Below are 114,383 nucleotides of genomic sequence, written 5' to 3'. Positions count from 1 at the left end.
CGCACGCCCGTCCCCTTCCGCCTTGACCGGAGCCGCTGAGAGCCGTTCGCCATGCAGGCCTCTGCCCCAGGCCAGGCCGTTTCGCCCCAAACTCACGGGCACTTCATCGCCAACAGGGTGCCAGGTCCCCTTGGGCCCGGAACGCTCGAAACGGCGCAGCCGGGCATGGTCCGTGTTCCAGTTCCCGGCCACCACCAGCACAAGTTGGCTGGACCCTGCCAGAGGCGAAGTCCGCACCAGGGCTGGATCGATTTGCGCCTTCGGTTTTTTGGCGGCCTGGCACCCCAGCCCCAGGCCCATGACAAGGACGATCAGGAGTGACAACGTCGTATAGTGTCTCATGTCTTGCGCTCTCCCTGGCAGTCATGGTTGCGTCATCCGACGACCGCTCTGTCTTAGCCTGATATTTCCAAGCCGGGAAGGGCGTGGGGGGCTATTCGGTCGTGATTGTTCAGAAATGAGTCGGCCGGGCGACTCCTGGCGGTTCTCCAGAGCTGAGCCGTTTGGGCGGTTTTCCCGCCCCGGTGGTGGCGAAGCCGCGAAGCGCCGGACGCTTGGAACGCGGAACTGGCAGGAGCTCATGGCCCGGCTTTCGATCTTTTTCAGGAACGGCGCAAAGACTCTCTCTGTAGCCCCCTCAACCAGGGACGTTTCCACAGTTTTCGGGACACTCCCTTCTTCTTTCTTGCGCCAGCCCTTCCTCCCAGGGCCATGTGAAAGCTTGTGTTGTCCCCCCTCTCCGGCGAAGCGGTTCGGCCAGTCGTCTGCGGCTCCCCCGATTCCGCGCTGCGATCCAGAGCCAGAAACCCAAGGCGGGATAGGTGAAGACGGCGCCGGGAAAACGCGCTGCCGTAACCAACTCCAATTCTCTTCCATTTTTTGGGGAGCGTCATTTGATGGATGCAGCACTTTCCGAATAAAGTTCAAGCTGGTGCGGAGAATGATCTGGCGCTAAACTGTGAGAGGTGCTAGAATGGAAACAATCGATGATTGTTGATGGCCAGGATATGAATTGATCTGAGCAAGGCGCGTGCCGGGATGAGGGGCGCTGCATCGGTGTTCATGGAACTCGCCTATCATGAGGTGTATTTCACGGGAAATATACTTGCCAGACAATACTATTTCTTTCGTTATGTTCATGCTTGTTGGCAAGAAAGTTGGCTTAAAACGCCTTCCTTGAGAAGGTGAATGGCCACTTGGCGTGGATTATTATTGAAAAAAGAAAATAAATAGCTGGTGATGCGATAAATTCAGAAAATTACCTTGATACAATAAACCTCAGGAGGCTTCTTATGAATGCTCAGACAATGCCGAAGCTTTTCGTCAATGGGCACATCTATCAGAACGCCGCGAGTCTCGTGGACAACCTGCTTGTGAAGGACGGCTTGGTCGCGGCCGTCAACGTCAATCCGTCCGAACACAAAGACGCCGAGGTTGTCGATCTTGCCGGTGCCGCCGCATATCCCGGATTTTGCGATAGCCATGTCCACCTGGTCGAATCGGGCCTCATGTTTAGCGGAGCGGACCTGCGCGGCAAGGATACGCCGGAGAAGATCGCCCAGGCCGTGGCCGTGGCCATGGCCAGCCATCCGGGCGACGCGCCCTTTTTCGGCGGCGCCTTCACGGTGACGGACTACGACGCGTGGTCCCTGGCTGACCTGGCCAGGATCGACGCCGTAACCGGCGATCGCATCGTCCTGATCGTCGACGATCTTGGCCATAACATGCTGGTCAATTCCGCGGCCATGGCCAAGGCGGGCATCACCGCCGCCACGCCGGTTCCCTCCGGTGGGAAGGTTGTCGTTGAGGACGGCAAGCCCACGGGCATGTTGCGCGAAGAGGCCATGACCCTGGCTGGGAACCCGCTTCTCCCGCTTTTTAACGAAGGGATCATCCTCCCCGGAACCCTTCAATTCATGAACGCCTGGGCCTCCATGGGCTATACGGCCATCGTGGACCTCATGGGCGCCCCCATCGGCCGCGTCAACCATGCGGACATGTGCAGGGAGATGGAACGAAAAGGTATTCTGCCGCTGCGCGTGAATTACAACTATACCTTCTTCGGGCTGGACGATCTCGACGGAGGGCTCGAGGAGCGGGGGAAGGACACGGACCTTGTGCGTTTCATAGGAAACAAGCTCTTCATCGACGGCGCCTATACGGCGGGACAGGCGTGGACCACCTGGGAAAACGCCAAGGGCGATCACGGGTTGCACACGGTCGCCGCCGACGATTCCATGGGCAAATCCCAGAATATCAACCGCATCATAGCCCGGCTGGAGGAGTTGGGACTCAACTGTCACTATCATATCCAGGGCGACCAGGCCCTGGACGCGACCCTGGACGCCCTGGCCGCCGCTGCGGCCAAAACCGGCGGCCTGAAGTGCGTGCACACCCTCATTCATCTCGCCTTCCCGCGTCCCGACCAGATCAAGCGCATCACCACCTTCAAGGGCAAGGTCGTCGCGACCATGCAGCCGGGATTCTGGCAGGCCGAGGCGGGGTTGGAGCGGTATTACGGCGACGCGAACAATGCGTCCTATCCCGTCAAGGAAATGATCGATGCGGGCGTGTCGGTGGGCATGAGCACCGATTTCGGCGTCTCTCCCCTGGAGTTGAGCGCGCCCACCAAGATCATGAACATCGCCATGATCGGCGGCGGGGCGTCCCGTACGCCGCTTTCCATGCAAGATGTCATCGCCGGCCTGACCCAGGGCAGCGCCGCCACCACGGGAAGAAACGATTGCGGCGCCCTGGATCCCGGCAAAAAAGCCGATATGGTGGTCTATGAGAGGGACTTGTACGCGGTGCCGGCGTCGGAGCTTTCCAAAAACAACCCCAAGGTGCTGGCAACCTATATCAGCGGCCGCAAGGCATTTGACTCCAGCTTGAAGAAAAATGGTTAGAAGGTGCAGGCGTTGCAGGACGACGGATCGCCTGCCGACGCCTGCACGCCCTCCTGATCTCGTTGGGAAGAGGCCTATGACGGCGGAAAAAACTTGAATGCACATGAGGTAGGGACAATGTCCGAGCAGAGACCAGGGGGCGCGAAAGGGTCATGGGGCGTTCTGATGGCTTTTCTGGCCTTGACGCAGATCGGGCTCGTGGCGGACAACGTACTGCTCACAAACGCCATGTCCGCCATAGCCAAAAGCCTGCACGCGAATGTGGCCGATTTGCAGATAGCCAACCTCATCTATCCGCTGATCAGCGCCCCGGTCATGGTCGCCGCGGGCATCCTGGGCGGCGCATTCGGCTGGAGAAAGCTCCTGGTCGTCGGGCTGGCCATTGTGGTCCTGGCCGAGGGGCTCGCGAGCGTCAGCACGAGTATCGTCTTTTTCAACTACGTTGCCCGCACGTTGATCGGAGTCGGCGCGGGGCTGTGTGTCCCGGCGGTTCTCGGGTACATCACCGATAATTTCAGCCGCGCCCAGATGGCGACCTCGTTCGCCCTGATAAGCGCCTCCGTGGCGCTCAGCGCCGCATTGGCGCCGATCGGCAGCGGGTTCGTCGTCATGTACCTGAGTTGGCAGGCCGGGTTTGTTGTTCTGGCGGCGATCTTTTTCCTCTGTCTTCTCGGTTTTTATTTTTTCGCGCCGCGCGCCGCGGTTTCCGGCTTCCCGGCCAGGTTCGATTTCGCGGGATTCATGCTGCTCTTTGTCGGCCTGACGACAATATTGCTCGCCTTGGCGAAGGCCAGCACCTGGGGCGTGTTTTTTGCGAACACCCAGGCGCCGTTCTCCATTTACAAACTTTCCCCATGCCTGTTCTTCGTACTGGCGGGGTTCGCCGTCTTGTTTGCTTTCATGCGTCGCGAAAACATGCGGGAGCGAACCTACGGAAAAGATGCCGTCCTTTTGCGCTGCGCGCTTTTGACGACTCCCGGCGTCCGGGCAGGCCTCTTCATGACCGGCTTCTATTATTACCTCGCCATGGGCGCCGCGTTCGTTTTGGTGCTCTATCTGCAGATCGTTCTGAAGTATAACGCCGTCATCTCGGGTGTCGTTTTCGCCGTCGTCTCTGTGGGCATGATCGCGGGCTCCCTCTGTACCCCGAAGTTCGGCCAAAACTTTTCCCTGAGGGGAATCAGCATCGTGGGCATAGCACTGAGCGTTGCGTCCACGGTCCTCATCGTCATGGCCATCGGACCGGACGGCTATTCATTCTGGCTGTACGTCGGATCGTTGTTCCTGGGCGTCGGCTCCGGCATGGTCACGGCGGAATCGCCCTGCGCCGTCGCTACGGCCATCGAGGAGGCCTTCCACGATAAACAACTGGCCGGCCAATCCTCGGGCGCCCAAGGGGCGGCGCGCAACGTCGGCCAGGCCATAGGGTTGGCCCTGGCGGGACTTGTGCTCGTGGTCGGGCTGACGACGTTCACGAGGACGGAGATCCTGAAGAACAGGTCGTTTCCCCCGTCGGTGGACGACCTCTCCCGCATGGTCGACAGCATGGCCTTCGTGGTGGATGGCGATGTCCGGGCTTTCTTGAAAAAAAGGAACATCGAGGAACAATATATCGAGCCGATCGTCGAGGATTACAACAAAGGGCGCATTTTTTCGGTGCGCGCGTCCCTGTTGCTTCTCGCCGTCGGCGGCGCGTTGTTTCTCTTCCCGGCGATGAGCCTGACCAGCCGTAAGCTCAAGGACATGCGGGACTGACGAAACCGTCAAGGAAAACGTCATGCGCAAGCTATCGCGGCAGGCACGGGTTTGCATCGGCGTCCTGCCGCTTCTTTTCCTCCTTTGCCTTTCCCGCGACGCGCTGTCCGCCGAAAGCGGGGCCAGCCATTATATGCAGGGGGCCTACGGGGACTTTCTCATGGCCGATGTTCCGGGGCCTGGTTTTTCCGTGCGCAACGACACGGTCTACATGGCCGCCCACATGGACGGTGCGCTCAAGGGCGGCCGCGTCTATGCGGGGATCGACCAGACCATGGAGATGAACATCACCACCCTCACCGCCATGTTTGAAGCCCCGGCCATTGGCGGCTATCTCGGCCTTGGCGCGGGCCTGCCTTTCATCGTCAACGAGCATGTCACCGGCGACGTGGCCGTGGACTACAACTCGAGGTCCCGCAGGACCGGCCATGCGTCCGAACGTCATCTGGATTTTAACGGTGGCGGAGACCGGGGGGGCCTTTCCGACATCTTCCTCATGCCGGTTATCGCAAACTGGAAATTCGGCGAATGCCATTTGACCGTCATGCCCATGGTCTTTTTGCCGACCGGCTATTACGACAAAAACGCGCTCACCGACCTTGGGATGAATTACTTCAGTTTCGACGGTAACGTCGCGTTCACCTGGCTGCATAACAAGCAATACGAATTGTCGTTCAACACCGGGTACATGATCAATACCGAGAACATGGCCACCCACTATTTGTCCGGGAACCAGATCCATATGGACTGGACCCTGGCCTATCACGTCAATGACGCGCTGGCTTTTGGCGCGGTGGGGTATCTGTTCGCCCAAACTACGCCGGATTCGGGTTCGGGAGCGACCATGGGCGGTTTTTTCTCCTCGGGCACGGGGATCGGCCCCGCCATCTCCTGCACGGTGCCTCTTGGGAGCATGGTTTTCACGTTCGAGGCCAAATGGCTTCACGGCCTGGCCGCCACGAAGAGTTTTCTGGGCGAGACGGCTTATGGTTCGCTTATCGTGGCGTTCTAAGCGTCGGACGTGAGGATGTCGACAGACAGAATCCGGCCAAACGGTTGGGCCATGATCCGGCGTCCTCACCGATTCTGCGCGGCGGTCCGGAACCGACGGTCTCACTTTTGGCCCTCAGATTGTACCCCGAAAAATTTTTCACGAAAAAAGGGCCTGCGACTGACTCGCAGCCCTTGAAATATAGTCGGGGCGAGGAGATTTGAACAGCCGGCATCCTGCTCCCAACCGGGCAAAGACGACGTGTATATTTTGAAATAATTAAATAATTTTTGTAGGTGGATAACGTTTCCGGCTAAAATAACCCAGGGCCGTCCCCTGGCGATTATCCAGAGGTTCGCCAACTGGACGGTTATCCAGCCTTGGAGAACCAGATTTTCAGCAGGCAGTGGTAGAATTTTATCGCAGAGGGTAGGGCAGGGCAAGTGTGGCCCCTGCTTCCGATTGTTCCCCGCTGCCCATGTCCCTTCGGATTGACGAACTTCGTGTTTGGTCAGCATCTATCACAGGATTTCAGGTGTGCAGACTCCACCCGCAAGACCCTGCCGTGGCCGTTGGCTTGCATCATTTCTGACGAAGAAAGACACGGGACATGGCTTCGCAAGAGCAGCAAGAGAAATTCCTCAAAGTACTCACCGCCCTTGGCGGTTCCGCCGGTAATATGCGACTTCATGAAGAGGTTCGCTCGCCACGGCGTGGATGTTCCTGTGGCCTCCAACCGGCATATTCGGGAATTCTCCCCATCCAGCAGAACCTATTGCGGCAGCTTGAACTTGCACATCTTGCGATACAGTGTCTTGCGGCCGATACCGAGCATCTTGGCGGCCACGGTCCGGTTTGATTTCACATGGTTGAGCACGCGCATGATGAGCTGGCGTTCGCTTTGCTCCAGGGTCGGGAAGATCCCCTCCGCCGCTGACCCGTCAAAGGACCTGACGATGTCCTGGGGCAGGTTGCCCGGGGTGATCAAGTCGTTCTCGGATAAAATGATGGCCCGCTCGATGACGTTTCGCAGTTCGCGGACGTTGCCCGGCCAGTCGTAGGACTGAAAGCAGGCTTCGGCCGTGGGCGTGATCTTGTAGGGCGGTCGGTCGGGATAAATGTGGCCGAGAAAATGGGCTATGAGGCTCGGAATATCCTCTTTCCTCTCGCGCAGCGGCGGGACATCGATGCAAAAGATGTTCAGCCGGTGGAAGAGGGCCTCGTGGAAGCGCCCGGCCTCCACCTCCGTGGCCAAGTCGCGGTTGGTGGCGAAGAGAAAACGGATGTTGACCTTGCGCTCTTCGGTCTCGCCCACCCGCCGGTAGGTCTGGGACTCCAAAAGACGCAGCAGCATGGACTGGAGTTCCAGGGACAGCTCGCCGATCTCGTCCAGGAAAAGCGTTCCGTTGTTGGCCAGGGCCAGCAGGCCCTCCCGGGATTCGGTCGCCCCCGTGAAAGCCCCCTTGCGGTAGCCGAAGAGCTCGCTGCGCAACAGCTCCTTGTTGAAGGTGCCGCAGTTCTTGATGACCAGCGGCCTGTCCGCGCAGGCGCTCTGGTTGTGGATGTTGTGGGCCACCACATCCTTGCCCACGCCGGATTCGCCGGTGATGAGGACCGGCGTCCGGGTCGGCGCCACCTTGCTGACGAGAAACAGGATCTGTTTGATGGCCAGGGAATGGCCAACGAGCTTGCAGTCGGGCCTTTGCGTCCCCGTCCGGCGCAAAATCCGGTTTTCCCGTTGCAGCACGGAACGCTGGTAGGCCTTCTCGATCACCAACTTGATCCGTTCCAGGGAAAACGGCTTGGTGATGTAGTCGTAGGCCCCCATCTTCATGGCCTCGACCGCGCTCGCCACCTCGGCGTAGGCGGTGATCATGATCACTTCCACACCGGGCAGGCGCTCCCGGAACCGTTCGAGCAGGCCAAGGCCGTTGCTGTCGGGCAGGCGGATGTCCAGGAGGACGACGTCGAAGTCCTGTTCGAGGGCCAGACGTATGGCTTTTTCGGCCGAGTCGGCCGTGGTCACCACCCGGTCGGGCGCGGCCAGGGCCTTTTGGGCCAGACGACGGATGGAGGGTTCGTCATCGACCACCAGGAGATTGATGGCGCCGGTCTTGTACACGCGTTACGGACCTATTGCGACAGGTAGGGCAGAATGATCTCGAAGAGTGCGCCCTTTCCCGGTTTGCTTTCCACACTGATCTCCCCGCCGTGCTTCCTGATGATGTTGTAACAGGTGGACAGGCCGATGCCGATGCCCTGGCCCGGAGGCTTGGTGGTGAAAAACGGTTCGAAGAGCTTGTTGATAAGCTCCGGCGGGATGCCGTCGCCGGTGTCGGCCACTTCGAGAATCACGAGGTTGTCCTTGACCCCGGTCCTGATCCTGATCGTGCCCGATGTCCGCACGGCATACAGGGCATTGCCCACGAGATTGAGCATGACCTGCATGAGCTCCCCCGGATGGCCGAGCACCATGGGTTCGTCCTCCCCGCCCATCTCCAGGGTGATGATATCCCTGGACAGCCGACTGAGCCTGGGGCCGAGCAGCTTGAGGCAATTGGCCACGACGTCATTGAGGTTGACGGTCGTGAGCCGCTTGATCTCGCGGTGGCCGAAGGTCAGGAGGTTTTGCACGATGTCCGAGCACCGGCTGCATTCCTTGAGAATGGTGTCCAGGAACTCGTGCGCGTCCTCGATGATGGCCGAGGCGTTCTCGCTTTCGGGGATCAAGGCCTCCAGCGACTCCAGCCGCAGGACCAAGGTCTCGGCGAACCCGCTGATGCTGGTCAGCGGGTTGTTTATTTCGTGGGCCACGCCTTCGGCCAAAACGCCCACCGTGGCCATGCGCTCGGCCAGGAAATACTTGGCCTGAAACTGCTTTTCCAGGGTGACGTCGCGCTGCAGCAGCAATATCCGGTCCGGCTTGTTTTCGCTGCCGCACATCACCGAGGCCGTGCACTCGATTTGCCGGTTTTCGCCGTTGCGGTTTAAAATCTGCAAGCTGCGCGAAACCCGGGTCGGGCTTTCCATGGCCAGATCGATGGAGCACGGCGAGCAGGGCGCATCCTGGCCCTTGAAGATCTTGTGGCAGGTCAGGCCTGCCGGCGCGAGCCCCGGATAGGTGTCGTCAAAGGACTTGTTGACTGACAGTACCTTTTTATCCTGGGAAATCACGGCCATGACGTCGGGAATGCCGTCCAGGATGGTTTGAATGTCCCGGCGCTTCTGTTCCAGTTCCTGGTTGGAGGCCTCGAGCTCGCGGATCTTGCGCTGGACCTCCTTGAAAAAGCCCAGCTTGACGGTTTCGATGCCGCTGATGTCCGCGAGCTTGGCGTTGCGCGTCATCACCATGCTCCATAATAGATGTTGAGGATGTCCTTCCAGGCGGCCGGCCGGGGATTGGTGAGCAGGCAGATGTCCTTGGCGGCGTTGCGGCTCATCTTGGGCAGCATGGTGTTGTCGGGCAGAACCTCGCGCAGCCGGGTCGGCAGGCCGATTTCCTCGCGGAACCGCTCCAGGGCCGCTATGCCGGCCTCGGCCGTGGCCGCGTCGCTCTCCAGGCGCTCGCCGAGGAGGATGCGCCCGATCACGGCCATCTTCGCTTCGCATTCCGGCTGATTGTACCGCATGACGCTCGGCAGGAGCAGGGCGTGGGAAACGCCGTGCACCACGTCGTACATGCCGCCAAGGGCATGGGCCAGGGCGTGTCCCAGCCCCACGCTGGCGTTGGTGAAGGCGATGCCGGAGGAAAGTCCGGCCACGGTCAGTTGCTCCAACTCATCGAGGGACAGGGTCGCCAGGGCCGGCCGGCTGTGACGCCAGAGCAGGTCGAGCCCCTTTAAGCTTTGCACCTCGGTCAGAGGATTGGCCAGGGGCGACAGGTAGGACTCCACCGCATGGGCCAGGGCGTCGAACAGGGGGGCCAGGAGCAGTTCGCGGCTCAGCGTGCCGAGCAGGTTCGGATCGGTGATGGAGATATTGGGGACCAGGGTCCGGCTGATGATGGTCATCTTGATGCGCCGCGCCACGTCGGTGACCACCGCGAACTGGGAAATGTTGGATTCGCTGCCCATGGTCGAGGGGATGAAGACCATGGGCGGCAGGGGATCCTTGACCTGGTTGGCCCCCTCGTAGTCCTTGATTTCCCCGCCGTTGCTGGCCACCAGGGCGATGCCCTTGGCCGCGTCCATGACGCTGCCCCCGCCCAGGGCCAGAACCACATCCGCGCCGCTTTGGCGGTACAGCGCCACTCCCTTTTTGACCTGATGGTCCTTGGGATTTTGGGCTACGTCGTTACAATAGACGGACTCCAGGCCCTCGCGCTTGAGGATATCCATAAGCCTGTCCACCCAGCCGGCCGCCTCCACCCCCGGATCGGACACGACGAAAATTTTCGAGGCCCCGAGCTGTTTGGCGCACACGCCGGCATAGTCGAAGCTGCCGCGGCCGAAAATGATTTCCGGAATGGTGAACTTGTGAATGGCCATGGTTATCGCGCTCCCGGTCTTGAAGCGGCTCTCCGCGCCTGCCCGTCCGTCGCCGCGGACGGCCTGCAGCCAGGCAGCGACGACGTCGGACGCTCGTTTGAGAATCCTTTTTATCTTGCCTAGTTGTTCACCCCATTTCTGTCAATGCCGGGCAATCATATCACATTGACCCGCTCCGATTTGGTCATTCGGGTCAGTGTGACCCGATTTACACGCATCTTCCTTTCTGCCGTGACCGCCACTGCCGTCGGCGCATTTCCGTCTCTTTTCACATGCTAAAAATAACCAATGATCATGCGGGGCTCCTCCCGCGCCGCGCCGGCCACGGTCCGTCAGGGCGGAAAAAGCCCTATTCCTGGCCTCCTTTTTGCTTTTGGCAATGCAACAAACGCATGCGACACGCCTAAACGCCACAGGAGGCCATCGTGCGGAGGAACATCTTCAAGTTATTGCAGCGCCCGTCGCCAGAGACAGCATGTTGCGAGACGCAAACAGACGCAGCCACGGAAACAACGCCACCGCAGGAAGGCGGCATAAGCCGCAGAAAATTGCTCAAGGTTCTGGGGTTGCAGGTCGTTGCCGGATCGGTTGCCGTCAACGTCCTGGCCGCGCCGAAAAACTTCAATCCGAAACATTACAATCGCGGCATCACACCGGACCAACTCCCCAACTCCAAGGCCTGGCTGACCACAAACCCCACCCAATGCGTGGGCTGCCGCACCTGCGAGATCGTCTGCTCCCTGGGTCATGACGGCGTGTGCCAGCCGGCCTTAAGCCGCATCCACACGGACTACGATCCGACCAAGAGGCTGTCCAAGCTGGTCGTCATGGCCGACGTCTGCCGCCAGTGCAACATGGCCGACTGTTACCTGGCCTGCGGCTACGATGCCCTGACCCTGGACCCCAAAACCGGGGCCCGGGTCATCGATCCCGAGAAGTGCACGGGCTGCGGCGAATGCATGGCCGCCTGTCCCTGGGATATGATCGTGGAGAACAAGGAAAAAAACATCTTCACCAAGTGCGACTTGTGCGGCGGCGATCCGCAATGCGTCAAATACTGCCCGGCCGACGCCCTGACCTTTGTCGATCTGCGTTGAACACTACCCAGCAGGAGCCTCGATCATGAATGGATGGACCGGAACAATACTGCGCGTCGATCTCGGCAGCGGCAAGGTCACCAAGGAAGAGACCGCCAAGTATCTCGACTATACCGGGGGCATCGGCATCGGCTACAAGGTCATTTTCGACGAAGCCCCCCTGGCCGATCCCTTCAGTCCCGACAGCCGGCTGGTCTTCGCCGTCGGCCCCCTGACCGGAACCCTGGCCCCCTCCACCGGCCGCTCGGAGGTCATCGGCGTCTCGCCCCACGTCTATGCCCCCCAGTCCAAGCACCCGCTCGTCTCCCGAAGCGGCTTCGGCGGCTATTGGGGCGCGGAACTCAAATTCGCCGGCTACGACGCCGTCATCATCCAGGGCAAGGCGCCAAAGCCGGTCTTCATCAACATCGCCGACGACAAGGTCACCGTGGATGATGCGGCCTTCATCTGGGGCAAGGACACCTTTACGGCCCAGGACGCCATCAAGGCAAAGCTCGGCGACGAAAAGGTGCAGATCGCGATCATCGGCCCCTCGGGCGAAAAGCTGGTGCGCATCTCCCCGGTGATCCACCGCATCGGCAACGCCGCCGGCCAGGGCGGTTTCGGGGCGGTGATGGGGGCGAAAAACCTCAAGGCCATCGCCGTGCGCGGCACGGGCGGGGTCAAGGTGGCCGACAAGGACGGGCTGGTCAAATACGTCAAAAGCGTGCGCGAGTTCCAGCCCGGGCCGCTGGGGTCCACACCCCTGTCCCATGGTCCGTTGAGCTGGACGGAAAAGTACATCGATCCCAAAAACATCAACAAGCAGGCCCTGCGCTTCGACCAGACCAAGAGCTGCGCTCCCTGGCTCGAGGCATACCACGTCAAACCGCAGTCCTGCTACGCCTGCCCGCAAGGCTGCTACGCCTACATGAACGTGCCGGGCATGGGCGGCGGCGCGGTGAGCTGCACCCAGTGGTTCTATTCCTGGATCGGCAACCGGGACAAGGCCACGTTTCTGGCCAACCAGATGGCCAACAAGCTTGGGGTGGACACCTTCGAGATGTTCCCCATGATCCAGTTCGTCTGGTTCCTTCAGGACGAGACCGTGGACGGCAAGAGCCTGCTTAAGCACCTGCAGGACAAGAAGCTGGTCACGGCCGAAATCGCCGCCGGCCTGGCCAAGGGCCACTATCCGCCCAAGGGCCAGCTGGGCGCGGACGGCCTGGTCACCCTCATGAACATGATCGCCTATCGCCAGGGTTTTCTGGGCGACGCCCTGGCCGAGGGCTTCCGCCGGGCCATGGACATCGTCGCCGCCAAGTTCGACTCCCTGGGCCTGCCCGCCGCGGCCAAGGCGGTCATGCGCTTCGAAAACATGGAAGGCATCATGGGCGGCGTGGTCGGCGGCAACGGCGGCTGGGGCATGTCCGCCCACTACGATCCCAGAACCTTCGGCTACTACTGGGCCGTGAACTTCGCCATGGAAAACCGCGACCCCAACCGCCACGCCATGACCAACCTGCTGGAATGGACCGGGCTCAGCTTCGAGCAGGCCCTGCCCGTGGCCAAGACCATCTGGGGCGAGGAGGTGGCCGTCAACGGCTTAAGCGACCTGAAGCGCGACCGGGACGCGCCGCTGACCTGGAACGGGGACAAGTCGGCCACGGCCAATGCCACGATCACCCGCTTCATCCACCTGCGCGGCTGTATCAAGGACAGCATCTCGGCCTGCGACTGGGTTTTCCCCATCATGACCAGCGGCCGCAAGGACAGGGCGTATACCGGGGACGTGTCCGTGGAATACAAGATGTTCGAACTGGTCACCGGCGAGAAGATGACCCAGGACAGGCTCAACGAGCGGGCGGCGCGTATCTGGAACATGCACCGGCTGCTGACGGCCCTGGAATGGGGCGGCGGCAAGCCTGTGAACCTGCGCAAGGAACACGACCAGTTGCCCGAACACTTCTTCGCCCCGGTGGAGGGGAGGGTGCTTCCGGTCTATCCCGAGGCCGAGGTGCCCCATCCGCCCCTGGATCGCAAGAACTTCGAGGCGACCAAGACCATCTACTACACGTACATGGGCTGGGATCCGGAAACCGGTCTGCCCCGCCGCGCCACTTTGGAGAAACTGGGTATGAAGGACGTTGCCGTGGCTTTCGAGTCCAAGGGCTTCGAGCTGCCCGCATAAAAGGTCCCAGCATTCCTGCGATTCCCGGCAGGGATGTCAAAACCCGGGGCCCTGGGCAACTCCTCCCAGGGCCCCGCTTTTTTCGCTGCCCGCAACCGCGCTCAGGCCTTGCGGTCATGCCGGTTCCCCAGCAGGCGCCTCAGGCGGAAATAGTCGTCGTCCAGGCCGATGGCGCACATCTGCTCGTAGACCTCGGGGCAGATCCCCCGGGTCAGCTGGATTTGCAGCTGGATCAGGTCGTCCACGTCGTATTCGCCGGTATAGAGCGGGGGCGCTTCGTCCGACCGCCAATAGTCGTCGCTGATGAGCCCCTGCCGCTTGGACAGTTCGTACTGCCTGGTCCCCGGCAGGATGGTGGTGATGCCGACGATGGGGGACGTGGCCGGCCGGATCTCCCGGATGAGCTCGATGGTCTCGTCGATGGTGTCCGGGGTCTCGCCGGGGTTGCCCACCATGAGAAAACAGCTCGGCTCCATGCCCGCCTGGTGCGTCATGCGGAAGGCCCGACGCACTTGCCCCGTGGTGAAGCCCTTGTGGATGGACTTCAGGATGCGCGGGCTGCCGGACTCCACGCCGTAGTAGACCCGGTAGCACCCGGCCTTGCGCATCCAGGCCAGCATCTCCTCGTCGACGCAGTCCACCCGGGTCTCGGCCATCCAGACGAGGTCCAGCTTCCGGTCCAGGATCTCCCTACAGATGCCGATGGTCCGCTGGTGGTTCAGGGAGAACAGATCGTCCGAGAAATACACGTGCCGCACCCCGCGCTCGGCCACCAGCTTCTCCAGCTCGTCGGCCACGTTGCCGGGCGAGCGGACGGCCCACTTGCCACTAAAAAACTTGTTCACCGAGCAGAATTCGCAGTGGAACGGGCAGCCCCTGGAGGTCATGACGTGGGTTCCCGTCAGCGGCAGATATTGCGGCGGAATTTCAGGGGATTTGTATTCGGCCAGGTCGAAGGCGTCGTAGGCCGGGAAGGGGAACACGTCCAGGTCGGTGACGCTCTCCCGGGCCGGGGTCAGGTGCACATGGCCGTCGCTGCGAAAGGCGATGCCCCGGACGTCGTCCAGGTCCCGGCCCTGGGCCAGGCGTTGGGCCAGTTCCACGATGGTGATCTCCCCCTCGCCCAGGGCCACCACGTCCACGTTGCCGGAAGCGAGCGCCTGATCCGGGAAGAAGGTGGCGTGGGGGCCGCCCATGACCACCGGCACCTCCGGGAAGAGGCGCTTGGACAGCTCGGCCAGGCGCATGGCGTTGGCCCGGCCGAAGGTGAAGCAGCTGATGCCCACCAGGCCGGGTGCGCTTTCGGACAGCATGGCCGCGACCAGGGGCCAGTCGTCGTCGTGCAGGTCGTGGAACTCCACGTCGAAGCCGCCGGCCCGCAGGGCCGAGGCCAGGGAGGCGATGCCCAGGGGAACCCAGGTCTTGGGCGGCAGCAGGTCCGCGCCAAAGGTGACCGGATTCATGAGCCGCAGCGCGGGAGGGGTCAGGAGTACGATCTTCTTCATGATGCGAGCAGGCAGGCCGCGGCGACGCGGCCCGCCATGCGTTTTGCGTGATCCCGACCGCCTGGAGGGTTGGCGTCTCCAGGCGGTCGGGGGGCACTGTTCTCGAGGGCCGGCGGCGTTGCTCAAGAACCATTGTTGCCTAGCCGGGTAGCTGGAACGCCTGGGCCTCGAAGGAGGCGAGCACGTCGTCCATGTGCAGCTTCTTGAGCAGGCTGCGGGTCGGCAGTCCGGTTTCCACGTCCCACCCCATGAGTTTGTAGTACTCTGTCTTGGTGGCCTCGAAGTTCTCGCGAACCAGGGGCGGGTGCGGCGGGGCGGACGGGGGGAAGGTGGGCAGGAGCCGGGTATCCGTCGGAGCGAAGAAGTGGTCCGGGATCTGGTCGTGCTCCTCGCGCATGTTCACCGGCTTGCCGTCGTTCCATTCCAAGATCGTCAGGAGCCGCTGCAGCGTCCAGGTTCTGGCGGCCTGCTCGTTCAGCTTCTCCTGGGTCATCTTTTCGCCAGTGACAAGCCCCAGGAGCTTGTACTCCACCGAGGTGTCTCCGGTATAGCCCCGGTCTTCGCGGCCGCTGACCATGACGGGATAGACCCAGTCACAGCCCGTCATGCTGTCCTTGATACAGCCCCGATAATGAATGAACTGGCTCAGCGAGGCGCAGGCCTTGGCCGATTTTTCGCCGTTCCAGGTCAGGGGGATGTCGCGGCTGCGGCGGATGTCGTTCAGCCCGTTTTCCGCGACATCCTTCCCCCAGTGCTTGATGGCCACGGGCATGGCCTGCGGAAAGGAAAGCCCTGTCCATTCGAGCAGGTTGGTCATGGAGTGGCGCATGGGATCGCTGTTCTCCATGGCGAAGTTCACGGCCCAGTAGTAGCCGAAGGTCCTGGGGTCGTAGTGGGCGGACATGCCCCAGCCGCCGTTGCCGCCGACAACGCCGCCCATGATGCCTTCCATTTTTATGAACTTCATGACCGCCTTGGCGACCTCAGGCATCTTGCGCTTCTTGAACTCGTCCGAGATGATGTCCATGGCCCGGCGGAAGCCCTCGCCCAGGGCGTCGCCTATGAAATCCTCACGATAGGCCATCAACGTCAACATGCCCTCCAGGCCGGCGGAGCCCAGGTTGCCGCCATCGCGGGGATAATGGGCGGCCTCCAGGACCTCGAGGTTCTTCTTGCTGACCAGCTTCTGGTCGTACATGTGCCGGAGCACGCTCTTGCCATCCACTTTTTCGTCCTGCAGGTGCCAGATGAACTGGATCATGGGGAACATCTCGAAAGAGTCCAGACCCAGCTTGTTGACCAGCTGGCTGGCCTGGAAGGTGGCCTCGTCCTTGTTCCCCATCCATGCGTAGAACCACTGGGTGCAGCTCACCGCGCCAATGCCCATCTTGGGCACCTTCATGTACGTGTAGCAGCCCTGGGGACAGGAGTAACAGGACTGGGTCTTGAGATGGTACTTATTCAGCCAGGGCGCGTTGCTCTCGGTCTGGTTGAAGCGCTGGGCCTGATGCTTGATGTCTTTCGGATCCAGATGCTTCCCGGTCCAGCTTAAGGGGCCGCTGGACAGCGGGGTGGCGCCCAGGGGGGCCGGCTGGAACTCTCGGACACTCTTGACGTAGTCGATCAGGCCCTTCTTGTCCGCCACGTCGACGCCCTTGGTACCCCGCACGGCAATGGCCTTGAGGTTCTTGGAGCCCATGACGGCGCCGAAGCCGCCCTGTCTGGCCACGTTGCCGAGGCGGTGAATGATGGGCGCGATGCGGACCATCCTTTCGCCCGCGGGACCGATGGTGGCGACCTGGATATCGTGATCCTTCCGCTCGTTCTTGATGGCTTCCTGGGCGGCTATGCCGTCCTTGCCCCACACTGCCGAGGCGTCCTCGATGGTCACCTTGTCGTTGTTGATGTTGATGTAGACCGGCTTGGGGGATTTGCCCTGGACGATGATCGCGTCATAGCCCGCAAACTTCAGCTCCGCGCCCCAGTAGCCGCCAAAGTTGCTCCGTGAAGCCAGGGAATGCTTGGACTTCGTCGTGAAGGAGTGCGGCGAAATGCTGATAACTTCCGGCCGTGAGGTACCGGGCGCCAACGTGCCGGTCAGGGGCCCCACGGCGAAGATCAGTCGGTTTTCCGGGTCAAAGGGGTCCGCCTTGGGCGCCTCGTCAAAGATGATTTTGTACCCGAAACCGAGGCCGCCTGTGTAGTCCAGGTACTTCTTGGTCTCTTCCGTGGTGATGGAACCGTTGCTCAGGTCCACCCGCAATATCTTTCCAGCCCATCCATACATCGTAGCTGCTCCTTGCAAAGGGGGGTTATCCCAATTCAACGTACTTGATCGCGTCGGCCGGGCAATACTTCACGCATAACGGGTCGCCGCCGCACAGGTCACACTTGGAGTAGATGCCCTTGGCCTCGTTGTAGGCCACCATGTTCCACGGGCAGGCCTCGAAACATTCGCCGCATCCCTGGCATTTCTTCGGATCGATGACCCGGGCGCCGGTCTTCTTGTCCAGGACCAGGGCATCGTACTGGCAGGCCAGGTAGCAGTCGGCCATGTTGCATTGCTTGCACGCCTCGGTCATGGAGCAGAGCTTGCTCAGGGAGTGCATGGGATCGTACAAGGTGTGGATGCGGGCGATGGCCGGCTGACAGGTGTCGTCGTGCGACAGGGAGCAGACGATCTCGCAGCTCCGGCAGCCGACGCAGGTTGTCGGGTCCGTGACGAGCCAGGCCCGGGCATTGGGCAGTTGGGCCGGGGTAATGCCTCGGTTGGTGCACCCCGGCTTGAAGTTCTTGGGCGCGGCCACGGCGTTGGTGACGGCCAGCGCGCCGGCGGCGATCTGAACGCCCAGAAAACCGAGCATTTTTCTGCGGCTGAGGAGTAACTTCTTCTCGGGCGGCTGTGCCTCCTCCCGGTGCTCGTCGGGAAGACGCGTCTCCGCGGTTTCAGGCAGGGTTATGGTCGAATTCTCGCTCACGGGGGCCTCCTTAGAAAAAAGGTGCACTTCTCATCAGGCTGGCAACGGCCTGCCAGCCCGGATGTACAGTTGGAATGAGAACTTGGCCCCTATTGAGCAAGAGCAAGGCCAGGGATGCGGTTCACACGGCCGCAACGCTCGCCTCCCTTCGATCGTGTGACGATAACATTCCAAAGTTGCTGGCGATTGAATTATGTCGCGCCTGACATAAAAAGGGCCCGCAACTCCCCGGGAAGCCTGAAAGAGAACTTTGGTGATTGTGGAATCGAGTCGGAGTGACCCGGGGAGTCGTTTTTTCGTGAGTCAAATGAGCCCGCTGCAGAAGCCGTTCAGACCTTCCAGCGGTGTGATTCAAGGGCGTATGCTCGGCGACCTCAAGGATCAGCGCGGCTTCACCATGTGGGCCACGCGGTGGCTTTCGGAGTGCTGGCGACTGGCCTGGCCCGGCGTACCGCGACCTTCAGAACTAAACGTCGTTGTGAACAAATCTACGGGTCGCCCTACAGGTGGGACGGTCGTCAACATCGGGGGAGGTTGTGGGACAAAGACGTGGGACAAATGAAAACGGCCTGCCTGGAATGCCAGGCAAGCCGTTGAAATATGGTCGGGGCGAGGTGATTTGAACACCCGGCATCCTGCTCCCAAAGCAGGCGCGCTACCAGTCTGCGCCACGCCCCGAACGGAGGCGCAATGCTTACTGCAACTGCGACCCCATGGCAAGCCGGTGGGACCTATGGCAGCCCGACCCCGGCGATCGCCGCGCCGCAGGATGCGCAGTGCCCCTGCGTGAGGCGCGCCTCCCGCAATCCCATTCCCGACCGCGCCAGCACAACCGTCCCGCAGGCCGGGCAGATCGTGCCGCTGTGCGTTTCGTCGGCCACATTGCCCACATAGACGTAGCGCAAGCCGGCCTCTCGACCGATTTCCCAGGCCCGCTCCAGTCGGGAAAGCGGCGTCGGCGGCGTGTCGCGCATGCCGGAATCCGGGTGGAAGCGCGAAATATGCCACGGCGTGTCCGCCCCAAGCTCTTTGACCAGAAAGGCGGCCAGTTCCTTGAGCTCCCCGTCGGCGTCGTTGGCTCCGGGAATGAGCAGCGTCGTCACCTCCAGCCACCAGCCGAGCTTGCGCATGTGCGCGAGGTTTTGCAGCACGGGGCGAAGCCTAGCTCCGCACACGCGCTCGTAGAAATCCGGGTTCATGGCCTTGAGGTCGATGTTGGCCGCGTCGATGAGCCCGTCCAGAGCCTCGAGGCATTTGGCGCTCTGGAACCCGTTGGACACCATGATGTTTTTAAGCCCCGCCTCGTGGGCCAGGGCCGCCGTGTCGCGCATGAGCTCGAAAAAGACCGTGGGCTCGGAATAGGTGTAGGCGATGGATGATGCGCCCGATGCCTTGGCCGCTGCCACAAGCGCCGCCGGTGTGGTTCGTTCGCCGGTCACCGGGCGACCCTGGCGCGGCGGCTGGGACAGGGAATAATTCTGGCAGAAGGCGCACGACAGGTTGCAGCCCATGGTGCCGATGGAAAAGGCGAGGCTGCCCGGCTGGAAGTGGTACAGCGGTTTTTTCTCCACCGGATCGAGATGCGCCGCCGCCACCCGTTCGTACGCCAGGGTGTAAAGCGCGCCCGCCTTGTTGACCCGCACCCCGCACAGGCCCCGGTCGCCGTCGGCGATGCGGCAAAAATGCGCGCACAGCCGGCACGACACACGCCCGTCGGGCAGCGGTTTCCATAATTGCGCCGGATGCATGGCTCCCTCCTTGGTCGGAAGGTTCTACTCCCCGCTTTCCGCCGGAGCGTCGGAGGATTCGCCGGTAGCGGGGAGTTCCTGGTTTTGCCCGGGCAACGTCTGTCCCCTGTATTGGCCGGCTTGTCCGCCCTGCTGCCGCACGGCCCCGCCGTTGCCGCCCGAGCCCGTCTGGCCCATGCCGGGTTGGCCCATACCGGGCCGGCCCATGCCCGGCTGTCCCATCATGCCGCCCGGTACGCCGATTTGCGGGTAGATGAAAAAAGGGCCGACCTGCGGCTGTTGCTCGACTTTTTTCGGGCGCGGCCGCACTTCCATAATAATGTTGCCCTCGTCGTCGCGGCCCATGCGCATGTGGTCCACGGTCCCCATGTGGATGTCGCGGCGGGGCGGATCGTCGTCCACGCCCGAGCCCGGGGGCAGTTCGGGCGGCGGGCCATAGGTGGACGGCGGGGCGGTGTATTCCGACGAGCCGCCGTCGGCCAGGGCGCAGGGCAGGGAAGAAGCGGCGAGAAGCGTGAAAAGCGCGGCCCAAACACCCGTCCGGCAAAGGGCCCGGCCAGGCTTCCCTTGAATTCGATGCGTAAAGATACTATGGAATATCGTTTCCATTCGCAGTCCTCCAAGGAGCAACCCATGGCCGACAGATCGGCTCCCTACAAGGCCGCCGGCGTTGATATCGAAGCCGGCAATACCCTGGTCTCGCGCATCAAATCCATTGTGGCCGGCACGTACGGCAAGGGTGTCGTGTCCGATATCGGCGGGTTCGGCGGGCTTTTCAAGCTCGACTCCGAAGCCTACGCGGAGCCCGTGCTGGTGTCCTCCACCGATGGCGTCGGCACCAAGCTCAAGCTCGCCCATGACTTTGACCGCCACGATACCGTGGGTATCGATCTTGTGGCCATGTGTGTCAACGATATTCTCGTCCAGGGCGCCAAGCCACTTTTCTTTCTGGATTATTTCGCCACTGGCCGGCTTTCGGTCGATCTGGCCGAGCGGGTTGTGGCCGGCATCGCCGAGGGCTGCAAGGAAGCCTGCTGCGCGCTCCTGGGCGGCGAAACGGCGGAGATGCCCGGCTTTTATCCCGACGGCGTGTACGATCTGGCCGGCTTTTGCGTCGGCATCGTGGACAACGCCGCCATTGTCGACGGTTCGAGCATCGGCGTCGGCGACGTGGTCATCGGCATCGAATCCTCGGGGCCGCACTCCAACGGCTATTCGCTGATCCGCAAGATCCTCGACGCCTCGGGCCTCAAAGGCGACGACCCCATGCCCGAGTCCGGCAAGACCGTGGCCGAGGCGCTGTGCGCGCCCACCCGCATCTACGTCAAGACCGTGCTCAACCTGCTGCGCGATTTCGAGATCAAGGGCATGGCCCACATCACCGGCGGCGGCTTCTACGACAACCTTAACCGGGTGCTGCCCCACGGCGTCGCGGCCCATATCCGTTTCGGCTCCTGGGACGTGCCGCCGGTGTTCGACTGGCTGCGGGAGCAGGGGAAGATGCGCTGGCCGGAGATGCTCCAGATTTTCAACTGCGGCATCGGCTACATGCTCGTGGTCGCCCCGGAAGTCGCGCCCGATGTCATGCAGCGCCTCAAAGCCCTGCACGAATACGCCCGCATCATCGGCCGCATCGAGATCCGCGGCGGCGACGAGGCCGAACAGGTGGTCGTCGAATTTCCCGACGCGCGCTAGCCGAGGCATGCGTGCGTGCCTCCGGCGGCCAGGGGAGGCTCTGCCTCCCCTGGACCCCTCCGCCGGGGGGCGGGCGCGCCCCCCGGCCCCCCCATCCGGTGTGCTTTGGCGGGACGGGGGCGGGGATGGCTGGCGACAGGTCGGAGAGTGAAGATGACGGCGGAATTTGTCGGGACGGTGCATGTCGCTTTGCGACAAGCGCGTCCCGGACAAATTCCGCCGCCACCACGCCGTCGCCCCATCGGGGCGAAATAAGAAATTTCCTCTTGCTTTTGAAAGAACAATTCCTCCCCCGGTTCCCTACTCTTCCTTCCCCCTCTCTTCCCGATACGGATTGAAATAACCGAACCCCAGCCAGGGGCAGGCCTTGCGCAGGCGTTTGCGGAAGTTTTTGAGTCCCATGGAGGCGAGTCTGGCCGGATTGGCCAGCGCGCCGCTGTCCGCCACGACCTTCATGTAGAGCTGCGGGTCCAGGTTGAGGTTTCGCATCTGCACGAAATCCACTTTGTAGGTGGTGATCAGTTCCGCGAGCTGGGCCAGTTCCGCTTCGGTATCCGAGACGCCGGGGAAGAAGAGGAAATTGAGCGAAACGAAAAGTCCGCCGGCCTTGGCCCGGGCGATGCTCTCGCGCACGTCGGCGAATGCGTAGCCCTTGGGGCGGTAGTAGGCCGCGTAGAGTGCCGGGTCGGCGCTCGACAGGCTGACCCGTATCGACGAGCCGCCGGCCGCGGCGAAGCGTTCCACGGCGTCCGGCAGGCTGGCGTTGGTGTTGATGTTGACCGTGCCCCGGCCGCCGGCCGCCCGGAATCGGGCCACGGCCTCGCGGATGGCTTCGATTTCCGTCAGCGGTTCGCCTTCGCAGCCCTGGCCGAAGGAATAGATGGGGCGGCGCTCGTGGCGGCTGTGCTCGGCCATGACTTCCACGATCTCGGCCGGATCGGGGCCGAAGGCGATGCGGTTCTGGGTGGAGGGGAAGCCCGAATCCGGGGGCTGGAGCGACAGGCAGCCGATGCAGCGGGCATTGCACACCCGGGCCGTGGGCAGGGGGGCTTCGAAGCGGCCCAGGGCCAGGTTGCGCGCCGCCGGACAGCAAGAGGTCAGGGCGCAGCCGCTTAAGTGCTCGATCAGCCTGTTTTGGGGATATTTTTTCCGGAGCGCCTTGGCTCCCTTGACGATGCGGTCCTGGGGGATGCCGGAAAAAACCTGCCGTTGGTCCTTGTCCACCCGGGACGCGGCCACGAAGAACCGATCCCCGGAAAACCCCACCGCGCCATAGGCGAAAAGCGGCAGCACCGGCGCATTGGGCTGGGCGGCATAGGCGGCCGTGGCCGAAAGGGTATGCCCCGGGCAGACGAACGCGGCCACGGCCCGCTCGTCCAGGCGCTCGATTTCCCCGGACTCCGCATCGAAGCCCAGGGCGTCCCGGCCGGGCAGCAGGAAAAGCTCGCTTTCCGGCGGCAGGGGGATCAGCTCGTCCGGGCGCGGCGGCTCCAGCCGATCGCCCCGTCGCACCAGCATCTCCAGTTCGGGATGGTCGTAGATGTTGCCGGTCTCGTCGGCAAAGACAAGCTTGGGGCGTGGTTTGTGCTCGGCCATGGGAACTCCTTGGGGGAGAGGATGCCCCCACCCTCCCCAAAAACTTTCAAAGGGGGCGAGGAGAAAGATTGTAAGGGGGACGGGCAACCGTGGCAATATGGGGATAGGGAAGGAGAATCGGGTTCGGTTGAGGCTAGCGCGACTGGCGTTGCTCCATGAGGGTTTCGTGCAGCATGCCGGCGGTATCGGCGACGAGGCGCTTGCAGGAGGTCCGGCTTTGCCGCGGTCCGAACCGGTCGAGCAGTTCCCGGCAACAGCTTGAACCAAACCGTGCGATGAAACGCTTCCGGAAATCCGCCGCCAGATCCAGTCCGACAGGGGGCGGCTGATCGGCCGCATCGCGACCGTAGGCCAGCCCGAGCGCCATGATCGAGCCGGAAAGGGCGCCGCACATCCCGTCATGGGAACGGCCGATGCCGCCGCCGAAACACGTGGCGATACGGGTGGACACGCCCGCCTCGGCAAGGCCGAAATGAGAAATGGCCATATGGAGGATCGTCTCGGCGCAGTTGTAGCCCGTGGACATGGCCGAAAAGGCGGTCTGTTCGACTTCCTGCCGTGTCATGCGTTACTCCTTGCCCGGTGCGGGCCGGTGGGGCGCTCCAATCCGGAAGGCCCACCATGCGAGGCCGGTGGACCGTTCGGGCCGGAGAGGGGAGCGCCCCGGAAGAGGGAACTGCGGCAACGACAAAAGGCGGAGCCGCTTTCGCGGTTCCGCCTTGGATTGTCTCGTAATCGCCGCGCGATTAACGCTTCGAGTACTGGAACCTGGCGCGGGCACCGCGCTGGCCGTACTTTTTACGTTCCTTTTCGCGGGAATCGCGGGTGAGCAGGCCGGCTTTCTTCAGCACGCCGCGCAATTCGGGATCAAGCGTGCACAGCGCCCGGGAGATGCCGTGGCGCACGGCTTCGGCCTGGCCGGTCATGCCGCCGCCGGCTACATTGACCTTCACGTCGACGCGACCGTCGAGCTTGGTCAAAAGCAGCGCCTGGCGCACGATGGCGGCCAGGGTGGGACGGGGAAAATATTCCTCGAAGGGACGGTCGTTGATCAGGATACGTCCGTTGCCCTTGTAGAGGCGGGTCCGGGCCACGGCGGACTTGCGGCGGCCGGTGCCGTAAAAGAATTCGTCACTCATGCTTGATCTCCGCAGGCGGTTTTACACGTCGAGGGTTTCGGGCTTCTGGGCCTCGTGGGGATGGGCCTCGCCGGCGTAAACCTTGAGTTTTTTCAGCATCGCCCGACCAAGGCGATTCTTGGGCAGCATGCCCCGCACAGCCTTGCGGATGACCTCTTCGGGCTTCTTGGCCAGCATATCGCGCAGGGAGGTTTCCTTGAGGCCGCCAATCCAGCCGGAATGGCGATAGTACATTTTTTTGTCCAGCTTGCGGCCGGTGGTCTTGATCTTGGCGGCATTGACCACGACAATAAAATCGCCGTTGTCCATATGGGGCGCAAATTCCGCCTTGTGCTTGCCGCGCAGGCGCACGGCCACGGCGGACGCCAAGCGGCCGAGAATCTTGTCCGAGGCGTCGACCACGAACCAGTTCCGGTTGATATCTTTGGGCGTCGGGCTAAACGTTTTCATGACGGCTCCTCTGAGTTGCTCGAAAGACGAATTGTGTAAGCGGACGGGTTGTGTTTGTCAACACCCTTTTTCGCATACGCCAGCGGCCGCGCCGGCTTGCCCTGGGATCAACCCCGGGCTAGGCTGTCCGCGACGATCGAAATCCCAAGGAGTCTTCATGGTCAGCGTCCGCAAGAGTCTGCTCCAACTGCTGTTCGCCGGCTCGTTCATGAAGCGGTGGAACGACAAGCACCGTGGCATGGAACTGGTGGAGATCGACAAGCAGGCCCACAAGATGATGGTGGCCTGGATGCTCTACGAGCTCAACAGCACCCACCTGTCCGAACCCGAGCGGCTGGCCCTGGGGCTCGATATCGTCGAGGGCGGCCTGTTCGAATACCTCTACCGGCTCGTCATCACCGACATCAAGCCCCCCGTCTTCTATAAGATCAAGGCGAAACCCGAGCATTACCGAAAGCTCACGGCCTGGGTCCTGGAGCAGCTCGAACCACGCGTGCGCGAATTGGGCGAGGATTTCTGGTCGCGGCTGACGACCTATTTCGCCGTGCCCGAGTCGGACGTGCCGGCCCGGCGCATCCTGGACGCGGCCCATCTGTATGCCAGCGGCTGGGAGTATTCCCTGATAAAGCGCGACAATCCCTGGGACGACGAGCTGCTCGAGATCGAATCGTCGTTTACCGACGGCCTGGCCCGGTTTGCCGACCTGCATGGGGTCAAGGAGCTCGCGGCCGGGCTTTTCGAGGGCCAGAAGACGCCGCTTGGGCATTTCGGCCGGCTGCTTGGCCAGTTGCGTTTCCAGACGCGCTGGTCCCAGACGCCGCGCATCCCGGAAACCTCGGTGCTCGGCCATATGTTCCTGGTCGCGGCCTATGGCTATTTCTTCAGCTTGGCCGTCGACGCCTGCCCGGCCCGGCGGCTCAACAACTTTTTCGCCGGCCTGGTCCACGACATGCCCGAGCTTTTGACCCGTGACATCATCTCCCCGGTCAAGCAGTCGGTGGTGCAGCTTGGCGGCATGATCAAGGAATATGAGCGGGAGGAGCTGGAGCGCCGGGTGTTTTCGGTGCTCAAGCGGGGCGGTTATGCCGGGTTGGCCGACCGGCTGGCCTATCTGCTCGGCATCGAGGTGGGCTCGGAGTTTTACGAGTCCGTGCGGGACGAGGGGGGGAGGGCACGGCGTGTCACGTCCGAGGAGCTTGGCGGCGCGTGCAACCTGGACGCCTTCGATCCCAAGGACGGGGAATTGCTCAAGGTGTGCGATTCCCTGGCCGCTTTCATCGAGGCCTATACGGCGCTGCGAAACGGCATCACCTCCGACCAACTCCAGCAGGCGGTCTGGCGGCTGCGCAACAAGTACGCGGCCACGACGCTGTTTGGCCGGGTACATGTGGGGGCGCTTCTGGCCGATTTCGACTGATCCGCCGGTCGCGCCCGGGGCTTGTCCCCGGTCCTGCGTTTGCCAACCCCGCGCAAACGTGGTTAACTTCCCGATACACCACGCCATCGGAGAGCACCATGATACGCAAACGCGCCTTTGACGCCTTGCGCGCGGACGTTCTTGTCGTCGACGCCGGGGAAACCCTGGATGCCGTGGCCGACAAACTCCAGGCGCATCTGGAAACGCGGCCCGACCTCGATGCCGTCGTGGTCCTGCGCCAGGGCCGGTTTCTGGGCATCATCAGCCTGCGCACCCTGCTTTCGGACTTAAACGACTGCGCCCTGGAAGCGAGCCTGCGCACGAGCCTCGGCGACGACGATTTCGAGCAGACCTACCGCGACGCCTGCCGCCACTGCATGGCCCGCAAGGCCTTCGATGCCGCCCGCCGCGACATCCCCGTCGTGGCCCCGGCCGATCCGCTGCATCTGGTGCTCGACGCCATGATCAAGGCCGACAGCCGCTTCGCCGTGGTCCTTGAGGGCGAACGCCTGCTCGGACTCGTGCCCCTGGCCGAAATATTTCGGGAAATGCGCCGCGAATGCACTCCGCTTTAGGAGGGAGGGAAAAGAAGTGCGAGAGGGGAAACCCTTTAAAAAGGGTTCCCCCCTCTCGCGCTCTCCCCTTCCTAAAGTTTTCGGCTTATGGGATGTCACGGACGTAACATCCTTTTTCTACTAAAATTCTTTGGAAAGGGGGTCTGGGGGAAGAACCTTTCTGCAAGAAAGGTTTTCCCCCGGTCTTTTTTTATTTCGGTCCGGCCAAAAGGCCGAGCAGGCATTTGACGACATCGACCGGGTAGCGCCGCCCGTCGTCGAGAAGTTTTTTGGCCGCCGCCAGCGGTTCGATGGCAGGCGCGTAGATCCGTTTGGTGCGCATGGCGCAGTACGAATCCACCACTCCGGCCAGAAGTCCGGTCTCGGAAATGGACCCCATGCCGAGCTTTTGCGGGTAGCCCGATCCGTCGAGCCGCTCGTGGTGCTCGGAGACGCACCGCTCCATCTCGGGAAATTTGATGTCGAGACGCGCCAGCATCTCGTAGCCGGCCATGGTATGGCCGCGAATCTTTTGCATTTCGTCGGGGAGCAGCGGCTTGGTCTTGTCGCGGATCATCGCCGGCACCCGGGTCATGCCCAGGTCGTGGAGGAAAAGGCCGAGAATGGTCCGATCCAGGATCGTGCGGGCGTTCTTGGCCTCCTTGAAGCTTTCCGGCTGCCTGGAAAGAAAGAGGTAAAGTCCCATCAGCCCGCAGTTGACCGCGTGGTTGGCCAGGGAATGCACGCCGTGCATGCGCTTGGCCAGGGCCCTGGCCCGGTGGAAATCCTCCCAGACGTATTCGGTCAGCACCAAAACGTCCTCGCGCACCTTGTCGTAGACGAGGTGCACCGGCTGGTCGAAAAAGGCCTCCATCCGCCGGGTCAGGGCGATTTGAAAGATGTCCGCGATCTCGGATTCCGTCAGATGCTTGTCGAGCAGCACCAGATCGAGCTGGTAACTGATGTGCTTGACGTAGATGGAATGATCGTCGCGGGAGACGAAGATGACGCCCGCGGCCACGAGTTCGGCCAGTTCTTCCGTTTGCTCTTTGGAGAGGCGCTCCCCAACCTTATAATAGGATGCGATGCGGCCGACGTTCTCTATGAAGCGATAGATGGAAAGGGGAGGGCGAAATTTGTTGAAGCTTTGAAGAATGTCGGGGTTGATCTGGTAGTACTCCTCCTCCAGACCCGCCGGTACATCGAGATTCGGCCTGCTGCGCATGCTGCCCTTCCAAAGATAGCTCGTGCCGTCGCCGGCCGTTTTCCCTGGCCTGCCACAACCGCCAGGTGGTGATTTCGTCAAGGCTCTTGTTCCCTTACGGCCTGCACGGCCTTCTGGCAAGACTTGCCCGCATCCCGGTGGTCACGCCGGTGGCTTTTTCGGGGTGTCGGCCTTCCTGGTCGGCTGGTCGCCTAATCTCCTGAAATCCCACTCTCTTCGGTAAAAAAGCCGTTTTCCTCCCACATATTTACCACTTTGTCCCTCAAATCGTGGCTCAAAGGGCAGGCGGGTTTTTATGAAACGGGTGGTTTCTTCTTGACACTCCGGGGTGAATGCGCCAGAAAATGTGGGAAAAGGTGGTAAGAAGTGGTGAACCGCCACTGCGAGGCGCCGTGTTCAGAGGGCATTCCTATCGCAGCCTGGACCCCAAGGGTCGGCTGATGCTGCCTCCCGAGTATCGGGAGGAGGTCTTGCGCCATATGCCCGAGGGCCGGATCATGCTCACCAACAACTTCGATGGCGCCGTCACGGGTTATCCCATGCCCGCCTGGGAGGAGGTCGAAGCGAGCTTTCAGGCCGGCAACAAGCTGGACCCGAGGATTCGGGACCTGGAGCGGTTCTACATTTCCGGGGCCATGGAAGTGAGCCTGGACAAGCAGGGGCGCATTCTTATTCCGCCGTACCTGCGCACCTTCGCCCAGTTGGACAAGGAATTGGTGTTGGCCGGAGTGGGAGAGAAGTTCGAGATCTGGAATCAGGCCGCCTTCGAGGACCGCCGGCGTCAGGTGGGGCTGCGTTTCGATGCCGACCTCGCCAATCTGGCCGCCTCGGGCGTGACGCTCAAGCTCTAGGGAGGTCTTGTGCAGCACGCTGCGACCCATATTCCGGTGCTTCTCAAGGAAGTGGTCGAATACCTTGGCATCAGGCCGGGGATGAAAATTTTGGACGCCACGGCGGGGCTTGGCGGGCATATCAAGGGGATGCTCGAAGCTGCCGGGGGACAGGCGCAAGTGCTTGGGCTCGACAGGGACAGGGAGGCCCTGGAAGAGGCCGGGCGCAGACTTGCCGCCTACGGCGACCGGGTGCGGCTAACGCGCACCCGTTACAGCCGGTTCCCGGCGGCCCTGGCCGAGGCGGGGTGGGAGAAGGTCGACGCGGCATTGGTGGACGCAGGGATGTCCTCCTTGCAGCTCGACGACCCGGAGCGCGGCTTCGGGTTTTTGACGGACGGCCCCCTGGACATGCGCATGGGGGCCGAGGACGGCGGGGAGAGCGCCGAGGGGCTGGTGAATCTGGCCTCGTTTGCACGACTTCGGGAGATCATCCGCAACTACGGCGAGGACCCCCAGGCCGGGCGTATTGCCCGGGCCATCGTGGCCGCGCGGGAAAAAGCGGCCATCACCACCACCGGCCGGCTGGCCGAGGTGGTGGCGGCGGCCTACCCGGCCAAGTGGCGGGCCATGGCCCGGCAGCACCCGGCCACCCGGACCTTCCAGGCCTTGCGCATGGCGGTCAATGACGAGCTTAGGGAGTTGGAGGCATTCCTGAAGGCCATTCCGGAGTATCTCGCCACGGGCGGGCGGGTGGCCGTGATTTCCTTCCACTCCCTCGAGGACAGGCTGGTCAAACGGGCCTTTCGCCTGGAAGCCACGGACTGCCTGTGTCCGCGTGAACAGGTCGTTTGCGTGTGCGGGCACAAGGCGCGTCTGGCCATCCTGACCAAAAAGCCCGTCATGGCCGGCGAGGAAGAGGTCGCGGCCAATTCGCGGGCCAGGAGCGCCAAGTTGCGGGCGGCGGTGCGGCTGCCCGATGCGGCGCAGGCGACCGGAGCGGGGATATAAAGGAGGGGAGATGGGCGCGTTATCGAAAGAATGGGCTATATCCATGGCCTTTAGCATCGTCCTGCTCCTGGTCTTCGGGCTGGGGCTGGTCTGGCTCAACATCGAGCGCGTGGACCTGGCCTACGAACTCAACAAGATGCAGCGCCAGATCGACGATGTCGAAACACTTTCGGCCAAGCTCGAAGTGGAGCGCAATACGCTTATTACCCCGTCCCGGCTGCGTGGGGTCGCCCGGGAATACGGACTTGGCCCGGCCCGCTCCGGCCAGATTCGGCGCGTGTCCCAGTCCGGGACCGTCGAGACGTCGCCGCTTTTGGCCACGGCCGAGGATCAGGACGGCCGGATCATGGCCAAGGCCCCGGCCAAATCCGCTGGCGAGGCCTCGCAGTCCAAGACCAAGGGCCGCAAGGCCGGGCGGAAACCCTAGGGATGCCGGGGCCGGGCATGCGCAAGCCGAAAGTCGATCGCCAGCAGAAGACCGTGCGCGATTGGAGCCGGGTCAAGCTCACCTGCGTGGGCGTCTTTTTCCTGTTGGCCTGGCTCGGTTTGTGGGCCCGGGCCGGCTACCTCCAGATCGTGGTCGGTCCGGAGCTGGCCGAAAAGGCCCTGCGCCAGCATCTGGCCTCGGAGGTGGACAAGGGGGCCCGTGGCGAAATTTACGACCGTGGCGGCCGGCTTTTGGCCAAAAGCGTGGAGTTCGAGGCCGTGTTCGTGCGGCCGAGGGAAGTGACCGAGCCCGAAAAGACCGCCGATTTTCTGGCCAAGGTGCTCCATATGAAGGAACAGCGCATCGTCAAAAAGCTGCGCAGCTCCTCCAACATGGTCTATCTCTCCTGGCGGGTCGGGGATCGCACCGCCGCCCGCATCCGCGAGGCCAAGTTGGACGGCGTTTATTTCACCAAGGAATACGGGCGGTTTTACCCCAACGGGCATCTGGCCAGCCAGGTGATGGGGTTTGTGGGCGTCGGCGATGTGGGCCTCGAAGGCGTGGAAAAGGCCTTCGACGGCCGTCTGACCGGCCGGCAGGCCAAGTACGTGGTCCAGCGCGACGCCTCCGGTCGGCGCTTCTTTTTCGATGCCCAGGGCCGGGAACTGGCCGACATCAACGGCCACGACGTGCGCCTGACCATCGATTCGCAGATTCAGTTCTTCGCCGAGGAGGAGCTGGAAAAGGCCGTCACCGACAACCATGCCAAGGGCGGCACCTGCCTGGTCGTCCACGTGCCCACGGGCGAAATCCTGGCCATGGCCAACTATCCCTTTTTCAATCCCAACGTGGGGCGCGGCATCAGCCCCCGTATCGCCCGCGACCACGCCGCCCTGGACGTCTACGAGCCCGGTTCCACCATGAAGCCCCTGCTCGTGGCCTCGGCCCTCCAGGAGCACGTGATCAGGCCCACCTCCACCTTCAACTGTGAAAACGGCCGGTTTGCCTTCGCCAATAGGACCATCCGGGATACCCACTCCTACGGTGTGCTGCCGGTCAACATGATCGTGCGCGTTTCGAGCAACATCGGCGCGGCCAAAATCGGCCTGCAGCTCGGCGCGAAGCGGCTGCACCATTATTTCGACCTGCTTGGTTTCGGCCGCCCGACGGGACTTCGCATCACCGGCGAAGCCAAGGGGCTTGTGCGGCCGCTCAAAGCCTGGATGCCCATCGACGTGGCCACGGCCTCTTTTGGCCAGGGCATTGCCGTGTCCCCGGTCCAGCTGGCCCAGGCCTACCTCATTTTGGCCAACGACGGCGTGTACAAGCAGATCAAGCTCGTGGCCGACCCTCCCGACGACCAACCCGAGCGCACGCCCTACCGCGTCTTCGACGCCGAGGTGGCCCGCACCGTCCAGTCCATGATGCGCGAGGTGGTCCAGGAAGAGCACGGCACCGGCAAAGTGGCCCGCATTCCGGGCCTGGAGACCGGCGGCAAGACCGGCACCGCCCAAAAGGCCGGCTCCCATGGCGGCTATGGCAACAAGTACCTGGGGTCCTATGTTTCCTTCGTGCCGGCCCTTCATCCGGAATACATCCTCATCGTGATGATTGACGAACCCGAGCCGAGTCACTACGGCGGGGTCGTCGCCGCGCCGGCCGTGCGCAACGTGACCCTGCGCATGCTGTCCTACCTCGGCCGCATGCCCGAGACCGTGCAGATGGCCAAGGCCCAGACGCCGGACCAGATGCCGGAGCAGTCCCCGGCCAAGGAGCAGGCCCAGGCGCCGGCCGCGCCCGCCGTGAAGGAGCCGAGCAAGGCGGACAAGGATATTTTGGCCATCGCCGGAGGGGCCGCCGGCGACATCAAGCAGGTTTCGGTCCAATCCGTGCCGAATTTCGCCGGCATGCCGTTGCGGCAGGCGGTGGAAATCCTGGTCGGCAAGGGCATCGTGCCAAGGCTCGAAGGTCAGGGGCTGGTGGTCTCGAAACAGAGTCCGGCTCCGGGCGCGCCCTGGCCCTCCGGCGAAAAAAACGAAGTCGTGTTGTGGCTTTCCAGGCCCTCCTGATGGTGAGGCGAGCATGATGGCAGATACGCGCAATCCGTCCCTGGACGCGTTGCTGGACAAAGTCCGCGAAGACGCTCTTCCCGTGGCCGGGCATTCCGCCAAGGTCGTGTCCGGCGGCGTGTTCGTGGCCGCCTCGGGCACGGCCGCCGACGGCGCGCGGTTCATTCCCGACGCCCTGGCCCGGGGCGCGGCGGTGATCGTGGCCGGCCCGGGGACCGTGCTTCCGGGCGGGAGCGGGGCTACGCTTGTCAGCGTGGACGAGCCGCGAAAGGCCCTGGGGCTCCTGGCCGCCGCCCGCTTTGGCACCGACCGCATGGCCATGCCCGTGGTGGCGGTCACCGGCACCAACGGCAAGACCACGGTCAGCTATCTGATCGAGCGTCTGGCCACGGCCGCCGGCAAGAAGGTCGGCGTGCTCGGCACGGTGGCCTACCGCTGGCCGGGGGTGAGCCGGAACGCCTCGCTGACCACCCCGGACTGCCTGACCATCCACGAGGATCTGGCCGCCATGGCCGCCGCCGGCTGCGATCTGGCCGTCATGGAGGCCTCCTCCCATGCCCTGGACCAGGACCGGCTGGCCGGGCTTTCCTTCGCCGCCGGGGTGTTCACCAACCTGACCCAGGACCACCTCGACTACCACAAGGACATGGAGACCTATTTCGCGGCCAAGGCCAAGCTGTTCCGCCACTATCTGCCCGACCCGGCCACGGCGGTGCTCAACTACGACGATCCCTTCGGCCTGCGTCTGCTCAAGGAATTTCCCACTGCCCTGGGCTACGGCCTGGGCAAGGCCCCGGCCGGCTTCACCCGGCTCCTCGCCGGCGGCATCCGCGCCCACGGCCGCGACGGGCTGCATCTGGGGGCGGGCTTCGGCGACGAGGCCTTCGAAGTGGCCTCGCCCATGCCCGGCCGGCACAATGCCGCGAATCTCCTGGCCGCCATGGGCACGGGCCTGACCCTCGGCCTGCCCTACGAGACCTTCGAGGCCCTGGCCGATTGCCACGGCGCGCCGGGACGCCTCGAGCGCATTCCCAATCCCGCCGGGCTGACCGTTTTCGTCGATTACGCCCACACCCCGGACGCCCTGGAAAACGTGCTCGGCGCGGCCAGGGAGTTCACCGCCGGCCGGCTTTTCGCCGTGTTCGGCTGCGGCGGCGACCGCGACCGCACCAAGCGTCCGCGCATGGCCGAAGCCGTTTCCCGGTGGGTCGACGTGGCCGTTTTGACCTCGGACAATCCCCGGCACGAGGACCCGCTGGCCATTATCGAAGACGCCAAGCCCGGGCTGTCCGGTGCGCGCAAGGCCATCATCGAACCCGACCGGCGTCGGGCCATCGCCCTGGCCCTTGACGCCATGCGACCCGAGGACGTGCTGGTGATCGCCGGCAAGGGACACGAAACCTATCAGCAGATCGGCGACGTGAAGCACCCGTTTTCCGACGCCGCCGTGGTCAGGGAGCTTACCGGATGCGCATGACCTTGTCCGATATCCTCGCAGCCACCAGGGCCGTCGGCGACGTGGGTGAACGCGGCAATCCCATCATCGAGGCCGTGCGCATCGACAGCCGGGCCGTCATCCCCGGCTGCCTGTTCGTGTGCGTGCCCGGCGAACGCTTCGACGGCCACAATTTCGCCGCCGAGGCCGTGGGCAAGGGCGCGGCCGCCGTTTTGGCCGACAGACCGCTTACCGGGCTGCCCGACGGCACGCCGGTGCTTTTGGTGCGCGACACCGTGGCCGCCTTGGGCATGCTCGCCCAGGCCTGGCGCAAGCAGGTCGGGGCCAGGCTTGTGGGCGTGACCGGCTCGGCCGGCAAGACCACGGTCAAGGAGCTCACTGCCGCCATTTTGGGCAAGCTCGGACCCACGGCGAAAAACTACAAGAATTACAACAATCGCATCGGCCTGCCGCTGTCCATGCTCGAAGCCTCCGACAAGGACGCGTATTGGGTCATGGAACTTGGCATCTCGCGGCCCGGCGAGATGGAGCCCCTGGCCGCCATCGCCGAACCCGACGTGGCCGTGATCCACAATGTCGGCCCGGCCCATCTGGAGGCCCTGGGTGACGTGGCCGGCGTTGCTGCCGAGAAGACGAAGCTTTTCAAATACCTGCGCCCCGGTGGCGTGGCCCTGGCCTCCATGGACTATCCCGAGCTGTGGGAGGCGGCCCTGGCCGTTTCCCCGCGCGTGCGGGGGCTTTCCACCAAGGGGCAGGGCAAGGGGCAGTCCGCGCCGTACCGGGCCAAATATCTGGGCGCGCTGGCCGAGGGCCGGGGCCGGTTTTTTCTCAAGCTCGGCGAGCTGGAGATGGAAGTCGAAACGCCGCTGACCGGCGGCCATTTCGCCGAGAACATCCTGGCCGCCGCCGCCGCCGCCCATATCCTCGGGGCCGGGGAAAAGCAGATCGCCGCCGGGCTCGAAACGGCGGTCATGCCCGAGCAGCGGTTCTATTGCCGTCGGCAGGGCTGCTACACCATCATCGACGACACCTATAACGCCAATCCGCTGTCCATGCGCCGGGCCATCGCCGCCGCCGTGGAGGCCGCCCAGGGCAAGCCGCTCGTGCTGGTCCTTGGCGAAATGCGCGAGATGGGCGTCCATGCCGAGGAAGAGCACGCGAAGCTCGGCGAGGCCGCCGCGGCAAGCGGCGCCCAGGCCGTCTTTTACCACGGGGCCCATGCCGACGCCGTGGGCGAAGGGCTGACCCGGGGCGGCTATGCCGGCCGGTTTGCCGTGGCCGACACCCCGGACGCCTTTTGCGACATGCTGGCCACCATGGAACTGCGCGGCGGCGTCTTCCTGTTCAAAGGTTCGCGGTCCATGCGTATGGAGGAGTATCTGGCCGCCTTCACCCAGAGCATCCAAAAGGACCCCAAGGCATGATCTATTACCTGCTGGTGCCGCTGGCGGCGCATATAAGCGCCCTAAATGTCTTCCGTTACATCACGTTCCGGTCGATCGCGGCGCTTCTCACTGCCCTGGTCCTTTCCATCGTGTTCGGTCCGCGCTTTATCCGCTGGCTGACCCGCCTCAAGTACGGCCAGTACATTCACGAGGACGTGGCCGCCCACCAGCGCAAGGCCGGCACCCCGACCATGGGCGGACTGCTCATCGCCTTTTGCATCCTGGTCAGCGTCCTGCTCTGGGGCGATCTGGCCAACGAATACGTCTGGATGACGATTTTCGTGTACCTGGGCTTCGGCGTCCTGGGCTTTGTCGACGACCATGCCAAGGTGGTCAAAAAGCGCAACAAGGGGCTTTCGCCCAAGGCCAAGCTCCTGGGGCAGCTGATCATTTCGGGACTGGCCGCGGCCGTGCTCCTGTCCGACCCCGAATATTCCACCCGGCTGGCCGTGCCCTTTTTCAAGCACGTAAATCCCGACCTCGGCCTCTTTTATTTTCCCTTCGCCATGCTGGTCATGGTGGCGGCGAGCAACGCCGTGAACCTGACCGACGGCCTGGACGGCCTGGCCATCGGCCCCATGATCGTCAACGCGGCCATGTTCGCGCTTTTCGTCTACGTGGCCGGCCATGCCCAGATGGCGCGCTACCTGCAGGTCATGCCCGTCTCCGGCGTGGGCGAGGTCACGGTTTTTTGCGGGGCCATGGTCGGGGCGGGGCTCGGTTTTTTGTGGTTCAACGCCTATCCGGCCCAGGTTTTCATGGGCGACGTGGGGTCGCTGTCGCTCGGCGGGGCGCTCGGGTTTCTCGCCGTGCTGTGCAAACAGGAACTGCTGCTCATGGTGGTCGGCGGACTTTACGTGGCCGAGACTGTCTCGGTTATTTTGCAGGTGGGCTACTTCAAGATGACGGGCGGCAAGCGGATTTTCCGCATGGCGCCGCTGCATCACCACTTCGAGCTGATGGGTGTGCCGGAATCGAAGATCATCATCCGGTTCTGGATACTGTCCATCCTGCTCGCCCTGGTGGGGCTGTCCACCCTTAAACTGCGGTAGGCGATTTTCGATGCGTGACATGCTCCATAGTGATCAACTGCGCGGGCACACGGCCGTCGTCGTCGGGGCCGGGTCTTCGGGCCGCGCCGCGGCAAGGCTGCTTGCCCGGCTGGGCGCGACCGTGCGTTTTCTGGAGAAAAAGCCCGAATCGGTGGCCGACGATTTCCGGGCCGAGGCCGTGGAAGCCGGCTACGACCTGCGCGTCGGGGAGCATGGGCCGGCCGATTTCGCCGGCGCGGACCTGGTCGTGCTCTCGCCCGGCATCCGGGCGGCGGGGCTTTCTGACTGTCTGGCCGCCTGCCCGGACGCCCAGGTGCTCTCCGAACTGGAGCTGGCCTCCTGGTTCGTGACCGAGCCCATCGTCGCCGTCACCGGCTCCAACGGCAAGACCACCACCGTCATGCTCGTAAGCCACCTGCTCGAGGCGGCCGGGCGCAAGGTCTTTACCGGCGGCAACATCGGCACGCCGCTGTCCGAATACGTGCTGGCCGGCGATCCGGCCGACGTGGTGGTGCTCGAGGTTTCGAGCTTCCAGCTCCAGCTCGTCAAATCCTTCCGCCCCAAGGTGGCGGTGCTGCTCAACTTCTCGCCCAACCACCTGGACTGGCACGCCGACCTGGAAGAATACCTGTCGGCCAAGCTCAATATTTTCGCCGCCCAGCGCCCGGGCGACACGGCCATCCTGCCGCGGGACATGCGCGAGACCCTGGCCGGCCGCTCCTTTACCAGGGCCGACGTCACCTGGTTCGAACCGACCGGCCGGTTCACCTGCCCAAGGCTTGCCGGCGCGCACAACCAGCAGAACATGGAAGCCGCCTTTCTGGCGACCCAGCCCTTCGGGGTGACCGAGGAGACGGCGAAAGTCGCTTTCGAGCGCTTCGCCCCGGCCCCGCACCGGTTGCAGATCATCGGCGAGAAGGGCGGGGTGCTTTTCGTGGACGACTCCAAGGCCACCACCGTGGCGGCCATGGAGGCGGCGCTCAAAAGCTTCGACCGGCCGGTGCGGCTTCTGTGCGGCGGCGTGTTCAAGGGCGGCGATCTGGTTGCGCTTTTGCCGCTGCTCAAGGAACGCGTCGCGGCTGTCGGGCTTTTCGGGGCCGGGCGCGAGGTGTTCGAGGCCGCCTGGGCCGGGCAGGTGCCGCTGTTCCATGAGCCCACCCTCAGGCCGACCGTCAGGCGTCTTTACGCCGAGGCCAGGGATGGCGATGTGGTGCTGCTCTCTCCGGCCACGGCGAGCTTCGACCTCTACGACGGCTACAAGGCCCGGGGCCGGGATTTCCAGGACATTTTCGCCGGACTGCCCATGACGCCGGATGCGGCGAAGGAGAAGCCATGAGCAGACTGCGCGTGGCGACGGCCGAAAACGCCAAAACCGGGACCTTCGATTTGTGGCTTCTGGGCGCGACGCTCATGCTCGCGGGCCTTGGGCTGGTCATGGTCTTTTCCTCCAGCGGGGTCATGGCCGAGCGCCTAAATGGCAACCGCTACTTCTTTTTCCAGCGTCAGGCGCTTTTCGCCCTGGTCAGCTTCGGGCTCATGTGCATCTGCGCCTACATGCCGCGCAAGGTGCTCCACGGCCCGGTCTATCTGTGGCTTTTCGCCATCATCTTTCTGCTCATCCTGACGCTGGTGCCGCCCTTTTCGGTCCGGGCCGGCGGCGCGCGCCGCTGGATGCATCTGGGGCCGGCCACCTTGCAGCCTATGGAGTTGGCCAAGGTGGTGCTGGTCATGTACCTGGCCTATTTTTTCAGCCAGAAACAGCAGATGGTGCGCTCTTTTTCGGTCGGGTTCATCCCGCCGGTCATCGTCACCGGTTTTCTCGGGCTCATTTTGCTGCTCCAGCCCGACTTCGGCGGCGCGGTCTTTCTGGGCATGCTCTTTTTCCTCATGAGCCTGGTCGGCGGCACGCGCCTGACCTACCTCGCCGTGTCCATGCTCTTCGGCGTCGGGGCCATGGGGCTGCTCATCGCCTCCTCGCCCTACCGCTTCAAACGCTGGTTCGCCTTTCTCGATCCCTTCAAGGACCCGCAAAACGTGGGCTACCAGCTCGTGCAGTCCTTCTACGCCTTCGGTTCGGGCGGCATCACGGGCGTTGGTTTCGGGGCCGGCAAACAGAAGCTCTTTTACCTGCCCGAGGCCCACAACGACTTCATCATGGCCGTGCTCGGCGAGGAGCTTGGCTTTATCGGCATCTCCATCGTGTTCATCTGCGTCGGCATCCTGCTCTGGCGCGCTTTCAGGGTGGCCTTGGCCCAGGACGACCTGCGCGACCGGTTTACGGCCTACGGCATGACCCTGGTCCTGGCGCTGGGGGTTGTCCTCAATCTGGCGGTGGTGCTCGGCTGCGTGCCGCCCAAGGGCGTGGCCATGCCCTTTTTGAGCTACGGCGGCAGCAACCTGCTGTCCTGCTTCCTCTGCGTCGGCATCCTGCTCAACCTTTCCCGGAGCGCCCGGACATGACGCGCATCGTGCTGACCACCGGCGGCACCGGGGGCCATATTTTCCCGGCTTTGGCCGTGGCCGAGGCCTTGCAGGCCGCAAGGCCGGACGTCGGCATCCTTTTTGTCGGCGGGGCCGGCCCGGAAGGGCGGCTGGCCACCCAGGCCGGGCTGTCCTTTGTCGGGCTGCCGGCCAAGGGCGTCTTCGGCCGGGGGCTTCGCGCCCTGGCCGCGCCGGTGTGGATGGCCAGGGCGTTTGGCATGGCCATACGGGTGCTGCGCCAGTGGCGGCCGGACGTGGTGGCGGGCTTCGGCGGCTACGCCGGATTCGTGCCCGTGGCGTCGGCGAAACTGCTCGGCCTGCCCACGGTCATCCACGAGCAAAACAGTGTCCCGGGCGTGACCAACAAGATCCTCGGCCGCTTCGTGGACGTTGTCTGCATCACCTATCCGGATGAGGCGCGGGTGTTTTCGCCGCAAAAGACGAAACTGCTCGGCAACCCCATCCGGGGGGGCATCGCGGCCGGCGCGGCAGCCCGTCAGGAGGGGGGGGAGCGGCATCTGCTGGTCCTTGGCGGCAGCCAGGGGGCCAGGGCCGTCAACGACGCCGTCATCGACATCCTGCCGCGCCTGCTGGCCGCCGGCATATCGGTGCGCCTGCAAGCCGGCCGGGTCGATTTCGACCGGGTCGGCGAGCGCGTGGCCGCCATCCTGGCCGACCGTCCCCAGGGGGAAGAGCGCGGCGGGGTGGTCATCGAAAATTTCATCGAGGACATGGCCGAGGCCTACGCCTGGGCCGATCTGGTCCTGGCCCGGGCCGGGGCCACGACACTGGCCGAGGTCACGGCGGCGGGAAAGCCTTCCTTGCTCATTCCCTTTCCCTTTGCCACCCACGACCACCAGTCGGTCAATGCCGCGTTTCTGGCCCGGGCCGGCGCGGCCGGGGTCATCGCCCAGGCCGATCTCCCGAACCGCGATCTGGCGGCGGAGGTGACCGGGCTGCTCGGCGATCCGGACAGGCTGGCCCGCATGGGCGCGGCCGCATCCGCCGCCGCCATGCCGGACGCGGCCGCGCGCATCGCCGCCGTGCTCCTCGATCTGGCCGGGCGCAAGGGAGGCGCCAAATGAACATGCAGCAACACGTCCACTGCGGCGCCGGGGCCATGGGCACCAAGGTCCGCAAGATTCATATGATCGGTATCGGCGGTTCGGGCATGAGCGGCATCGCCGAAGTGCTCATCAACCTCGGCTATGAGGTCTCGGGCTCGGATCTGGCCATGGGCGCGACCGTCAAGCGCCTGGCCGGCCTCGGGGCCAACATCGCCATCGGCCATGGCCGGGAAAACCTCGGCGACGCCGATGTGGTGGTCAAATCCACGGCCGTGACCAATGACAACCCCGAGGTGGTCGTGGCCCGCGAGCGCGGCATCCCGGTCATCCCCAGGGCCGAGATGCTGGCCGAGCTCATGCGGCTGCGAAATGGCATCGCCGTGGCCGGCACCCACGGCAAGACCACCACCACCTCGCTTCTGGCCACCATCTTCACCGAGGCCGGCTACGACCCGACCGTCATCATCGGCGGCCGGCTCAACGCCTACGGCGCCGGGGCGCGTCTGGGACAGGGCGAATACCTCATCGCCGAGGCCGACGAATCCGACGGCTCGTTTCTGTGCCTGTCGCCCATCGCCTCGGTGGTGACCAACGTCGATGCCGACCACCTGGACCACTACGCCAACCTGGCCGCCATCGACGACGCCTTTGTGGACTTTTTGAACGGTATTCCCTTCTACGGGGTCAACGTGGTCTGCCTCGACGATCCGGGCGTGGCCCGGCTCCTGCCCCGGGTCAATCGTCCCATCCTCACCTACGGCGTCACGTCGCCGGCGCGGCTGCGGGGGAAGATCCTCGAAACCGGGGCGACCAGCCGTTTCACCGTGACCCTGGACGGCAAGGAGCTTGGCGAAATGCGGCTGGCCCATCCCGGCCGCCACAATGTGCTCAATGCCTTGGGAGCCATCGGCCTGTCCCTGGAAGCCGGCATCGAGTTGCCGGTCATCGCCGCCGCCCTGGCCAAATTCGGCGGGGTGGGGCGGCGCTTCGAACGCAAGGGCGAACGCGACGGCGTGGTGGTGGTGGACGACTACGGCCACCATCCGGCCGAGATCAGGGCCACCCTGGCCACGGCCAGGACCGTCTATCCGGACCGCCGGCTGGTGGTGGCCTTCCAGCCCCACCGTTTTTCGCGCACCAAGGCGCTTTTCGGTGATTTCTGCACCTGCTTCGAGGCCGCCGACGAGCTGCTTTTGACTGAAATCTATCCGGCCTCCGAAGCGCCCATTCCCGGTGTCAGCGGCGAAAGTCTGGCCCAGGGCATCCGGCAGGTGAGCAAGACCAACGTGTCGTATTACCGCGATTTCCCGGCCATGGAGGAAGCCCTGGCCGGAGTCGTGCGCCCCGGCGACGTGCTGCTGACGCTCGGGGCCGGCAGCGTGTGGCAGGTGGGCGTGCATTATCTGGAGGCGGGTGGTGGCGCTTGAGGTGAAACCCGGGCCGGTTCTTGCGGCCCGCACCACGTTGCGCCTGGGCGGCCGTGCCCTGGCCGAGGTCGTTTTGACCGACATGGAAGACGCCCATGGCCTGGCCGAGGCTTTAGCCAGGCTCGGCGGGACGCCGCTGATCCTTGGCGGCGGCAGCAACATCCTGGCCGCCGACGGGGAGTTGCCGCTGATCGTGGTTTCGGCCAGCCTTCGCGGCGAGCCCGAGACCTTGCGGGAGCGCGCCGCGGGCAAGGTCCGGGTGCGGGTCCTGGCCGGGGTCAAGCTCCAGCGGCTGGTTGCCTGGCTGGCCACCCAGGGCCTGTCGGGACTTAGCGGCCTTATCGGCGTGCCCGGCACCGTGGGCGGGGCCGTGGCCGGCAATGCCGGGTCCTACGGCGAGGCCATGGGCGACGTGCTGGCCCGGGTGTGCCTGTGGACGCCGGAGACGGGCGTGGCCTGGCTTGGCCGGGAGGCCTTTTCCACGGCCTACCGCCGGTTTTCGCTCAAGGGCGTGGCCGGGTTTTACCTGGTGCTGGCGGCGGAGATCGACTGCGAGCCGCGCGAGCCGATCGACATCCGCCGGGACATGGTGGCCTGCCTGACCCAAAAAAAGGCCAGCCAGCCCATCACCGCGGCCACGGCCGGCTGCGTGTTCAAGAATCCGCCCGGGGCGTCGGCCTGGAAGCTCCTGACGGAAGCGGGATTTAAGGGAAAGCGGCTCGGGAACATGGCTTTTTCGGATAAGCATGCAAATTTTTTGGTAAATTGTGGCGGAGGAACAGGGGGGGAGGCATTTTCGCTGCTCGAATCGGCCCGAAAGGCCGTTTTGGCGCGAAGCGGTCAGGAACTGGAACCGGAAGTGAGGATCGTGCCATGAACGTCAGGGTAGGAGCGCTGTCGGGACTTGGGGGGGGCTCGTCAAAGCGTCGCCGCAACGGCTATTCGGGCGCTGCGCCCCGGGTGACCGTCAAAAGCCGTGTGGTGAAATCCAAGAGCAACCGCAACCGTAACAACGTGCGCGGCGAGTGCTCGCTGCACATGCCCACGGTGAGCCTTGGCGGCATGGGCCGGCTTTGCACCCGGGTTTTTTCCATGGCCCTGATGTCGGCTTTGGTCCTGGCCGTGAGCGTGGCCCTGCTTGCCGGATACCGCTGGCTGACCACGGTCAACTACTTCGCCTTGCAGCAGGTGTCCGTCACCGGTTGTTCGCGCCTGTCCGAGGAGCACATCCGCGAGGTGGCCGGACTGACGCCAGGGGTCAATGTGCTGTCGCTGTCCATGGACCGGATGCGGGCCGATCTGGCCCAGGAACCCTGGATTGACGCGGTGACCGTCAAGCGGGTGCTGCCCGGGACGATTCTGGTGGATGTGAAGGAAAAAAGTCCTTCCTATCTTGTGCAGTATCAAGGAACACTCTATTACGCCGACGAAGGTGGACGCATCATCGACAAGGTCGAGCCCGGGCAATTTGTATCGTTGCCCCAGATCGAGGTCGAGGCCGGCATGGAGAAGCATCTGGCCCTGCTGGCCGATCTGCGGCGCGCCGTGGCCGAACATCAGGTGCCGTTCGATTTCGGGCAGATCGCCTGGCTGCGTCTGAGTTGGGGCAGGGGGCTGGAAATTCGTTTGATGGACCCGGGGATTCTTTTGTGCCTGGGCTCCAAGCAATGGAATCGCAATCTTTCCCGGATGAATCTGGTCTGGACCGACTTGCGCCGGCGGGGGGAGCTGGGCTCGGTCGGGCAGATTACGGCCGAGGGGGACAAGGTCTGGGTGGAGAAACGCGGCAATTCGGGGGATGCGCCGCAAGGCTAGGGGAGCGTTCCTCAAAATACGCAAGTATTTATTAAGGAAATCATGCGGCCTCGTTTCGAGGACACGACATGGGGAGCGCGCGGAGCGGGCAACGCCGGCGTTGGAATCCAAATTGCGTCAGAGGCGATTTTGGACATGAAATTGAAGAGCTTTTGACGTAGAAAGCCCGTGGGCATGCCGACGTCAGGAAAGGAAACGTTCAGGGAGCGGTTTATGGCCAGGTCGGAACTAATCGTCGGGCTCGATATCGGCACCACCAAGATTTGCGTGGTTGTCGGCGAACTCTCGCCCGAAGGCGTGGATGTGGTGGGAATCGGCACAAGTCCGTCCACCGGACTGCGCAAGGGTGTGGTCGTCAATATCGAACAGACCGTGCAGTCCATCAAAAAGGCCCTGGAAGAGGCCGAACTCATGGCGGGTTGCGAAATCCGCTCGGTCTATGCCGGCATCGCCGGCAGTCACATCAAAGGGTTCAACAGTCACGGGGTCATTGCCGTCAAGGGCGGTGAAGTCGGTCCCCGCGACATTGAACGGGTCATAGACGCGGCCAAGGCCGTGGCCATCCCGTTGGATCGGGAGGTCATCCACATCCTGCCGCAGGAATTTATCGTCGACGACCAGCGCGGCATCGCCGATCCGCTCGGCATGGCCGGCGTGCGCCTGGAAGTGCGGGTGCACATCGTCACCGGGGCCGTCACCAGCGCCCAGAACATCATCCGTTCGTGTCACCGGGCCGGGCTCGACGTCTCGGACATCGTGCTCGAGTCCCTGGCCTCGTCCAAGGCGGTGCTCACCAACGAGGAGCGCGAAATCGGCGTGGCCCTGGTCGACCTTGGCGGCGGCACCACGGATCTGGCCATCTTCGCCAACGATTCCATCAAGCACACCGCCGTGCTGGCCCTTGGCGGCACCAACCTGACCAACGACATCGCCTTCGGCCTGCGCACGCCCATGGCCTCGGCCGAGAAGATCAAGATCAAATACGGCTGCGCCCTGGCCGAGATGGTGCCCAAGGACGAGGTCATCGAAGTCATGAGCGTCGGGGGGAGGGAGCCCCGCCGGCTCTCGCGGCAGGTGTTGGCCGAAATCTGCGAGCCCCGCGTGGAGGAGATGCTGGCCCTGGTGGACCAGGAGCTCATCCGCTCGGGCATGAAGAGCCAGATCGGCGCGGGTGTTGTCCTGACCGGAGGCACGGCGCTGATCGAGGGCATCCAGGAGCTTGGAGAACAGATTTTCAACCTGCCCACGCGCATCGGTTATCCCGACAAGGTCGGGGGCCTGAAAGACGTGGTCAACAGCCCCATGTACGCCACGGCGGTGGGGCTCCTCATGTACGGCGCGGAGAAAGAGGGCGTGGAACAGCGCTTCCGCATCCGCGACGAGAATGTGTTCAACCGCATTCTGGGGAGGATGCGGAAATGGTTCGTGGACGTGAAGTAGTCGCGTCCGCGCAAGTAATGCTGGGGGATAACCAGGGAGTTCGATAGGGGGAGATCGATATGGAATACTTGGAACTGGAACAAGGGTCGAACGCCCGCATCAAGGTCGTCGGATGCGGCGGCGGCGGCGGCAACGCCGTTGAAAACATGATCTGCTCGGCCATGTCCGGTGTGACCTTCATCACGGCCAACACCGATATCCAGGCCTTGCAGAAGTCCCAGGCGGAGTACCGCATCCAGCTCGGCGAGAAGCTGACCAAGGGTCTTGGCGCGGGAGCCAACCCCGACGTCGGCCGCGACGCGGCGCTGGAAAGCATCGACGCCATTCGCGAGGCCATCGGCGATTGCGACATGGTCTTCGTCACCGCCGGCATGGGCGGCGGCACCGGCACCGGCGCGGCTCCGGTCGTGGCCCAGGTGGCCAAGGAGGCCGGCGCGCTCACCGTGGCCGTCGTGACCAAACCTTTTTATTTCGAGGGCAAGAAACGTCTTCTTTCGGCCGAAAAAGGCGTTCAGTCGCTTCGGGACGTGGTGGACTCCATCATCACCATCCCCAACGACCGCCTGCTTTCGTTGGCCTCGAAAAAAGCCACCTTCATCGAGATGCTCAAAAAGGCCGACGAGATCCTCTACTTCGCGGTCAAGGGCATTTCCGACCTCATCATGGTTCCGGGGTTGATCAACCTCGACTTCGCCGACGTCAAGGCCGTCATGAGCGAAATGGGACTGGCCATGATGGGATTCGGCACCGCGCGCGGCGAATCCCGCGCCCGCGAGGCGGCGCTCAAGGCCATCACCAGCCCGCTGTTGGAAGACGTCACCATCGACGGCGCCCGCGGCGTGCTCATGAACATCACCTGCGGCCCGGACCTGACCATCGAGGAAGTGGACGAAGCCGCCTCCACCGTCACCGAGGCCGTCCACGAGGACGCCAAGGTCTTTTTCGGCACGGTCTTCGATCCCGACGCCACCGACGAGATGCGCATCACCGTCATCGCCACCGGCATCGAGTCCGCCATGCAGCGCGACGCGGCGCCGCAGCAAAAGGCCGTTGAGCAAAAGTCCGTGGATGTCATCACCCAGCTGGCGCGGCAAAAGTCCTCCGGCGGCGCGCCCACCAACCCCGGCAGTGGCGGCGGTGGCGGCGGCGTCCAGAGCCCGCGCAGCGTGCGCGTGCTGTCCACCCAGCAGGCCAACGACTACAATATCCCGGCCTACCTGCGCAAAGGCGGCAAGAAGGGCAACCCCGAGGCGGCCCTGAACCAGGCCCCGATCAAGACCCAGCCCGTGGGCGAGGAAGAATTCCTCTTCGATGAGGAGGAATTCGAAATTCCTTCCTTCATCCGCATGCAGGCGGACTAGGAGCCGGGAGGGACAGCGTCCCTCCCGGGTTTCCTCCCTGCCGGGGACTGACCCCCGGCCCCCGATACGGGGAAAGGTGACGTTTGAGCGAAACGAGGCGGGCAAGGGTCCATTTCGGCCTGGACAGGCCCGAGGTGCGGGATTTCGGCGGACGGCTGCCCGTGGCCCTGGCCGTACCCGGCGCGGAGGCCCTCGCCCTGTCGGCCCTGGGCTGGCAGGCCGTCTGGAGACTGCTGACGGACGATCCGGCCCTGGCCGTGGAACGGGTTTTCTGTCGTCCGGGCGAGCCCCCCGTGGCCGAGGATTCCGGCCGGCCCCTGGCCGACTTTCCGGTCATCGCCTTTTCGCTGTGCTACGAGGAAGACTACCTGCCCGTGGCGGCTGCCCTGACCGCCGCGGATATCCCCCTTTCGCGCGACAAGCGGCCCGATTTTCCCATCGTCGTGGGAGGCGGGCCGCTTGCCTTTCTCAATCCCGCTCCCATCCTGCCGGCCCTGGACCTGCTTTTCGTGGGCGAGGCCGAGGCCGGACTGGCCGAGGTCCTGGCGGCGCTGCGCCGGGCCGTTCTTTCCGGCGCGGACAAGGCTGCCTGTCTTGCCGCCGTGGCCCATATGCCGGGCGTGCTCGTCCCGGGCATCACCCGCACCCCGGTCTTGCGGGCCTGCGCCGTGGACGCCGGCGAGGCCACGCTGTTGGCCGATCCGGCCCACTCCTGCTTCGTCTCCGGCCACGCCGCCTTTCGCGACATGTTCCTGGTCGAGGTCAATCGCGGCTGTCCCTACGGCTGCCGGTTTTGCGCCGCCGGCTACGTCTACAGGCCGCCCAGGCAGGCGCGGATGGCCCAGATGCAGGCGCTTATCGAGGATGTCTCGCCGCGCAAGGTCGGCCTTGTCGGCACGGCGCTGACCGATTGGCCCGATCTGCTGCCGTTTCTCACCTGGCTGCGGGAGCGGGGCACCAAGTTCTCGCTTTCCTCGGTGCGCGCCGACGGCATAACCCCGGAGCTGTTGTCCATCCTGCGCCAGGCCGGGCTGCGCACCCTGACGCTGGCCCTGGAAGCGCCGAGCGAGCGCCTGCGCCGTGCCGCCAACAAGCACCTGAGCCTGGACGCGCTGGTAAACGCCGTCGCTCTGGCCGGGAAATACGGCATCAACCACTTGAAGTTCTACTTGATCGTGGGCTGGCCCGGGGAATGCCCCGAAGACTTCGACGTTCTGGCCCCGCTTCTGGCGCAAGTGGCCAAGGCCGCGTCCATCGGCAAGGGCAAGCGCGGCGTGGCCCACGCCACCCTGTCCGTCAACCCGCTGGTGCCGAAGCCGGCAACGCCCATGCAGTGGGCCCCCATGGCCTCGGTCGCCACCATCGAGGCGGCCTACGCCCGAATCCGCGAAGCCGCCAAACCGCTGCCGGGGTTCCGCGTGGAAGTGGAAAACGCTTCCATGGCCCGTATGCAGGGACTCCTCGCCCGGGGTGACGAACGCCTTTTCCCGCTCATCGAGGCGGCGGCCGCCTCTGGCAGCTTCCGCCGGTCGCTTGCGACCTGGGACGGCGACGAGGCCTTCTATCTCGACCGCATGCGCGAGAAGGACGAAGCCTTCCCCTGGGACATCGTCGATATCGGCGTGTCGCGCGAATACCTCTGGCGCGAATGGGAGCGTTACCAAGAGGGCGTGGGCACGGCCAAATGCCCGCCGGAGGGGTGCCAAATGTGCGGGCGCTGTTTATCAATGATACGTTAGAATGCGCGAGGTGAACAACAATGTTCGATGAGATTGTGCTGTCTGTTGTGTCTTTTGCTGGCGGTTGTTTTGTTAGATATTTGTTTGACAGTAGGGATTATAGGCAAAAAATACTCGAAGGTGATTTTTTTATGTTTACCAAGGAGTGTGCTAGGATCAGGGATGATTATATTTTGTATTGTCAAGAATTGCATAACCATAATAAACAAGAAGAAGTTGCTGCTTATTCAAAACTATCTAGAACGACAATAAAAGAGCTTGGGGAAAATTTAAAAAATTCTTTGAATATTATTGAAGAATTTTCTGCAGCGAAGAGTGTCTATCGTATAGTAAATAAGTTGAATAAAGTTATTCTTGAAGCAAATATATATTATGATAAGAGGTTTGATGAAGAAGGAAATTTTAAAAAAGAATTTCTTGATTTTTTGGAGGATGCTAAATTGTTGCAGGATGAATTGATAAAAGACTGGATCGATTTGAATAGACGTTTATATTTTGTATTGACATCTGTCTTCAAGTGGGATGTGCAACGAATTATACGTAATAAGTTTTGTAGTACATTTGCAAATAATGGTAGTTGAATTTATATGACCCTACCTCTTTACCTCGCCTTCATCGCCGCCGCGTCGGTGCTGCTCGTTTTTCCCGGCCCCACCGTACTCATGGTCATCGGCTACGGCCTGGCCGAGGGCCGCAAATCCGTCTGGTCCCTGTTGACCGGCGTGTGCCTTGGCGACGCCGTGGCCTGCGCCGGCTCCCTGGCCGGACTCGGCGCGCTGCTCTCCGCCTCGGCCGCCGCCTTCACCGTGGTCAAGGTCGTCGGCGCGGTCTATCTCATCTGGCTCGGCATCGCCATGCTGCGCTCGGGCAACGACGCGGCCGTGTCACCGGCCCCATGCCCGGCCGGCCGGAAATTCGTCCACGCCTTCACCGTCACCGTCCTCAATCCCAAGACCATCCTCTTTTTCGTGGCCTTCCTGCCCCAGTTCGTGAGCCCCGCCGCCCCGGCCCTGCCGCAACTGGCGCTCCTCGGCACAACCTTCGTGCTGCTCGGCGCGGTCAACACCACCGCCTACGCGCTTCTCGCCGGCACCATCGGCGGTCGCATCCGCGATCCGCGCTTCGTCGGCACGCTGCGCCGCGTCGGCGGCGGGTCGCTCATCGGCGCGGGCGTGCTGACGGCCGTGGCGGTGAAGCGTTAGGCGGCAGGGGAAGGTGCCTCCGGCGGCCAGGGGAGGCGCTGCCTCCCCTGGACCCCACCGCCGGGGGACTTGATGTCCCCCGGACCCCCTTTTACCGGGTCGGGATGGTGAGGCGGAAGTTCGGTCGGTAGGTCTTGTCGCCGCAATCGGCCCGGCGGCACGAGAGGCTTACGCCTCTCGACGCCGGACACGATTGCGGCGACAACCGCGCCAGCGGCGAAGCGCCGCATTTTAAGAAGATATGTTTTCTGAATGTCGCCCCAAAGGGGCGACCGGCGTGGTGGAGGCTGAATTTTTCGGGGCGAGCCTGCCGCGTAAGCGGCGGCATCGTCCAGACAAATTCAGCCTCCATCTTCTCCACTCCGCCTTCCCGGCAGCCAACCCACCCCCCGCCCGACCAAAGCCGGGAAGGGGGGCCCGGGGGGCCCGTGGCCTCCCGGCGGGGTCCGGGGCGGAGCCCCGGTCTGTCCGTTCAGGCCTCCCTACCGATACCCCTCCGCCGCGATGCCTAACCGGCGCAATATCTTCTGTAACGACACGCGTTCCAGGCCCGAAACCCGTGCCGCTTCGGAGACGTTGCCGTGGGTCTGGCCCAGCAGCCGTTCGACGTAGCGCCGGGTGAAGGCGTCGACGACCCGGGCCTTGGCTTCGAGGTAGGGCGTGGGGGTGTCGTCGTCGTTATCGGCGTCGGCCGGGTCGCCCTGGCCAGGGTCGGCGGCGGCGATGGCGGCGGGACCGATGACATCGCCCCGGCAGAAGACGGTGAGGCGACGTACGAAATTGAACAGTTCGCGCACGTTGCCGGGCCATTCCCGGCCGGCCAGGGCGGCGAGGGCTTCGGCGGAGAATTCCTTTTCGCCTATGCCGGTTTCGCGGCAGGCCCGGGCCAGAAAGGCGGTGGCCAGAAGCGGGATGTCCTCGCGGCGTTCACGCAAGGGCGGCAGGCGCACGGTCAAAACGTTCAAGCGGTAGTAGAGGTCTTCGCGGAAGGTCTTGTCGGCGATTTTGCTTTCCAGGTCCTGGTTGGTGGAGGCCAGGATGCGCACGTCCACGGGCAGGGATTTGTTGGACCCGACAGGGCGCACCTCGCGTTCCTGGAGCACGCGCAGGAGTTTGGTCTGCACGCTCATGGGGATGTCGCCGATTTCGTCGAGCACGATGACGCCGCCGTTGGCGGAGGTGAAAAGTCCGCGCCGGTCGCGTTCGGCCCCGGTGAACGCGCCGCGCACGTGGCCGAAGAGTTCGCTTTCGAGAAGCTGGTCCGGGATGGCCGGGCAGTTAACCGAGAGAAACGGTCCCGAGGCGCGCCGCGACAGGCTGTGCACGGCCCGGGCGGCCAGTTCCTTGCCGGTGCCGGATTCGCCCCGGATGAGCACGGTGTAGTCCGAGCCGGCCACGGCGGCGATGGCCTCCTTGACCTGCTCCATGGCCGGCGACTGGCCGAGCAGCCCGGTCTCGCCGCCGCAGGCCGCGACCACCGCCCGCAGTCGGATGTTTTCGGCCAGCAGTTCCGCCCGTTCCAGGCCCTTGGCGATGACCCGGGCCAGGTGTTCGGAGTCCACGGGTTTGGTCAGGAAATCGTAGGCGCCGGCCTTGAGCGCGGTCACGGCCGTGTCGATGTCGCCATGGGCGGTGAGGAGGACCACGCCCAGGTTGGCATCGCGTTCCAGGGCGGCCCCCAGCAGGTCCAGGCCCGAGATGCCGGGCATGCGCAGGTCGGTCACCAGCACGGCGCAGGGGGCGCGGGCGAGATCGGCCAGGGCTTCCTCGCCCGAGAGCACGCAACCAAGGGACGCGTCCGGCAGTTTCTTGGCCAGAAGCCGTACGAGCCCCCGGGCGAAATCCGGCTGGTCGTCGACGATGAGCACACGCGGTGTGCCGTTCATGAGGCTTCCTCCTGGCAGGCGGGCCCGCAGGCCGGCAGGATGACGGTGAAGACCGCGCCGTCGGCGTTTTCCACTTCCACCCGGCCGCCCATGTCGCGCAGCAGGCCGAACACCACGGCCAAGCCCAGGCCCGAGCCGCGTCCGGCCTCCTTGGTGGTGAAAAACGGGTCGAAGATGCGCGTCAGGTCTTCCGGGGGGATACCCGGGCCGTTGTCCGAGACCAGGATGCTGACGCTGTCGTCGTCCGGGCCGGGGCAGGCGGCGATGCGGACCTCGCCCGTTTCCGGGGAGACCGCGTCCAGGGCGTTTAGAAGCAGGTTGGACAGCACCTGTTCCAGGGCCGAGGCATCGGCCCGGGCCACGGGCAGGTTGGCGGCGATGCTGGTTTCGAGGCGCACTTTTCGGGCTTGCCCCTGGACTTCGAACAGGCGCGAGAGGCTTTTTAGAAGCGCGGCGATATCGCAGGGGCCGGTGGAGGCCTGTCTGGGTCGGGCGAAATCGAGCAGGTCGCGCAGGACTTTTTTGGCCATGACGGCGTGGCGTTCGATGACGGCCAGGTCGTCCAGGGCCTGGGGATCGGTCTCGTTTTGGCGCAACAGTTCCGCGTAGCAGGCGATGACGCCAAGGGGGTTGTTGATCTCGTGGGCCAGCCCGGCGGCCAGCTTGCCCACGGCCACGAGCTTTTCGGTCTGGCGCATCTGTTCGCGCATGCGCCTTTCGGCCGTGTTTTCCCGGGCGTAGACCACCATGCGCCCGCCCTGGCCGGCGGGAGAGGCCAGGGGGTAGCGGGTGACGGCGAACGAGCGGCCGTCGGGCAGGGCGATGGTGGAAATGGTCGGGTCGATGCGGACCATCGCGGCGGGACTGGCCGCGTCGTCGCCCGGGGCGGGGCCGAAGACTTCCGGCGGCAGGCGCAGGGGGGCTCCGGGGACGGCCACGGGCGGCAGGGCGACCGCGTCGCCAAGCTCCTGCTGCAGCGCCCTGGCCAGCTCCCGGGCCGGTTCGTTGGCCAGGATGATGCCGAAGGAACTGTCGACCAGGGCCAGCGGGTCGGAAATGCCGTCGAAGATGGAGCCGAGCAGGGCGTTTTGGCCCAAAAGCGAATTGATGGCGTCGAGGTTTTCCAGGGCGATGCCGAGCTGCTGGCCGATGGCCCGGTAGAGCTCGGCGGCCTCGCTGTCCGGGCCGGGGCCGTCGGGCGGAAAGTAAAGGCGCAAAAGCCCCCGGCTGACGTCTGTCGTGCGCACCGGGATAAAGGCCGCATCGCCGGTCAGATGCAGGCGATCCTCGGCCACCAGTTTGCGCCACTCGGCAGGCGGTGGCGGCGGGGATTCCCCGGGCGGCCAGGAAACCGAGCCGCCGCCGGAAAATTCGCACTCGTAGGCCACGGCCCGGGCGCCGAAGCGTTCGGCAATGCGGGCCAGGGCGCCGGTCAAAAGCTCGGCCCTGGTCTGGGACATGTTGAGGATGCTTAAAAGCTCCACGAAAAGCGCCACGTCGGAGCGGCGTTCGTCGGCCTCGCGGGCGAGTTCCTTCGTTCTGGCCGTGACCGTGCGCTCCAGGTCCTCGGCGTGGTCCTCGATCTTGCCGCGCGCTTCCTTGAGCCGCGAGGCAAAGGCCTCGATGCCGGCGTAGATTTCCTCGATCTCGCCTTCGCCCGGAGGCTCGCTCGGCTCCTCGCCAACTTCCTTGGGAAAATAGCGGCGCATCACGTCCGTGACCCGGCGTAGATTGACCACCACCAGCCGGTCGAAGAAAAGCTGCACCGTCAGGTAAAAAACGCCGAGCCCCAGGGCGAAAAGGGCCACGAAGCTGAAGGTCGCCCCCTTGATCTGTCCCAGCGCCCCGGCCACGGGCATGGTCACGGCGTCCACGCCCACAAGCTCGTTCTCGTGCCGCCAGAATCCCCGCTTGTCCCCGTAGCGGTCGATGAGCGCCTTGGGCGCGACGGCCGGGTCGCCGTGGCAGTGCAGGCACGAGGCCTCCAGGCGCACCGGCTGGGCGGCCACGAACACCTCTTCCCCATCGCGTTCGGTGATTTCCTCCACCCGTGTCAGTTCCGGGTCCTTGGCGAACCGGTCCATGATCGCCCGCTCGAAGGCGTCGGCCTCGTAATCGGGATTTCGCGCCCGCACCGCCACCCGGCGGTAGCGGAACTGGTCCCCTTGGGCGTTTAGGTCGCTCATCACCCGGCGCGTGACGAACGAGGTGGACATGGCCTCGAGCAGGAATCCGTCCGGCGGCAGAAGCTCGTACATGGACGGCCGCAGGACGTGGCGGATGTAGGTCTGGACCGCCTCGGCCTGGGAGAGCACCAGCGAGGCCTTGTGCTCGGTGTCGGTGACGAGCTGGTTGCGCAGGTTCATGGAAATGACCACGGCAAAGAACATGCCGAGCACGGCCATGATGACGGAAAGGCCGACCACGAAGCGATGTTTAATGGTTTTGGGGTGCTGCTTGGCCATGAGATCCCCCTTGATCCTCTTTTGGGGCGGCTGGGGGAAAAAGGCAATGCAACCGCCCGGCTACGGGGTGCTAACCGGAGTTGGCACCTTGATTGGAGCAGGTTTTAAAAATCTTGTAAATACAAAATGTTGCAAATGGAAAAGGATTTGGTCCCGGACTTGCTTAGGACGACTGACGGGTCTCTCGGACCCGGTCCGGCGCGATGTTTGCCGCAGGGCGTTTGGGAGACGCTCCGGCGGCGGATTCGCCCGGGGGCGGCAGGGGAGGACGAAGCAATCGCGGGCCGCCGGATGTCCGCCGGCTTGCGGGAGCGATCGGCGCGGCGAGGTCGGCCACCCGGGCGGTTTCCGGGAGGGATGCCACGGGATGGCCTTATCGCGGTCGGTTGCGCGTCGCGCTGCGTCATCGTCAATGCAAGAGGAGGGAGTTATGGCGGAAAAAAAATGGCTTACGGAAGACAAGCTGGCCCTGATCCTGGGGCTTGTCCTCTTTGGCTTGTCGCTCTTCAACTTCGGCGGCGTCGATCCGCTGGGCTGGGCCGTCAAGTCCAACGTGTGGATGGAGCCGGGCCAGATGTTCTCGGCGGCCACGGGCGCCTACAAGGGCATGTCCGGCGTGCTGTCGCTGATTTTGACCTGGATTTTCGTCACGGTGATGCTGGCTTTCGGCATCCGGGCGCTCGGCGGTGACGCCAAACGCTTCATGGTCAGCTTCACGCTGGTCTTTTTCATCGGCTTTTTCTGTTTCGCCATCGGGCACTATGCCGTCGTCGCGGCCACGCCCAACCAACTGGCTAAGTACAACCTCAAATGGGCCATGGGGCTGACCGGCGAGGCGGGCTTCATCGTGGCGCTTCTGGCCGGCATCTTTATCGGCAACTTCATGCCGGGTCTGGCCGAGAAACTGAAGCCGGCGCTCCGCCCGGAAATGTTCGTCAAGATCGCCATCGTCATCCTGGGCGCGGAGCTCGGCGTCAAGTCGGTCGACGCCCTGGGCCTGGCTTCGGCGGTCATCTTCCGGGGCCTTTGCGCCATTGTCGAGGCCTATCTCATCTACTGGGCCCTGGTGTATTACATCTCCCGGAAATACTTCAAGTTCAGCCGTGAATGGGCCGCCCCGCTCGCCTCCGGCATCTCGATCTGCGGCGTGTCCGCCGCCATCGCCACCGGCGGCGCCATCCGCGCCCGGCCCATCGTCCCCATCATGGTTTCCTCGCTGGTCGTGGTATTCACCTGCGTGGAAATGTTGGTCCTGCCTTTCGTGGCCCAGCATTGGATGTACAACGAGCCCATGGTGGCCGGCGCCTGGATGGGGCTGGCCGTCAAGTCCGACGGCGGCGCCATCGCCTCGGGCGTCATCACCGACGCGCTCGTTCGCGCCCAGGCCCTGGCCGTGAACGGGGTGAACTACCAGCCGGGCTGGATCACCATGGCGGCCACCACCATCAAGATCTTCATCGACGTGTTCATCGGCGTGTGGGCTTTCGTCCTGGCCGCGATCTGGTGCACCATGATCGAGTGCAAGCCCGGCGAGCGCATGAAGTTCAGCGCGATCCTCGACCGTTTCCCGCGCTTCGTGCTCGGCTACGTCATCACCTTCCTCATCATGTTGATTTTGTGCGCCAAGGGCGGCGACCTGCTCAAGATGGGCAAGACGGCCATCGGCGACACCGGTCCTTTCCGGGCCATCTTCTTCGTGCTGACGTTTTTCACCATCGGCGTGGTCTCCAACTTCAAGAAGCTGTGGGACGAGGGCATCGGCAGGCTGGCGCTGGTCTACATCGTGAGCCTTTTCGGCTTCATCATCTGGATCGGCCTTTTCATCTCGTGGCTCTTCTTCCACGGGGTCAAGCCGCCGCTGGCGTCCTGACCACACCTGATCAAGCAAGGAGGCATGCATGGAACCTGAAGTCAAAGACGCGACTTTCTCCGAAGAACTCTCCCAGATGGAATGGGAACCGCTTATGCCCATCGAAAAGAAGCTGATCGCCTGGAGCATCAGCCTGGGCGTGGTGCTGCTCTTCGTGCTGTACTTCGTGAGCGCCGAGTTTTTCCCCGGCGCGCACGGCTAGGCGCGACGACGCATCCGATACCTGGCGGGCGGCCCGAAAGGGCCGCCCGTCAGCAGGCTGCTGCAAAGGCCCGATTGCGGCGTTGCTTCAAAAAACCCAAACCCTCGCGTAGCTGTCTACGCGTCGGCCTTGGGTTTTTTTTGCGCCTTGCACTCGAACCTTTTCAGCAGCCTGATCCCTTTGGCGGGAACACCTGCGGCGTGGTTCGGGACGCTTTCTTCCTTTCCACGTTTCTTTCCTGATAGGAAAATGGAAATGAAACATCCCGATAAGTAGAAAATTGAGGAAGGGGAGAGCGCGAGAGGGGAGAACCCTTTTTAAAGGGTTTCCCCTCTCGCATTCTCTTTTTTCTTCCCTTCTGTAGGGTTCCGCGATTCGCAGGGCACGCCGACCTGGCACAGGCCGCAGCTGTTGACCCGGAAGCCGAGTTGGCTTTCCTCCACAAAGGGCGCGGTCACGCCCCGGATGTAGGCCTTGCATTTGGCCTTGTCGTGGCCGGCGGGACTGATGGCCCCGGCCGGACAGCGCCTGGCGCAGGCCCGGCAGACGCGCCCGGCCCCGGCCAGACACCAGGCGTTGTGCGTGGCGTAGGGCCGTGGCGTGGGCGGAATATTCGTGTGCGCCACCACAGACCCCACCCGGACCGCCTTGCCGCGCGCCGTGATGAGCCCGTCGGACAGGCCGAAGGTGCCCAGGCCGCAGACATGGGCCGCATGGCGCTCGGACCAGTTGGAGGCGAAGCCGAAGCGCGGGGACAGCTGCCGCCCCCACTGCGGGAGCAGGGTGGGGGCCACGGCCCGGATGCCGTCCCGGGACAGGCTCTCGACCACGAAGGCGCGCAGGCCTTCGTTGACCATCTCGCCGTAGTGGCGGGCCCGGCTCCAGGCGATGTCCGGCAAGTCCCGGCAGGCCCGGTGGGCGGCGCGGGTGGCGGCGGTCTGGGGGAGTATCCAGGCGATGACGGTCAATGCGTCAGCGGGGGGCGGCAGGTAGTTCGGGAAGGCCAGGGCGAAGGCCTGCTCCGGCGACCAGTAGAATTCCGGGCCGATGTCCTCTTTGATGCGCGTGAAAAGCGGGTCCGCGCCGTCGGCATAGCCGATAAGCGGGGTGTCGAAGGCGGGCATATCCGAGCCCGGGAACAGGGCGTTGTGGGCGCGATCGTCCATCCAGGCGGCAATGCGCCCGGCGATGTCGCTTTCCGGCATGGCGGCCTCCTTCCGTCGTGGCGCGGCGCGAAAGTCGGGAGGGACCAAAGGCCGCGTTTCGGGCGAGGATAGAGGATCGCGCGCGAAACGTCAGCAGGTGAGGGCTGGCCGCCGGAGAAAAAGGGGGCCGGCGCTTTTGCGCCGGCCCCGGGGGAATCAGTCGCCGCAGGCCTTTTTCACGGCCGTCAGCACGGCTTCGGGTTCGAAGGGCTTGTGGATGGCGGCCACGGCCTTGCGGATGGCCATGTCATGGCCGGTCAGCCCGCTTATCACCACCACGGGCAGGTTCTTGAATTCCTCTTTCTGGGAGAACTTGCGGTAGAACCGGGGCCCCCACTCGTGGGGCATCTCCAGGTCCAGGGTGAGGCAGTCGGGCTTCTCGCGTTCCAGCACGCCCATGGCGGCGTCGCCGTCCGAAGCGCTGCAGGTTTCATAGCCATTGTCCCCAAGCAACGTGACGAGATAGGAGACGATCTGCGGATCGTCATCCACTACCATGATTTTCTTGGCCATTTTCGTCTCCTCACTGGGACGGCTGTCCTTGTGGAGCCGGTCCCGATCGCGGTTTTCTGCCGTACGCGCCTTAGCCGTCCGGAAAGTCCCGGTTGATGCCTGTTCCTGTCCGCCGGTCCCTGGGGTCCCCAGGCGGCGGGCGCTGACGGGCGCGAAGCGCCCGGTTACGCCGTCTGTCCCGTATCCGGCTTGCGGACCGGCAGCCGGACGATGCACCGGGCTCCCTGACCCGGTTCCGAGGCCATCTCGATGGTTCCCCCGTAATCCTTGATGATGCCGTAACTGATGGAAAGGCCGAGCCCCGTACCCTTGCCCACGGGCTTGGTGGTGAAAAAGGGCTCGAAGATCTTGTCCTGGATGTCCGGTGCAATGCCGGGGCCGGTGTCGGCGATGGCGGCGGCCACGTGGTCCCCCTCCCGGTACACGCGCAGGGTGATGCGCTTTTCCGCCTTGCCGCCGGCGGCCGGCCCCCGCTCCTCGATGGCGTCGCGGGCGTTTAAAAGCAGGTTCATGAACACCTGCTCCAGCCGGCCGGCATCGGCCGAGACCGGGGGCAGGCCCGGGGTGACGTCGGTTGCGACCTCGATGTTGCGGACCTTGAGTTGCTGGTTGAAGAGCTCCATGGTGTGCAGGAGCACCTCGCCGAGGTCCACCGGCCCGACGGTGAGGTCGGATTTGCGGCCGAACTCGCGCATGTGGGTGATGATCCGGGTGGCCCGGGCGATGTGCTTGCCGATGCCCTCGGCCATCTCCTGGAAAAGCTCGGCCGGGACGGCTTCCCCGCGCCGCGTTTTGCGCATCAGATATTCGGCGATGGTCTGGATGACGGTCATGGGCTGGTTCAGCTCATGGGCCACGCTGGTGGCCATTTCGCCGAGGGTCGCCATCTTGCTCGCCTGGATGAGCTGCTGCTCGGTTTCGAGGCGCCTCGTGATGTCCGTGGCCGAGACCAGGTAGACCTGGCTGTCCGGGAAGGTGGTGGTGGAGACGCGGATGGAGACGTACATGATCGCCCCGGATTTCCTGCAGTGGCGGGCCCGGTCGATGGCGTGGCGTTCCCGGATACTGCGCTCGTGGTCGCTGCGGTCGCGGTTGTAAAAAAGATCCAGGAAATTCTGGCCGATAAGTTCCGCCTGGGTGTAGCCGTAGACCTCCTCGGCCGTGGCGTTGCATTCGAGGATGGTGAGGTCCTCGCGGTCCAGCACGAACAGGGCGGTGGGAATGCAGCTGAAAATGGCCAGGTACTTCTTGCGCGAGCGTTCGAGCTCGGCCTCCAGGTACTTGCTGGCCGTGATGTCGAGACTCATCTCCATGACCGTGTCGATGTTGCCGGCGGCGTCGGGCATGGGGGCGGTGCTGACGAAAAAGGAGCGGGGATTGCCGTCCTTGTCCAGGGTGCTCTCCTCGGTGGCGTGGGGCAGCCCGTCCTTAAAGGTGCGCATGACCGGACAGCCCGGGCAGGGCGCGTCGAGGCCCTTGTAGGCCTTGTAGCAGTACTGGCCGGGGCTGGCGTGGAACTCGCCGGCGAAAAACTGGTTGTAGCTGACCAGGCGCAGGTCCTTGTCCTGGACGGTGATGACGCAGGGCACGTGCTCGAAAAGGTCCTGGTAGCGCTTCATCTGCCGGGCCAGTTCGGCCTGCTTGGCCAGGACTTCGCGGCCCATGGTGGTGATCGCCCGGCCAAGCTCGCCCATCTCGTCGCACTGACTGAGATCGACCCCGCTGAAATCGCCGCCTGCGGCAATGGTCCGGGTGGCCCGCATCATTTTGCGCACCGGCGCGTTGACCAGCAGGTGCATGCACAAAAAGAGGATGAAGAACAGCGCCGCCGCAATGGCCAGGGCCATGAGGAAGTTGATGCGGGTGAAGCGCGAAAGCGTCGTTTCCGTGCCGGCCAGGGACACCGCCATGTCCAGCAGGCCGAGAATCTTCTTGCCCGGCGGATGCACGTGGCAGGGATCGCCCGAGCAGGAGGGGTCATTGACGATGGGAAAGATGATGCCGATGCACTTCTGGTCCTGGGCGTCGGTGAAAAAGCGGGTGCGCGCCTTGATGCCGACGCCAAAAAGCGGCGGCTCCTTGCGGTGGCAGACATAGCAGGCTTCCTGCTTGATGTCGGTGTCGGTGCCGATTTCCGCCGGGTCCTTGGAATACTTGATCTCCCCACGCTTGTTGTAGATGCGGATGGATTTGATCGCCGTCTGGGAGCCGATGTTGCGCACGATCTCCTGGGTGGCGTCCGGGGCGTAGGTCAGCATGGAGTCGTGCAGCCCCAGGATGATGGTGGTGCCCAGGCGGTTGATGTCCGAGACGGTGTTTTCCATGGACAGCCTTTCCATGGCCCCGATGTTGAGGTGGGACCACAGAAAGAAAAAGAGCATGAGCGCCACGCCGGATATGATGGCCAGCTTGGTGATAAGCGAGCAGCGGATCTGCAGGAAGACCCGGGCGGCGCTGCCCGCGAAACGCGTGAGCGGCGCGCCGGCGCCCTTGCCGGGCTGTCGCTTTTGAGCCTGTCCGGCGTCGCCGGTATCGTGTTCCCTGTCCATGTATGTCCTTCCCCGCCCTGTCGCTGCCTTACGACGCGCTGACCGTGATGGAAAAGGCCCCGGTCATGGCCCAGACCGTTTCGCCCACTTCCAGACGCAGATTGGCCAGGGTCTCCGGGGTGACCACGGAGCTGACCCGGGCCCCGTCCTCCAGAAGCACCACCACCTCGGCCGTGTCCGCGCCGGTCATGACGCGTTCCACCACGCCGCGAAAGCGGTTGGGGCCGGGCGCGGCCGTTTCGGCGTCGCGCGACAGGCGGGGCGGGCGGATGCGGGCCGTGACCGGGCTTCCCCGGTGCAGCTCCATGGCTTTTACGTGGTCGTTGGAGAGCACGGACACCAGCCGGTGCCCGCCGGGGGTCTCCACCTCGAGCAGGGATTGCAGGTCGCCGGGGGTTATGGCCGCGACCTGGCCGGCAAAGGTGTTGCAGTTGTCCTCGGCGGCGGCCTTTTCCGTGTCGAGCAGGGCCTCGTCGGGGGAGGCGGGGTCCCTATCGGAAATTTCCAGAAAGGCGGCCGTGGAGTTGGCGGTCAGGTGCCCGAGGCTTCGCTGGATGGCCCCGAGCGGCACGCCGCCGCGAAAGAGTTCGATGCCGCGCGAGCGGCGCAGCGTGTTGGGGCTGGCCAGCTGCCTGGGCAGGCCGCAATCGTCGGCCCGTTCGTAGAGCACGCGGCGCACGTAGCCCTGGTCCAGGGCGAGCAGCGTGCCGCGATAGGGCTCGTAATCCGGGTCGCGCAGGATGGCGGCCAGTTCGGCGTGGAGTTCGTGGGGCAGATAGACCTCGCGGGCGGGTCTGTCCTCCTCGCCGCGTCCGCCGAGGGTGACCTTGCGGGCCACGAGGTCGAAATCCTGGGTATCGTTTACGGCCAGGACCTCGCCGAGCTTGGCGCCGGTATGGCGCAGGAGCAAGAACACGAGTCTGCAACGGTTTCGTGATAAACTCGAACGCTTCCCCCTCGCCTTGGCCACCCAGGTCACAAAGGCCTGATCAAGCAAAATGAGCTGTTCCGTGCTCAGGAACCGGACCGTTGCCGCCGCTCCGTCTGCGGTCTTGGCCGTGGTTCCTTTCCTATCTATCTTGTTTTTTGGGACTATTCCCATCTTGTGAGCGCCTCCGCGGCCTGGGCCGACGTTGTGTCGGGGGGCTAAATCCCGACGTTTCGTATCAGGAATTAAAAAAGCAGGTGACAAATTTCACGAAAGCCGCTAATGACGTATCTCACGTATTGAATGCAAATCGTGATTATTTTTTGCGGTGCTGTCAAGGCTAATTTTTCCTGTCCGGACCACGCCGACGAGCCGGACCGGAAAAACGGACCCCGGACACGCGCCAAGGGATCGAGGCCAAGGGAGACGGGACACGTGAACAAGTCAAGCAGAAGGTCGAAGAAGGTATGAAAAACGCAAAACAGCGCACGGGTTCGCTGCTTGTCGCCCTGGTCCTGCTCGGGGCCGGCGGCCTGCTTTCACTCATGGCTGGAGGGGGCGCGGCCAGGGCCCAGGGCGACGACAAGCTGCGAGCCGACATCCTCTCCATCGACGAACTGAAAAAGTTCGGCCCACTCACCCAGCCCCCGGTCGTCTTCCTGCACGACAAGCACACGGCCGCCTTGGGCAAGCAGAAACAGTTCTACAAGAAGGAATGCGGCACCTGCCACCTGTCCGACAAGGACGGCACCATGTTCCTGGCTTATCAGCAGGGCGACAAGCCCATGGACGCCGACAGGATCAAGGAGACCTTCCACGCCAACTGCATCGGTTGCCACAAGAAGATGGCTGAGGACGGCATGAAGGCCGGTCCCACGGACGTGCAGTGCAAGGGCTGCCACAACGGCAACCCGGACGTGGCCTCCAACTGGCAGCCCCTTGTCGTCGACAAGAAGCTGCATTACCGCCACGCCGCCACCCAGGCCAAATCCGAGAACAAGTGCGGCGCCTGCCACCACATCTACGACGAGGCCGCCGGCAAGACCATCGCCGCGCCGACCCCCGAGAAGGTGCCCGGAGCCTGCGTCTACTGCCACACCGAGTCCGGCACCGAGGTCAAGGGCCGCAAGCCCGAGAAGATCCGGTCCCTGCGCCTGGCCGCCCACGGCGAATGCGTGACCTGCCACCGTTCGGTCGCCGCTTCCGGCGGCAAGGACGTGGCGACCGGACCCACCACCTGCGCCGGCTGCCACGGCCCGCTGGACCAGAAGGCCATTGCCGAGACGTCGCTTAAAAAGGTCCCGGCCGACGCCGATCTGCGCATCAAGCTCGGCCAGCCCGATTTCGCCCTGATCCGCCCGGTCAAGGCGGAAAAACCGCTGGTCGGCGCGGACGGCAAGCCGATCAAGGACTACGGCATGCCGCCGGTGCCCTTTGACCACAAATATCACGAATCCAAAAACGAGACCTGCGTCTCCTGCCACCATGCCGCGCTGACCTCCTGCGCCGCCTGCCACACTCCGGCCGGCGACAAGAAGGGCGGCTACGTGCCCCTCGAAGCGGCCATGCACAAGGTCGAGGCGTTGCAAAGCTGCGCCGGCTGCCATGCCGTGCAGCAGAAAAAGCCCGAGTGCGCCGGCTGCCACGCCTCCATGAAAAAGGGCGTGGGCGACGTCTCGCAGTGCGGCTCCTGCCACGTGACCCCCCAGGGCGCGCTGGAACAGTCCGTGGCCGAGTTCATGGAACGCCGCGACAAGGACGCCGCCGCCATGGCCCCGGGCCTGGCCGAGAAGCTCCTTGCCGGCAAGCGTTCCGAGACGGCCACCATCGCGGTCGAGGGCATTCCCGAAACCGTGACCCTCGGATCGCTGGCCAAGGACTACCAGCCTTCGGTCCTGCCCCACCGCAATATCGTGCTGTCCCTGGTCGCGGGCATGAAGGGCGACAAGCTCGCCGGCGCCTTCCACGCCACGGACACCGCCGTGTGCCAGGGCTGCCACCACATGAGCCCCGCCTCCAAGACGCCGCCGCGCTGCGGCAACTGCCACCCGGCCGTGGAAGGAACCGCCGCCACGCCCCGTCCGACCCTCAAGGCCGCCTACCACAACCAGTGCATGGGCTGCCACACGGCCATGGGCATCAGCGGCAAGGTTGCGGACAAGGCTCCCGGGGCCAAGCCCGTGCCCAAATCCACGGACTGCACCGGCTGTCACGCGGCAAAGAAGAACTAGCACGCCAAACAGACGAGGTCGCGATACGATGAAACGAAGACACTTTCTGGGCCTTTTGGGAGCGGCCGGGGTGACCCTGACCACAGGGGCCAAGGCCAAGGCTTCCGACGCCGCGGATGTGGCGGGCCTGCCCAATGCGTTCGGGGTTCTCTTCGACGCCTCCCGCTGCATCGGCTGCCGCAAATGCGAGGCCGCCTGCAACACGGTCAACGAGCTGCCCAAACCCGACAAGCCTTTCGACGACTTGACGGTGCTCGACACCGAGCGCCGCACGACCGCCACGGCCTACACCGTGGTCGACAAATACATGCCGAAGTCCGGCGAAAACCCGGTCTTTCGCAAGATCCAGTGCAACCATTGCATGGAGCCGGCCTGCGCCTCGGCCTGCTTTGTCAAGGCGCTCAAGAAGACCGAGACCGGTGCGGTGGTCTACGACGCCTCGCTGTGCGTCGGCTGCCGCTACTGCATGGTCGCCTGCCCGTTCAACATCCCGGCCTACGAATACAACAAGGCCCTGACGCCGCGGGTCATGAAGTGCACCATGTGCTACCCGCGCATCAAGGAAGGAAAGCTTCCGGGCTGCGTCGAGGCCTGCCCCAAGGAGGCCTTGCAGTTCGGCCGTCGTCGGGACCTGCTCAATATCGCCTGGGACCGGATCACGGCCAATACCGACAAATACGTGTCCCACGTCTACGGCGAACATGAGATGGGCGGCACGAGCTGGCTGTATATCGCGCCGAAGCCGTCCTTCGCCGCCCTCGGCATGGACGAGCACCTGGGCACGACCCCCGCGCCGGAGTTGACGGCCGGGGCCCTGACCGCCGTGCCGGCCGTGGTCGGCATCTGGCCGGTGCTTCTGACCGGGCTTTACGCCGTCAGCAAGCGCAAGGACAAAATCGCCGAGGAAGAAAAGAAGGCGGCGGTCGAGGCGGCTATCGCCAAGGCCAGCGCCGAAGCCGAGGCCAAGCTGGCCGAGGAACTGACCAAGGCCGAGGTGGCCGGCAAGCGCCGCATCGAGGTCGAGGTCAAAAAGGCCCTGGAAGCGACCGCCAAGACATCCGAAGGCGGGGAGGACGCGTAATGTCGACGGAAAACACCAAAAACTCGCTTTTCACGCCCTTCAATATCATCGCGGGCGTGATTTTGGCCGCCGGCATCGTGGTGACCATCATGCGCTTCACCATGGGCCTTGGCTCGGTCACCAATCTGTCGGACAACAACCCCTGGGGCCTGTGGATCGGCTTTGACCTGCTGTGCGGCGTGGCCCTGGCCGCCGGCGGCTACACCACCTCGGCCGCCTGCTACATCTTCGGGTTCAAGCGCTTCCACGCCGCCGTGCGCCCGGCCATCCTGACGGCCTTTTTGGGCTACGCCCTGGTCGTTTTCGCCCTCGGCTACGACGTCGGCCGTCCCTGGCGCCTGCCGTACCCCATCTTCTATTCCCAGGGCACGACCTCGGTTCTCTTCGAAGTCGGCCTGTGCGTGTTCATCTACCTGACGGTGCTCTTTATCGAATACCTGCCGGCCGCCCTGGAATGGCTGGGCGGGTTCGACAAGTACCGCACGGTGCTGATCAAGGTGACCATGGGGCTCACCATCCTCGGCGTCATCCTTTCGACCCTGCACCAGAGCTCGCTCGGCGCGCTCTACCTGATCGTCCCGTCCAAGCTGCATCCCCTGTGGTACACGCCGTATCTGCCGGTGATGTTCTTCATGTCGAGCATGTTCGCCGGCCTGTCCATGGTCGTCTTCGAGGGGACGCTGTCCCACAAGTACTTCCATGATAAGATGGACGACGATTACAACGCCAACTACATGGATTTGCAATTCGCCTTCGCCAAGGGCGCGGCCTGGATCATGTCCGGTTACCTGGCCATGAAGCTCATCGGCCTGGCCATGGACAACCGCTGGCAGTACCTCTTCACCGGCTACGGCGCCTGGTGGCTGTTCGAGGTCGTCGGCTTCGTGGTGCTGCCGTGCTACTGCTACGCCGTGGGCTACCGCGACCGCAACATCGGGCTCGTGCGCGTCGCCGCGCCCTGGACCGTCATCGGCATCATCCTGAACCGCTTCGACGTGAGCCTGGTCGCCTTCAACTGGAAGCTGCCGAGCGCGCTGCGCTACTTTCCGAGCGTGAGCGAAATCATCATCTCGCTGTTCGTGGTCACTGTCGGCGTGCTGGCCTTCCGCTTCATCGTCACGCGCATGCCGATTTTTTACGCCCACCCGGCCTACAAAGACTCGTCCCACTAGGGTGAGAGGAGAACAATACGATGTTTAACACCTTGCAAGACCTGATGCTGCACAACAAGAGCATTACATATGTGCTCATGGGCATCCTCTTGATCTGTTTTGTCGGCTTCTGGCACTTCCTGACGGGCCGCGAGGAACGCAACCGGCGCTACTAGGCCGCCTGGACCTTGATACGGTAAGGAGATCACCATGTTTGCATTCCTGACGGGTCCGATGCTGTGGCTGTCGTTCGCCATTTTCGTCATCGGCTGCGCCTGGCGCGTCGTCAAATACGTCAAGGGCCTCGACTGGCAGCTCGACCGCGTGCCCTACGGCTACTACCGCGGGCTGGCCGTCAAGGGCGCGCTCAAATCCATCTTCCACTGGCTGACCCCGTATGGCTCGCGCAGCTGGCGGCTCAAGCCGCTCTACACGGCCGCCTTTTTCCTGTTGCACGTGGGACTGGTTCTTGTGCCGCTTTTTCTCTTCGCCCACGTGATGCTGGTGTCCGAGCGCTTCGGCCTCTCCTGGCCCACGCTCCCGGCGGGGCTGGCCGATGCCCTGACCGTCCTCGCCATGGTGGCCGGCGTCTTTATTCTGCTGCGCCGCTTCGCCCTGCCCGAGGTGCGCATCATCACCACCGCCCATGATTTGTGGGCCATGGCCATTAGCCTCGCGCCGCTTCTGACCGGGTTCGTCGCCGCCCACCAGTCCGGGGACCATTCCGGCTGGCTGCTCGCCCATATCGTCACGGGCGAGATCTGGCTTGTCGCCATCCCGTTCACCAAGCTCTCCCATGTGGTGTTGTTCTTCTGTTCCCGGGCTCAGATCGGGGTGGACTTCGGCGTCAAGCGCGGCGGCCAGCGCGGCCGCGGCATCGTCTGGTAAAAAGGCCGACGCCACGTCGCCAAGGAGAGAATAGCCATGCCTGAAGGTATTTACTGCAACAAGCAGCCGATCACGACCGATGAGGCCCTAAAAGCGCTTCTTTCGGACACCCGCGGCAAGAAATACTACGAAGAGATGGAATCCCTGGAAGTGGACCGCGAAAAGCTGTGGTCCTCCATCCAGAAGACCATGAAGTCGCGCATGAAGACCTGGCTTTCGGTCTGCGCCCGCTGCGGGCTGTGCGCCGATTCCTGCTTCCTGTACCTCGTCAACGACCGCAACCCCGAGCAGGTGCCGTCCTACAAGATCCATTCGACGCTTGGCGAGATCATCAAGCGCAAGGGCGACGTGGACAACGCCTTCATGCGCCACGCCATGGAAGTGGCCTGGTCGCAGTGCACCTGCTGCAACCGCTGCGCCATGTACTGCCCCCACGGCATCGACATCGGCATCATGATGGGGTATCTGCGCGGTCTGCTTTATGCCCAGGGATTCGTGCCCTGGGAGCTCAAGATCGGGGCCGGCATGCACCGTGTCTACCGGGCCCAGATGGACGTCACCACCGAGGACTGGACCGAGACCTGCGACTGGATGGCCGAGGAGCAGCAGGACGACTGGCCCGGTCTCGAGATTCCCATCGACAAGGAAGACGCGGACATCATGTACACGTGCAATGCCCGCGAGCCCAAGCACTATCCCGAGGATCTGGCCGAGGCTGCCATCCTCTTCCATATCGCCGGGGAGAACTGGACAGTGCCCTCGGAGGGCTGGGAACAGACGAGCCTGGCCATGTTCGCCGGCGACTGGGAAGCCTGCAAGCTGCAGGTCCAAAACGTCTACGCCGCCATCGAGCGCCTGCGCCCCAAACGGGTCATCGGCACGGAATGCGGCCACGCCCACCGGGCCACCGTCGTCGAGGGTCCGTACTGGGCCGGCCGTCCCGACGGCCAGCCGCCGCGTCCCTACATCCACTACGTGCAGTGGGTGGCCGAGGCGCTGCGCACCGGCAAGCTGAAAATCGACCCCACCAAGCGCATCAAGGTCCCGGTCACCTACCAGGACTCCTGCAACTACGTGCGCAACTGGGGCCTGGCCGAGACCGCCCGCGAGATCCTCTCCTATATCGTCGAGCCCGGCTACCTGCGCGAGATGACGCCCAACAAGGAGCACAACTACTGTTGCGGCGGCGGCGGCGGGTTCAACGGCATCGGCAAGTTCCGTCCCCAGCGCAACAAGGCGCTTTTGACCAAGCGCGACCAGATCCTCGCCACCGGGGCCAAGCTCGTCATCTCGCCCTGCCACAACTGCTGGGACGCCATCCGGGACCTGGAGGAGGAGTACCGCATCGGCATCGACTGGTCGTTTCTCAAGCCGTTGCTCCTTAAAATGGTCGTCGTGCCGGAACACTTGAAACCCAAGGACGACGATGGCGATGTATAGCACCGACGATGGCGCGGCAATGAACAACGCACCTCTCACGCGTAATGGGGGTCGGGTATGTTTGGCAAGATAGTGTTTGCGACTTCGGGCGCGCCGGATTGCGACAGCGCCGCCCGCGTGGCCTTCGATATGGCCGGCCGCTACGGTTCGGAGATCGTGGTGTTCCATTGCCTGGGCATTCCGGGCAAGGGCGACAGCAACCTGGTGCTCGACGTGCGCACCGGCGAGGAAGTGGACCCCGACGCGGAGTACCTGGAGGGCGTGCGCGAGGAACTGCGCACCACCTACGCCATCCAGCTTTCGGCCTGCAAAAACGCCCGCATCGAGATCGCCGTGGGCAATCCCTCGCGCGAGGTGCTGCGCGCCGCCCGCAAGGAGGACGCGGACCTCATCGTCATGGGCGCCCGGCGCGCCGGCGTCGAGGTCGGCGGCTTCTACCGCCGGGGCGTCATCGGCGGCACCCACCGCAAGGTGGCCAAGGCCGCCCGCTGTCCGGTCCTGACCGTCTCGCGTCCGGCCGCCTCGTTTTGGGGCGGGTTTTCCAATATCGTGTTCGCCACCGACTTCTCCAAGGCCTCGCAGTCGGCCTTCAAGCTCGCCCAGAGCATCACCCGCGATGTCGACGGCGAACTGCATCTGTTCCACTGCCTGGACCTCGACCGGCTCCAGTCGCCCATCGCGCTGACCCAGGAGGGCATCGAGGGCCGGCTGGCCGAAGCCCGGCGCAGGATCCAGGTCGAGTACGCCGCGAAACTCGGCGACCTGGCCAAGCGCGCCAGCATTGAGGTCTGGGAAGGATCGCCCTATGTGGAGATCGTCAAGTTCGCCCGGGAACGGCAGGCCGACCTCATCGTCATGGCCCACCACACCCGGAACGTCGATCCCGACGAGGGGCCAGACGAGCGTCCCTTCGGCAGCACTTTGGAGCAGGTCCTGGTGCGCGCCACCTGTCCCGTTGTCAGCGTCAACCGGCCGGACAAGCTGCCGGAAGCGTCCGAGGCGTGACGGGACCCGACCTTGCAAGCACAAGGAGAAGTGGAGCCATGAGCAAGAAAACCATACTGACGGTCGACGACGATCCCAATATCCGCGACTACCTGGACGCGCTTTTCACCGACAACGGCTATGAGGTCGTCACCGCCGAAAGCGGGGAGCGGGCCATGGAGCTCTTAAAGGATCTTCGCCCGGACTGCATCACCCTCGACGTGGAGATGCCCGACAAGACCGGCCCCTGGGTCAGCCGGGCCATCAGCAAGGACCCGTCCCTGGCCGCCATCCCCATTGTCGTCATCACCGGCCACACGGAACTGACCTACATCATCCCCAAGGCCGCGGCCTTCATCGGCAAGCCCTTCGAAGCCGACGAGGTGCTGCGGCTGGTTGCGCAAGCCATAGGCGAATAACCATGGGCGCGGGGCCGTCATCCGACGGCCCCGCCCACTGCCGGGCCGGACGTCTGGACCGCGACGGAGAAGCCTCATGAGCGAAACCCTGCTCCTTGTCGACGACGAGGAAGACATCCGAAGGTTTTTAGGCCTGTTCCTGTCGGATCTGGGATACGCCGTGCACGCCGCCGCCAACGGCGAAGAGGCGCTGGCCATGTTCGACGAGGTGGCCCCCTCCATCGTCCTGACCGACATCAAGATGCCGGTCATGGACGGTCTCGAGCTCTTAAAGCGCATCAAGGCCAGAAGCCCGGACACCGAGGTCGTCATGATCTCCGGGCACGGCGACATGGACCTGGCCATAAGCTGCCTGCAGTACGAAGCCGCCGATTTCGTCACCAAGCCCATCAACCACGACATCCTCGACGCGGCCTTAAAGCGCATCGACGAGAAGCTGGCGTTGCGGCGCGAACTGCGCCAGTACACCCAGAACCTCGAAAAGCTCGTGCGCGAGAAGTCGTCCCGGGTGGTCGAGCTGGAGCGGCAGCTGGCCGCCGGCCAGATGGCCGAGACCATGTGCCAGGCCATCTCCGGGCTGTCGGCCGATCTCGGCGAGGGCGCGGGCTATTTCAACGAGATGCCGTGCTTCGTGGCCGTGCACAACGCCTCTCTCGAGGTCGTGGTCACCAACCAGCTCTACAAGGAACGCCTCGGCGACATGGTCGGCCACCATAGCTGGGAGGTCTACGTCGGACAGGCGCTCAAAGGCTTCGACGGGCCCATCTGGAAGACCTTCCAGACAGGCAAGGGCCAGCGTTCGCGCGAGACCCTGCTGTGCAAAAACGGCAACGAGCTGCCGGTCATGGTCCACACCTCGCCCATTGCCGCAACCAACGGCAAGGTGGAGCTGGTCCTGGAAATGGCCGTGGACGTCAGCGAAATAAAGCGGCTGCAGGAAGAGCTGCGCGTCACCCAGCAGAAGTACATGGACCTTTTCGACGCCACGCCCTGCTATATCGCGGTGCGCGACGCCTCTGGCAAGGTGGTGGCCAACAACCGCCGTCTGGTGGAGGACTTCGGTGAGGGCGTGGGCCGGGCCTGCTACGACGTCTTCAAGCATCGCTCCGAACCCTGCCCGGACTGCCCGGCCATGGGCACCTTCGAGGACGGCGAGCCCCATTATCAGGAATCGGTGGTCACCACCCGCGACAGCCGCCAGCGCAACGTGCTCATTTCCACGGCCGCCATCCGCAACGCCGCCGGGGATGTGGTCGAGGTCATGGAAATGTCGGCCGACATCACGAGCATCCGCCAGCTGCAAAGCCATCTCACCTCGCTCGGGCTTATGCTCGGGTCCATCTCCCACGGCGTCAAGGGCATGCTCACGGCGCTGGAGGGCGCGGTCTACCGGGTGGAATCGGGCCTGCGCCGGGGGGATGCGGAGAAGACCCAGGCCGCGGCCGAGGCGGTCAAGACCCTCGTCGGCCGGGTACGCAACCTGGTGCTCAACGTCCTTTACTACGCCAAGTCCCGGGAACTGGCCCCGGAAACCGTGGACGTGGCCGCCTTCGCGACCGGCGTCGCCCAGACCGTCGCGCCCAAGGCCGCCCGCGAAGGCGTGACCCTGACCGCCGAGATCGGCGGGGACCTCGGCTCCATGGCCGTGGACGCCGCCAATTTGCAGGCCGCCCTGGTCAACATCCTGGAAAACGCCGTGGACGCCTGCCTGGCCGACACGGACAAGCCCGAACACCTTATCCGCTACCGGGTGGGCCGCGAAGGGACCATGCTGGTCTTCGACATCGAGGACAACGGCATGGGCATGGACCAGGAGACCCGGGAAAAGGCCTTCACGCTCTTTTTCTCCTCCAAGGGACTCAAGGGCACGGGACTGGGGCTTTTTATCGCCCACGACATGGTGGCCAAGCACGGCGGCGTCATCGACCTGACCTCCGAGCCGGGTGTGGGCACGCGCTTTTGCGTGCGCATTCCCGACCATCCGATCCCTCTGGCAGGAACCGCTCCGGAAGTGGCGGCGGAGCAGGGCTGAGCGGTTTTCCCTGGAAAAGAGGGCAGCCGGCCGGGAACGGCTTGTGCGCGGCCGGCGGATGGTGCTAACAGAAAAGCATGACCGCCGAACCGGAGTCGCAACGCTCGCTTCTGACGGGGCTGGACGAGGCCGTGGCCCTGCTTGGGGCCATGTCCGACCGGGAGGCGTTGCTGCGGGTGCTGCTCGGTCTGCTGCACCGCTGGACGGGCTGCGACGCCGTAGGCGTGCGTCTGGCCCATGGCGAGGACTTTCCCTATTACACCACGTCGGGATTTCCCGAGGCCTTCGTGCTGGCCGAGACGCGTCTATGCGCCCGGGACGCGGCCGGCGGGACGGCGCGTACCCCGGCCGGCCGGGCCGTGCTGGAATGCATGTGCGGCGCGGTCATCGAAGGGCGCGTCGATCCCTCCCTTCCCTTTTTCACGTCCCAGGGCTCCTTTTTCGTCGGTTCGACCAGCCGTCTTCTGGCCGAGGCCGCAGCTGCGGGCCTGCCGCCGGGCACGCGCAACCGCTGCAACGCGGCCGGCTATGAAACCGTCGCCCTGATTCCGCTTCGCGCCGGCAGCCGCATCCTCGGGCTGCTCCAGGTCAACGACCGGCGGCCCGATCAGCTGGACGCGGCCGCCGTGGCCGGCCTGGAGCGGCTGGCCGAGGGCGTGGCCGTGCTGCTGGCCCGCCAGGAGACCCAGCAGGCCCTGGCCGAGGCCCAGGCGCTCTACCAGGCCGTCTTTTTCACCAACATTGCCGTCAAGCTGCTGATCGACCCGGTTACGGGCCGCATCGTGGACGCCAACCCGGCGGCCTGCGCCTTTTACGGCTATCCTCTCGAAGTGTTGCGCCGGCTGTCCATCTGGGACATCAACACCTGCCGGCCCGAGGAGGCGCTCAAGCACATGCGCGCGGCCCGGGAGGGGCGGCAGGGCGTGTTTCATTTCACCCACCGGCTGTCCGGGGGCGAGTTGCGGGAGGTGGAGGTGTATTCGGGGCCGGTCGCCTACGCCGGCCGCACGCTGCTTTTTTCCATCGTCCACGACGTCACGGACCGGGTGCGGGCCGAGCAGGCCAGGGAACGGGCCGAGCAGGTGCTGCGCCACGACCTGCGTTCGCCCTTGGCCGGCATCGCCGGTCTGGCCAACCACCTGGCCGGAGCCGGGCTCGGTGACGAACACCGGGAGATGGTCGAGGTGATCCGCGAGACGGCCGAGCGCCTTTACACGTTGGTCGGGCGCAATCTCGATCTGCAAAAAATCGAGCAGGGGCGCTACGAACTGCGGCCGAAGTCGGTGGCGATGGCCCCGGTGCTGGCGGGCATGGCCCGGGAGACGGCCAGCCTGGCTCATGCCCGCCAGGTGCGCCTGACGCTGGCCGGAGAGGGCTTCGACGACGGTGGGGCAGGACCGTCGGTCGCGGGTGAGCGGGACCTGCTGGCCCTGCTTTTCTCCAATCTTCTCACCAATGCCCTGGAAGCGGCTCCGGCCGGGACCACGGTCCGGCTGACACTTGCGACCACGCCGACGCGGGCCGAAATCGTGATCCACAACCACGGCGTGATACCCGCGGAAATCCGGCCGCGTTTTTTCACCAAGTACGCGACAAGCGGCAAGAAGGACGGCACCGGCCTTGGCGCCTACAACGCCCTGGCCGTGGCCCGGATGCATGGCGGGACCATCGATTGGGAATCCGAAGCGGCGACCGGCACCAGCCTCACCGTGCGCCTGCCGCTGGCGGCCTGCGCCGGCGCGGCTCAGCCCGGCTGATCTTCCAGGGCGGCAAACAGTCCGTCCATATCCTCCACCGCGCCCATATCCAGGCAACTGGCGGTCGTATCCGGGGCCGGCCGGCCCGTGGCGGCCACGATTGCGGCCTCGGCCAGCGCCATTTCCCGGGCGATGTCCGGGGCATGCAGATAGGGCAGGCGGTTTCCGGTCATGGCCAGCGTCTCGAAGTTGCTCTCGGAAAACGCCTGCTCCTGCTGGCGGGCCCGGCGCAACTGGGCGACGAGCCGGCCGTGTCGGGCGATCAGCGCCGGTACGGGCAGGGCGCGCGGGGCGAGCCCGGCCAGAAAGCGCAGGGCATAGGCCAGGGCCGCTTTGCTTTGGGGCGTCTCCGCCGGCAGCCGGCCGGCCAGGGTGGCAAAAAAGGAGGCGGCTCCGGGCGACCAGTCCGGGCCGGTCTGGCGGGCGGCCACGGCCAGATCGAGGGCCGCCGCCGCGCCGAAACGTTCGTTGATGATGGCCGCCGCCTCGCGGGGCAGGGTGCGGGTCGGGGCCAGCCGGGCCACGAAACGGGCCAGGTCGTCGGCGTCGAGCGCCAGGGCCAGCCGCGTTCCGTCCGGCAGCACGGCCACGGCCTGGTCGACGGACGCGCCAAGCGCCGCGATCAGGCGCTCCTGGCCGGCCGCGTCGAGTCCGGCGGCGGCAAGGACCGGTTCCAGGGCCCGGGCCACGGTTTCGCCCGGAAAAAGCAGCAGTTCCACAAGGCTTGCGGCTTGCGGGTCGTCCCGGTCGGCGACCAGGGCGGCAAGCTCGTCTGCGGCCAGCGCGCCGTAGGTGGAGCGGATGAAATGCGCCACGGCCTCGTCCTGGGGCAGGCCGGCGGCGAGCTGGCCGGCGATGGCCCCGGCCAGGGCCTTTTCGGGGGAGGCGTCCATGCCTCCCTGGTATGCCGGGGACGTCCGCCTGTCCACCGATCCCCCTGCCGCGGGGTATTCCGATTGACAATTTTCGGCTGCCTGGATTAAAAAAAGTCAATCAAGTCTGGAGGCTTAGGTTCACGAAAACCTTCTGCCATATGGTGCGCGAGGCGGCCAAAAACGGCGAGACCATCCTGCACAACCCTTTCCGTTTCTGCGATGCGGTCAAGCTGCGCGCGCTGACCATAAGCGGCATCGCCGGCGACGCCATGTCCCACGACGACGCCTGGGACTTCTACCGGCTGGGGCGGCTTCTGGAGCGGGCCGACAAGACCTCGCGCATGCTCGACGTCAAGTACTTCATCCTGCTGCCGGAGCTGGCCGATATCGGCAGCAACCTCGACTACGTCCAGTGGGCGGCGCTTTTAAAGGCCATAAGCGCCCTGGAGGCCTATCGTCGCCGCCACGGCCGCATCCAGCCCGACCGTATCGTGGAGTTCCTGCTCCTCGACTACCATTTTCCCCGCTCGGTGCTGTGCTGCCTGGTCGCGGCCCAGGAATGCCTGCACGCCATCACCGGCACGCCCATGGGCTATTTCTGCAATCCGGCGGAGAAGCGCCTGGGCCATCTGTGCGGTGATCTGGCCTACAGCGGCGTGGATGAAATCTTCGCCAAGGGGTTGCACGAATTCACGGACAGTCTGCAAAGCGAGATGAACCGCGTGGGCGAGGCCGTGTTCGCCACCTTTTTCTCCGCATTTCCGGCTATTGACGTGCCTTGCCAACAGTGCGTAGGGAACGCCATGACGTTTTGCCTGGGGATAGCCGTTGAGGAGGGCCTGGTCGGCATTGCCGACACGCGCATCACCTCGGGCAACGAGCTGACGAGCGCCCAGAAGGTCACCACCTACCAAAACGGCAACGGGGCCTTCTTTCTCATGACCTCGGGCCTGCGCCCGGTGCGCGACAAGGCCCTGACCTATTTCGAAGAGGTCCTCGAAGCCTGCCCCAATCCTTTCGACAAGCTGTACAAGTCCGTCAACGCCTTTGCCGCGGCCCTGCGCCGGGTGGCCGAGGAGGACAAGTCCTACCTGACCGCCTCCGGGCTGCACTTCAACCTGCATGCGCTCATCGGCGGCCAGTTGACGGCTGACAGCGTGCACAAGCTTTACCTGATCTATCCCGAGGGCAACTGGGTGGAGATCAGTCACGGCACGCCATATCACATCATCGGCGAGGGCGGCTACGGCAAGCCCGTGCTCGACCGCACGCTCAAGTACTCCGATTCCTTGCGCATGGCGCTCAAGGTCGGCTGCCTGGCCTTTGATTCCACCCGCATCAGCGCCTCGGACGTGGATTTTCCCATCGACGTGGTCCTTTACCGCAAGGACGGGCTGGAAATGGCCCAGCACCGCTACGAGAAGGACGATCTGGCCGAGATATCGGCCTGGTGGCAGGAGCATCTGCGTGGCCTGGTCTACGAACTGCCCTCGGAATGGATAGACAACGTGGCCTCCAAGCGGACCAAGGTCGGCCACAATCCCCAGTGCCGTCCCCCCGGCGCCGAATAGCCTGTGCATTGCCGCTATACGCACCATACCCGATACGACTTCGACCGTCCCGTCTTCCTTGAGCCCCATTTGATACGGCTCGTGCCGCGCGGCGATGCCGGCCAGCGGCTGGGAGCCCTGCGCATCGACGTCGATCCCGTTCCGGCACCCCCCAGGCCTTCGCCCTGGCGCTGCTTGGGGAGATGACCGACCGGCTTGTCGTCGTCACCCGGGAAGCGCCGGGCATCCTGTCCCCGGACGCGCTTTTGGCGCGCGGGGAGGGGGCCTGCCGCGATCTGACGGTGTGTTTCATGGCCGCCGCGTCGGATCCCGAAGAGGCGTCTCCGGTTTTCGGGACCTATCGAGGGGATCCCGGCCTGTCCCGGCTGCGGCATGCCATCCGTTTGGAAATGTTCTGAATCGTACCTGAGGTGTGTTTTTTGTTGGGAATCGGGACCGGTTGGGCTACTGTGCCCCATGACGGCGGATGACATGCGCATATACTTGGTGAAAGAAGAGCTCCGGGCTCGATGGTCGGGCGTATGGCTGATGGTCTGGGCGCTTGTCCTTTTGGCGGGACTGTCCGCCAGCCGGGCCGCCGCCTCCGCCCTGGAGCTGACCGATGCGGAAAAGGCATTTATCGAGGCCCATCCCGTCATCCGCTGTAGCGACACCGACTGGCGGCCGCTTTCCATCTTCGAGGACGGACGCCAGGAGGGCCTTTTCCACGACTATTACCGCCTGATATCCCAGAAGACCGGGCTGGCCTTTCAGTTCGAGGCCATCGGCGACGGCCGCGATTTCCTGCAGGTTCTCGATGCGTTGCGCGAAAAACGCATCGACATGATCGACGGCACGGGCAAGACGCCGGATCGTGCCTCCTACGCCCTTTTTGTGGGGCCCTATTTGCGCTTCCCCCTGGCCGTCATGTCGCGCGACGACGCCACCGCCTATTCGCTGGAGAGTCTGGCCGGCAAGAAAGTGGCCGTCGGCCGGGGCGGCACGGCCGACGAGTACCTGAGGGCCCACGGCAAGAACCTCGAGCTCATCCCGGCCCGCGACCAGTCCGAGGCCCTCACCCTGGTGGCGCTCGGCAAGGCCGATGCGGCCGTGGAGAATCTGGCCGTGGCCGCCTACGCCATCCGCGCCTCGGGCCTGTCCAACGTCAAGATATCGGGCAAGCTCGATTACGACTTCGAGATCTACACCCTGGTGCGCAAGGACTGGCCGCTTCTGGCCTCCATCCTGGAAAAGGCCCAGCGGCTGGTTACCGAAAAGGAAAAGACGGCGCTTATAGCCAAATGGCTGCCCGTGTACAAACCCGGCGCGGCCGGTTCGGAAACGGGGGACGAGCCCGAGGTGCGGCCCGGGGCCAAGGCCACCGTGGCCATGACCGACCAGGAGCGTGCCTATCTGGCCAGGAAAAAGGCGCTCAGCTTCTGCGTGGACCCCGACTGGCCCCCGGTCGAGCGCATCGACGAGAACGGCCGCTATGTCGGCATCGGGGCCGATTTCCTGCATCTCATGGAAAAGCGCCTGGGCGTGCCCATGGTGCTCGTGCCCACGGCCTCCTGGAGCCAGTCCCTGGCCGCGGTCAAGCAGCGGCGTTGCGACTTTCTGCCCGCCGCCGGGGATACCAACGACCGCCGCCGCTTTTTGCGCTTCACCTCGCCCTACCTGCGCTTCCCCATGGTGGTGGTCACCCAGGCCAAGGCGCCTTTTATCGAGGACCCGGCCAGCCTTTCCGGCAAGACCCTCGGCGTGGTCAACGGCTACGCCAGTCTCGACATTCTGCGGGCCAAGTATCCCGGCATGCGCCTGATGGAGGTGCAAAGCCTCACCGAGGGGCTGCGGCTGGTGGCCGCCGGCAAGCTCTACGGCTGCATCGACACGGTGCCGGCCATAAGCCAGGCCCTGGCCAAGGGCCATTTCACCGACCTGAAAATCGCCGGACGCCTCGACGCCCACCTCGATCTGGCCATGGCCAGCCGCGACGATGAGCCCGAACTGGCCTCGCTTTTTCAAAAAGCGGTCAATACCCTGACCAAGGAAGAATCCGACGCCATCATGAAGAAGTGGCTGGCCGTCACCTTCGAGCAGGGCTTCGACTATTCCCTGGTCTGGAAGGTGTCGGCCGGGGCCGCGTTCGTGCTGGCGGTGGTGGTCTGGTGGAACCGCAAGCTCTCCCGCCTAAACCGCGCCCTGCGCCAGGCCAACGAAGCCCGCGACGCGGCCGGCCGGCGCGTCGCGGCCCTGCTCGACAACGCGAAACAGGGCTTTTTGTCCGTGGCCGCGGACGGGCTGGTCGAGCCGCAATACAGCGCCGAGTGCCGCAATATTTTCGGCGGCGACATCGAGGGAAAGGCGGTGGGCGAGCTCTTTTTCCCGGACGATCCGGCCGGGAGCGTCGACATGGCCGTCAACGTGCGCCGGGTCGTGGCCGAGCCCGACGCCTACAAGCGCGACCTCTATGTCTCGCTCATGCCGGGGCGTATCGAGCGATACGGCGCGTCCCTGCGCCTGGCCTACCGGCCCATGGCCGACGGACGGCTCATGTTCGTGATCACCGACGTCACGGGCGAGGTGCGGCTCAAGGACGCCGTGGCCAGGGAACGCAACAGGCTGGCCTGCGTGGTGGCCGCCGTGCGCGAACAGCGCGACTTTTTCACCGTGCTCGACGATTTCGCCGCCTTCCGCCGCGACGGTTTTTCGGGCGCGGGCCTGTCCGACCGCGACGCCCTCGATGCCCTGTACCGCAAGGTCCACACCTTCAAGGGACTGTTCCTCCAGCTTGAATGCGCCCATGTGGCCAAGGCCCTCAATGCCCTGGAGGAACGCCTGTCCGATCTGCGCCGCGCCACGTCCTTTAACCGCTCCGACATGCTGTCCCTGCTTGCGGACGATGCCGTGGATGCGGCCCTGGCCCGGGATGTGGACGTGGTGCGCGAGACCCTCGGTACGGAGTTTTTCAAGCGGCGCGGCGAGGTCCGCCTGGGCAGCGGGCTGGCCGATGCCCTGGCGGACCTCGCCGCGCGCCTGCTGGACCGCCTGGACGATCTGGGGCTCGATGCCGAGGCCGCGGAGGTCCTGCGCGCCGCCCGGACCCTGCGCCACATCGACCTCAAAGAGCTTTTGTCCGCCTATCCCCGCACGGCCACCCGGCTGGCCGAGGCCCGGGGCAAGGCCATCGAACCCTTCGCCGTCACGGGCGACGCCGTTTTGGTCGATCCCAAACGCTTTGCTCCCGTGGCCAAAAGTCTGATACACGTCATCCGCAATGCCGTGGACCACGGCATCGAGTCCCCGGACGTGCGCGAGGCCGCCGGCAAGACTCCGGCCGGCCACTTGGCCTGCATGGTCACGGCCGACGACGCGGCCATTCGCATTGTCTTCGAGGACGACGGCTGCGGTGTGGACATCGCGGCCGTGCGGGCCAGGGCCTACGAACTCGGCCTTGTCGGGGCCGAGGAACTGGCGGGCATGGACGACACCGCCATCCTGACCCTGCTTTTCCGGGACGGGTTCACCTCGCGCCGGGTGCCCGGGGACCTGTCCGGTCGCGGCGTGGGACTTGCCGCCGTACGGGCCGAGGCCGAGGGGCTGGGCGGGACGGTTGCGCTTCTAAACCACCCGGGGCACGGAACACGCCTTGTCGTGACCCTGCCCCGGGAAAGCCGAACCTCGCGCGAGGAGTCCGTATGACCGAGCAACTCAACATCCAGGAATTCCTCGACGCCCTGACCCGGCGCACCGAAGCGTTTTTCAACGGCGAGCTCGGCATCGCCTTCACCGGACGGGGTTTCCAGATCGACGACGTGCAAAAGCTCGACCTCAAGTCCATAACGGCCATCATGAGCGCCACCGGCGCGCTCAAGCTCTACCTGGCCTACAGCTTCGACGCGCCGCTGATCGAAGACGCCTTCGCCGCCTACACGGCCGACCTCGACATCGCCGAGGACGAACGTGCGGATGCCGTCCAGGAAACCGCCGGCGACATCATCAACATCATCGTCGGCAACGCCCTGGCCGACCTTGCCGCAACCGGACCGACCATCGCCCTGTCCCCGCCCATCGTCCTCACCGAGGCCAAGTCCGTCATGCGCCACCGGGGGGCCAAATTCGCCTCGGCGGAACTGCACGCGGACGCGGGCCATATGAGTATCCACCTGATCGGACCGGGCGAACTTTTCAATGATGTGTTAGAGTACGTGAAGGAGTAACCATGAGACGGCTTCGCGTCATGGTAGTGGACGACTCCGGCCTTACCGTGAAAAAAATGGTCAAGCTCCTGGGGGAGCTTGGACACGAGGTGGCCGCTGTGGCCACCACGGGGCGTCAGGCCGTTACCGATTATCCCACGGTCGCGCCGGACATGGTGGCCATGGACATCACCATGCCGGACTTGAACGGCATCGAGGCCACGCGTCTGATCATGGCCGCCGACCCCGAGGCGCGGATCATCATCGTCACCTCGCACGGCCAGGAACAGATGGTCATGGACGCCATCGAGGCCGGGGCCAAGGGGTACATCCTAAAGCCGGTCAAGCTGGAGAAATTGCGCGAAACCCTGGAAACCGTGGCGGAAAAATACCTGCCATGAGTGCTTCCATGCTCGAAAGCACGCTGTTGCAGACGCATTTCGACGTCATTCCCTTCGGCATTTATGTCGTGGATGTGGCGACCTATGAGATCGTCTTCGTCAACAAGCATTTTCGAGACGCCATGGGCGTGGTGGAAGGCCGCAGCTGCCATGAGGTCCTCTATGGCCAGGCCATGCCCTGCCTCCATTGCCGCATCCCCGAACTGCTGACCCCGGGGGGCAAGCCCAACGGCGTGACCGTGGTCTACGACCACTACAACGAGCGCGACGAGCACTGGTTCCAGATGCAGGAGAAGACCATGGGCTGGCCCGATGGGCGGGTGGTCAAATATTCCATCGCCGTGGATATCTCCGAGCTCAAGGAAACCCAGAACAGTCTGGCCGAGGCCCATGCCCAACTGGCCATCAACAACAAGGAACTGGCGGCCCAAAACAAGATCCTCCAGGAAAACATCGAACTGCGCGAACACGTGGAGCGCATCGCCCGCCACGACCTCAAGGCCCCGCTGTCGGCCCTGATCGGCCTGCCCCAGGTGCTCCTCGACAACTACGACCTGCCCGAGCCGGCGGCCGACGTTGTCCGCCTGATCGAGCAGGCCGGGCACAGCATGCTCGAGATGCTCAACCAGTCCCTGGTGCTCTTTCGCCTGGAAACCGGTTCCTACGTCCTTGTCCCCAAACCGGTGAACATGGCCGACCTGACCCGGCGCACCGTGGCCAGGCTCGCCACCATGCCCGTGGCGCGGGGACGCGTCATCCACATGTCCCTCGACGGGCGTCCCCTGACCCCGCAGGACGGCCTGGACTTTCAAGGCGACGCGCTGCTCCTTGGCCCCATGCTGCAAAACCTCCTGGTCAATGCCCTGGAGGCCGCTCCCCCGGGCCGGGATATCGTCGTGGACCTCCTGCCCCGGCCCGATTGCCTCGCCATCGTCGTGACCAATCCCGGCGAGGTGCCCGAGTCCATTCGCGGTCGGATGTTCGAGAAATACGTCACTATGGGCAAACGGGGCGGCACCGGCCTTGGCGCCTATTCCGCCGCCTTGGCCGCCCGGGCCCACGGCGGCAACATCACGCTGGATGCGTCCGTGCCCGGGCAAACCACCGTCGTCGCCACCCTGCCGCGTCCGGCCGGGGAGGAGGCGGGGGCATGAGGGAGAACGCCCTTTTCGAAAGCCATTTCGACCTCATTCCCTTCGGCATCTATGTCGTCGATGCCGCGACCTATTCCATTGTCTACAGCAACCGGGTCTATATCGAACGTTTCGGCAAGCACCTCGGGGCAACCTGCCACAAGATCCTGTATGAGCGCGACGAGCCCTGCACCAACTGCCGCATGGTCGAATTGCTGACGCCGGCCGGCCTGCCGAACGGCAATACCCTGGTTTTCGAGCATTTCAACGAAGTCGACGACCGCTGGTACCAGATGCAGGTACGCGCCATGACCTGGCCCGACGGCCGGGTGGTCAAATACTCCATCGCCGTGGACATTTCCGACCTCAAGGACACCCAGAACCGTCTGGCCGAGGCCCATGCCGAACTGGCGCTCAAGAATCGGGAGCTGATGCGGCTGTCGACCACGGACATGCTGACCGGGCTGGCCAACCGGCAACGCATCGACGCGCTGCTCGGCCAGGCCCTTAACGATCGCAGCGAGGCCGTAAGCCTCATCATGCTCGACATCGACCATTTCAAGCGCATCAACGACCGTTTCGGCCATCTGGCCGGCGACAGGACGCTGTCCGCCCTGGCCGGCGTCCTGCGCGGGGCGATGCCGGAAGGCTGTGCGGTCGGCCGCTGGGGTGGCGAGGAATTTCTGATCTTGTGCCGCAAGACCGTCCTGGCCGACGCCTACCTCCTGGCCGAAGCCCTGCGGGAGCGGGTGCTGGAGCTCGATCTGCCGGATATCGGCCGGATCTCGTGCAGCTTCGGCGTGGTCGAGGCCGCTCCGGAAGAAACCGTGGACCGGCTCATGAGCCGGGTCGATCAGGCCCTGTACGTGGCCAAGGAACTCGGCCGCAACCGGGTCGAGGCGGCCTGACGCCCCCGGCCGCCGCCCGCAAACCATCCCTTTCCCCATGACCCGGACCACCGTGCAGCATATCGCCCTGGCTTTCGATTTCCCCGTCGTTTTCACCCGGGACGCCTTCGATCCCGAAAACGCCGCCTTGGCCGAGGCCCTTGGCCGGGCGGGCCCCGGTCCCCATCGGGCGGGGCTGGTCATCGACGCCGGCCTTGCCGCCGCCATGCCCGGCCTGGCCGACCGGGCGCGGGCCTACTGCGCCGCCCATGCCGCCGTGATCCGTCTTGTCGCGCCGCCCCTGGTCGTTGCCGGCGGCGAGCGGGCCAAGACCGATTTCAGCGTGGTCGAGGCGGTCTGGAAGCTCACCTACGAGGCGAAGTTGTGCCGGCAATCCTTCCTGGTCGTCATCGGCGGCGGGGCGGTGCTGGACGCGGCCGGGTTCGCCGCGGCCACGGCCCATCGCGGGGTGCGCCTCGTGCGCATGCCGAGCACGGCCCTGTCCCAAAACGACGCCGGCGTGGGGGTCAAAAACGGGGTCAACGCCTTTGGCCGCAAGAACTACATCGGCGCGTTCGCCCCGCCGTATGCCGTCATAAACGACCATGCGCTCCTGGCCACGTTGCCGGCGCGCGAGGTGCGTTCCGGTCTGGCCGAGGCGGTCAAGGTGGCGGTGGTGCGCGACGCGGATTTTTTCGCCCGGCTTTGCGCCCTTGCGCCGCGGCTTGCCGCCCTTGACTGCGATGCCCTGGAGGAGGCCGACAGACGTTGCGCCCTGGCCCACCTGGAGCATATCGCCTCCGGCGGCGACCCCTTCGAGATGGGCTCGGCCCGGCCCCTCGATTTCGGCCACTGGGCCGCCCATGCCCTGGAGGAGGCGACCGGGGGCGCACTGCGGCACGGCGAGGCCGTGGCTGTGGGCATGGCCCTCGACACCCTCTACGCCGCGCGGGTCGGCCTGCTGCCCCGGGCCGATGCCGACGCCGTGCTCGATCTTTTGGAAAAACTGGGCCTTGCCGTCTGGCATCCGGCCCTGGCCGGCCTCGACATGGCCGCCGCCATCGAGGCCTTCCGCGAACACCTCGGCGGCCGGCTGCACCTGACCCTGCCCATGGCCATAGGCAGCCGCATCGAGGTCCACGATGTCGATGACGCCTCCCTCGCCGCCGCGCGGGAGATGCTTTCCAGGAGGGGCGCCCCTCCTGGACCATCCTGCCGGGGGGAATGATTCCCCCCGGACCCCTTTGGGGGGAAGAGAGGGAATATGCCGCCGGTGACCTATTGCACCAATATCCATCCTGGTGAAACGCTTGAGGAAGTCCGGCAGGGGCTGCAACAGTACGCTGTCCGGGTCAAGGCCAGGCTCGCGCCGGAGACGCCGTTTCCGGTGGGGCTGCGCCTGTCCGGTCTGGCCAGCCTGGAACTGGAAGCGGCCGACGCCGCGCAACGCTTCGGGGATTTTCTGACCGAGGCCGGGCTTTGCGTCACCACCGTAAACGGCTTTCCCTACGGCCGCTTTCATCATACCCCGGTCAAGGAAGCGGTCTATCTGCCCGATTGGCGCGATCCCGAGCGCGCCGCCTACACCCTGCGTCTGGCCCGCACGTTGGCCGGCTGGCTGCCCGAGGGCGGCCGGGGCTCCATCTCCACCGTGCCGGTGGGATTCCGGCGGGGATTTCCCGAAAACGATTTGCCGACGGCGCTGGCCGTCCTGCGCCGCACCTTGGCAGCCTTGGCCGGGCTGCGCCAGGAGACCGGAAAGATCATCCGGCTGGCGGTCGAGGCCGAACCGGGCTGTCTGGTCGAAACCACGCCGGAGATGGTGGCGCTTTTTGAGCGCCTCGACCCGGACGGGGCGTTTCGGGACTTTCTCACCGTCTGCTACGACTGCTGCCATCAGGCCCTCCAGTACGAAGATCCGGAGGCGTCCCTTGCGGCCTACGCGGCGGCGGGCATTGCCGTGGGGTACGTGCAGGTGTCCTCGGCGCTGCATCTGGACGGCGGCGCGCTCTCAAGCCTTTCCCGTTTCGTGGAGCCGGTCTATCTGCATCAGGCCGTGGCCCGGCTTGGCGACGGGAGCCTGCGCCGTTTTAACGACCTGCCCGAAGCCCTGGCCGCCCGGTTGGACGATGTGGCTTCCTGGCGGGTGCATTTCCATTTGCCGGTCTTCGTGGCCGAGCTGCCGGAGTGCGCCACCACGCAGGATTTTCTGGTCGGCATCCTGCCGCGTTTCGCCCCGGAGGCGTCCATGGAAGTGGAGACCTACACCTGGAGCGTGCTGCCCGGGGAACTCAAGATGCCGGATGTGGTCGACTCCATCTGTCGGGAGATCGATTGGGTGGAAGCGGCCCGGTCGGGCCCGGTGAAGGGATAAGCCCACATCGTGCGCCGGGCCGTTATGGGGGGAGGTGGCCCGGCGCACGAAGGGGCGAGGAGGGAACCGCGCGGTTATCCGGTCTGTCCGTCCGAGTCGGCGTGTCCGCCGAAGGCCCGGCGCGCCGCCGCGCCAAGCCCCATGATGAGCTTGAAGAAGACCGGGATGAAAAAGGGCGCCAAGAGGGTTGCCCCGAGCATGCCGCCGATGACGCCCGTTCCGATGGCATGCCGGCTGTTGGCCCCGGCCCCGGTGGAGATGGCCAGGGGCAGACAGCCGAGGATGAAGGCCAGGGAGGTCATGATGATGGGCCGGAAACGCAACTTGGCCGCACTGAGGGCCGCTTCGGTCAGGTCCTTGCCGGCTTTGACCTCGAGCACGGCGAATTCCACGATCAGGATGGCGTTTTTGGCCGCAAGGCCAATGAGCGTGACCAACGCGATCTGGAAGTAGATGTCGTTGGACAGGCCTCGTCCGAACACGGCCGCGATGGCGCCGAAAAGCGCGAACGGCACGGCCATGATGACGGCGAACGGCAGCGTCCAGCGTTCGTACTGGGCGGCCAGGATCAGGATGACCATGACGATGCCCATGCCGAAAACGAGCATGGAGGAGCCGGCGGCCGCCTTTTCCTGGTAGGCCGAACCGGTCCAGGCCAGGGTGTAGTCCGCCGGCAGCACCTTGGCCGCCGCTTTTTCCATGGCGGCCAGGGCCTCGCTCGAGGTGTGGCCGTCGGCCGGTTGGCCCATGATCTTGGCCGCCGGGAAGACGTTGAAGCGTTCCATGACCTCGGGGCCGGTGGATTTTTCGATGGTGGCCAGCGCGGTCAGCGGAATCATCTCGCCCGATTTTGAGCGCGCGTAGACCTCGCGCAGGTCTTCCGGCCGGTCGCGGTATTTCGCCTCGGACTGGAGCTGGACCCGGAAGGTGCGGCCGAACTTGTTGAAGTCGTTGACGTAGTAGGCCCCGAAGGTGGCCTGCATGGCGTCGTAGACGTCGCTTATGGCCACGCCCAGCGCCTTGGCCTTCTGGCGGTCGAGATCCACGCGCAACTGGGGCACGTTGGCCCCGAAGGTGGTGGCCACGCGTCCGAGCGCCGGGTCCTTTTTGGCCTCGGCCACGAGCTTGTCGGTCATCACGGCCAGATCCTGGGCGTTGCCCTCGCCGCGATTTTGCAGGTAGCCCTCGAAGCCGCCGGTATTGGACATGCCGGTAATGGCCGGCGGGTTGAAGGCCAGGGTCATGCTCTTGGGCAGGGCCATGCCGCGCCCGAAGATGCGCTTGACGAAGGCGAACGAGCTTTCGTCCGCTTTCTTGCGCTCGTCCCAGGGCTTGAGCGGAATGAACAGAGTGCCGTAGTTGGAGCGGTAGGTGGAGCTCAAAAGATCGAGGCCGGTGATGGTGATCTGATGCGCCACCACGGGGTCCTTGGCGTTCATGGCATCCATGGCGTCGTCGATTTTTTCGGTGGCCCGAAGCGACGTGCCGTCCGGCAGGATGTTGAGCCCGATGACGTAGCCCTGGTCCTCGTCCGGGACCAGGCCGCCGGGAACGATGCGGAAAAGCGACAAGGCCCCGACGCACAGGACCGCGAAGAGCACCAGGGCCACGACCACATGGTGCAGCAGGAAGGACACGCCGGCGGTATAGCCGTTTGTCACCTTGTCGAAGAGGCGGTTGAAGGCCCGGAAGACCCGGTTGGGTTCCTGATGCCCGGCTTTTAGAAGCGAGGCGCAAAGGGCCGGGGTGAGCGTCAGGGCCACGAGACCCGAGATGACCACCGACACGGCGATGGTGATGGCGAACTGCTTGTACATCTGGCCGGTCAGGCCCCCGAGGAAGGCGACCGGCACGAACACGGCGCAAAGGACCAGCACGATGGCGACGACCGGTCCGGTCACCTCTTCCATGGCCTTGGCCGTGGCTTGCCTCGGCGGGAGCTTTTCCGTGCTCATGATGCGCTCGACGTTTTCGAGCACCACGATGGCGTCGTCGACCACGATGCCGATGGCCAGCACCATGCCGAACAGCGTCAGCGTGTTGATGGTGAACCCGAGCGCGTACATGCCGGCGAAGGTGCCGATGATGGAGACCGGCACGGCCAGGCAGGGAATGAGCGTGGCCCGGAAGTTCTGCAGGAAGATGAACACCACGAAAAAGACCAGGATCATGGCCTCGACCAGGGTGTGGATGACCTCCTCGATGGAGACGCGCACGAAGGTGGTGGTGTCGAGCGGCACCTTGTAGGCGATGCCGTCCGGTAAGCGCTTGGCCAGTTCCGCCAGCTTGGCCGTGACCAGATCGGCCGTATTGAGGGCGTTTGCGCCCGGGGACAGGTAGATGCCGATGTTGACCGCCGGATTGCCGGAGATCTTGGCAACAGCCGTGTAATCCTTGGCTCCCAGCTCCACCCGGGCCACGTCCTTTAAGCGCAGCACCGAGCCGTCGGACTGGGCCCTGAGGATGATGTCCCCGAATTCCTCCGGGGTGAGCAGCCGCCCCTTGGTGGTGACCATGTAGTTGATGGCCACCGGTTTTTCGGGCTCGGTCGGTTCCGCGCCGATGCGGCCGGCGGCGAACTGGGCGTTTTGCTCCTGGATGGCGGTGGCCACGTCGGATGGCGTGAGCCCCAGTTGGGCCAGCTTGTCCGGCTGCAGCCAGACCCGCATGGAATAGTCCTTGGCCCCGAAGATGGAGGCGTCGCCCACGCCCGGCAGGCGCTTGAGCTCGTCGAGGACGTTCACCAGCACGTAGTTGCTGATGTAGACGGCGTCGTAACGCTTGGACGGGGATTCGAAGGAGATGACCTGCAGGATGTTGGACGATTTTTTGCGCACGGTCACGCCCTGGCGCTGCACTTCGGCGGGAAGGGTGGTCAGGGCGGCCTGGACGCGGTTATTGACATTGATGGTGTTCTGGTCGGGGTCGGTGCCGACGGCAAAGGTGACGGTCATGGACAGCGACCCGTCGCCGGAGCTGGTCGAGCGCATGTAGAGCATGTTGTCCACGCCGTTGATCTGCTGTTCGAGCGGCGCGGCGACGGTGGCGGCGATGACCTCGGGGCTGGCCCCGGGGTAGGAGGTCGAGACGTTGACCTCCGGCGGAATGATGTCCGGATATTGGGCGATGGGCAGGTTTTTGATGGCCGCCAGACCCGCCAGCACGATGACCAGCGAGATGACGATGGAAAAAACCGGTCGCCCCAGGAAAAACCGTGAGATCATGAACGGGGCTCCTTGGTCGCCTGGGAGGTTTCGGCCTTGTCGGTGGACGCCTGGGCGGCGGGCTTGCCCGATCCCTCGGCCTGCGCGGGCGCATTATCCTGGCGCACGCGCACGACCATGCCGGGGCGTACCTTGATGATGCCCTCGGCCACGATGCGGTCACCGTTTATCAGCCCTTTATCCACCAGGTAGTCGTTGCCGACGGACTGCCCGAGCACGATGGGCCGGGGCGAGACCTTGTTGGCGGCGTCCAGGACCCAGACCATGGCGCCCTGCTGGGTGTTGAGCACCGAGCCCTGGGGCACGGCCAGGGCGTCCTGGTAATGCGCGCCTTCCAGGCGCACCCGCACGAACTGGCCCGGCAGCACGGTGCCGTCGGGGTTTTTGAACTCGGCCCGGACCTTGACCACGCCGGTGGTGGAGTCGACCTGGGTGTCGGTGAAGTTGATGCGGCCGGGCTCCTTGTAGACGCTGCCGTCGGGCAGGACCAGGCGCACGACGTAATCGCCGCCCGCGCCGATGGCCACCTTGCCCGCGGCCAGATCCTTGCGCAGGCGCAGCATTTCGGGCCCGGACATGGAGAAGTTGACGTAGAGCGGATCGACCCGGTTGATGGTGGTCAAAAGGCTGCTGTCGCTGGTGGTGCTGATGAGGCTGCCTTCGGACTTGGTCTCCTTGCTGGTGAGGCCGGAGATGGGGGCCGTGACCTTGGTCCATTGGAGGTTGAGCGAGGCTTCGCGCACCTTGCCCCGGGCCGCTTCCACGGCGGCCTTGGCCGAGTCCAGGGTGGTCCTGGCGTCGTCAAAGTCCTTCTTGGCCACGACATCGCCCTTGTAGAGCGTTTCCATGCGCTTGGCGTCGCGTTCGGCCTGGGTCAGGGTAGCCTCGGTCTGGCCGAGCGCTCCCTTGGCCTGTTCCAGGGCGGCCTGGTAGGGTGCGGGGTCGATCTCGAACATCAGCTCGCCCTGGCGCACGGGCTGGCCTTCCTCATAGTTGCGGCGCAACAGGATGCCGCCCACCCGGGCCCGCACCTGGACCTCGCGCGAACCCGCGGTCTGGCCCATGTAGGCCATGTGGAGGGGGATATCGGCGCGCTTGACGGTATAGGCCACGATTTCCGGGGGCGGCGGGGCCTTGGCGGACGTCTCCTGCCCGGAACTGTCCGTGGCGCAGCCGGAAAGACCGGCGCAAAGGGCGCACAACACGCCAAGGATAAGCCCGCGAAGGGCGGTTTGCGGGAGTATAAACGCAGTCATGGAGTCCTCCGGGAACAGCGCCGGGCACAGTCCTCCTGGGCAGGGCGCATTGGTTGTTCGACGAATGGGGTTATTGCAGGGGCTGGTTGGCCGCTTCACCGCCCGCCAGAATCGGCATCCAGGCGGCGGCGAACCGGTCGGCGGCCTGGGCGGTGAAATGGTATCCATCGTTGCGGTCGAACCAGGGGACGATAAGGTCGGTATTGGGGCCCGCGTAAATCCTGCGCGCCGGATCGACCACGGCGGTCTGGGCGGCGGTGATGGCCGGGCAGGACTTGTAGCAGCCGGGATTGCGCTTGTCGCGACAAGCGGCCGGGTCCAGGAACAGCGAAGCCCGCGAGACGAAAATATCGGGCTTGGGACCGGCCAGCCGGCGCACCTCGTCGAGGACCGATTCGAGGACGACCTGGTATTCCGACCGCGTCAGGCCCAGGGCGCAGTCGGCCTCACCCTGGTGGAAAAAAATATGGGTCGGTACAAGGCCGTGGGCGCGCATGTCCTCGATGGTTCCGTCAAGCAGGGCATGCAGACTGCCTTTGGAGCCCCAGTTGAGGATGGAGGAGCCGCCCCGGGCGATGTCCACGAAAAGCACCGAGTCGTAGAGACCGCTGGTCACGAGCAGGTCGCCCAGTCTGCTCCAGGCGCTTCCCTTGGAACCCGAGGCCCCGGGGATGGCGTCACGGACCTTGAGGCACTCCCCGCCCTGGTAGGCGTAGACCGCCTGGGTCGCGCCATAGCCGGGGTCGACGGTGTTGGAGGCGTTGGACTGGCCGAAGACCAGGGCGACCATGCCACGCGGTCCTGTCAATTTTCGGCAGTCGAGGCGGGGCGCGTCGGCCGGCGCTTTGTAGACGGCCAGCTCGCCCCGGGCGTCGCCCTGGGCGTTGGTGACGGGCATGCGGTCGCCGTACTTGGCGTAGACCGTCTCCACGGTCGCCTGATCGCCAAAGGCCGGAGCCAGGCCGGCGACGAGCAGCACCACGGCCAGACCGGCGATGCAGGCGCCCCGGCGATCCTTCCTGTGAGTAAACAGATGTTCACCTGACGGGGAAAAAAAATCAAACCCGAACGGCATGGATGAAAAGCTCCCAATTGGCGGTGATCTGGCGCGGCATATCCACGTCCTGGACATCACGCACGCAGATAAGGGCGGGCATGGCGATCAAACCGAGAAAATGCACGAAGAGTTCTTCCGGACGGATATCGCTGCGAATCTGCTTCTGCGCCTGCCCTTGTTTGAAGATTTCAAGAAAGCGCCCGCGCACCAGCTTGTGGTGCCGGAGCTTGAGCTCGCTCAGGCGTGTTTCCTCGAACCAGAGGACATCCGAAAGGAAGATCACCGGCAAGGCGCGGTATTTGATCACCATCTTCATCATGCCCCGGTAGATCAGCTCCAGGACCTCCAGGGGCGTCGTTCCCTGGGCCGCGGCCTGGCGCAGGTTGGCCAGGGCCATTTCGTGGTGCTCTTCGAGCACGGCGGTGAGGATGTCCCCTTTGTTCTTGTAGTGGCGGTACAGGGCGGCGGCGGAGATGCCCACCGCCTCGGCCACCCGCCGGACGGTGACCGCGCCGAGCCCTTGCTCGACCACGATCGTCAGTGCGGCCTCGGCGATCTGTTCCCGCCGCAGGGGTGATTCCATCCGTTCAGCCATGGGGTAAAGGTTAACACCTGTTTACGTCATGTCAAGCGGGATTATTCTTCCTGATCCGGCGCGGTGCGGCGAATCGGCCGGAAAGGCGGTGAAAAAAAAACTCCGCCGCCGGCCTCGAAGCCGACGGCGGAGTGAAGCCGTGCGGGAGCGCTAGAAGGTGTAGAGGAAACCCAGGGAGCCCATCCAGGCGTCCTGGGCCTGATTGGTGAACCGGTGCCCCCATATGCTGGTCTTGAGGCCCTGGGGAGAAGCGAAGCCGGTCTGCATGGTCAGGCTCAATTGTTCGGTGATGGCGTAGCTGCTGTCCAGGTTGACGCCGATGAGCCATTCGCCCTGGGCCAGATTGCGGCCCATGGTGACGTACTGGCCGACGCCGCCGCTGACGAGGACCGCCTTGCGCAGGCCGGCCGGGCTGTTCGTGCCGGCGATGGTGGCCACGGTCAGCCGGTTGGTGAGCTTCTCGACGAAGCTTATGTCGCGCAGGGAAACGGCCAGGCCCCAGGTGCCGGTCGGGTCCACGCCGATGGAGTTGTTGGCGAAGTCCTGGTCGCAGTCGAACAGAAACGAAGTGCCGGGCCCCCATTTCGGGGTGATGACGGGCAGACGCTCGCTGCCGTTACCAAGGCTCGAATCCTCGCCGCTGGCCACCCAGCCGAAGACCCCGGGCAGCATCCAGTCGAAGCCCGAATAGGTGACCCCGGCGTCGAAGAACCAGCCGCGGCGGCGGTTGCGTTCGCGGTCGGCCGGGGCGGCGTCGCCGTAGATGCCGTCGAAATAGAATTTGACGGGATCAAGGGCCTCCACGGTCAGGGCCAGACCGGCCCACCACATGGCGTTCTGGTTGTCCTTGTAGGGATAGCCGGTGGTGGACAGGTAGCTTGCGGCCGAGCGCAGGCCGGCGGCGAAGTGGTCGTCGGGGTCGGAGCCCTTGCCGTAGACGCCGACGAGGCCCCACGGCGTGGCCGAAAAACCGTCCACGGTCACGGGCAGGGCGAGGTGGTAGATGTCGAAGGCGTCGCCGATTTGCGTGGTGGTGTCCTGGTAGGTCCGGTTGGCGGCCAGCAGCCTGCCGTAGGCGGCCTGGACCGAGAAGTTCTCGTTGACGGGGATGTTCACGTGAAGGGCGGCGCTGGCCTGGTCACCGTCGTCGGCGGCCAGCACGATGCTGTCGTAGAAGACCTCGGTATGGGGCACGGCCAGGGGCTGGTAGCCGGCCGTGATCTCGACGCCTGTGCCGGGCCATTTGAACTGGAGGTAGGCCAGGTACGGTTCGATGGCGGCTTCGGGGTTGGCGGCGGTCAGGTAGCCATGGCCCCAGGCCTCGTCGTCGACGCGCATGCCGAAGCGGAATTTGAGGTTTTCGTTGGCCGCGAAATCGGTGCGCAGCCGCAACCGCTGCCAGAAGGTGGTCCGGTCTTCGGTCTGGGTGCCGGTTTCGTCCCAGCCGGTGAAATTGCGATTGGCGAAAAAAACGCCATACACACGGGCGTCGCCGGCCATGCGGACTTCGGTCGCGGCCAGGGCCGCCTGGGCGGTGGCGAGAACAAGCGCCAGGGCGAGAATGAGATGTTTGGGTCGCATGCTGTCTACTCCATAAGCAGGGTACGTTGAGGAACTAAATAGTAACACGAATTATGATTTTTTATGTGTTCTAATCTCTCCTTCCTCCGGTTACAAGGTACGGGCGAGTTGAAAGACGGCCACGGCCGCGCCGAAGGCGAGGGCCGTATTGGCGAATACGGCGAACAGTCCCCACTTCCAGGCGGTTTCCCGGGCCATGACCGTCACGGTGACGAAACAGGGGGCATAGAGGATGGTGAAGGCGATAAGGGCCAGGGCGACGGCCGGCGAGAAGGCCGGATCGGCGGCGAGGCGGGCGGAAAGCGTCCCGGAGGCCCCGGGATCGGCCGTGCCCAGGTCGTAGGCCGTGCCCAGGGTGGAGACCACGATCTCCTTGGCCGCCAGGCCTCCGAAAAGAGCGATGTTGATGCGCCAGTCGAATCCGGCCAGGCGGCTCACCTTTTCCAGGACCAGGCCGAGTCGTCCGGCCAGGGAGGCGCGAAGGGCCTCCTCGGCCTCGAAATTTTCGCTGTCGGCCAGCCGCGCGGCCAAAGCGGCCTGTTCCGCTTTTCCCGCCGGGCCGGCGGGCAGGGCGGCCATCTGTTCCCGGATTGAAGCGCGGCCTTCTTCATAGGTGGCCAGCCGGTCCGCCGTCAGGCCGGGGAAGGTCATGGCGGCCCACATGACCACGGAGATGGCCAGGATGATGGTGCCGGCCTTCTTGACGTACTGCCAGGCCCGCTCGCCGGTGTGGATAGAGAGGCCGCGCAGGGTGGGCAGGCGGTAGGGCGGCAGTTCCATGAGAAAGGGCGTGGCCGGCCCGGGGATGACCGTGGTCCGCCAGAGCTTGGCCACGAGCAGGGCGGCGGCCCAGGAGGCCAGGGTGATGGCGAACATGACCATGCCGGGATGCTCGGGAAAAAAGGCGGCGATCAAGAGGAGATAGACCGGAATTTTCGCGCCGCAGGCCATGAACGGGGCGCTCAGGATGGTGGCCAGCCGCTCCCGGGGGCTGCGCAGGGTCCGGGCGGCCATGACCCCGGGCACGGCGCAGCCTCCGGGGATGCCGCCGGAGATGATAAAGGGCATGACCGAGGCCCCGTGCAGGCCGAAGGCGCGAAAGACCCTGTCGAGCATGTAGGCCATGCGCGCGGTGTAGCCGAGGTCCTCCAGGCAGGAGAGCAGGAAGAACATGACGCAGATGAGCGGCACGAACCCGAGCACGCCGCCGACCCCGGCGATGACGCCGGAGACGACCAGGGACTGCAGCATCCCCGGCGGCAGGATCCCGGCCGCAATCCGGCCAAGGCTGTCGAACCCGCTTTCGAGCCAGGCCATGGGGGCGCTGCTCAGGGCGAAGGTGAGCTGGAACATGCCGAAGAGCACGGCCAGCATGATGACCGGCCCGGCAACGGTGTGGGTGAGCACCCTGTCCAGGGCGTCGGAGAGGGCGATGCGGTCCGGGCCCTCGCCACGGAGCACCACGCCGTGTTGCAAAAGCGAGGCGATAAAGCCGTAGCGGTAGTCCGAAATGACCGCGTCCAGGAGGCTGCCGGCCTGACGCATACGTTTGGCCAGGGCGCTTGCGCCCCGTTCCAGGAAAACGGCTGTCGCGCCGCCGTGCCGCCGGCCGGCGGCCATGACCTCCTCGTCGCCTTCCAGGTACTTGAGCGCCAGCCAGCGGGCCGGAAGGCGGTCGGTCAAAAAACGATCCGCCTCGATGCGGGCCTGCATGGCCAATAGCGTCCGGTCCACCTCGGGGCCGTAGGAGATTTCCAGCGGCCGCCAGCCGCCCTGTCTGGTCAGGGCATAGGCGGCGGCCTCGCGCATGAGGTCGTCCGCGCCCTCGCCGCGCCGGGCCACGGTTTCCACCACCGGCCGATTAAGCAGTTTTGCCAAAAGTCCCGTGTCGATGACCAGGCCGCGTTGCCGGGCCTCGTCCATCATGTTGAGCGCCAACACCACGGGCGCGCCGAGTTCGAGCAGCTGTACCGTGAGGTAGAGCCCACGCGAGAGTGTGCCGGCGTCGAGGACGTCGATGACGCAGTTCGGCTTTTCGCCCACCAGAAAGGCGCGGGCGGCCCGTTCGTCGTCGGCATAGGCCGTCAGCGAATACATGCCCGGCAGATCGACCAGGGTCAGGTCGCGGCCGGCGACGCGCAGCCGGCCTTCGCGTTTCTCCATGGTCACGCCCGGATAATTGCCCACATGCTGGCGCGCGCCGGTCAGGGCATTGAACAGCGTGGTTTTGCCGCAGTTGGGGTTGCCGGCCAGGGCGAAGGTGAGCGGATGGGGCATGGGTGATTCTACCGATTATGGTTATGATTCTTGTTTTCAATGCAAACGCAGTCGTGTTCCCCTTCGAGCGCGCGGTCGTCCGCAAAACCGGCGGCATTGCCCCCGGCCGTCTTGACGGCGTAAAGGGCCGCGTCGCACCGGGCGGTCAGGGAGGGAAGCAGCAGCGGCGCGTCGCGTTTCGGGTCGAGCCGGGCGATGCCGATGCTGGCCGTGGCCCCGTAGGGCGTCGCGGCGGCGAACCGGGCCCGGATACGCTCGGCCACGCGGTGGGCGGCGGCGGCCGGAAGCCTGGTCAGGATAACGGCGAATTCGTCGCCGCCCAGGCGAAACGGCAGGTCGAGGCCCTCGCGGGTGGATTCGCGCAAGGTCGCACCCATGGCGGCCAGGACCGCATCCCCGGCCGGATGTCCGTAGGTGTCGTTGACGGCCTTGAACCGGTCGCAGTCGATCATGAGCAGCCACAGCCCGTAACCGGCGCCGGCCGCCTCCTCGAGCAGGGGCGGAAGGGCCTCGTCGTAGTGGCGGCGGTTGCAGATGCCGGTCAGGGCGTCCGTGCAGGAAAGATCGGCGAAGTGGCGCTCGCGGTGCCGCGCCTCGTCGAGCAACGTCTTAAGCCACGTCTCGCGGGTCTCCACGCCATGGGCCAGCCAGTTGAGGTCGCGCATGAGGCGCAGGATTTCGTGTTCGTCGCTTCCTTCGGGCGGCAGGGCCAGGCGACGGTGGTATTCGCCGCGGCGCAGGGCGGCGCAGAAGGCGTTGAGGGTGGCGATCTCGCCCAGGGCCACGAAGCGGGCGACCAGCCGGGCCAGGGGCAGAACCATCACCAGGGCCACGGCCAGCCACAGGCCGAGCATGCGGCTGACCGTGGCCACGTAGCCTTTTTCCACCAGGAATAGCGCCAGCGCCGGGGGCAGGGCCAGCAGGGCGAGGAGGGCTATGCGCATGCGGGCCCTGACGCCAAGCAGGTTTCCCGGGGAGAGCCTTGGGGCCCGGGGCGGGGCGGATGCTTCCGCCTCGACCCGGGCCTGGGTGGACGCCGTGGCGGTATCGAACGTCATGGCCGCACGCCCGGCCGGTCCGGGGCGCAGAGGTCCGGAAAAAGCGGCCGGTCATTTTCGCGAAGGCTCAGGCACAGCCGGTGCACGGTAGCCTGGGCGGCCATGAAGGCCGCCACCACGTCGGGATCGAACTGGGTTCCCTGGCAGCGCAGGATTTCCGCCCGGGCCGCCTCGAACGTCATGGCCGGGCGGTAGGGCCGGCTTTGCAGCATGGCCGACAGGCTGTCGGCCACGGCGATGATGCGCGCGCCGATGGGGATGTCCTGGCCGGCAAGGCCCAGCGGATAGCCGCCGCCGTCGAAACGTTCATGGTGGGCGGCCACCATCTCCACCACGCCGAGTCCGGACAGGCAGGACAGTGGGGCCAGAATCTCGGCCCCGATGGCGGGATGGGCGCGCATACGGTCCCACTCGGCCCCGGTCAGGCGGCCGGGCTTGCACAGCACCGCGTCCGGCACGCCGATCTTGCCGATGTCGTGCAGATGGCCGGCCACATGGACGATGTCTGCCTCGGGCGAGGACAGGCCCAGGCTTCGGGCCAGGACCCTGGCCACTTCGGCCACTTCCTCGGAGTGGGTCAGGGTGTGCGGGTCCTTGGCGTCGATGGCCCGGCCAAGGGAAGCGGCCAGTTCGTGGACGGCGGCCATGACCGTTCCCCGCCCGGCTGCGGATTTTGGCGACTGGAGGTCGGGCTGGGCGGGATCGTCGAAAAAGGGCGGCTTGAACATCGGGTGTTGCGCGGTACGTCTTTGTTGCGGTTGCATAATGTCCCGGATGGGTTGGGAATTATCTTATTATCCATGATAATGGTTGTCAATATCAAAAAATGGAAAAAAGCTTTAGGAAGGGGAGGGCGCGAGAGGGGAGAACCCTTTTCAAAGGGTTTCCCCTCTCGCATCTCTTTCCCTCATATATAAAAAACCGCCGCCGGGCGGACCCGACGGCGGCTGGGAGGGGGGCAGGCAATGATTGACTAGTAGGCTTCGTCGTAATCCAGGTCTTCCTGGTTCACGGGGTGACGGAACAGGTGCATGGCCCAGACCTGGTAGATGATGACGATGGGCACGAAGACCAGGGCCACGCCGAGCATGATGGAAAGCGTCAGCGGCGTGGACGAGGAGTTTTCGATGGTAAGCGACCAGGCCGGGTTGAGGCTTGAGGGCAGCAGGGCCGGGAAGATGCCGAACACGCCGAAAAGCGCCGCCCCGCCGATCAAAAGCGCCGAGCTGACCCAGGCGGCCAGCGGACGTCCCTGGCGACGGTACTTGCAGGTCAAGAGCAGCCCGGCCACCGGCACGAGGAGCAGGATGAAAAGCGCCGGATGGACGAGGTAGTTGCTGAAAAGCTGGGTCATGAACCAGGACATGACGAGGAACAGCACCACCAGCACGGCCACCACCGGCCAGAGCTTGCCGGCGGTTTTGAGCGCGCGCTCGCGGATTTCGCCTTCGGACTTCTGGGCCAGCCACAGCGCGCCGTGGTGGGCGAAGAGGAAGACGAACAGCAGTCCGCCGGCCAGGCCGTAGGGGTTGAGCAGGGTGAAGAGATTGCCCTGCAGAATGCCTTCCTGGTTGATGGGGATGCCCATGAAGATGTTGGCAAAGGCCACGCCGAGGAGCAGGGCCGGCAGGAAGCTGCCCAGGAAGTTGCAGACGTCCCACAGCTTGCGCCAGCCGGCGCTGTCGACCTTGGAGCGGAATTCCAGGGTGACGCCGCGCAGGATCAGCGAGAACAGCAGCAGCATCAGCGGCGTGTACAGGCTGGAAAACATGATGGCGTAGGTTTTCGGGAAAGCGGCGAAGGTCACGCCGCCGGCCGTGATGAGCCAGACTTCGTTGCCGTCCCAGAAGGGACCCATGGCGTTATACATGATACGGGTTTCCGTATCGCTTTTGGAAAAAAAGGGACGGATGATGCCGATGCCGAAATCATAGCCGTCCAGGACGAAATAGACCGCCCAGAGCACTCCCCAAAGGATGAACCAGATTGTTCCGAGATCCATGGCCATTCTCCTTGCTGTCAAACCGGCCGGGCCGGGTTCGGGCTTTCTTGCGTCTTACGGTTCCCGTGTCGCCACTGTGCCTTAGGCCGGTTGCTTGCGGGCGTACTTGGCCAGAAGGAAGATGTCGATGGCCGCAAGCAGGATGTAGACCACGAAGAAGGCGGCCAGGCTGATGGCGACCTGGGAGGTGGCCAGGGGAGAAACGGCGTCCTTGGTGCGCATGATGCCGTAAACGATCCAGGGTTGCCGGCCGACCTCGGCCACGGCCCAACCGGCCTGCAGGGCGAGGTAGGGGACGGGGATGCACCAGACGAAGAGCTTGAGCAGCTTGGTCGAACTTTCAACCGGCTGATGGCGGGCGATAAAGGCCAGGATGCCCACGATGATCATCAGCGTGCCGAGCCCCACCATGAGGCGGAAGGCGGAGAAGGTCAGGGTGACGGGAGGACGGTCCTGCTTGGGGAAGTCCTTGAGGCCCTTGACCACGGCCGAGGGGTTGTTGAAGGCCATGATGCTTAAGATGCTCGGGATCTTGCCGAACTGGATGCTGTTGCCCTCGTTTTCGGGATCGGGAACCTGGACGAGGTACATGGGGGCGTTGGGCTGGGTTTCCCAGTGGGATTCCATGGCCGCGAGCTTGGCCGGCTGGACCTCGGCCACGATGTTGCCCTGCCGGTGGCCGACCAGGGCAACGACCAGGGCGAAGATCAGGGCGAAGGCCGCGCCTATGCGAAAGGACTTGGTGAAAAAGTCGATGTTCTGCTTGCGCAGCAGATGCCAGGACGAGATGCCCACCACGAAAAATCCGGCCAGAGCCCAGGAGCCGGTGATGGTGTGGAAAAATTCGTTCCAGGCGTACCCGTTGGTGATGACGTCGGTGAAGCTCGCCAGTTCGGCCCGGCCGTTCTGGATCACGTAGCCGACGGGGTGCTGCATGAAGCCGTTGGCCAGGATGATCCACAGGGCCGAGAGGTTGGCGGCGAAAGCCACGATCCAGATGCAGGTGGCGTGAAATTTGGGCGAAAGCTTTTTCCAGCCGAAGACCCAGACCGCGACGAAGGTGGATTCCAGAAAGAAGGCGGCCGTGGCTTCGATGGCCAGGAGCGAACCGAAGATATCGCCGACGAATGTCGAGTAGCGCGACCAGTTGGTGCCGAATTGAAATTCCAGCGTGAGGCCCGTGACCACGCCCAGGGCAAAGTTGATCAGAAAAAGCTTGCCCCAGAATTTGGCCATCTTTTTGTACGTCTCGTCGCCCGTGCGCACGTACTTCGTTTCCATGACCGCCACGATGAACGAAAGTCCGAGCGTGAGCGGTACGAAGATGAAGTGGATGAATGTGGCAAAGGCGAACTGCAACCGGGAAAGCAATAACACGTCCATGATCGGTCTCCTTTTCCTCCGTCTGATCGAAAAATCCCTTGTTGCATCCTCCCCGGCGGCCGCGCCAGGTTGTCCCGGGCCTTATTGCGAGCCCTCAAAGGCCCTGGCCCGTACCTAACACCCCGTCAGGGAAAATGCACCAGCCCCACGACGATTTTTTACCCGCCTGCGTCTATTGGCGACGGCCGCATAGGCCGTTTGGCGCATGCCTGCTCCTCCTCCCGGGCCAGCGCGGCCAGGGTCGTGCCGGCCAGCGTTTCGCGCAGTTGCCGGCGAGCCGTTTCCCACACCCGATGCACCGAGCAGATGGTCTGCCGGGCGCAGGTGTCGGGACGGTGGATGCAGTCGTTTAAAAAGATTTCCCCGTCGATGGCTTCGACCACGGACAGTAGCGACACCGCCTCCGGGGCCTTGACCATCTCGTAGCCGCCCTGGGCGCCCTGGCGGATGGCGATGATGCCGGCCCGGGCCAGGTTTTGGGCGACCTTGCTCAGGAACTGGGCCGGAATGTCCATGGCTTCGGCGATTTCCTTGCGGGATATGATTGCCCGGTCCTGGTGCATGGCCAGGTACAGGACGCATCGGATGGCATATTCGCCGGCTCGGGTCAGGCGCATGGACGACCTCAATATGGATTAATAGGACTTGATTGATCCTATATATGGGCTGGCTGGGGCTGTCAACGCATTTCCCGTCGCAACGTACGGTTTTTTAAGGTCTTGAGGCGGCGGCGACCAGCTCCGGGGCGTGGCGGTCGAGGAGACGCCGGGCGATGCTTGTGCGCGGGGCCAGACCCGGCGGCGGGGAGGCGGGCGAAAACCATTGCGCGGTCTCCAGTTCCGTCTTGTCCACCACGAGTTCGCCGCCGGCGTACTCGGCCACGAACCCGGCCATGATCTGGCTGGGGAAGGGCCAGTTCTGGCTGCCCACATAGCGCAGGTCGCGGATGGTCAGCCCCGTTTCCTCCAGGACTTCGCGCACCACGCATTCCTCCAAGGATTCGGCGAATTCCACGAACCCGGCCACCATGCCGTACTGGTCGGCCGGCCAGTCGGGCTTGCGCACGAGCAGCACCTCGTCGCCACGCCGGATGAGCACGATCACGGCCGGGTGGATGCGCGGATAATATTCCCGGGCGCAGACCGTGCAGCGCGCGCCGAAACTGCCGGTGATCTCCGTGGGAGCGCCGCCGCAGGCCGGGCAGATGCGGCTGCGGTCGCGCCAGTGAAGCACCTGCCGGGCCAGGCCGGACAAGGTGAGCTGGGCTTCGGTGAGGGCCTCCCCGCGATAACCGGCCGCTACCGGGACGAAGGGCTCGGGAATGGCGGCCTCGGGCGCGAGCCTTACCGCGTGAAGGGGCCTCCCCTGCCAGGTGCCGACATACACCGGGGAGACGGCGTAGGGCCCAGGGAGCGGCTCCAGGCCGAAGGGGAGCTCCAGCGCGCCGGAAGCCGGCTGCATGACCATCTCGTTGCCCCGAAGCGCCAGCCAATAGCCGGGGGTTCCCGGGACGTCGCGGTCCGGGGTGCCGAAGATGAAGTCGTTTTTGATGGCGTCGCGATTATAGGCGAGATGGGTCATTTCCGGATAGGGCATGGCGGCCTCGGCGGGTTGAAGTGCGGCGGGCTTGACGCCCGTCCGTGCAGAATACGCCGAGAGGCCCCTTTTGACCAGGAAGGGGGAATGGGATTTCCGAGGGAGGGGGCTTTTTGAAAAAAGCCCCCTCCCCCGGACCCCCTCCCGCAAAAACTTTTTATGGGGTATTGGGCGGGTTCGAGTGCGCCTGCGGCAATCACTCCATGCATGGAATGCACAAGGCCGATGAACGAACAAATGACACGGACGCGAGAGCGGGGAGGAAAATGTGATGCGTGATTGCCGTGCCGACGCCGAAGCTATTTTCCGGGCCGGACTTGCCCGGGTGGACCCGCTTGCCATGATGGAACGCGTGCTGTCGCTCAATGGCGACATCCTGCGCGTGCACACCGAAACCGAGTGCCACGAATACGACCTCTCCTGCTTCAGGAATATCTACGTGTTGGGCGCGGGCAAGGCCTCGGCCCGCATGGCGCTGGGCCTCGAAAAGCTGCTCGGGGAGCGCATCGCCGGCGGGGTGGTGGCGGTCAAGGAAGGCTACCTGGAGAAGCTTTCCCGCATTCGCCTCATGGAGGCGGCCCATCCGGTGCCGGACGCCCGGGGCGTGGCCGCGGCCGCCGAGATTTTGGCCATGGCCCAGGCGGCCGGTCCGGACGATCTGGTCATCGTGCCGGTGTCCGGCGGCGGTTCGGCCATCCTGGCCGCGCCCCTGGCCCTGCCCGCCCGGCGTCTGACGCTTGCCGACAAGCAGGAGACCACCAGAGTGCTTCTCTCCTGCGGCGCGACCATCCAGGAGATCAACTGCGTGCGCAAGAAGCTGTCGGCGGTCAAGGGCGGACGGCTGGCGGCGGCCATCGCCCCGGCGGCCTGTCTGGGGCTGCTGCTTTCCGACGTGGTGGGCGACGACCTGGACGTCATCGCCAGCGGCCCCACTGTGCCCGATCCCACCACCGCGGCCGATGCCCTGGCCGTGCTCGACCGCTACGACGTGGCCGGCAAAATCGCGCCCGAGGCCCTGGCCGTGCTGCTCGACGTCGCCGCCGGGCGCGCCCCGGAAACGCCCAAGCCCGGCGACCCGGCTTTCTCGCGCACCCGCACCGTGCTGGTGGGCACCAATTTTCAGGCGCTTCTCGCCTCCCGGGACAAGGCCCGGGAGCTTGGCTACGACACTGTGGTGCTGACCTCGCACCTGACCGGCGAGGCCCGGGAGATGGCCCATCTTTTTTGCGGCATGGCCAAGGACATCGCCGAGTACGGCGTGCCGCTTTCGCGTCCGGCCTGCGTCATCGCCGGGGGCGAGACCACCGTGACGCTTCGCGGCACCGGCAAGGGCGGACGCAACCAGGAAATGGCCCTGGCCTTTCTGGCGGGGCTGGCCCGGGACGCCAAAAACGCCGAGGAGGCCGTCTTTCTGGCCGCTTCCACGGACGGTTCCGACGGCCCGACCGACGCCACCGGGGCGTTCGCTTCGCTTGATATCCTGCGCGAGGGCCAGCGGCTCGGGCTGGACGCGGCCCGGTATCTGGCCGAAAACGATGCCTACCACTATTTCGAGGCCGTAGGCGCGCTGCTGGTCACCGGCCCCACCAACACCAACGTCTGCGACATCAAGGTGTTGCTTACGCCATGAAGAAGAACCGGGGGAAACTTTTCTGAAGAAAAGTTTCCCCCGGACCCCCTTCCAAAGACTTTCAATAGAATTAGTCTGTTACAGTAAAAATTATCCCCTTTAAAAATTTAGGAAAGGGAGAGCGCGAGAGGGGAGAACCCTTTTTAAAGGGTTTCCCCTCTCGCATTCTCTTCCTTTATCCTCAAATTTTTATCGCAGGACTTTCTTGACGACGGCCACGAGCTGGTCCGGGGTGAAGGGCTTGACGATCCAGCCCGTGGCCCCGGCCGATTTGCCCTCGGCCTTCTTGCCGGCCTGGGATTCGGTGGTCAGCATGACGATGGGAATGAACTTGTAGGCGGCTTGGGCGCGAATGCCCTTGATCAGGCCGATGCCGTCGAGGTTTGGCATATTGAGGTCCGTGATGACCATGTCCACGGTCCCGGAAAGCTTGGCCAGGCCGTCCTTGCCGTCGCAGGCCTCAATGACGTCGTATCCTTCTTTCTTGAGCGTGAAGGCCACCATCTGACGCACGCTCGCTGAATCGTCCACGGTCATGATCCGTTTAGCCATCATGTTCCCCATCGGCGAAAAAGGGTTGGAGCAGGGGCGTGTTGTCGAAGCCGGAAACCCTGGCCGCCAGCTTGGCTGCCTCGGCCACCGGACCGCGCCGGGCGAACGTGCGGCCGTCGCGGTCGAGGGTCAGGGCTGTCGCCAGCAGCAACTGCAGAAAGCTTATGTCGGCATCCTCGACGCCCGATATGTCCAGGGCCAGCGGCCGTCCTTCGCCAACGGCCTGAAGCAGGGCCTGGCGCAGGGCGGCGGCGTGTTCCACTGTGCATTTGCCGGCAATGCCGAGCACAAGGTTGTTGCCGTCTTCGGTACGGGTCAGTTCCATAACTACCGCTCCTTGCCTGGCCCTTTCTACTGGGCCAGTGTACGGGAGGCTTTGACCGCGTGCAAGCGGGAGTCTTCCTGTTCGCGCACGAAACGGACGAGCTGGGGCACGTCGAGGATCAGCGAAATGCTGCCGTCGCCGTTTATGGTCGTGCCTGAAATCCATTTGAGATGACGGTAACAGTCGTCGAGGCTCTTGATGACGGCCTGCTGCCGGCCCACCACCTTGTCCACGCAAAAACCGACCATATCCCCTTCCACTTCGGTGATGACCACCCGCTCATAGCCGGGCTGGGTTCCGGGCACGGCGAAAAGCTTGCGCAGGCTCACCACCGGTATCAGTTCGCCCATCCGGTCCATGTTTTCCACGGTGCGCACCTCGCTTGCGGGAAAGCGCTCCTGGAAGCCGCGCAGGGTGACCAGCGGCACGATGAAGGAATCCTTGCCCACCACCACGGAGAAACCGTCGATGATGGCCAGCGTCAGCGGCAGCTTGATGGTCACCGTGGTGCCCTGGCCAAGGACGCTGTCCACCTCCACCGAGCCGCGCAGTGCCTCGATGTTGCGTTTGACCACGTCCATGCCCACGCCGCGTCCCGAGATGTCCGACACCTTCTCGGCGGTGGAAAAGCCCGGGGCGAAGATGAGTTCGAAGATGGCCTTTTCGGGCAGGTCCATGTCCGGGGCGATGAGCCCCTTTTCCACGGCCTTGTTGCGGATCACCAGGGGGTCGATACCCTTGCCGTCGTCGCTTATGGCGATGACCACGTTGCCGCCGGAATGGCTGGCCGACAGGGTGATGTGGCCTTTTTCCGGCTTGCCGGCGGCCTGCCTTTCGGCCGGTGTCTCCACGCCGTGGTCCAGGCTGTTGCGCAACAGGTGCACCAGCGGATCCTTGATGCGGTCGATGACGGTCTTGTCGAGCTCGGTGTCGCCACCCAGGGCTTCGAATTCCACGACCTTGCCGAGGGAGGCCGAAAGGTCGCGCAAAAGCCGGGTGAACTGGCTGAACACCGTGCCGATGGGCAGCATGCGAAGCCCGAGCGCCACGTCGCGCATGGCGTCGGTCAGGCGTTCGAGGTCCTCGTCCACGGCGGCGGCGGCGTCGAGGTTCCGGGCCTGGACGGCCTGGCGCAGACGGGACTGGAGGATGACCAGCTCGCCGGCCATGCTGACCACGCTGTCCAGCCGGGCCGCGTCCACACGCAGCGTGGTGCTTCCCTTCGCGGCGGCCTGACGCTTGCTGCCGCCTTCCGCGCCGCCGAGCTGGGCTCTTTTGGCTTCGGATTTGGCCTTGGCCTCGCTGATGGTTGCCAGCTTGTCGGCCAGGGCCCGGCCCAGGGCGTCGAGCACCGCGTCGGTCGGGGCGGCGTCGAGGCCGGTGAGGGCGTGGAGCAGTTCGCCCAGGTCGTCGCCGCGCAGGTTGCCCTGATGGATGCGCTCGATGGTGATATCGGAGTCGTCCTCGACGAAGATGAACACGTCGCGCAGGCTGTTCGGGGTGCAGGGCGTACGTACGAGCATGTCGAACACGCCGTAGACTTCTTCCGGGTCGAAATCCGAGGCGTCCAGCTCCGGCATGGGGCCGTGGCGCAGGGTGCGCACGAGGCCCACGGCGTCGAGGTCGACCAACAAACGGGCCGGATCGTTGCCGGAATGCAGGATGCGCGGGCTCGGGCAAAAGCGCACCCAGTAGATGCCGGGCGGTCCCGCCTGGGGCTCGCAGGCATAGCAGGCGTTTTCCTCGGTATCGCAGGTGAGGCCCGACGGGGACGGCGCAGCCGTGACGGCCGTCGGCGGATGCGCCGCATCCGTGCCCTTGTGGGGCAGGAAGGCGGCAAAGGACGCGAGCAGCGCATCCGAGGCGGCGAGCAGTTCCGGCCCCGGCGGGACCGGGGCTTCCAGCAGGGCCAGGATGTGATCCCTGGCCGCAAGCGTCAGCGTCAGCAGTTCGCTGGTGACCGGCAGATCCCCCGCGCGCACCCGGTCGAGCACCGTCTCCACGTCGTGGGTGAAGCGGGAGATCTCCTCGAAGCCGAACATGGCCCCGCCGCCCTTGATGGTGTGCATGGCGCGGAAACAGGCGTCCACGCGTTCCATGTCGTCGGGGTTTTTTTCCAGATCGAGCAGCCCGCGTTCCAGTTCGCCGAGCAGTTCCCTGGTTTCTTCCACATAAAGGCCGATGGACGGATCAATCTCGCTCATCGTTGCACACCCCGTCTTCCCGGTGGCGGGCGGCAATAGCGCCCGGGCCGGGGTTAGAAGCGTTCGAACTGGTCATCGTCGCTGTCCATGTCCAGGGAAATGGCCGACTCGGTCCGGGACTTGGCGGACGGGCCCTTGGCCAGGGCCGGCCGGGCGGCGGGCTTGCCCTTGTCGGGACGGGGCTTGGCGGCGGGCTTGGCGGCGGGCCTGGCCACGCGGGCGCCGGCCTCGAGCTGGAAGAAGGCGACGCTCGCCTGCAGCTGTTCGGCCTGGGCCGAGAGTTCCTCGGAGGTGGAGGCCAGCTCTTCGGAAGCGGAGGCGTTTTGCTGGATGACCTGGTCGAGCTGTTGGAGCGCCTTGTTGACCTGCCCCGATCCGGTGGACTGTTCCTGGCTGGCGGCGTTGATCTCCTGGACCAGATCGGCCGTGCGCTGGATGTCCGGCACGAGCTTGGCGAGCAGGTCTCCGGCCCGTTCGGCCACGCTGGTGGTGGAGCTGGAGAGCTTGGTGATCTCCGAGGCCGCCGACTGGCTGCGTTCGGCCAGCTTTCTGACTTCGGACGCCACCACGGCGAATCCCCGGCCGTGTTCGCCGGCCCGGGCCGCTTCCACGGCGGCGTTTAAGGCAAGCAGGTCGGTTTGCCGGGCGATTTCCTCGATGATGGAGATCTTGCCGGCGATTTCCTTCATGGCGGCCACGGCCTGGGTCACGGCCTGTCCGGATTCGCGGGCGTCGTTCGCCGCCTTGACGGCGATGGCCTCGGTCTGGCTGGCGTTGTCGGCGTTCTGGCTGATGCTCGAGGCCATTTGCTCCATGGCCGAGGACGATTCCTCGACGGCCGAAGCCTGCTCGGTGGCGCCCTGGGACAGGGATTCGGCCGAAGCGCTCATCTCCTCGCTGCCCGAGGCCACGTTTTCCGCTCCGGACTGGACCTCGCCCACCACGTCGCGCAGCCGGTCGATCATCTCGGACATGCTTATCAGCATCACGTCCTTGTCCGACCGGGCCGTGACGGAAACGGTCAGGTCGCCCTGGGCCAGCCGGCTGGCCACGTCGGCCGTGGTCCGCTCGGCCTCGATCATGCGCTCCATGGCCATAAGCAGGGTGCCGATCTCGTCGCGTCCCTCGATGGTCACGTCCACGTCCAGGTCGCCGTGGGAGACGGATTCGGCGGCGGTGATGGCCTTTTTGACGCCGCGCAGGATGCCCTTGGTGATGAGCACGGCAAACAGGAGGCCGAGGATGATGGCCGTGACCGCGGCGGCGATATTGACGCTGTTGGCCGTGCGCGATTCGGCGCGCATGCTTTCCTGCTGGATGTTGACGGCGTCCAGGGCGACCTTGGCGGCCTGATCGGCGGCGGCGGCCATGTCCTTGATCACTACGACCCGGGTCTCGGCGGCGGCCAGGAAGCCTTCCATGCGGGACTTGTAGGTTTCGGCCCGGGTGACGATGTCCATCATCATGGCGCGTTCTTCCGGCGTGGCCAGAAGTGTTTCGGCGTTCTTGCCCGTCGCGATGAGCTTTTCCAGAATGCTCCGGGCGTTGTCCATGCGCGTCGTATCGCCCTTCCACAGGTAATAGAGGACCTCGATGCGCGAACGCAGGAACTGCTGGATGAGGCCGCTTACGCGGTGCTGCACCGTGGCCGCCTTGGCCACGGCCTCGACCCCGGAGGCGGAGGACTTGGTTAGGGCCTCGGCCAGATGTCGGTCCAGGGCTTCCCCGGCTTTTTGCAGGGCGCCGGCCGCGTCGACCAGGGCCTTGAGCGTTTCCGCGTTGGTCTTTTCGCTTTCCAGATAACGGCCGAGTCCGGCCTCATAGGCGGCGGCGTCTTTGCTGATCGTGTCCATGCGTTCCCGGTTGCGGGGATCGCTTAACGTATGCTTGAGGGCTTGGGCCTTTTCCCTGGCTTGGGCGAGATTTTTGCGAAAGGATTCCAGGCGGCCCTGATCCTTGCTGTTCATGAAGTACAGCATGTCCATACGGGCGCTGGTGATGGCGTCGCTGATGAAGTTGACGGACTCCATCTTGGCGGAGCGCGACAGCAACATATCGAGGCTTACATAGCCAACCCCGGCGATAAGGACTGTAAATACAATGAGCAGGCCGAAGCCGAGTCCCAGCTTGAAGGCGAGGCTGCGATTCTTGAACATGGTGGACTCCGGAGTTACGAGGTTGAACCGTCTCGCCGCAGGGCAACGCCATGATCCGCCTGAAAGCACTCCTCACTTGTTTCTTCGGCCAATTTGGCAATCTTCATTAGGGATTGGAGATTATTTCGTCGTTTTCTCCCGCGGGCGGGGCCGTCTCGCCCAGCATGTGGGACAGGTCGAGGATTTCCTCGGTGGAAAAAACCTTGTCCACGTCGAGGATCAGGATGAAGCGGTCCCCGTGCCTGCCGATGCCCCGGATGAAATCGGCGCGCACGGTGGCGCCCATGCGCGGCGGCGGGTCGATGCGGTCCGTCTCGAGCTCCAGGACTTCCTTGACCGAATCGGCCAGGGCCCCCATGACCGAAACCGTGTCCTCGCGCCGTATTTCCACGATCACGATGCGGGTATTGAGTGTTTGTTCCACCTGGCCGAGGCCGAATTTCATCTTGAGGTCGACCACGGGCACGGCGCTTCCCCGTACGTTGACCACCCCGCGCATGAACTCCGGTGTCTGGGGAATGCGGGTGATGTCCGTGTAATCGAGAATCTCACGGACGGAAAAAATATCGATGGCGAAAATTTCATTCCCGAGCGTCATGGTAAGAAAGCGCTGGCTGTCGGACTGGACGTCGGTTGCCATAGTGATTCTCCTTGCTGCCCGTTCGGGCTGTCATGGTCGCCAACAGTATGCTTTCTCATTTATAGAACACAATATGTTATGGATACTATAAATAATTTTCAGTAAAGACAATACCTAGTTCAAAAATGGCCGTCCGCGCCCTTCACGGGGCGCTGGCGCCGCCATGCCGTCGCGGCCGGACGGTGCCTGCCGGATCGCCCGGCCGCGCTGCACGGCGCAGAGGGCTTGCAATAGAAGGCGTGTTGGGCTCTTTCGGGAACTGCCGGTCTGCGGCGTCGCATATGGCGGTCGTGTTTCGGGGGAACTTTAGGCTCCACATTTTACGGATTATTGTCTAAAATAAAGCAAATAAGTGAGGATGCCATGCCACCAAAACGCACGGCCACGGCGGCTGTCGGGAAAAGTCTGGAAGCGCGGCGCGATGCTGCCCGTGATGTGGCGATCAAGGAACTGCGGGCCCTGCGCAACGATATGGCGACGTTGGAGGCCATTTTGGCCGGACGCCGCAAGCGGGGTGATTTTTCGCTGTTCGACGTGGCCCACGGCGCGTTCGAGATTTTTCGCAGCGCCGCCGCCGCCTTCGATGCCGAGGACCTGCTGGAATCGCTGGCCGAAGAGCTCGATAGTGTGAAGGCGTTGGAATTTCTTGATAAACATGGCGCGACCGAACTCGTCAAACCGGCTGGCTGGCATTGGATTTCCCCGCGCGGGGAGATGCATTTCCTTGGCAAGTCCGGCGAGTCCGTCAAGGCCGCCGAGAAGCTTGCCGCCTTGGCGCGCGGGGGAAAACGGGGCAAGCGCGCGGCCAAGACGGAGGAAGACGCCGTGGCGGCTGATGCCGCAACTCCGTCATCCGACACGCCGGACGAGGCATGATGCCCGCCGGCGCAATGCCCCCGGCCGGCCGGGGGGGCGCTTTCCGCGCGGCGGCGCTTGTGCTGGCCCTGGTCCTGGCCTGGGGTGTTGCCGGCTGCTCCGATGGCGCGCCGTCCGATGACGCGTCCTCGGTGCGGGGCAAGACCCCGGTTGTGCGCCCGGAGGACGTGCACACGCGCGGCGGCGGCGCCTCCGTCCTGGCCCCGGACTATCGCCAGGAAATGACCGCCGACATGGACGCCGCCGCCCGGAGACAGCCCCTTCGCGCTGGAAGCGTGCCGGCCATGGCCCCCCCGGGCCAAGGCGCGCCCGCCAGTCCTCCCGCCGGTCCCGCCGGTCCGGCCGTTAAACCCGCCGGGAACGCGGTCGCCACGGGGCCGGGGGTGGTTTCCAACGGATTTCCGCTTCCGGGCTGCCGGCAACTCGTGCTGGTCGTCGCGTCACGCATGGGCGCGACAACAGGCATGTTGCGCCGCTTTGTCCGTCAGGGGCCTGATGCGCCGTGGCGCGAGGCGGGGCAGGGCGTTTCCTGCCTGCTTGGGCGTGGCGGACTGGGCTATGGTCGGGGATTGGTGCCCATGCCGGCCGGGCCGGAGAAAAAGCAGGGGGACGGCAGGACGCCGGCCGGATTCTTTTCCCTGCCCGAGGCTTTCGGCTATGCCGACGCCCAGACGGCCCAGGCGGCCGGCGTGCGGTTGCCCTACACCATGGTGACGGACCGGGTGGCCTGCGTGGCCGATCCCGCCGTGCCCCAGTTCGGACGCGTGGTCGGGCCCGAGGAGCGCCCGGAGGGCGGCTTTGCCCGGCAGGAACGCATGGTGCGCGCCGACAAGGCCAACATCTGGGGTGTGGTCATCGGCCACAACCGGGATGCTCCCGTGGCCGGGGCCGGCAGTTGCGTCTTCGTCAACGTGCGCCCGGCCGGCGGTGCGCCGACCGGCGGCAGCATCGGCTGTCCCGAGGCCGACGCCGCGACGCTTGCCGCCTGGCTCGACCCGGCCGCCAAGCCGGTTTTGGCCGTGCTGCCGCAGCCGCTCTACCAAAAGCACCGCGCCGCCTGGGGACTGCCCTGAGGCCCCGTAGGGATGCCCCAGCGGCCTAGCCGATTTTGACGGCTTGCAGCATGGGCCGGGGGAGTTCCACGGCGGCGCGCATGGCGTAGCCGAGCATCGGGCCCGCCGACCTCGGTTACGGCATGGGCTGGCGCTTGCGGCGCAGCCCCGTCTCCAGGCCGAAAAAGGCCAGTTCCAGCCAGTCCAGGCCGAAAATCAGCGAGGCCTCCTCGTCGGCCAGGACCCGCGCCTTGCGTTCCTCGTCGATCTCCACCAGCCGGAAGAGGTCCAGCCGGGTGATGAAGGCCTGGAAGGCGTCGGGCTCGTACTGGGCCAGCCAGACCATCTGCCCCTGTTTGTAGGTTAGGGCCGCGCCCTTGCCCCGGGCCAGGGCCATAAGCCGCATGTAACGGTCGTTGAGGTCGTTGTAGCGGGCCAGGTCCTGATCGGCCAGCCAGGCCGGCGCGTCCCAGGTGGAGGCCTCCTCGAAGCCCCGGCAGTGCGGCTCGCGCACCACGAAAAACTGCTCCACCACCTGCCCCTCTTCGTCGAGCTTGGTCGCCCGGCCCAGGGGATAGGTGCGGCAGGCCCCGGGGCGGTCGGGATAGACCTTGCAGCCTTCCGGCGTGACGAAGGGGCAGCGTTTCCGGGGCTCGTCGCGCATCTTGAGCTGGAGCATGGGAAAGCCGGTGTCCGGCGCGGTGAAACGCGTGGCGAAGTGGTTGATGAAGTCCGCGGCCGAAATCCCGAGCGCCCGGCGCAGGCGCAGGGCGTCGTAGGGCGTGAGCATAAGCCGCAGGTCCGAACAGCAGGCGTTGAAGCAGGGCACGTTCGGATGGCAGGCGAACCGGAAGGACTCCCCGGGCGCGAGTTCGGGCAAGGATTTGAGGAACGCTTCGGTGGCGTCGGCCTCGTTTTCGGCCAGGGCGTCGTTTAGGTCTTTCATGGGGGAGCCTCCTTGTTGGACGGGCTTTCTACGTCCACCAAAGCCTGTTTGCAACCGCCGCGCCGGCCCGGCGCGGCCGGGACTTCGCCTTGACAGGCCATGAAAAAACAGGAAGTTTGCGGCAATCGGTCATGCGCCGCCATTCCGCCGTCGTTCTTGACGGCCTGGCATACCCGCGGCGGGGCCGTTGCGTCCCGGAGATCCGCCCGGCGGCGCGGCATTCGACGTGCGGGGACAGGATGCAGTCGGGCTTTTCCTTGCGACTCCACAACCGCCTGTTGGAACTTGACCGTATCGGGGATGCGGTCGAGGCCTTTGGCGAGGCCCATGCCCTGTCTGCCAAGCTGCGCTATCAGATCCGGCTGGTCCTCGACGAACTTCTCACCAATATCATCAGTTACGGATACGCCGACGATACGGAACACAGCATAACCGTCGGCATGGGCCTTGATGGCTCGCGTCTGCGGTTCGTCCTGGAAGACGACGCCCGTCCCTTCGATCCCTTGACGGCCGGCACCCCGGACACCACCGCCGAGGCGGATCGGCGGCCCATCGGGGGGCTCGGCATTCATTTGGTGCGTACGATCATGGACAGGGTCGCCTATGAGCGGGTGGGCGGCAAAAATCGGTTGATTCTCGAAAAAGACGTCAATTGACGGAAAAGGGGGGCGCTATGCAGCTTGTGGAACGGGAAAACGGAGGGGTGACGGTGCTCGAGCTTGGCGGCAGGCTCGACAGCAACACGTCCAAGGTGCTCGAGGACAAGATCATGGAGATTCTCGGCCAGGGCAAGACCAAGGTGCTCATGGACTTCAAGGGCGTGGATTACATCAATTCCACCGGCTTGCGCGTACTGCTTCTGGCCTTGCAGCAGCTCAAGAAGATTCAGGGACAGTTGGTTTTGGCCACCATCAAGGATTATATGAAGGAAGTCTTCGAGATTTCCGGCTATACCGAGATCTTTCCTATTTATCCCACCCAGGAGGAGGCCCTGACCCATTTCGCGTAAAGGCGGCGCGCGGGGCCCGGGAGAGGAGTCGTCATGCACGTGAGATCGTTGTGTTTGCGCCATCTGCTTTTGGCCGTCGGCCTGACGTTCGCGGCCTGCTTTCCGGCCCGGCCGGGCTATGGCGCGGATGCGCCCCTGGAACTGGTCGGCCTGCGGCTGGGCGAAACCCTGGCCGAGGCGGGCAAGGCGGTCGTGCGCCCGGAGATCGAAAGGTCCTTCCACAAACCCTACCTCGGGCTTGCGGCGGTGGCCCCGGTGGCGGGGTATCGCAGCGGCTACGTGGATTACGGGCTTTGCGCCAAGCCGGATCGCATCGTGCGCATCAAGATGAACTACGCCGACGATTCGCTGGCGTTCTTCCAGCGCCTCATGGAAGCGCTTCAGGTGCGCTACGGCGAACCCCGGGAATGGCGCGGCAACGCCTTCGGCACCCTGCGGACCTGGAAATGGAGCCTGCGGGCGGCCGATGGCCAGCCGGTAAGCCTCATCCTCATGCATTACGAGGGGGAGGACGGGGCGTTTACCGAGGGCAATTCCATCCGACTCGCCGCCACCGGCTTGGTGCACGACGAGGAAGTGTGCTATAACGCGAAAAACAAGAAATCCGGCGCGTTCGAGGCGGCCAGGGCCGAGGCGGCCAAAAACGAAAAGCTTGGCCTCGACTGGTTTTTGCCCCGCTGAACTGGATGACTTGAAGGACCGACCGTTGCGCGCATCGCTTCTCGAATCGCGGTTTCTGGCCCGCCGGACCGAACTGGCCGGCCTGCTCGGACGTCTGGTCGCGCTCGTGGCCCGGTGCGGCCGGGACGACCTGGCCGAGACGGCCCGGGAACTGGCCGCCCATGTGACCGAGCCGTTTTTGTTCGTGGTGGTGGGGGAGGTCAAGACCGGCAAGAGCAGCCTCATCAACGCCCTGCTCGGCGCCACGGTTACGGAAGTGGCCCCGGACCCCTGCACGGACCGTATCCGCATCATCACCCGGGGCGAGCATCCGTCCGAAACCGCCGACGGGCCGCTTGTCACCCGCGTCACCCTGGACAACCCCATCCTCGACGGCCTGGCTATCGTGGACACGCCTGGGGTGGACAGCATCATCGACCGCCACCAGGAAATCACCGAGCAGTTCATTCCCCGGGCCGATCTGGTCCTGTTCGTCTTTTCGGCGCTCAACCCCTATTCCCGCTCGGCCTGGGAATTCTACGACCTGGCCGCCGATACCTGGCGGCGCAACGTGGCTTTCGCCCTGACCCAGGCCGACCTGGCCAGCCCGGAGCAGATCAAGGTCAACACGGCCCGGCTGCACGATCTGGCCCGGGACAGGGGCATGAGCGATCCGACCGTTTTTCTGGTTTCGGCCGTCACGAGCGAGACCGATCCCGAGGCCGGGGGCATCGCGGCCCTGCGGCGGCTCGTCCGGGATCTGACGGCCTCGGGCGGGCACTTCGCGGCCAAACTCGAGGCCACGCGGCGCTCGGCCGAACGGTTGAGCGCCCAACTCGGCCGCTCCCTGGACACGGTCGGAGCGGAGCTTGCCGCCGACGCGGCCGAGGCCGACCGCATGCGCAAGCGCCTGCAAACCGCCAGGCTCGCCGCCGACCGCGAGGCCGAGGTGCTGCGGGTGCGGGTGGAGGGCGCCTACACGCGCCTTGCCGCCCGGTTCGAGACGGCTTTTGCCGAGGAGCTGACCTTTGGCGGCATGATCGGCCGGGCCGTGACCAGCCTGTGGCGGCGCGGCGGCAAGGCCGCTTCCCCGGCGGCGCGCTTGGCCGAGCTCGGCGAGGCCTTTGCCAAGGACCTGGAACACGAGGTGGACGCCATCGCCCGGCAGGGGGCGCAGCATATTTTCGAAAGCGTGAGCAATACGGCTCGCGGCCTGCTCGACGAGCTGGCCCGGCGGCGCGCCTCCGGCGAAGGCCAGCCGGCCGATGCCCTGACCGCCCAGCGCGACCGGGTGTTGGCCGAAGTGGCCGAACGGGTGGAGGCGCTTTTGGCCGACGGCGGCCCCATGGCCGGCCTGGACCCCAAAAGCGTGACCGGCATGGACCCCAAGGCGGCGCTCGGCGGAACGTTGGTGGTTTTGGGAACGATTTTCGCCGTGGCCGTCAAAAGCGCTGTGGTGGACGTGACCGGCGGGGTGATCGCGGCCGGTGGCGCGCTTTTGGCCGGCAGCGCTCTTTTCTGGCAACGGCCCCGGGTGTTGCGGGAAATGCGACGCCGTCTGGCCGCCGGAGGCGAGAAGCTGCGCCTGGAACTCGACGAGCGTCTGGCCGCCCGGGTGGATCGGATTTTTCGGGAGCTGGACGAACGGTTCGCGCCCTTTTTCGCGGACATCGACGACCGGCGCCAGCGGCTGGCCGACCTTTCCGGGCAACTGGCCGCGCTACGGGAGGCCCTGGCGGCCTTCGATCCTTCCTGACCGCATCGAGGCGCGGGCATCATGGCCGGCCAACCGCCGTTTCTTTTCCTGCACATCCCCCGCACCGCCGGGACCACGCTCAACCGCCTGCTGGAGCGCAATTTCCCGCCCGGCTCCGTGCTGTCGCTCTACACGCGGGACGATTTCGCCCAAAACGCGGTCATCGACCAATCGCGCCTGGACGGCATCCGGCTGATCCAGGGCCATGTGCTTTTGACCGACTACGACGCCTTCACCTTCTACGACACGCCGGTTCGGGCCGTGACCTTTCTGCGCGAGCCCGTCTCGCGGGTGATCTCGGAGTACCATTTCCTGCGGACCTGGCCCGGACAGCATCTCTATGAGTTGCTCAACCGGGAAAACATGTCCCTGGCCGAATACGTCACCAGCAGCCACAAGCTCCTTCGCTACAAGGGCGGCAACTTCATGACCCGGGTGCTTTCCGGCCTGGACCCGGACAGTCGGCCCGAAGAAGCGCTTTCCCGCGCCCAGGCCAACCTGCGCGACCGGTTTCTCGCCTTCGGCCTGACCGGGGATTTCGACGCCAGCCTGCTGCTCCTCGCCGACGTCATGGGCCTTTCCGACCTGCTCTACGAGCGCCAGAACAGCCTGCGCCGGCCTGAAGCCGCCCGGGCCACGGACGAGGAGCGCGCGCTTGTCGCTTCGCGAAACGTCCTCGACGCCGCGCTGTACCGTTTCGCCGAGACGCTTTTCGCCGAGCGCGTCGCGGCAGGCGGCAAGGCGTTCACTGCCCGCCTCGCCCGGCACAAGCTCCTGGTCGCGAAGTTTCAAAACGTCTGCCGTCTGCTCGACTCCCAGGCCGGCGCGCCCGGCGGGGCGATCGAAAATCCAAAGAAGTGAAGTAGTGAAGGGAAGAGGGGGGTGATGCCTCCGGCGGCCAGGGGGAAACTTTTTGAAAAAAGTTTCCCCCTGGACCCCCTTCAAAAACTTTCACAAGGGAAGTGACGTTGAAGAGGGCGGGCAACCCAACCC

Annotated in this window: 95 protein-coding genes and 1 tRNA gene (1 of these 96 running past the window's edge); 56 read left to right on the top strand and 40 right to left on the bottom strand. The window is 64.7% G+C overall.

What is annotated here, in order from left to right; translation table 11 throughout:
• A protein-coding gene (locus tag ACMZ6R_RS00480; RefSeq protein WP_416108674.1) for a L,D-transpeptidase family protein crosses the window boundary here: on the bottom strand, nt 1-342 show its start. The gene continues 459 nt to the left of window position 1, outside the view; 342 of the gene's 801 nt are visible here — the first part of the coding sequence; the start codon lies at nt 340-342; its stop codon lies off the left edge, out of view.
• A gap of 950 nt (nt 343-1,292) precedes the next feature.
• Between ACMZ6R_RS00480 and ACMZ6R_RS00475 the strand changes: the two genes are divergently transcribed.
• From ACMZ6R_RS00475 to ACMZ6R_RS00465, 3 genes are all read left to right on the top strand, one after another.
• On the top strand, nt 1,293-2,906 hold the full coding sequence (locus tag ACMZ6R_RS00475) for an amidohydrolase (RefSeq protein ID WP_416108673.1): 1,614 nt from the start codon (nt 1,293-1,295) through the stop codon (nt 2,904-2,906).
• A 93-nt stretch (nt 2,907-2,999) separates the two neighbouring features.
• Nucleotides 3,000-4,661: an MFS transporter gene (locus ACMZ6R_RS00470; RefSeq protein ID WP_416108671.1), complete on the top strand. Its 1,662-nt coding sequence runs from the start codon at nt 3,000-3,002 to the stop codon at nt 4,659-4,661.
• A 22-nt stretch (nt 4,662-4,683) separates the two neighbouring features.
• Entirely contained in the window at nt 4,684-5,673 is a 990-nt protein-coding gene (locus ACMZ6R_RS00465; RefSeq protein WP_416108669.1) for a SphA family protein, read from the top strand.
• Nucleotides 5,674-6,424: 751 nt separating this feature from the next.
• Here ACMZ6R_RS00465 and ACMZ6R_RS00460 read toward each other — a convergent pair.
• The 3 genes from ACMZ6R_RS00460 to ACMZ6R_RS00450 are packed head-to-tail and all read right to left on the bottom strand — an operon-like array spanning nt 6,425 to nt 10,139.
• Nucleotides 6,425-7,774 carry a sigma-54-dependent transcriptional regulator gene (locus ACMZ6R_RS00460; RefSeq protein WP_416108668.1) on the bottom strand — a complete coding sequence of 450 codons (1,350 nt, stop codon included), beginning with the start codon at nt 7,772-7,774 and terminating at the stop codon, nt 6,425-6,427.
• Between the two features lie 11 nt (nt 7,775-7,785).
• Nucleotides 7,786-8,997, bottom strand: a complete 1,212-nt coding sequence (locus ACMZ6R_RS00455) for an ATP-binding protein (protein WP_416108666.1) — start codon at nt 8,995-8,997, stop codon at nt 7,786-7,788.
• A complete protein-coding gene (locus ACMZ6R_RS00450) occupies nt 8,997-10,139 on the bottom strand; it encodes an iron-containing alcohol dehydrogenase (RefSeq protein WP_416108665.1) in 1,143 nt (380 codons plus the stop codon). Before ACMZ6R_RS00450 ends, ACMZ6R_RS00455 begins: the two co-directional genes overlap by 1 nt.
• Before the next feature lie 548 nt (nt 10,140-10,687).
• On the opposite strand from ACMZ6R_RS00450, the gene ACMZ6R_RS00445 reads away from it, so the two are divergent.
• The gene (locus ACMZ6R_RS00445; protein ID WP_416108663.1) at nt 10,688-11,236 is read left to right on the top strand and encodes a 4Fe-4S dicluster domain-containing protein; all 549 of its coding nucleotides are present in this window, start codon (nt 10,688-10,690) and stop codon (nt 11,234-11,236) included.
• Between the two features lie 25 nt (nt 11,237-11,261).
• Complete coding sequence (locus tag ACMZ6R_RS00440) at nt 11,262-13,406, top strand: aldehyde ferredoxin oxidoreductase N-terminal domain-containing protein (RefSeq protein WP_416108661.1); 2,145 nt, start codon at nt 11,262-11,264, stop codon at nt 13,404-13,406.
• Nucleotides 13,407-13,507: 101 nt separating this feature from the next.
• Here the strand turns inward: ACMZ6R_RS00440 and ACMZ6R_RS00435 are convergent, their stop codons facing one another.
• The 6 genes from ACMZ6R_RS00435 to ACMZ6R_RS00410 all read right to left on the bottom strand — a co-directional run bounded on the left by ACMZ6R_RS00435 (nt 13,508) and on the right by ACMZ6R_RS00410 (nt 20,246).
• Nucleotides 13,508-14,911: a B12-binding domain-containing radical SAM protein gene (locus ACMZ6R_RS00435; RefSeq protein ID WP_416108660.1), complete on the bottom strand. Its 1,404-nt coding sequence runs from the start codon at nt 14,909-14,911 to the stop codon at nt 13,508-13,510.
• Nucleotides 14,912-15,050: 139 nt separating this feature from the next.
• Entirely contained in the window at nt 15,051-17,198 is a 2,148-nt protein-coding gene (locus ACMZ6R_RS00430; protein ID WP_416108658.1) for an aldehyde ferredoxin oxidoreductase N-terminal domain-containing protein, read from the bottom strand.
• A gap of 25 nt (nt 17,199-17,223) precedes the next feature.
• A complete protein-coding gene (locus ACMZ6R_RS00425; RefSeq protein ID WP_416108657.1) occupies nt 17,224-17,889 on the bottom strand; it encodes a 4Fe-4S dicluster domain-containing protein in 666 nt (221 codons plus the stop codon).
• A 601-nt stretch (nt 17,890-18,490) separates the two neighbouring features.
• Nucleotides 18,491-18,567: transfer RNA gene (locus ACMZ6R_RS00420), tRNA-Pro, on the bottom strand.
• A 53-nt stretch (nt 18,568-18,620) separates the two neighbouring features.
• A complete protein-coding gene (amrS, locus tag ACMZ6R_RS00415) occupies nt 18,621-19,637 on the bottom strand; it encodes an AmmeMemoRadiSam system radical SAM enzyme (RefSeq protein ID WP_416108655.1) in 1,017 nt (338 codons plus the stop codon).
• 24 nt (nt 19,638-19,661) lie between these two features.
• Nucleotides 19,662-20,246: a hypothetical protein gene (locus ACMZ6R_RS00410; RefSeq protein ID WP_416108653.1), complete on the bottom strand. Its 585-nt coding sequence runs from the start codon at nt 20,244-20,246 to the stop codon at nt 19,662-19,664.
• Nucleotides 20,247-20,270: 24 nt separating this feature from the next.
• Here ACMZ6R_RS00410 and purM point away from each other — a divergent pair, with 24 nt between their 5' ends.
• Nucleotides 20,271-21,332, top strand: a complete 1,062-nt coding sequence (purM, locus tag ACMZ6R_RS00405) for a phosphoribosylformylglycinamidine cyclo-ligase (protein ID WP_416108651.1) — start codon at nt 20,271-20,273, stop codon at nt 21,330-21,332.
• Nucleotides 21,333-21,632: 300 nt separating this feature from the next.
• Here the strand turns inward: purM and ACMZ6R_RS00400 are convergent, their stop codons facing one another.
• The 4 genes from ACMZ6R_RS00400 to rplM all read right to left on the bottom strand — a co-directional run bounded on the left by ACMZ6R_RS00400 (nt 21,633) and on the right by rplM (nt 24,517).
• Entirely contained in the window at nt 21,633-22,928 is a 1,296-nt protein-coding gene (locus tag ACMZ6R_RS00400; protein ID WP_416108649.1) for a radical SAM protein, read from the bottom strand.
• A 133-nt stretch (nt 22,929-23,061) separates the two neighbouring features.
• Nucleotides 23,062-23,493, bottom strand: a complete 432-nt coding sequence (locus ACMZ6R_RS00395; protein WP_416108647.1) for a C-GCAxxG-C-C family protein — start codon at nt 23,491-23,493, stop codon at nt 23,062-23,064.
• Between the two features lie 181 nt (nt 23,494-23,674).
• Nucleotides 23,675-24,067, bottom strand: coding sequence for a 30S ribosomal protein S9 (gene rpsI / locus ACMZ6R_RS00390; RefSeq protein WP_416108646.1), 393 nt, complete (start codon nt 24,065-24,067; stop codon nt 23,675-23,677).
• Between the two features lie 21 nt (nt 24,068-24,088).
• The gene (gene rplM, locus ACMZ6R_RS00385) at nt 24,089-24,517 is read right to left on the bottom strand and encodes a 50S ribosomal protein L13 (RefSeq protein ID WP_416108644.1); all 429 of its coding nucleotides are present in this window, start codon (nt 24,515-24,517) and stop codon (nt 24,089-24,091) included.
• A gap of 157 nt (nt 24,518-24,674) precedes the next feature.
• Between rplM and ACMZ6R_RS00380 the strand changes: the two genes are divergently transcribed.
• Together ACMZ6R_RS00380 and ACMZ6R_RS00375 are read left to right on the top strand one after the other, a co-directional pair.
• Entirely contained in the window at nt 24,675-25,934 is a 1,260-nt protein-coding gene (locus ACMZ6R_RS00380; RefSeq protein ID WP_416108642.1) for an HD domain-containing protein, read from the top strand.
• A gap of 98 nt (nt 25,935-26,032) precedes the next feature.
• Nucleotides 26,033-26,509 carry a CBS domain-containing protein gene (locus ACMZ6R_RS00375; protein WP_416108640.1) on the top strand — a complete coding sequence of 159 codons (477 nt, stop codon included), beginning with the start codon at nt 26,033-26,035 and terminating at the stop codon, nt 26,507-26,509.
• A gap of 190 nt (nt 26,510-26,699) precedes the next feature.
• Here the strand turns inward: ACMZ6R_RS00375 and ACMZ6R_RS00370 are convergent, their stop codons facing one another.
• Entirely contained in the window at nt 26,700-27,713 is a 1,014-nt protein-coding gene (locus tag ACMZ6R_RS00370) for an HD-GYP domain-containing protein (RefSeq protein WP_416108638.1), read from the bottom strand.
• A 392-nt stretch (nt 27,714-28,105) separates the two neighbouring features.
• Here ACMZ6R_RS00370 and mraZ point away from each other — a divergent pair, with 392 nt between their 5' ends.
• The 18 genes from mraZ to ACMZ6R_RS00280 all read left to right on the top strand — a co-directional run bounded on the left by mraZ (nt 28,106) and on the right by ACMZ6R_RS00280 (nt 48,535).
• Nucleotides 28,106-28,564, top strand: coding sequence for a division/cell wall cluster transcriptional repressor MraZ (mraZ, locus tag ACMZ6R_RS00365; protein WP_416108637.1), 459 nt, complete (start codon nt 28,106-28,108; stop codon nt 28,562-28,564).
• Between the two features lie 9 nt (nt 28,565-28,573).
• The gene (gene rsmH, locus ACMZ6R_RS00360) at nt 28,574-29,554 is read left to right on the top strand and encodes a 16S rRNA (cytosine(1402)-N(4))-methyltransferase RsmH (RefSeq protein ID WP_416108635.1); all 981 of its coding nucleotides are present in this window, start codon (nt 28,574-28,576) and stop codon (nt 29,552-29,554) included.
• A 43-nt stretch (nt 29,555-29,597) separates the two neighbouring features.
• The gene (locus ACMZ6R_RS00355; RefSeq protein ID WP_416108634.1) at nt 29,598-29,981 is read left to right on the top strand and encodes a hypothetical protein; all 384 of its coding nucleotides are present in this window, start codon (nt 29,598-29,600) and stop codon (nt 29,979-29,981) included.
• Nucleotides 29,982-29,998: 17 nt separating this feature from the next.
• Nucleotides 29,999-32,050 (top strand): penicillin-binding transpeptidase domain-containing protein, encoded by a 2,052-nt coding sequence (locus tag ACMZ6R_RS00350; protein ID WP_416108632.1) that lies wholly within the window; start codon nt 29,999-30,001, stop codon nt 32,048-32,050.
• A gap of 13 nt (nt 32,051-32,063) precedes the next feature.
• Nucleotides 32,064-33,527: a UDP-N-acetylmuramoyl-L-alanyl-D-glutamate--2,6-diaminopimelate ligase gene (locus ACMZ6R_RS00345; RefSeq protein WP_416108630.1), complete on the top strand. Its 1,464-nt coding sequence runs from the start codon at nt 32,064-32,066 to the stop codon at nt 33,525-33,527.
• Nucleotides 33,518-34,930 (top strand): UDP-N-acetylmuramoyl-tripeptide--D-alanyl-D-alanine ligase, encoded by a 1,413-nt coding sequence (locus ACMZ6R_RS00340; RefSeq protein WP_416108629.1) that lies wholly within the window; start codon nt 33,518-33,520, stop codon nt 34,928-34,930. The genes ACMZ6R_RS00345 and ACMZ6R_RS00340 overlap by 10 nt, the downstream gene beginning before the upstream one ends.
• Nucleotides 34,927-36,003 (top strand): phospho-N-acetylmuramoyl-pentapeptide-transferase, encoded by a 1,077-nt coding sequence (gene mraY / locus ACMZ6R_RS00335; RefSeq protein WP_416108628.1) that lies wholly within the window; start codon nt 34,927-34,929, stop codon nt 36,001-36,003. Before ACMZ6R_RS00340 ends, mraY begins: the two co-directional genes overlap by 4 nt.
• Before the next feature lie 10 nt (nt 36,004-36,013).
• Nucleotides 36,014-37,339 (top strand): UDP-N-acetylmuramoyl-L-alanine--D-glutamate ligase, encoded by a 1,326-nt coding sequence (murD, locus tag ACMZ6R_RS00330; protein ID WP_416108627.1) that lies wholly within the window; start codon nt 36,014-36,016, stop codon nt 37,337-37,339.
• Nucleotides 37,336-38,463 carry a putative lipid II flippase FtsW gene (gene ftsW / locus ACMZ6R_RS00325; RefSeq protein WP_416108625.1) on the top strand — a complete coding sequence of 376 codons (1,128 nt, stop codon included), beginning with the start codon at nt 37,336-37,338 and terminating at the stop codon, nt 38,461-38,463. Before murD ends, ftsW begins: the two co-directional genes overlap by 4 nt.
• Nucleotides 38,460-39,569 (top strand): undecaprenyldiphospho-muramoylpentapeptide beta-N-acetylglucosaminyltransferase, encoded by a 1,110-nt coding sequence (murG, locus tag ACMZ6R_RS00320; RefSeq protein WP_416108624.1) that lies wholly within the window; start codon nt 38,460-38,462, stop codon nt 39,567-39,569. Before ftsW ends, murG begins: the two co-directional genes overlap by 4 nt.
• A 35-nt stretch (nt 39,570-39,604) precedes the next feature.
• Nucleotides 39,605-40,978, top strand: coding sequence for a UDP-N-acetylmuramate--L-alanine ligase (gene murC, locus ACMZ6R_RS00315; protein ID WP_416108719.1), 1,374 nt, complete (start codon nt 39,605-39,607; stop codon nt 40,976-40,978).
• On the top strand, nt 40,968-41,855 hold the full coding sequence (gene murB / locus ACMZ6R_RS00310) for a UDP-N-acetylmuramate dehydrogenase (RefSeq protein WP_416108623.1): 888 nt from the start codon (nt 40,968-40,970) through the stop codon (nt 41,853-41,855). The genes murC and murB overlap by 11 nt, the downstream gene beginning before the upstream one ends.
• Nucleotides 41,852-42,793 (top strand): cell division protein FtsQ/DivIB, encoded by a 942-nt coding sequence (locus tag ACMZ6R_RS00305; protein WP_416108621.1) that lies wholly within the window; start codon nt 41,852-41,854, stop codon nt 42,791-42,793. The genes murB and ACMZ6R_RS00305 overlap by 4 nt, the downstream gene beginning before the upstream one ends.
• Nucleotides 42,794-43,006: 213 nt before the next feature.
• The gene (ftsA, locus tag ACMZ6R_RS00300; protein WP_416108619.1) at nt 43,007-44,233 is read left to right on the top strand and encodes a cell division protein FtsA; all 1,227 of its coding nucleotides are present in this window, start codon (nt 43,007-43,009) and stop codon (nt 44,231-44,233) included.
• Nucleotides 44,234-44,292: 59 nt separating this feature from the next.
• Nucleotides 44,293-45,594: a cell division protein FtsZ gene (gene ftsZ, locus ACMZ6R_RS00295; protein ID WP_416108617.1), complete on the top strand. Its 1,302-nt coding sequence runs from the start codon at nt 44,293-44,295 to the stop codon at nt 45,592-45,594.
• 83 nt (nt 45,595-45,677) lie between these two features.
• The gene (locus tag ACMZ6R_RS00290; RefSeq protein ID WP_416108616.1) at nt 45,678-47,333 is read left to right on the top strand and encodes a radical SAM protein; all 1,656 of its coding nucleotides are present in this window, start codon (nt 45,678-45,680) and stop codon (nt 47,331-47,333) included.
• Between the two features lie 20 nt (nt 47,334-47,353).
• Nucleotides 47,354-47,914 carry a hypothetical protein gene (locus tag ACMZ6R_RS00285; RefSeq protein WP_416108615.1) on the top strand — a complete coding sequence of 187 codons (561 nt, stop codon included), beginning with the start codon at nt 47,354-47,356 and terminating at the stop codon, nt 47,912-47,914.
• A 6-nt stretch (nt 47,915-47,920) separates the two neighbouring features.
• Nucleotides 47,921-48,535: a LysE family translocator gene (locus tag ACMZ6R_RS00280; protein WP_416108614.1), complete on the top strand. Its 615-nt coding sequence runs from the start codon at nt 47,921-47,923 to the stop codon at nt 48,533-48,535.
• A gap of 482 nt (nt 48,536-49,017) precedes the next feature.
• Here the strand turns inward: ACMZ6R_RS00280 and ACMZ6R_RS00275 are convergent, their stop codons facing one another.
• Entirely contained in the window at nt 49,018-50,421 is a 1,404-nt protein-coding gene (locus tag ACMZ6R_RS00275; protein WP_416108612.1) for a sigma-54-dependent transcriptional regulator, read from the bottom strand.
• Complete coding sequence (locus ACMZ6R_RS00270) at nt 50,418-52,886, bottom strand: c-type heme family protein (RefSeq protein WP_416108611.1); 2,469 nt, start codon at nt 52,884-52,886, stop codon at nt 50,418-50,420. The genes ACMZ6R_RS00275 and ACMZ6R_RS00270 overlap by 4 nt, the downstream gene beginning before the upstream one ends.
• A gap of 430 nt (nt 52,887-53,316) precedes the next feature.
• On the opposite strand from ACMZ6R_RS00270, the gene ACMZ6R_RS00265 reads away from it, so the two are divergent.
• Both ACMZ6R_RS00265 and ACMZ6R_RS00260 read left to right on the top strand, forming a co-directional pair.
• Nucleotides 53,317-54,756 (top strand): putative sulfate exporter family transporter, encoded by a 1,440-nt coding sequence (locus ACMZ6R_RS00265; protein ID WP_416108609.1) that lies wholly within the window; start codon nt 53,317-53,319, stop codon nt 54,754-54,756.
• Between the two features lie 28 nt (nt 54,757-54,784).
• A complete protein-coding gene (locus ACMZ6R_RS00260) occupies nt 54,785-54,958 on the top strand; it encodes a hypothetical protein (protein WP_416108607.1) in 174 nt (57 codons plus the stop codon).
• 317 nt (nt 54,959-55,275) lie between these two features.
• On the opposite strand, the gene ACMZ6R_RS00255 is transcribed toward ACMZ6R_RS00260, so the two are convergent.
• The 4 genes from ACMZ6R_RS00255 to ACMZ6R_RS00240 form a co-directional block, all read right to left on the bottom strand.
• Complete coding sequence (locus tag ACMZ6R_RS00255; protein WP_416108605.1) at nt 55,276-56,163, bottom strand: 4Fe-4S ferredoxin; 888 nt, start codon at nt 56,161-56,163, stop codon at nt 55,276-55,278.
• Between the two features lie 156 nt (nt 56,164-56,319).
• A complete protein-coding gene (gene divK / locus ACMZ6R_RS00250) occupies nt 56,320-56,676 on the bottom strand; it encodes a DVU0259 family response regulator domain-containing protein (RefSeq protein ID WP_416108603.1) in 357 nt (118 codons plus the stop codon).
• A gap of 164 nt (nt 56,677-56,840) precedes the next feature.
• Nucleotides 56,841-59,225, bottom strand: coding sequence for an ATP-binding protein (locus ACMZ6R_RS00245; protein ID WP_416108601.1), 2,385 nt, complete (start codon nt 59,223-59,225; stop codon nt 56,841-56,843).
• A gap of 28 nt (nt 59,226-59,253) precedes the next feature.
• Nucleotides 59,254-60,327, bottom strand: coding sequence for a TOBE domain-containing protein (locus ACMZ6R_RS00240; RefSeq protein WP_416108600.1), 1,074 nt, complete (start codon nt 60,325-60,327; stop codon nt 59,254-59,256).
• A gap of 293 nt (nt 60,328-60,620) precedes the next feature.
• On the opposite strand from ACMZ6R_RS00240, the gene hmcA reads away from it, so the two are divergent.
• The 10 genes from hmcA to ACMZ6R_RS00190 all read left to right on the top strand — a co-directional run bounded on the left by hmcA (nt 60,621) and on the right by ACMZ6R_RS00190 (nt 72,136).
• Entirely contained in the window at nt 60,621-62,384 is a 1,764-nt protein-coding gene (gene hmcA, locus ACMZ6R_RS00235; RefSeq protein WP_416108598.1) for a sulfate respiration complex hexadecaheme cytochrome HmcA, read from the top strand.
• A 28-nt stretch (nt 62,385-62,412) separates the two neighbouring features.
• Nucleotides 62,413-63,465: a sulfate respiration complex iron-sulfur protein HmcB gene (hmcB, locus tag ACMZ6R_RS00230; protein ID WP_416108596.1), complete on the top strand. Its 1,053-nt coding sequence runs from the start codon at nt 62,413-62,415 to the stop codon at nt 63,463-63,465.
• Nucleotides 63,465-64,637, top strand: a complete 1,173-nt coding sequence (hmcC, locus tag ACMZ6R_RS00225; protein ID WP_416108595.1) for a sulfate respiration complex protein HmcC — start codon at nt 63,465-63,467, stop codon at nt 64,635-64,637. Before hmcB ends, hmcC begins: the two co-directional genes overlap by 1 nt.
• Nucleotides 64,638-64,657: 20 nt before the next feature.
• The gene (gene hmcD, locus ACMZ6R_RS00220; protein WP_005991864.1) at nt 64,658-64,792 is read left to right on the top strand and encodes a sulfate respiration complex protein HmcD; all 135 of its coding nucleotides are present in this window, start codon (nt 64,658-64,660) and stop codon (nt 64,790-64,792) included.
• Nucleotides 64,793-64,826: 34 nt separating this feature from the next.
• Nucleotides 64,827-65,504 (top strand): sulfate respiration complex protein HmcE, encoded by a 678-nt coding sequence (hmcE, locus tag ACMZ6R_RS00215; RefSeq protein WP_416108594.1) that lies wholly within the window; start codon nt 64,827-64,829, stop codon nt 65,502-65,504.
• Between the two features lie 36 nt (nt 65,505-65,540).
• Entirely contained in the window at nt 65,541-66,944 is a 1,404-nt protein-coding gene (gene hmcF, locus ACMZ6R_RS00210) for a sulfate respiration complex iron-sulfur protein HmcF (protein ID WP_416108592.1), read from the top strand.
• Nucleotides 66,945-67,001: 57 nt separating this feature from the next.
• Nucleotides 67,002-67,949, top strand: coding sequence for a universal stress protein (locus tag ACMZ6R_RS00205; RefSeq protein WP_416108591.1), 948 nt, complete (start codon nt 67,002-67,004; stop codon nt 67,947-67,949).
• Between the two features lie 38 nt (nt 67,950-67,987).
• Complete coding sequence (locus ACMZ6R_RS00200; protein ID WP_416108590.1) at nt 67,988-68,347, top strand: response regulator; 360 nt, start codon at nt 67,988-67,990, stop codon at nt 68,345-68,347.
• Nucleotides 68,348-68,423: 76 nt separating this feature from the next.
• Nucleotides 68,424-70,379 (top strand): response regulator, encoded by a 1,956-nt coding sequence (locus ACMZ6R_RS00195; RefSeq protein ID WP_416108588.1) that lies wholly within the window; start codon nt 68,424-68,426, stop codon nt 70,377-70,379.
• A 77-nt stretch (nt 70,380-70,456) separates the two neighbouring features.
• Nucleotides 70,457-72,136 (top strand): ATP-binding protein, encoded by a 1,680-nt coding sequence (locus tag ACMZ6R_RS00190; RefSeq protein WP_416108587.1) that lies wholly within the window; start codon nt 70,457-70,459, stop codon nt 72,134-72,136.
• Here the strand turns inward: ACMZ6R_RS00190 and ACMZ6R_RS00185 are convergent.
• On the bottom strand, nt 72,124-73,029 hold the full coding sequence (locus ACMZ6R_RS00185; protein ID WP_416108585.1) for a hypothetical protein: 906 nt from the start codon (nt 73,027-73,029) through the stop codon (nt 72,124-72,126). The genes ACMZ6R_RS00190 and ACMZ6R_RS00185 overlap by 13 nt on opposite strands.
• A 140-nt stretch (nt 73,030-73,169) precedes the next feature.
• Here ACMZ6R_RS00185 and ACMZ6R_RS00180 point away from each other — a divergent pair, with 140 nt between their 5' ends.
• From ACMZ6R_RS00180 to eboE, 10 genes are all read left to right on the top strand, one after another.
• Complete coding sequence (locus ACMZ6R_RS00180) at nt 73,170-74,582, top strand: alpha-E domain-containing protein (protein WP_416108583.1); 1,413 nt, start codon at nt 73,170-73,172, stop codon at nt 74,580-74,582.
• 3 nt (nt 74,583-74,585) lie between these two features.
• Entirely contained in the window at nt 74,586-74,768 is a 183-nt protein-coding gene (locus ACMZ6R_RS00175) for a transglutaminase N-terminal domain-containing protein (protein WP_416108582.1), read from the top strand.
• A complete protein-coding gene (locus ACMZ6R_RS00170; protein ID WP_416108581.1) occupies nt 74,765-74,980 on the top strand; it encodes a hypothetical protein in 216 nt (71 codons plus the stop codon). The genes ACMZ6R_RS00175 and ACMZ6R_RS00170 overlap by 4 nt, the downstream gene beginning before the upstream one ends.
• A gap of 73 nt (nt 74,981-75,053) precedes the next feature.
• Complete coding sequence (locus tag ACMZ6R_RS00165; RefSeq protein WP_416108579.1) at nt 75,054-78,263, top strand: transporter substrate-binding domain-containing protein; 3,210 nt, start codon at nt 75,054-75,056, stop codon at nt 78,261-78,263.
• The gene (locus ACMZ6R_RS00160) at nt 78,260-78,781 is read left to right on the top strand and encodes a chemotaxis protein CheX (RefSeq protein ID WP_416108578.1); all 522 of its coding nucleotides are present in this window, start codon (nt 78,260-78,262) and stop codon (nt 78,779-78,781) included. Before ACMZ6R_RS00165 ends, ACMZ6R_RS00160 begins: the two co-directional genes overlap by 4 nt.
• Nucleotides 78,782-78,783: 2 nt before the next feature.
• Nucleotides 78,784-79,161, top strand: a complete 378-nt coding sequence (locus tag ACMZ6R_RS00155) for a response regulator (RefSeq protein WP_416108576.1) — start codon at nt 78,784-78,786, stop codon at nt 79,159-79,161.
• On the top strand, nt 79,158-80,315 hold the full coding sequence (locus ACMZ6R_RS00150; protein ID WP_416108574.1) for an ATP-binding protein: 1,158 nt from the start codon (nt 79,158-79,160) through the stop codon (nt 80,313-80,315). The genes ACMZ6R_RS00155 and ACMZ6R_RS00150 overlap by 4 nt, the downstream gene beginning before the upstream one ends.
• Nucleotides 80,312-81,202 (top strand): diguanylate cyclase domain-containing protein, encoded by an 891-nt coding sequence (locus tag ACMZ6R_RS00145; RefSeq protein WP_416108573.1) that lies wholly within the window; start codon nt 80,312-80,314, stop codon nt 81,200-81,202. Before ACMZ6R_RS00150 ends, ACMZ6R_RS00145 begins: the two co-directional genes overlap by 4 nt.
• A 37-nt stretch (nt 81,203-81,239) precedes the next feature.
• Nucleotides 81,240-82,409 carry a 3-dehydroquinate synthase gene (locus tag ACMZ6R_RS00140; RefSeq protein ID WP_416108572.1) on the top strand — a complete coding sequence of 390 codons (1,170 nt, stop codon included), beginning with the start codon at nt 81,240-81,242 and terminating at the stop codon, nt 82,407-82,409.
• A gap of 36 nt (nt 82,410-82,445) precedes the next feature.
• Nucleotides 82,446-83,555, top strand: coding sequence for a metabolite traffic protein EboE (eboE, locus tag ACMZ6R_RS00135; protein ID WP_416108571.1), 1,110 nt, complete (start codon nt 82,446-82,448; stop codon nt 83,553-83,555).
• A 74-nt stretch (nt 83,556-83,629) separates the two neighbouring features.
• Here the strand turns inward: eboE and ACMZ6R_RS00130 are convergent, their stop codons facing one another.
• The 12 genes from ACMZ6R_RS00130 to nudC all read right to left on the bottom strand — a co-directional run bounded on the left by ACMZ6R_RS00130 (nt 83,630) and on the right by nudC (nt 99,584).
• The gene (locus tag ACMZ6R_RS00130; protein WP_416108569.1) at nt 83,630-86,779 is read right to left on the bottom strand and encodes an efflux RND transporter permease subunit; all 3,150 of its coding nucleotides are present in this window, start codon (nt 86,777-86,779) and stop codon (nt 83,630-83,632) included.
• The gene (locus tag ACMZ6R_RS00125; RefSeq protein WP_416108568.1) at nt 86,776-88,035 is read right to left on the bottom strand and encodes an efflux RND transporter periplasmic adaptor subunit; all 1,260 of its coding nucleotides are present in this window, start codon (nt 88,033-88,035) and stop codon (nt 86,776-86,778) included. The genes ACMZ6R_RS00130 and ACMZ6R_RS00125 overlap by 4 nt, the downstream gene beginning before the upstream one ends.
• A gap of 70 nt (nt 88,036-88,105) precedes the next feature.
• Nucleotides 88,106-89,110, bottom strand: coding sequence for a hypothetical protein (locus ACMZ6R_RS00120; protein WP_416108567.1), 1,005 nt, complete (start codon nt 89,108-89,110; stop codon nt 88,106-88,108).
• Nucleotides 89,094-89,687: a TetR/AcrR family transcriptional regulator gene (locus ACMZ6R_RS00115; RefSeq protein ID WP_416108566.1), complete on the bottom strand. Its 594-nt coding sequence runs from the start codon at nt 89,685-89,687 to the stop codon at nt 89,094-89,096. Before ACMZ6R_RS00115 ends, ACMZ6R_RS00120 begins: the two co-directional genes overlap by 17 nt.
• A 150-nt stretch (nt 89,688-89,837) precedes the next feature.
• Nucleotides 89,838-91,268 carry an outer membrane homotrimeric porin gene (locus ACMZ6R_RS00110; RefSeq protein ID WP_416108564.1) on the bottom strand — a complete coding sequence of 477 codons (1,431 nt, stop codon included), beginning with the start codon at nt 91,266-91,268 and terminating at the stop codon, nt 89,838-89,840.
• Nucleotides 91,269-91,358: 90 nt separating this feature from the next.
• On the bottom strand, nt 91,359-93,545 hold the full coding sequence (gene feoB, locus ACMZ6R_RS00105; protein ID WP_416108563.1) for a ferrous iron transport protein B: 2,187 nt from the start codon (nt 93,543-93,545) through the stop codon (nt 91,359-91,361).
• Nucleotides 93,546-93,553: 8 nt separating this feature from the next.
• Nucleotides 93,554-94,603 carry a sensor domain-containing diguanylate cyclase gene (locus ACMZ6R_RS00100; protein ID WP_416108562.1) on the bottom strand — a complete coding sequence of 350 codons (1,050 nt, stop codon included), beginning with the start codon at nt 94,601-94,603 and terminating at the stop codon, nt 93,554-93,556.
• Entirely contained in the window at nt 94,600-95,331 is a 732-nt protein-coding gene (locus ACMZ6R_RS00095) for an HD-GYP domain-containing protein (protein WP_416108561.1), read from the bottom strand. The genes ACMZ6R_RS00100 and ACMZ6R_RS00095 overlap by 4 nt, the downstream gene beginning before the upstream one ends.
• A gap of 245 nt (nt 95,332-95,576) precedes the next feature.
• On the bottom strand, nt 95,577-96,605 hold the full coding sequence (gene cydB / locus ACMZ6R_RS00090) for a cytochrome d ubiquinol oxidase subunit II (RefSeq protein WP_416108560.1): 1,029 nt from the start codon (nt 96,603-96,605) through the stop codon (nt 95,577-95,579).
• 81 nt (nt 96,606-96,686) lie between these two features.
• Nucleotides 96,687-97,988, bottom strand: a complete 1,302-nt coding sequence (locus tag ACMZ6R_RS00085; RefSeq protein ID WP_416108558.1) for a cytochrome ubiquinol oxidase subunit I — start codon at nt 97,986-97,988, stop codon at nt 96,687-96,689.
• Between the two features lie 158 nt (nt 97,989-98,146).
• On the bottom strand, nt 98,147-98,605 hold the full coding sequence (locus tag ACMZ6R_RS00080) for an RrF2 family transcriptional regulator (RefSeq protein WP_416108556.1): 459 nt from the start codon (nt 98,603-98,605) through the stop codon (nt 98,147-98,149).
• Between the two features lie 94 nt (nt 98,606-98,699).
• Nucleotides 98,700-99,584 carry an NAD(+) diphosphatase gene (nudC, locus tag ACMZ6R_RS00075; RefSeq protein ID WP_416108555.1) on the bottom strand — a complete coding sequence of 295 codons (885 nt, stop codon included), beginning with the start codon at nt 99,582-99,584 and terminating at the stop codon, nt 98,700-98,702.
• A 271-nt stretch (nt 99,585-99,855) separates the two neighbouring features.
• Between nudC and ACMZ6R_RS00070 the strand changes: the two genes are divergently transcribed.
• Nucleotides 99,856-101,214, top strand: a complete 1,359-nt coding sequence (locus tag ACMZ6R_RS00070; protein ID WP_416108553.1) for a glycerate kinase type-2 family protein — start codon at nt 99,856-99,858, stop codon at nt 101,212-101,214.
• 189 nt (nt 101,215-101,403) lie between these two features.
• Here ACMZ6R_RS00070 and ACMZ6R_RS00065 read toward each other — a convergent pair whose 3' ends face one another.
• The 5 genes from ACMZ6R_RS00065 to ACMZ6R_RS00045 all read right to left on the bottom strand — a co-directional run bounded on the left by ACMZ6R_RS00065 (nt 101,404) and on the right by ACMZ6R_RS00045 (nt 107,091).
• On the bottom strand, nt 101,404-101,766 hold the full coding sequence (locus ACMZ6R_RS00065) for a response regulator (protein ID WP_416108718.1): 363 nt from the start codon (nt 101,764-101,766) through the stop codon (nt 101,404-101,406).
• Nucleotides 101,759-102,091: an STAS domain-containing protein gene (locus ACMZ6R_RS00060; protein ID WP_416108552.1), complete on the bottom strand. Its 333-nt coding sequence runs from the start codon at nt 102,089-102,091 to the stop codon at nt 101,759-101,761. The genes ACMZ6R_RS00065 and ACMZ6R_RS00060 overlap by 8 nt, the downstream gene beginning before the upstream one ends.
• Nucleotides 102,092-102,117: 26 nt before the next feature.
• Entirely contained in the window at nt 102,118-104,295 is a 2,178-nt protein-coding gene (locus tag ACMZ6R_RS00055; RefSeq protein WP_416108551.1) for a chemotaxis protein CheA, read from the bottom strand.
• Nucleotides 104,296-104,348: 53 nt separating this feature from the next.
• Complete coding sequence (locus ACMZ6R_RS00050) at nt 104,349-106,451, bottom strand: HAMP domain-containing methyl-accepting chemotaxis protein (RefSeq protein WP_416108550.1); 2,103 nt, start codon at nt 106,449-106,451, stop codon at nt 104,349-104,351.
• Nucleotides 106,452-106,557: 106 nt separating this feature from the next.
• Entirely contained in the window at nt 106,558-107,091 is a 534-nt protein-coding gene (locus tag ACMZ6R_RS00045; RefSeq protein ID WP_416108548.1) for a chemotaxis protein CheW, read from the bottom strand.
• 363 nt (nt 107,092-107,454) lie between these two features.
• On the opposite strand from ACMZ6R_RS00045, the gene ACMZ6R_RS00040 reads away from it, so the two are divergent.
• Nucleotides 107,455-107,967, top strand: coding sequence for a hypothetical protein (locus tag ACMZ6R_RS00040; protein WP_416108547.1), 513 nt, complete (start codon nt 107,455-107,457; stop codon nt 107,965-107,967).
• Nucleotides 107,967-109,040 carry a hypothetical protein gene (locus ACMZ6R_RS00035; protein ID WP_416108545.1) on the top strand — a complete coding sequence of 358 codons (1,074 nt, stop codon included), beginning with the start codon at nt 107,967-107,969 and terminating at the stop codon, nt 109,038-109,040. Before ACMZ6R_RS00040 ends, ACMZ6R_RS00035 begins: the two co-directional genes overlap by 1 nt.
• Before the next feature lie 115 nt (nt 109,041-109,155).
• Here ACMZ6R_RS00035 and ACMZ6R_RS00030 read toward each other — a convergent pair whose 3' ends face one another.
• The gene (locus ACMZ6R_RS00030) at nt 109,156-109,965 is read right to left on the bottom strand and encodes a YkgJ family cysteine cluster protein (protein WP_416108544.1); all 810 of its coding nucleotides are present in this window, start codon (nt 109,963-109,965) and stop codon (nt 109,156-109,158) included.
• A 239-nt stretch (nt 109,966-110,204) separates the two neighbouring features.
• Here ACMZ6R_RS00030 and ACMZ6R_RS00025 point away from each other — a divergent pair, with 239 nt between their 5' ends.
• Genes ACMZ6R_RS00025 through ACMZ6R_RS00005 form a run of 5 tightly spaced genes read left to right on the top strand, consistent with a single transcriptional unit; the run spans nt 110,205 to nt 114,251 of the window.
• Nucleotides 110,205-110,621 (top strand): ATP-binding protein, encoded by a 417-nt coding sequence (locus ACMZ6R_RS00025; protein WP_416108542.1) that lies wholly within the window; start codon nt 110,205-110,207, stop codon nt 110,619-110,621.
• A gap of 17 nt (nt 110,622-110,638) precedes the next feature.
• The gene (locus ACMZ6R_RS00020; protein ID WP_416108541.1) at nt 110,639-110,974 is read left to right on the top strand and encodes an STAS domain-containing protein; all 336 of its coding nucleotides are present in this window, start codon (nt 110,639-110,641) and stop codon (nt 110,972-110,974) included.
• Between the two features lie 33 nt (nt 110,975-111,007).
• Nucleotides 111,008-111,655 carry a hypothetical protein gene (locus ACMZ6R_RS00015; protein WP_416108540.1) on the top strand — a complete coding sequence of 216 codons (648 nt, stop codon included), beginning with the start codon at nt 111,008-111,010 and terminating at the stop codon, nt 111,653-111,655.
• A gap of 25 nt (nt 111,656-111,680) precedes the next feature.
• The gene (locus tag ACMZ6R_RS00010; RefSeq protein ID WP_416108539.1) at nt 111,681-113,390 is read left to right on the top strand and encodes a dynamin family protein; all 1,710 of its coding nucleotides are present in this window, start codon (nt 111,681-111,683) and stop codon (nt 113,388-113,390) included.
• Between the two features lie 21 nt (nt 113,391-113,411).
• Nucleotides 113,412-114,251, top strand: coding sequence for a sulfotransferase (locus ACMZ6R_RS00005; protein ID WP_416108537.1), 840 nt, complete (start codon nt 113,412-113,414; stop codon nt 114,249-114,251).
• Nucleotides 114,252-114,383 lie beyond the last annotated feature (132 nt).

The organism is Solidesulfovibrio sp. C21 (genome assembly GCF_047785625.1).
GTDB lineage: Bacteria > Desulfobacterota > Desulfovibrionia > Desulfovibrionales > Desulfovibrionaceae > Solidesulfovibrio.
Note: the sequence above shows the minus strand (reverse complement) of the source record. Positions and strands in the feature narration are given on the sequence as shown.

What these genes read in the sequence shown, in the direction of transcription:
- ACMZ6R_RS00045 (WP_416108548.1), bottom strand. Translation starts at nt 107,091, where the DNA reads ATGGCAACCGACGTCCAGTCCGACAGCCAGCGCTTTCTTACCATGACG.
- feoB (WP_416108563.1), bottom strand. Translation starts at nt 93,545, where the DNA reads ATGCCCCATCCGCTCACCTTCGCCCTGGCCGGCAACCCCAACTGCGGC.
- ACMZ6R_RS00260 (WP_416108607.1), top strand. Translation starts at nt 54,785, where the DNA reads ATGGAACCTGAAGTCAAAGACGCGACTTTCTCCGAAGAACTCTCCCAG.
- ACMZ6R_RS00355 (WP_416108634.1), top strand. Translation starts at nt 29,598, where the DNA reads ATGGCCTTTAGCATCGTCCTGCTCCTGGTCTTCGGGCTGGGGCTGGTC.
- ftsW (WP_416108625.1), top strand. Translation starts at nt 37,336, where the DNA reads ATGAGCAGACTGCGCGTGGCGACGGCCGAAAACGCCAAAACCGGGACC.
- ACMZ6R_RS00450 (WP_416108665.1), bottom strand. Translation starts at nt 10,139, where the DNA reads ATGGCCATTCACAAGTTCACCATTCCGGAAATCATTTTCGGCCGCGGC.
- mraY (WP_416108628.1), top strand. Translation starts at nt 34,927, where the DNA reads ATGATCTATTACCTGCTGGTGCCGCTGGCGGCGCATATAAGCGCCCTA.
- ACMZ6R_RS00150 (WP_416108574.1), top strand. Translation starts at nt 79,158, where the DNA reads ATGAGTGCTTCCATGCTCGAAAGCACGCTGTTGCAGACGCATTTCGAC.
- ACMZ6R_RS00065 (WP_416108718.1), bottom strand. Translation starts at nt 101,766, where the DNA reads ATGGCTAAACGGATCATGACCGTGGACGATTCAGCGAGCGTGCGTCAG.
- ACMZ6R_RS00380 (WP_416108642.1), top strand. Translation starts at nt 24,675, where the DNA reads ATGGTCAGCGTCCGCAAGAGTCTGCTCCAACTGCTGTTCGCCGGCTCG.
- ACMZ6R_RS00035 (WP_416108545.1), top strand. Translation starts at nt 107,967, where the DNA reads ATGCCCGCCGGCGCAATGCCCCCGGCCGGCCGGGGGGGCGCTTTCCGC.
- ACMZ6R_RS00465 (WP_416108669.1), top strand. Translation starts at nt 4,684, where the DNA reads ATGCGCAAGCTATCGCGGCAGGCACGGGTTTGCATCGGCGTCCTGCCG.
- purM (WP_416108651.1), top strand. Translation starts at nt 20,271, where the DNA reads ATGGCCGACAGATCGGCTCCCTACAAGGCCGCCGGCGTTGATATCGAA.
- ACMZ6R_RS00100 (WP_416108562.1), bottom strand. Translation starts at nt 94,603, where the DNA reads ATGACGTTCGATACCGCCACGGCGTCCACCCAGGCCCGGGTCGAGGCG.
- eboE (WP_416108571.1), top strand. Translation starts at nt 82,446, where the DNA reads ATGCCGCCGGTGACCTATTGCACCAATATCCATCCTGGTGAAACGCTT.
- ACMZ6R_RS00200 (WP_416108590.1), top strand. Translation starts at nt 67,988, where the DNA reads ATGAGCAAGAAAACCATACTGACGGTCGACGACGATCCCAATATCCGC.
- ACMZ6R_RS00185 (WP_416108585.1), bottom strand. Translation starts at nt 73,029, where the DNA reads ATGGACGCCTCCCCCGAAAAGGCCCTGGCCGGGGCCATCGCCGGCCAG.
- hmcC (WP_416108595.1), top strand. Translation starts at nt 63,465, where the DNA reads ATGTCGACGGAAAACACCAAAAACTCGCTTTTCACGCCCTTCAATATC.
- ACMZ6R_RS00205 (WP_416108591.1), top strand. Translation starts at nt 67,002, where the DNA reads ATGTTTGGCAAGATAGTGTTTGCGACTTCGGGCGCGCCGGATTGCGAC.
- hmcB (WP_416108596.1), top strand. Translation starts at nt 62,413, where the DNA reads ATGAAACGAAGACACTTTCTGGGCCTTTTGGGAGCGGCCGGGGTGACC.
- ACMZ6R_RS00080 (WP_416108556.1), bottom strand. Translation starts at nt 98,605, where the DNA reads ATGCGCCTGACCCGAGCCGGCGAATATGCCATCCGATGCGTCCTGTAC.
- ACMZ6R_RS00255 (WP_416108605.1), bottom strand. Translation starts at nt 56,163, where the DNA reads ATGCCGGAAAGCGACATCGCCGGGCGCATTGCCGCCTGGATGGACGAT.
- murG (WP_416108624.1), top strand. Translation starts at nt 38,460, where the DNA reads ATGACGCGCATCGTGCTGACCACCGGCGGCACCGGGGGCCATATTTTC.
- ACMZ6R_RS00145 (WP_416108573.1), top strand. Translation starts at nt 80,312, where the DNA reads ATGAGGGAGAACGCCCTTTTCGAAAGCCATTTCGACCTCATTCCCTTC.
- ftsA (WP_416108619.1), top strand. Translation starts at nt 43,007, where the DNA reads ATGGCCAGGTCGGAACTAATCGTCGGGCTCGATATCGGCACCACCAAG.
- ACMZ6R_RS00140 (WP_416108572.1), top strand. Translation starts at nt 81,240, where the DNA reads ATGACCCGGACCACCGTGCAGCATATCGCCCTGGCTTTCGATTTCCCC.
- ACMZ6R_RS00195 (WP_416108588.1), top strand. Translation starts at nt 68,424, where the DNA reads ATGAGCGAAACCCTGCTCCTTGTCGACGACGAGGAAGACATCCGAAGG.
- ACMZ6R_RS00430 (WP_416108658.1), bottom strand. Translation starts at nt 17,198, where the DNA reads ATGTATGGATGGGCTGGAAAGATATTGCGGGTGGACCTGAGCAACGGT.
- ACMZ6R_RS00085 (WP_416108558.1), bottom strand. Translation starts at nt 97,988, where the DNA reads ATGGACGTGTTATTGCTTTCCCGGTTGCAGTTCGCCTTTGCCACATTC.
- ACMZ6R_RS00455 (WP_416108666.1), bottom strand. Translation starts at nt 8,997, where the DNA reads ATGACGCGCAACGCCAAGCTCGCGGACATCAGCGGCATCGAAACCGTC.
- rplM (WP_416108644.1), bottom strand. Translation starts at nt 24,517, where the DNA reads ATGAAAACGTTTAGCCCGACGCCCAAAGATATCAACCGGAACTGGTTC.
- ACMZ6R_RS00110 (WP_416108564.1), bottom strand. Translation starts at nt 91,268, where the DNA reads ATGCGACCCAAACATCTCATTCTCGCCCTGGCGCTTGTTCTCGCCACC.
- ACMZ6R_RS00265 (WP_416108609.1), top strand. Translation starts at nt 53,317, where the DNA reads ATGGCGGAAAAAAAATGGCTTACGGAAGACAAGCTGGCCCTGATCCTG.
- ACMZ6R_RS00030 (WP_416108544.1), bottom strand. Translation starts at nt 109,965, where the DNA reads ATGAAAGACCTAAACGACGCCCTGGCCGAAAACGAGGCCGACGCCACC.
- ACMZ6R_RS00475 (WP_416108673.1), top strand. Translation starts at nt 1,293, where the DNA reads ATGAATGCTCAGACAATGCCGAAGCTTTTCGTCAATGGGCACATCTAT.
- ACMZ6R_RS00070 (WP_416108553.1), top strand. Translation starts at nt 99,856, where the DNA reads ATGCGTGATTGCCGTGCCGACGCCGAAGCTATTTTCCGGGCCGGACTT.
- murD (WP_416108627.1), top strand. Translation starts at nt 36,014, where the DNA reads ATGCGTGACATGCTCCATAGTGATCAACTGCGCGGGCACACGGCCGTC.
- ACMZ6R_RS00020 (WP_416108541.1), top strand. Translation starts at nt 110,639, where the DNA reads ATGCAGCTTGTGGAACGGGAAAACGGAGGGGTGACGGTGCTCGAGCTT.
- ACMZ6R_RS00345 (WP_416108630.1), top strand. Translation starts at nt 32,064, where the DNA reads ATGATGGCAGATACGCGCAATCCGTCCCTGGACGCGTTGCTGGACAAA.
- ACMZ6R_RS00440 (WP_416108661.1), top strand. Translation starts at nt 11,262, where the DNA reads ATGAATGGATGGACCGGAACAATACTGCGCGTCGATCTCGGCAGCGGC.
- ACMZ6R_RS00055 (WP_416108551.1), bottom strand. Translation starts at nt 104,295, where the DNA reads ATGAGCGAGATTGATCCGTCCATCGGCCTTTATGTGGAAGAAACCAGG.
- rpsI (WP_416108646.1), bottom strand. Translation starts at nt 24,067, where the DNA reads ATGAGTGACGAATTCTTTTACGGCACCGGCCGCCGCAAGTCCGCCGTG.
- ACMZ6R_RS00130 (WP_416108569.1), bottom strand. Translation starts at nt 86,779, where the DNA reads ATGATCTCACGGTTTTTCCTGGGGCGACCGGTTTTTTCCATCGTCATC.
- nudC (WP_416108555.1), bottom strand. Translation starts at nt 99,584, where the DNA reads ATGCCCTATCCGGAAATGACCCATCTCGCCTATAATCGCGACGCCATC.
- ACMZ6R_RS00280 (WP_416108614.1), top strand. Translation starts at nt 47,921, where the DNA reads ATGACCCTACCTCTTTACCTCGCCTTCATCGCCGCCGCGTCGGTGCTG.
- ACMZ6R_RS00285 (WP_416108615.1), top strand. Translation starts at nt 47,354, where the DNA reads ATGTTCGATGAGATTGTGCTGTCTGTTGTGTCTTTTGCTGGCGGTTGT.
- amrS (WP_416108655.1), bottom strand. Translation starts at nt 19,637, where the DNA reads ATGCATCCGGCGCAATTATGGAAACCGCTGCCCGACGGGCGTGTGTCG.
- ACMZ6R_RS00275 (WP_416108612.1), bottom strand. Translation starts at nt 50,421, where the DNA reads ATGAACGGCACACCGCGTGTGCTCATCGTCGACGACCAGCCGGATTTC.
- ACMZ6R_RS00025 (WP_416108542.1), top strand. Translation starts at nt 110,205, where the DNA reads ATGCAGTCGGGCTTTTCCTTGCGACTCCACAACCGCCTGTTGGAACTT.
- divK (WP_416108603.1), bottom strand. Translation starts at nt 56,676, where the DNA reads ATGGCCAAGAAAATCATGGTAGTGGATGACGATCCGCAGATCGTCTCC.
- hmcD (WP_005991864.1), top strand. Translation starts at nt 64,658, where the DNA reads ATGTTTAACACCTTGCAAGACCTGATGCTGCACAACAAGAGCATTACA.
- ACMZ6R_RS00165 (WP_416108579.1), top strand. Translation starts at nt 75,054, where the DNA reads ATGCGCATATACTTGGTGAAAGAAGAGCTCCGGGCTCGATGGTCGGGC.
- ACMZ6R_RS00375 (WP_416108640.1), top strand. Translation starts at nt 26,033, where the DNA reads ATGATACGCAAACGCGCCTTTGACGCCTTGCGCGCGGACGTTCTTGTC.
- ACMZ6R_RS00435 (WP_416108660.1), bottom strand. Translation starts at nt 14,911, where the DNA reads ATGAAGAAGATCGTACTCCTGACCCCTCCCGCGCTGCGGCTCATGAAT.
- ACMZ6R_RS00190 (WP_416108587.1), top strand. Translation starts at nt 70,457, where the DNA reads ATGACCGCCGAACCGGAGTCGCAACGCTCGCTTCTGACGGGGCTGGAC.
- ACMZ6R_RS00040 (WP_416108547.1), top strand. Translation starts at nt 107,455, where the DNA reads ATGCCACCAAAACGCACGGCCACGGCGGCTGTCGGGAAAAGTCTGGAA.
- ACMZ6R_RS00350 (WP_416108632.1), top strand. Translation starts at nt 29,999, where the DNA reads ATGCGCAAGCCGAAAGTCGATCGCCAGCAGAAGACCGTGCGCGATTGG.
- ACMZ6R_RS00160 (WP_416108578.1), top strand. Translation starts at nt 78,260, where the DNA reads ATGACCGAGCAACTCAACATCCAGGAATTCCTCGACGCCCTGACCCGG.
- ACMZ6R_RS00305 (WP_416108621.1), top strand. Translation starts at nt 41,852, where the DNA reads ATGAACGTCAGGGTAGGAGCGCTGTCGGGACTTGGGGGGGGCTCGTCA.
- ftsZ (WP_416108617.1), top strand. Translation starts at nt 44,293, where the DNA reads ATGGAATACTTGGAACTGGAACAAGGGTCGAACGCCCGCATCAAGGTC.
- murC (WP_416108719.1), top strand. Translation starts at nt 39,605, where the DNA reads ATGGGCACCAAGGTCCGCAAGATTCATATGATCGGTATCGGCGGTTCG.
- ACMZ6R_RS00340 (WP_416108629.1), top strand. Translation starts at nt 33,518, where the DNA reads ATGCGCATGACCTTGTCCGATATCCTCGCAGCCACCAGGGCCGTCGGC.
- hmcE (WP_416108594.1), top strand. Translation starts at nt 64,827, where the DNA reads ATGTTTGCATTCCTGACGGGTCCGATGCTGTGGCTGTCGTTCGCCATT.
- cydB (WP_416108560.1), bottom strand. Translation starts at nt 96,605, where the DNA reads ATGGATCTCGGAACAATCTGGTTCATCCTTTGGGGAGTGCTCTGGGCG.
- ACMZ6R_RS00015 (WP_416108540.1), top strand. Translation starts at nt 111,008, where the DNA reads ATGCACGTGAGATCGTTGTGTTTGCGCCATCTGCTTTTGGCCGTCGGC.
- ACMZ6R_RS00120 (WP_416108567.1), bottom strand. Translation starts at nt 89,110, where the DNA reads ATGCCGTTCGGGTTTGATTTTTTTTCCCCGTCAGGTGAACATCTGTTT.
- ACMZ6R_RS00395 (WP_416108647.1), bottom strand. Translation starts at nt 23,493, where the DNA reads ATGACACGGCAGGAAGTCGAACAGACCGCCTTTTCGGCCATGTCCACG.
- ACMZ6R_RS00060 (WP_416108552.1), bottom strand. Translation starts at nt 102,091, where the DNA reads ATGGAACTGACCCGTACCGAAGACGGCAACAACCTTGTGCTCGGCATT.
- ACMZ6R_RS00410 (WP_416108653.1), bottom strand. Translation starts at nt 20,246, where the DNA reads ATGGAAACGATATTCCATAGTATCTTTACGCATCGAATTCAAGGGAAG.
- ACMZ6R_RS00155 (WP_416108576.1), top strand. Translation starts at nt 78,784, where the DNA reads ATGAGACGGCTTCGCGTCATGGTAGTGGACGACTCCGGCCTTACCGTG.
- ACMZ6R_RS00050 (WP_416108550.1), bottom strand. Translation starts at nt 106,451, where the DNA reads ATGTTCAAGAATCGCAGCCTCGCCTTCAAGCTGGGACTCGGCTTCGGC.
- ACMZ6R_RS00005 (WP_416108537.1), top strand. Translation starts at nt 113,412, where the DNA reads ATGGCCGGCCAACCGCCGTTTCTTTTCCTGCACATCCCCCGCACCGCC.
- ACMZ6R_RS00125 (WP_416108568.1), bottom strand. Translation starts at nt 88,035, where the DNA reads ATGACTGCGTTTATACTCCCGCAAACCGCCCTTCGCGGGCTTATCCTT.
- ACMZ6R_RS00240 (WP_416108600.1), bottom strand. Translation starts at nt 60,327, where the DNA reads ATGGGAATAGTCCCAAAAAACAAGATAGATAGGAAAGGAACCACGGCC.
- ACMZ6R_RS00095 (WP_416108561.1), bottom strand. Translation starts at nt 95,331, where the DNA reads ATGTTCAAGCCGCCCTTTTTCGACGATCCCGCCCAGCCCGACCTCCAG.
- hmcA (WP_416108598.1), top strand. Translation starts at nt 60,621, where the DNA reads ATGAAAAACGCAAAACAGCGCACGGGTTCGCTGCTTGTCGCCCTGGTC.
- ACMZ6R_RS00245 (WP_416108601.1), bottom strand. Translation starts at nt 59,225, where the DNA reads ATGGACAGGGAACACGATACCGGCGACGCCGGACAGGCTCAAAAGCGA.
- ACMZ6R_RS00270 (WP_416108611.1), bottom strand. Translation starts at nt 52,886, where the DNA reads ATGGCCAAGCAGCACCCCAAAACCATTAAACATCGCTTCGTGGTCGGC.
- ACMZ6R_RS00370 (WP_416108638.1), bottom strand. Translation starts at nt 27,713, where the DNA reads ATGCGCAGCAGGCCGAATCTCGATGTACCGGCGGGTCTGGAGGAGGAG.
- hmcF (WP_416108592.1), top strand. Translation starts at nt 65,541, where the DNA reads ATGCCTGAAGGTATTTACTGCAACAAGCAGCCGATCACGACCGATGAG.
- ACMZ6R_RS00115 (WP_416108566.1), bottom strand. Translation starts at nt 89,687, where the DNA reads ATGGCTGAACGGATGGAATCACCCCTGCGGCGGGAACAGATCGCCGAG.
- ACMZ6R_RS00170 (WP_416108581.1), top strand. Translation starts at nt 74,765, where the DNA reads ATGACCGACCGGCTTGTCGTCGTCACCCGGGAAGCGCCGGGCATCCTG.
- ACMZ6R_RS00400 (WP_416108649.1), bottom strand. Translation starts at nt 22,928, where the DNA reads ATGGCCGAGCACAAACCACGCCCCAAGCTTGTCTTTGCCGACGAGACC.
- ACMZ6R_RS00180 (WP_416108583.1), top strand. Translation starts at nt 73,170, where the DNA reads ATGGTGCGCGAGGCGGCCAAAAACGGCGAGACCATCCTGCACAACCCT.